The sequence below is a fragment of the Azorhizobium oxalatiphilum genome, assembly GCF_014635325.1.
GTDB classification, from domain to species: domain Bacteria; phylum Pseudomonadota; class Alphaproteobacteria; order Rhizobiales; family Xanthobacteraceae; genus Azorhizobium; species Azorhizobium oxalatiphilum.
Window position 1 is genome coordinate 56,135 of record NZ_BMCT01000009.1, and the last position, 111,341, is coordinate 167,475.

Sequence of the window (111,341 nt, forward strand, 5' to 3'; positions counted from 1 at the left end):
GGTTCATGGAGCGGCGTGCCGCTCTGAAAGCTGAAAGGCAGAAAGCCCGTGATGAGCGGAAGCAGGCGAATGCCCTCACTGGTGGCCGGCGCTCGCGGGGCTGCTGAGGAAGTCGAGCGTCTTCGGGAGATCGGCGCTCGCCATTGCACGGGTCGAGGTGATTTGTACGCAGTCGTCGAGGTCTTTCAGTGGGAGGAGATGAAGCGCGAGGGGCAATCCATCAAGGTCGCCACCGATAGGTGCAAGGGTAAAAGGGCGGCCATCGAGCGGAGCCGCGTGCTCTTGGCGGAGAATGCGCATTTGTTTAGAGAGCAGACCACCGTAGAGGCCAGTGTCATGTGCGATCTGGAGTTCCAACCGGAGGTTCGGAGGTAGGGCGCGCTTCCGTCCTCGGTACCGTCCCGCCAGATCCCGCCTAATCCCAGCCAATCCCGCCATCGCCGGAAATGTTGGTACATTCGTTGGTATCTTTTGTAGGTCGAATTGGCGAAGGTATTGGAATTACGCTTTAATTCTAAAGCTGTTTCCGTCCCTCCGGGCCACCAGAGATTTCAAGAGTTTATGCAGATTTTGCGGTCTTCTTGTGGGCCGCATGAACCCTGAGCGGATCGCGCGGGGCTGAAAACCTCCAGGCTATCCGCCGCCTTCTGCAGATGCTGCGGCGAGAACCGAGCATAAACCCGGCGTGTGATGCGGCTGTCTTCGTGCCCCAGATACTGGGCGCTCCTCCATATCCACACCATCCTCAGCCATCCAGACGGCTGCCGTATGCCGGATCACATGGGGTGTGACGTCCGCCAGGCCAGAGGCGGCGACAGCGGCGTTGAAGCCGGTCTTGATCGACGCTACGGCGACCCCGTTCCATTCCACCACGTGGTCGGTCATTCGGTCAGCGCGACGCCTGGGTAGGTCGCAGCGAATGGCAAGTCAATCGGGTCTGCATCTTCTGGGGCGACCGGATGGGCGGGCGTTGAGGCGTTCGACCTCTATGTGTTCCTGTGTCCGCTTGGGCAAATCATCTGGATGCAATAAGCGGCAATAGCGGCCTTGCAGCCCCGATGGGCGACTGACAGGTGAGATAGGTCACTTGCTTCTGCCTCGCGCGTGCACGTGCGTGAGGCACTGTTTTCGGAGCCCAACGCGTGCACGCGCACGCGAGGGAGTTTCGCAGCCAATATCCTGCGCTGGGGCGAGTTGCGCTTCCGAGACGCGTTCCACAGATCGATCCCGAAACAGGCGCGCAGATTGAGGACGTGGCCGTCTGCAAGCACTTCACCACGGCAGAGGCCGCATTCAATAGCCTCGGGGAGAAATACCCTAACAGCACTTTCGTGCTCTTAGACGGTGCCCGCATCGTCACCCGCTCCTTGTCCTCTCCGGGGGCAGGAAACGGTCCAGACTACGGTTTCCCATTGGCGGGAGCACCGGGCTACACGAGCGCCCGGTACTCACTCACTCACTCTCAGCGGCTGCGTTTCGGTATGGGCCGTAGCGCCACATTGATGGCGTTCGGCACATGCTCAAGATCGGCGCCGTTCGCCTGGTCCATGCTGGCGCCGATCAGGCCGCCGACAAGGATGTTACCCGCCAATGCCTTCCTTCCTTCCTCTGACTGTCGCGTGATCACATCGATCGCTTCCGGCTCGAAGCCCGCCCTGGTGATGGTGACGGTGAACTGATCCTTCCGCCCAGCGGTGATCGCGCAGGGGCTGACGCACTCGAAGCCCATCGATGTCACGACCTTCGCACCGGCCGGTTCGGTCACAACCGGAATCGTGGCGGTCGTATCGCGGGTAACGGTCGCACACGCAGACAGACCAAACGCAACGGCGACCGCCGCCCAGATCAAACGCATCGAACTCACCTGTTCTCTCCAGTTCATACTTGGCGCGCTCAGCTGCCGCCCCAGAACGCCCGGTAGCCCGCCTTGCGAGCCGCCATATCCGGGCGGCGGTGATCGCCGCCTGCTGCTTGAATCACCGAACGAAGGGTGCAACGTGCTCCGTTGGCGCCGGGCGCCAACGGAGTTGCGTCCGCCCCGGCGGCGCTGCTGATGATCACCCGGTCTCAGAACGCCACCTTCAGGTTACCCTTGATGGTGGACACCTCAGCATTCTCCGCAATCACGCCATCGTAGGATACGGCGGCGGTGACGAGGTCGCTGAAGCCGTAGGCCAGCCCCAGATTGAGGGCGAGCGCATCGCGGGCGATGGGCGCGCCCTCCACGAGGAATGGGGACGAGCCCGCGAACCACATCACCGCACCGGTATCCACGTCGCCGAAGGCATGTTGCCAGCCGAGCTTTGCACTGGGCGTCAGCTTGCCGCCGCCGAGGGCGATGTCGGTGGAGACACGCGCGCCGAGGGTCGACAACGTGGTGGACATGGACAGGGTGGAGCCGGAGAGCGCCGCGGCCCCGCCGGTTTCGCTGAAGGCGCCGAACGACTGGTCCACATAGGCAAGGCCGGCAAAGGGCGTGAACTGCACCGGGCCGAACGACATGCCGTAGGACAATTCGCCGAACACCTGCGTCGTATGCCCATCGGCGTTGCTGTTGAGCCGATTGGACAGCTCACCGAAGACGACGGACCGCCCGATGTCTATGCTGTTCCAGCTGTAGGCGGCGCCGTACTTCGCGAGGAATGCACCCATCTGTGTCGCCCCATATAGGGCCAGATCGGTGTGGCTGTTATCCGTGCTCGAATTCAATCCGCCGACATCGCCCGACGACTGGCCCACACCGAAGGCAAGGCCGACGCGCGTGCTGTCGAGGACCTGCACATCGGCACCACCGATGAAGCCGCTCTGGTTCCAATCGAGCTTGTAGGCGCCACCGCTGGAGACGTCACCCCAGCCACCGTAGCCGGTCGCCCACAGCGAGACCGCCAGGCTGCCGGACAGTAGGGCCGTGTCGGTGCCGATTCGCGCGGCGGTCGACCCGTCGAGGCGGTCGAAGATGGCGGCGCGTACCTGTCGCGCATCGTCGAAGGTCTGCGCCGCCACGGAAGCATGGGCCTCGCCGGAAAGCTGGGCAACGGCGGCGGGAAGGGCGGTGGGTGCGAGGGTATAGAGATTCCCGAACAGTATGCCGGAAGTGCCCGTGAGAGCCACGCCGGCCGCAGGGCGGAAGCTATCGAGTGCGCTGCCCGCCGCATTGGTGTTCGTGGTCGCCGCAAGTCCATTGGCGGCCAGCATGCCGTAGGAGAGCGGCGTCACCACCAGGCTCATGCTGGTGGTGGAATAAAGGGCGTCAAAGCGTGTGGACACGGGCAGCCCGCTGGTGGGCTGGGCGATGTCGCTGAAAGCTCCGGTAAGTCCGGCGCTGGCGAGGATCACCGTGTAGTTACTGCCGAGAGCGGGTACGTAGCTGTTGCTGGCGCTACCGGTGATGCCACGCAGCAGGGGAACGATAGTGCCGCCATTGATGGTGACCGTGCCCGAGGTGCCGGTGGTGACGAGGCGCGAGTAGTTGCCTGCCCCGGTCCCCGTTCCGGTGCCGTCGATGTCGGTTTCAAAGGCCGAGCCGGTGGCGAAGGAGACAGGGCCGGCGACAGTGAGCGTTCCCGGCGAATTGCCTGGCGCCAGACGGCCGAATACGTCGAGCGAGGCCTGGATGGTGCCGGTGCCGCGCAACGTGCCGCCCGAGCCTACAGTCGTGGGCGAGATAATCGAGCCATTCACAGAGAGCGTTCCGCCCTCCACGTAGGTGGCGCCGGTGTAGGTGTCGGTGCCCGTCAGGAAAAGTGTGCCACTGCCGGTCTTGATCAGGCCGCCGACGCCGGTGATATCGTTGGCGAAGGTGGAGCTAAGGCCCTGCGTGTCCACGCTGACCGTGGAGGTGAACTGGCCGTATCCGAGCACGGCCTTGCCAGCATTCACGAGACCCCAGCCATAGACTTCGTCAACCCCGGGAGCGCCGAGATCGGTCGCAGTGGTCAGCAGCACCTGCTGGAGGTCATAGGCGGTAAACCAGGGGAAAGCCTCCTTCACCAACGCTGCCACGCCGCTCACCACGGGCGTCGCCATGGAGGTCCCGGAGAGGTTGTTGTACCCGCCGTCCGTGCCGGCGCCGGAGCCAAGTGTAACGGTGGAATAAACGCCGACGCCGGGAGCGGCGAGGCACCAGTCCTTGGCGACGCCACAGTGGTTGCTGAAGGAAGCAATGGTGTTGGTGGAGTCGACTGCCGTTACAGCCAACCAGTTGTTCTTCAGTTCTGGCACCAGGTAAGGCATGCCCGCGAGCACGTCCGGGCTGGTCTGGGCCTCGTTCCCTGTGGCGAAGACCATCAGCGTCCCGGCGGCTGCCACTGCCTTCATCGCCTGGATCGTGTTGGGATAGAGGGCTTCAGCCTGCGCCCGGGTGTAGTCGGTCACATTGCAGGGCGGTGCATAAGTCCGCGCGCAATTGTTGAAGCCGACGCTGTTGTTGACAATCGCCAGCTTCTGGGCGGCGACATAGTTCCAGGTATCCGCAAAAATGCCGTCCGTCGTACTGGAACCCATATTGTAGGCAATCGGCGTCAGCGTGGCGTTAAAGGCGACACCGTGCATCTCCACACCGTTGCGGGCGGCGGCAATGATGCCGGCCACGTGCGTGCCATGGCTGACGTCGGCGTCGAGGTCATGATCTTCATCGGAGGTGATCGCGACGTCATTAGTGAAGTCATAGCCGTTTACCACACGTCCCGTGAATTCTGGGTGCCGCGTGTCGAGGCCGCTATCCACTACGCCGACGCGCACGCCGGAGCCCGTGTAGCCCAAAGCGTAGGCCGCGGCGGCATTGATCTGCGCCAGCGCGCCGGAACCGAAATATTCCGCCGTTTGCCAGCTTGAGACACTTTGCGCCTGGGCTTGGGAGGCCGTCAAACCGATGGTTGCGGCAATGAACCAGCACGCCACGCGGCGGCTGCGAGATAGAATGGATTGGTGCATCTGAATTGAAGCCTTGTCCCAGCGGGGATGGGAAACAGCCGAGAGGTACTCCAACGGGACAAGCTGCGCATTGACCCAGAATCCCAAGATGTGTTTCTGCGTCTCAAACGCGTTTGGTTCCCGATTTGCCACCTTCCCGGCATGTGCGCATGCGATTCCCGTCTTATCTCCGCCGAGGCACATAGATGGCCGATGACCCGCTGATCCCTTGCCAACGCTACGACAGCCGTCTCGACCCGGAACGGGGATTCGAGGGGTGGCAGCACATCGTTGCGCCCGTGTTCGATGTGGTGCCGGTCGCGCCGGATCTGCCGTTCAGTGCCTCCTACGAGGCCTATCACCTCGGAGACATCCTCGTTGGGATCGGCAGCTTCGATGCCACCCATTTCTCGCGCAGCCGGGCCCGAATCCAGAGGGACGGCCTCGACCATGTGATGGTCCAGATCTATTTGCAGGGAGGTTATACCGGGGATCTCGGAGCACGCTCGGTGACCGTATCGGCTGGCGAGGTGGTGACGCTGGATATGACACGGGAACTGCGCACCAGGTCCGAACCGTCCGTCAACATCACCCTGTTGATTCCGCGCGATGAAGTATCTGGGCGCGTGGTGCCGCATGGCAATCTGAATGCGGACAGGGAGCATGAGATGGCGTGTGGCCTGTTTGCTGACCACATGCGCGCCCTGGCGCGTCATTTGCCCACGGTTCGGCACTCGGCGGCGGTCCATGTGGCGGATGCCACCGTATCGCTTTATCGAGCGGCATTGTCCCGGACGCCAGACGATCTGGAGGCGGCGTCCGAGCCTATGCACGACGCGCTGCTGCTGCGGGCACGCCGGCTGGTGGAGGCCCGCCTGATGCGCGAGGATCTCTCCGCCATCTCGCTGGCCAAGGAATTACGGGTCTCGCGCTCCACGCTCTATCGTCTTTTCGAGCCGTTTGGAGGTGTGGCTTCCTATGTATTGGAGCGTCGCTTGACGCTGGCGCGATCGGCGCTGTGCGATCCCGACAATGTTCAGCGCATAGGGGCGATCGGGGCGTCCTGCGGGTTTGCGGATCCGTCCCATTTTTCGCGGGCGTTCCGGCGCCGCTTTGGCTTATCGCCCGCCGAAGTGCGTCGGGAAGGGATGCCGGACTTCGTCGTGAACCCCGTTCCCGAGCGGGCAGACCTGCGCGCCTGGATCCAAAATCTCACGTAGGATTGACGTTGCCCTCAGCCTTTATCCAGCAGTGAGCTCGCTCAGGCGGTTAGTTGACCTGCTCCCCAACTTTGGGCCACCCAGAACTGGAAAATTCCAGTTCCGATTGGCGGGAAAGCAGGGGAGCAGGTCAGAGAAAGAAATCCCTCTACTCCCTCATGGCGTCCGGCGATGGTCGGTTCTATTAGTCTGGCAGACTTAGTTGGGAGAGTGAGATGGCAGATCATAGCCGACCGGATCAAGCCGCTGCCAATCAGAGCGTGACGAACCCCGGCGAGGAAACAGTTAATGTCCAAGCCGCTGCCATGTCCGACAAGGAGCTCGATGGCGTAGCGGGAGGGCTGACCATCGCCGGGCTGCCCGTCTTCGATCTAAAGACGAATGCACCAACGCATTATGATATTCATGCCTGGCAGGTCATTTCAGGCCCTATCAAGGGAACCTGAGCGGCCAGCGCCGTGACGGCAACAGGCCAAGAGGCCCCGCCTCCCGGGAGAGCGGGGCCTTTTCGTTTCAGCCGTTGCCCACTTGGTTGCCGCTTGTGATTTCCGGCGCCCCGTCTTCAGGGGCGCAGCACCATCCACGTAATGCAACCCATTGAGGCATAGCTGATCGCCTAGATCAGGGCGCTGACGTTCATATGCAGCGATCAAGGTGGGGAGGTATTAAGCGCCCGCCATTGCGAGGGAGCCACGCCCGCCCAGCGAAGGAAGGCATGGTCCAGCGTGCTGTGGGCGGAATAGGATAGGGCGTCCGCAATCTGGCCGATGGGCAGGCGCGTCAGCGCGAGCAGTTCGCGCGCTACGGTAAAGCGCACCTCATCCTTGATGGCCTCGAAACTGGTCCCGGCGCGGGCCAGATGGCGGGCGAGGGTGCGGGGGCTGATGCCGAGCTCCCGGGCGACGGTTTCGCGGTCCGCCTCGCCCAGCATGAGGCGCGGGCGCAGGGCGTGCCGCACCTGGGCAGCGGTGTCATCCAGATCGCCGCGCACACGCTGCTGGATGGCGGTGCGCATGTGCAGGTGGCGAGCCGGATCCGCGCCGGGCAGCGGTAAGTCCAGATCGGCCCGCCCGATCACGATGGCGGTCTGCTCCTGATCGAATGCCATCGGCGTCCGCAGCGCCTTGCGATAGGGCGCGAGGGTATCGGGCAGGGCGGCGCACACCAGCGCCCGCAACGGCTGCACGCGGCCGCCGGTCAGCGCCCGCACCATGTTGCATCCCACCGCAATCACCAGATCATGAATCTGGCGCCCCGGCCCGGTGCCGGGATCATAAAGTCCGTATCCGATCAGTGTGTCGTCGCCGAACGGCTGGAGATAGACGGCGGCGCCACGCGAATAGCCGATCTGCAAGCCCACATAATCGCGGAACGCATCCCCTAGTGTCGGGGCGCAGGCCATCATGTCGCCGATCGCGCCCAATGCAGCGTGATCGCTGCGTGCCCCGAGCAGCAGGCCGAGATGGGGGCAGCGTGCCAGAACGGCGCAGTGCTCCAGCAATGCGATCAGGGTAGGGTAGGGCAGCCGGGCTTCGGGCTGGAGATGGTCGGGCGTAAGGCCTGAGGAAGCGAAAGCCTCATCCAGGCTCACGCCCAGCTCGGTCAGAAGGGCGGGAAGGTGCGCGACCGGACCCACGCGCTGGGATGGAACGTCGTCCAAAATCTCAGCTCCTGTCCCCTAAAAGCAAGCGGTATCCAATTCCATACGCTAGGCATCTTCCGTTCGGCAAGGCAGCTCATGGTTGCGCGTTGCACGATCCACGTCGCCGGCTCTCCAAGACACATTCGAGGAAACACGACATGACCCTTTCGCGCCGCACCCTGCTGCTGGGCGGAGCCGCGTTTGCGGCCGCCGCCACCAATCATGGCGCTCTGGCCTGGGACGGTCCGGTACTGGATCTGATCGAGGCGGGAGAAGCCTTCGATGCTGCCTCCGACGCTTATGTGTACGGCTATCCGCTCGTCACCATGGAGATGACACGCCGGGTGATGACCAATGTGGCGCAGCCGGTGGGCACCCGCGCGCCCATGGGCACACTGATCAAGCTGCGCGCCTATCCCGACGCATCGTTCCGGGATGTCACCGCGCCGAACGCGGACACGCTCTACACCACTGCCTTCTTCGATGTCGGCGCGGAGCCCTGGGTGGTCAGCCTGCCGGACATGCAGGGGCGCTACTTCCTCCTGCCGTTCCTCGATGGCTGGACCGAGGTGTTCCAGGTCCCCGGCTCCCGCACCACCGGCACCGGCGCGCAGACCTATCTGGTCACGGGGCCCGGCTGGTCCGGCAAGGTGCCGGACGGCATGGTGCAGTTGAAGTCACCCACCAGTATCGTCTGGATGCTCGGGCGCATCTATTGCACCGGCACGCCTGAGGACTATGCGGCGGTCCATGCCTTGCAGGACCGTTTCAAGCTCTTCCCGCTGAGCGCCCTAGGCAAGGACTACACGCCCCCGGCCGGCAAGGTCGACCCGGCCATCGACATGAAGACGGCGGTGCGCGAGCAGGTCAACGCATTGTCCGCCACCGAATACTTCAAGCTGCTGGCCGAACTGCTCAAGGCCAATCCGCCCGCGTCCAAGGATGCGGCGGCGCTGGAGCGCTTCAAGACCATCGGCCTCGTGCCGGGCCAGAGCTTCGATGCCTCGAAGATCGACAGCCGCTGGGAGAAGCGCCTGCCGCAGCTCTCCTTCGACCGCATCATGCTTCACTTCAAGATGAGCGGCGGCGATATCAAGGACATCAACGGCTGGGGCTATACAACCAAGACCGGCACTTATGGCACGGACTATCTCCAGCGCGCTCTGATCACCGCCATCGGCCTCGGCGCCAACCGGCCGCAGGATGCCGTCTATCCCACCTCGCTGAAGGGCAAGGATGGCGAGACTTACAGCGGCGCGAACAAGTACCAGTTGCGCTTCGCGCCGGGTCAGCTACCGCCGGTGAAGGGCTTCTGGTCGCTGACCATGTACGACAAGGACATGTTCTTCGTCGCCAATCCCATCAATCGCTATGCCATGAGCATGCGCACCAATCCGGTGCGGGAAGCTGATGGGTCGCTGATCATCTACGTCCAGAACGAAACCCCGGGCCCAGGCAAGGAGGCCAACTGGCTGCCCGCGCCGAAGGATCGGTTCAACCTCATGCTGCGTCTCTACTGGCCGGACGAGAACAATCCTTCGATCCTGGACGGGTCGTGGGTCATTCCGGCGATCACCAAGGTCGGCTGACGGGGGGGCGCTCTGGCCGTTCTCAGCCGGCTTGGCTGTGGCGTGAGCGCCCGGATCATCGACCGATATGCGCAGATCTTCGGCATCGGTCCTATGGGCCGATGCCGAAGGCGCAATGGCCGCAAGGTTAGAAAGAAGGCGGGAGAGGCGAGGGGCGCATGAACGGCAACGTATCCGGAATCCTGGCGCGGTTCATAATGCGGAGTGGGCTTTCAGCGGCGCTTGCCCTGGCCGCATTGGCGGGAGCCGCGCACGCCGCTGATCTCGCCGCGAGCAAGGCCCCGGCGATGGTGGAGCCCGCCGCGTCGGTCCCGCCCGGTTGGCAGTTCCAGGCTACACTCTATGGCTGGCTCACGGCGATCGACGGCGACGTGGGGGTGCGCCGTCTTCCGGCCGTGCCCGTGAATGCCTCGATCTCCGACGTGCTCGGTGATCTTGACGGCGCTTTCATGGGCAGCTTCATGGCCCGCAACGGTCAATGGCTGCTCCTGGCGGACGTGGTCGTCGCGCGCCTGTCGGAGGGCAAGCATGTGGGCACTTTCGGCGGCGCCGAGGCTGACGTGGACCTCACCCAGACCATCGTCACCGGTGCGGTGGGCTACATGCTGCCCACGGGCCGCAACGATCTGGATTTCGCCTTGACCGCAGGTCTGCGTTACATGCGGCTGTCGGCGGATGTGAGCCTAGTGCCCACTTTTCTGCCGGCCACCATCAGTGACAGTCAGGCGAAGTCCTGGATTGATCCCACACTTGGCTTCTTCGCCCACTGGGCGTTGGACGAAAAATGGTTCGTGAATGCGACAATGGACATTGGCGGCTTCGACGTCGGGTCGAAATTGTCGAGCAGCGGCTATGTAGGACTTGGCTATTTGTGGACGAAGTCCCTCTCTACGGCCGTTGGCTATCGTTATCTCTACGAAGATTACGAGGGGGCTGGCAATCAGAGCGGAACCTTCCGCTTCAATACTGTCATGCACGGTCCGACACTGAGCGTGGCTTGGCACTTCTGATAGTGGAGCTTCATTGTGGGCGTGGCCGATCCCGCAGGCGCCTCAGCGCAGGTCCGGCTGAACATTCTGACCTGAGACCCTTCTCTCCTCCGACCTGAGGGAGAGTCCTGAGTTTCATTTCTGGCCTTAGGCAGCCTGTTTTTCCAGCGTGGATTCGAAGGCGAACTCGGCGGGCGTCATGTTGCCGAGGGCCGAGTGGGGTCGATGTCGATTGTAGTCCTCCTTCCATGATGTGATGGTACCATGGGCCTCGGCGATCGTCGAAATTTGGACCCTGAGCGGATCGCGCGGGGCTGAAAGACTTCAAGGCTGTCCGCCGCCTTCCGCAGATGCTGCGGCGAGAGCCGGGCATAGACTCGGCGGGGGATGCGGTTCACACCGACCGCACGGTGATGGCCGGCATCCGCAGGATCAGCGCCCGGTCGCGCGCGTCGAGCACAGCGTGCAACTGCTCTGTGATCATGCTGGAGTCGCGCACATCGGTGGTCAGCCTCACGCAAGCGGTTTGGGCAACGATCGCCCGTGTGTCCGAATGTTGAGAGCTGCCAATGGTTGTCGTCTCGGATAAAATCCTCAGGATCGTGTCTCCATTCGGAAAGCCGGCGACCACCGCTGCGCTCAACAAGCTGTCTCTCCAGGAAAAAAGTCTGGAGAGACAAATTCTTGAAATGAAAAGCTCCGCCGGCGCGGCAGATATTCAGCCAGAAATACAAAGGCTGGAGGACGCCCTGAGAGCGGTTCGGGACGAGATGAAGCCACTGAAGGCTCAGCTTGAAGAGTTAAAGGAGCAGGAGGAAAAGGAAGCCGAGGCGGGGGCCGTCGCGCGCGAGGCTGCCTTGCGCAAGGGGGAAAATCCCTACGCTCAACTCTCGAAGGTTGATCTGACATCCATTGTCAAGAAATAGGATCTCAAGATCACTCGTGGAGTGGGGCCTACAACGGGCCCAACTGATCTTGCTTCGATGCTTGTAGACACCCATGTGAATTGTAGATCGGTCGCGGCCAGCAACCTTTCCACTTCATAGGTGGTGCAAGTGCTGGAGCCAGTGGTGGTCGGAAAACCGATCAACCTTGGCAGCCTGGACTACCATAATCCGTCCCCTGCCGCGTCCTCCTGCCACTGCCGCACCAAGCGACTGCTGACACCATCGCGGTCCGGCACCGCCATCTGCGCGAACCCGTCGACGCCATACCGGCGGTCCTCCTTGACGTGGTGCTGCGCCTCCGTCACGCGCAGCAGCCTCCGGGACCTCCGTGCGGCCGGCACGCTCTGCGTCGGTGAGGTTGTCCTCTTACCGCAGATACTGAATAGCCAGTCGGATGGCCGAGGCTATTGGCGACGGATGAAAGTGCATATCGGGTGTGGCGCCGATGATTTCGCGAAGAGGCCTCGTGACTTCATTTGATTGCGGTTTCGGGGCCTTCCAGATGGCGGGAGGAAATCAGGCGGGCGCTATACCGTGCGGCGTGGAAGGCCGATGGGTAAATAGGCGCTGGAACGGCATCTCCTCTGCTTACGTTCATATAGCGAACGACGAAGCACGGAGGTGATCAGCATGCCGAATACAAATCCGCCCCGCGGCGCAGGTAAGGCCACAGCCATGACAGTGGCGATTGCTGCGGTGATGCTTGTCGCCGCCGTCGTAGGCTTTGGCCTCAACGGAGCCGATACGCTCGACGATCAGAGCAGAGGGCACGTCGAGCAGCGCGACGCGCCGCAGACGCCCACCGACCTGCAACGCGCCCCGGTGCAGCAGTAATAGAAGAGTGCCTTCGGCGACTTTTCGTGCGATCCCGCATGCTTCATCGACTGCGAGTGCTACGATGGAGGGCCAAATGGAGAGAGTTTGCCATGACTGACGGCCCCGACACTGACGACCTTGACGACCGCATCGCAATCGCGCGTGACAACTTGCGACAGTTGACGGAGCAGGCTGCCGCCTATTCCGGAGCGGCGGATGAAGAGCGGGCTGCTGACCGCATTGCTGAACAACAGGCGCTTCTGGATGCCCTGCTGAAAGAGCGCGAGCAACGCGGCTGATGTGGCTATAGTGGGCTGCGGCGGGAAGCCTCGCGGACACAGCACAGGGCTGTCCGCCACTGCCCTCTCTCGCCCAATCCCCGACTTCTCAGCGTAGATGTGGCCGGCCTCGTGGTTTGGGGGCCGGCTCTCCAGCGCGCGTCTTTTCGGTAGAGTCGATCCTCTCCGCTTCTTGTGACGTTGGCGCCGATGGCAGCTCCGCTCGCCGCCCCCGATCGCCTGGTTTCGACTTCAACTGCTCGATGTTCGCGTCTTTGTCTTCATTGGGGGCAGGGCGCCCCAAGTTGTCATACCGTTTGGTCATTGGCATCGTCCCGGAAGGATCCCAGACTCAGGCAACGCGCTCTACGGGAGGGTGTTCCACCGTCGGCTCTGGAGGTGGCCACAGGGCTGCTCCTGGCCTAAAGGTGACGGGCAGCACTGGCAGACGCCGTAGACAGCGGATGCAATTCTGTCGATCCCATGCTTCGCACGATATGAGGTTCTTCCGATGAAGCTCCATGCCCTCAATCGCGCCAGTGCCCCTCCCATCGCCGGGCCGATTGCTCCCGACATGGTGCTGTCGGGCGCGCCCGAGACGGCGGCCTTTGTCACGTATGACGCTCCGGGCGAACGCCTCTGCGCTGGTGAGTGGGAGGCCTCCGTGGGCAAGTGGCAAGTCTCATACGACGAGTGGGAGTATTGCCTCATCGTGTCCGGCCGCTGCATCGTTACGGGAGATGACGGCACAACGATCGAAGCCGGCCCGGGCGATGCCTTCGTGCTGGAGCCGGGTTTCAAGGGCACCTGGGAGGTGGTGGAGCCCATGCGCAAGCATTGGGTGGTGCGCACGCCCTGAGGCTAGCTCCACCGGGGTGCCGGTTGCCACTCCATTGGCCGCCTATCGAGAACTGCTGCCGGCAGTTGTTCTACCGGCAGCAGTTGGTATCAAACCTTCGTGGATTTACGCGGACGCCCGACCTTCTTCACCGGCTCCGGCTCGGGGGCAGCTTTCCGGCCCAATCCAAGCGACTTGGCCATCTCCGACCGCGCAGCCGCGTAGTTGGGAGCGACCATGGGATAGTCGTAGGGAAGGCCCCACTTGGTCCTGTATTCATCAGGGCTCAGGCCATAAGCCGTATTCAAGTGGCGCTTGAGCGACTTGAAAGGCTTGCCGTCCTCAAGGCAGATGATCGCGTCCGGGGTGATCGACTTCCTGATTGGAACCGCCGGCTTAAGCTCCACAGGGGCTGCCAGAGCAGGGGCATCTCCGCTCAAACCGCTCAGGCTTCCATGGACTGCGCCAATCAGCTGCGACAGGTCCGCCGCCGCGACGCTGTTGTTGGAGACATAAGAGGCGACGATTTCTGTCGTAAGTTCGAGGAGAAGTTCTTTCTCCAGATCAATCTCGCTCAATGGGAGCTCCTATATTTTCTGTGCCACGCAGTTACGTCGCCGTCTCCCCACCCCTTCAGAGGGAATGAGCATCATTTGGCTTTATTAGCAAGCCATTGGGAGAATGAAGTTGCGGATCGGAGGAGCATTGCCCTGACGCAGGCGAAAGGATTCGGTTCAGCTCTAGATATTTTTTGACGGGTTTCGGGCACGGGAGCGGGGGCGGCCCGAGAAAGTTGTGAGCGCCTTCAGCTCTCTTCGATATGCCGGTCGCTCTCGCTGCTGAGTGAGACTTCGGTGAAGTCCAGTTCTTCTTGGATGATGAGAAAGGCATCGGCGCCGATGCGTTGCTCCGTCCTAAGTGTTTCAAGCCGTTGCCGCTGGAGACGTAGAGCCGAGAATCCAAGCTGTCGCTTCTCATCTAACGATGCATCACCGCCTTCGGAGTTCTGGGCGGCATGGCGGCTCGCCTCGAAAGCGAAGCGCCAGTGATCCGCAACGCGGCCAGTCTGGCCATCAAGGCTGCTCAGAGCGACGGATGCCAGGTCGGCACGCACTCGGGCGAGTTCGTCGTCGAGGTCGTCCTCGCCGTCCAACTTCAGCAGCCTGACGAGAGGCGCGAGCGTCAGGCCCTGCACGACAAGTGTTGCCAACACCACGGCGAAGGCGGTCAGAACGATGAGATCGCGCTGCGGGAAGTCGGCAGGGAGGGCGAAGGCCGTGGCGAGCGTGAGCAAACCACGCATGCCACACCAGCCGACCAGAATGCCGTGCCGCAGTGTCGAAGGCTCGTAGCTGCCGCGAAAGATGGCGAAGTGGGCTGCCAGCCGATTGTAGATGATCACCCAGGTCATGCGGATCAGGATCAGGCACAGGACCACGCTGGCCGCGAACCATCCGGCTTGCTGAAGCCTGCCCATTGGCATTTCGAGAACGATGGTGCGTGCCTGCAATCCCATCAGAAGAAACGCGAGGACGTTCAGCAGGAACACTGTTGTGCCCCATACCGCGAAGCTGTGAATCCGCATTCTCGGTGGTGTCACGCGCCCGACCGATTGAGCAATGGTCATTGCGAATGTGACAAGGCACAGCACAGCGGACAGGCCGAGATGCTCCGCGATGATCCACACCCCGAAGCAACTCACGAATTCCAGCAGATTGCCGCCGAGCGTCCCGGTGAAGAAGCGGAGGAAATGGCTGAACAGCCAGGCGCAGGCGAAGCCGAGAAGGATGCCGCCCGGAGCGGCGACCGCCAGATGAAACCCGACCTCGAGATCTAGCGAGCCGTGGCTCTGGAAGGCGAGGGCGGCGGTGAACAGGAGCAGGGCGCTGGCATCGTTCAGCAGGCTTTCCCCCTTGAGCAGGACGACGGATCGGCGTGGCATACTGACGCTTTGCAACACGGCTGTGGCGGCGGCGGCGTCGGGCGGGGCGACGATGGCGCCAAGCGCGATGGCGGCGAAGAGTGGAAGACCTGCCATTGTGACGCCCAGCCATGCCACTGCCGCCGCGCTCAGCAGCACGGCTACGACCGCAAGTGAGAACAGCGGGCGCCACAGGCGGCGGATGGACCCGACTTGAAAGTCGAAGGCCTCGTCCACCAGGACAGGAGCTATGAACAGGACAAGCGCAGTTTGGGGATCGAGCCCGATTGCGGGAGCGCCGGGCACCAGAGCCAGCAGAACACCTGCTGCGGCGAGCATCGTTGGATAGGGTATGGAAAGCCGGCGAGAGACTTGCAGGAGCAGGATCGCGATAGCCAGCAGAAGCACCAGGCTTTCAAAAAAGGTCACGGCACAATCCTCTCTGCGGGTTGCTCCGTGATGCCGCGCGACTTCCGCTAGACCACGAGGTCAGCGCTGCCAGTGTAGCAACGTTAGACCTATGGCTAGGTCTAGCGGATTTGTGGTGTCTTCCCAATTCCGTTGAGCGTGTTCTCGCCACGCCAGCAAGATGGATGGCGGCCGAGAAGCCACCTGCCGGACCGAACAATGCCGATACGCAGGCGGCCCAGCTTTCGCCGGGCCGCCTGCCGTACTCAATGTTCGTGATGCTCGGGCATCGCTTTCAGCTGATCCTTTGTCCATGCAGTGACGGCGTGGACTTCACCGTCCTCGTCGCGCATGAAATCCAGATCTCGGGCTGGCACCGCTACCGGCTTGGCACCGATGCCCAGAAAGCCTCCCACGTCGATCACGACTTCACTGGCAATGCCGACGCCGTGGATGTGGGAAACGCTTCCGATTTTCTCGTCGCCGGGCCCGTAGATGGTGGCACCGTCAAGCACAGACGGAACCAGTTCAGTTTCGGTCAGGCGCACGTGTCGAGTATGGTCCATTGGGTTTCCTCCATTATCGAGAAGAAACCTCTTCACGGATGAGCCTGTTCCAGATCCGCTTGGGGCTCGAATTTTTCAAGGCGTTTCCGTTGCTCCCGGACCTGCGATTTCAAAAGGCTATGCCGATTTTGCGGTGCGCTCGCGAGTTTCAGTCACGCCACGCGACCCTGCACCGTTTCATCGCCGCCAGCTGAACGCGGGCGAAGCGCGCTGGCTCCCCTCGGGTTATCGGGTGGCGCGCGTACGGGGGCGCCCGGCGCGCTGCTCGCGCAGCTTCAGAACCTGCAGCATGTTCTGCAACGAGCGCTGGACATGGGCGCGTGCTGCTTCCGCCGCAGCATCAGGATCTCGACGGCAAATTGCGTCCACGATCTGGCGATGTTCGCTCAGGCGGTCGATGAGGTGATCGGCCCAACTGACTTCCAGCCAGATGGCCAGTTGCAGCCGGTCATAGACCTGCTTCACCGCATCCAGCAGGGCGGCATTGCCGGTGGCCTCGGCGATGACGAGATGGATGCGCAGGCCGAGGTCGTACTCGGCCGCGACTTCCTGTGCGTCCACGTGGCCCGCGACGCTTTCCAGCTCGGCGATGCAGGCGCGCAGGCGGTCGAGATCGGCATCGGACGCCACCTGCGCGGCGAGGCGCGCCGCATGGGTATCGAGCGCCTCGCGCAAGCCCACCAGATCGGCAATGGCAGTGGCGTCCAGACGTACCACCAGATAGCCGCCGGTGGCGCGCTTCGTGACCAGCTTCTCTTGATCGAGGCGGGACAGCGCCTGTCGCAGCGGCGTGCGGCTGACACCAAGGCGTTGGGCCATGTCGGCTTCCGCCAGACGTTCGCCGGGCCGCAATTCGCCGGTGAGTATGAGCGCCTTCAGTTCCTCATAGGTCTGCTCGCCTAGCGTCGGGGAGGCGGCATCGGCCGCATCCTCAATCAACCCCTCGTCTGCCGACCTCTGGTCTGCCATGTCCCCTCGATCACAGTCCGGAGGCGGACGGGGCGGCATCCGGCGTGCCGCCCGTCCTGCATCCTGCTCGGGATATATGAGTTGGCCGGGATCGCAAGAGCTTCCCTCAAGCCTTGATCACGAACGGATCCTGGATGTCCTCACTCAGTTCGCACCAGACGCTTTTGGTCTGGAGATACTGCTGGATGGCACTGATGCCGTTCTGATGGCCGAGGCCGCTGTCCTTGTGCCCGCCGAAGGGCGAGTTGAATGCCATGGCGCGATAGGTGTTGAGCCACACCGTGCCCGCCTGCAGGCGCCGGGCCATTACATGGGCGCGGCGCAGGTCGCGGGTCCACACGCCCGCCGCCAGCCCGAAGGGCGTGTCATTGGCGGCCTTGAGCACCTCCTCCTCGTCATCGAAGGGGATGACGGCGAGCACCGGGCCGAATACCTCGTGCTTCAGCACGCAATTGCCCGGCTGAACGTTGTGAAGAATGGTCGGCGAGAAGAAGTAGCCGTCCGGAAAAGCCTCCACGCGGGCACGGCTGCCACCGGCCAGCAACTCGGCGCCGTCGGTGAGCGCCTGTTGCACCATGCTCTCGTCCTTGGCGAGCTGGGCGGCGGTGGCCACCGGCCCCATCTGTGTCTCCGCCTTCATGGGATCGCCCAGCTTGATGCCGGCGGCGCGGGCGACGAGACGCTCCACCAGCCGGTCATAGACCGGGCGCTGGATATAGGCGCGCGAGCCGGCAACGCAGGTCTGGCCGGCGGCGGCGAAGATGCCCGCCAGTACGCCCGCCTCGGCGCGATCGAGGTCCGCATCCGCGAACACGATGTTCGGGCTTTTGCCGCCCAGCTCCAGCACCGCGCTCACCAGCCGCTTGCCGGCTGCCTGCGCGATGGCGCGTCCGCCGGCATCGCCGCCGGTGAAGTTGATCTTGGCGACCTTGGGATGATCCACCAGCGCCTCGCCGGTGGTGCGCAGGCCCGTGACCACATTCACCACACCCGGCGGAATGCCGGCCTCTATGGCGAGGCGGGCCAGCTCGATGGCGGAGGCGGAGGTCACTTCCGAGGGCTTGAGAACCACCGTATTACCCGCGGCCAGTGCCGGGGCCAGCGCCATGATGCTGAGGAAGGTGGGCGAGTTCCATGGCACGATCACCGCCACCACGCCGAGCGGCTCGCGCAGCGTGTAGTTGAACACGCTGGTGCGATCGAGCGGGATGACGGTGCCTTCCACCTTGTCCGCGAGGCCGCCGAAATAATACAGCCAGTCCTGCACGATATTGGCCTGCGTGCGCATCTCGCTGAACAGCTTGCCGTTCTGCGCCGTCTCCAGGGTGGCGATGCGTTCGGCATGCTCGGAGATCTTGTCGCCCCACTTCATCAGCAGGCGGCCACGGCGTGTGGGCGAGAGCGCCGCCCACGGACCGCTGCGGAAAGCGTCATCCGCCGAAGTGACAGCGGCGTCTACGTCGCGTGCCGACGAATCCGCGAACGTGCCCCAAGGCTTTCCGGTGGTGGGATTATGGGAAACGAAGGTCCGGCTATCGACGGACGGCGCATCACGGCCGCCGATGAAATTGCTGTAAGTGATCTGCGCCTCAGCGGTGATGGGGGCGTTCATGGGCGTTCCTCGGTTTTGTTGGGACGGCTCAGGCCGCCGTTGGCTGACTGCACCGCTGCTGGACCCGCCATGCTGCACTGTCGAGCGGCTGTCCGCGCCAGTCAGCCAGCATGCGGTCGGCCTCCAGCAGAGCGTCGAGATCTATGCCGGTCTGGATGTTCATGGCGGCGAGCATGGACACCATATCCTCGGTGGCGACATTGCCTGTCGCTCCGGGCGCATAGGGGCATCCGCCGAGACCGCCGGTGGCGGCATCAAAGCGGCTGATGCCAGCCTGCAGGCCAGCCAGTGTATTGGCCAGCGCGCAACCGCGCGTGTTGTGCAGATGCAGCTCGAACTCCGTGCCGGGGAAGCGGCGGATCATGCGGGAGGAGATGTCGAACACCTGCAGCGGATCAGCCACGCCGATGGTGTCGCACAGGCCGATGCGTTCGCATCCCCCCTCCACCAACCGGCCGACGATGTGCTCGATACGCTCCGGCGTGGCGCGGCCGTCGAACGGGCAGCCGAACACGGTGGAGATGGAGATGCGGCGCCGGAGACCATCGGCCTTGGCCTGCGCGTGCAGTTCGAGGGTTTCCGCGAGCGACTCTTCCGTGGGGCGGTTGAGGTTCTTCAGATTGTGCCCATCGGTGGCCGAGAAGACGAAGGTGACGCCGGTGACACCTGCCTTCTGCGCCCGTTCCAGTCCGCGCCGGTTTGGGATCAGCGCAAGGCTTTCGATGGCAAGGTCCTTGGTCGCAGCCACCACCTCTTCGGCGTCCGCGAGATTGGGAATCCATTTCGGATGAGTGAAGGAGGTGATCTCCATTTCCTTCACGCCGGCCGCCGCGAGCTTTTCGACGAACCGCACCTTGTCGGCGGTGAGCATGAAGCGGGCTTCGTTCTGCAAGCCGTCGCGCGGGCCCACTTCGGTGATCCTGACACTGCCGGGGAGCTGCATGGTTCAGATCTCCTGCCGGAAGGCGCTGTCGAGGATGCTCATGAGGCCCTCATAGGTGACATCGCGTGGGTTGGGGCGGGTCTGGCGGAAGTTGGTCATGCCGTCGCGTGCCAGTGCATCCATAGCGCTGCGCGGCACATCCAGCTCGTCGAGATGGACGGGGATGCCGATATCGCGTGACAGGCTCTCCACGGCGCTGATCGCCCGCTCTGCACCGGCGCGCGGCGACAGATGCTCCACCTGCTCTCCCAGCGCCACGGCGATGTCGCGATACCGTTCGATGGAGGAGACGAGGTTCCAGCGCATGACGTGGGGCAGCAGCACCGCATTGGCGATGCCGTGCGCGATATTGAACTGCCCGCCCAGCGGCATGGCGAGGCCATGCACCATGCCGGTGGCCGCACTGCCGAAGGCGAGCCCCGCATAGAGGCTGGCGGTGAGCATGTTCTCGCGCGCCACAATGTTCTGGCCGTTGAAGACCGCCGTGCGCAGGTTCTGGCCGATCATGCGGATGGCCTTCAGCGCGAAGTCGTCGCTGAGCGGCTGCGCGAAGCGCGAGACATAGGCCTCTATGGCATGGGTGAGTGCATCCATGCCGGTGGCCGCTGTGGTGAAGGGGGGCAGTCCGAGGGTGAGTTCGGGATCAAGAATGGCAGTGTCGGCCAGCAAATAGCGGCTGACGATGCCCTTCTTGGTGTGCTGCGCCTTCAGGCTCAGCACCGCCACGTTCGTCACCTCGCTGCCGGTGCCGGAGGTGGTGGGGATGATGATCTTCGGCACGCCCGGCCTTTCCACCTTGTCGATGCCGAGATAGCTTTCCACCTCGCCTGGATTTGTGGCCATGACGGCGGCGCATTTGGCGGTGTCGATGGCGCTGCCGCCGCCGAGCCCGATGATGAGGCCGCATTTTTCCGACCGCACCACGTCGGCGCAGGCGATCACGGTTTCGATGCTCGGGTCCGGTTCGACCTGCGAGAACACCACGACCTCACGGCCCTCCAGCAGCTTGAGCACCTGCTCGGCAAGGCCCGCCTTGACGATGCCTGGATCGGTGACGAGCAGGATGCGGGCGGTGCCGAACCGGTCCACCTCATCGGGAAGCTGGCGGATGGCGCCGCGCCCCTGGATGAGCCGCTGGATGGCCGTGAAGACGTGATAGGACATGGGTTTCCTCGCGTGGGGCGGGTTCGGTCAGATCACACCGGCCGCCTTCAGTTTTTCGATCTCTTCCGGGCTGAGGCCGAGGCGATCGGCCAGCACTTCCTGCGTATGCTCACCCAGCGTCGGGCCGACCCAGCGGACGGAACCGGGGGTGTCGGACAAATGCGGAGCTATGCCCTGCATGGTCAGGCGGCCATACTCGGTGCTCTCCACATCCACCACCGCTCCCCTTTCGCGGAAATGCGGGTCGGCCACGATACCGGCGGCGTCGTAAAGCGGGCCGGAGGGCACATTGTGGGCTTTCAGGATGTCCAGCAGTCCGGCCAGCGGCAGGGTGCGCGTCCAGTCGGCGACGATATCGTCCAGCTCCTGCTGGCGTGCGCCGCGTGCGCGATGGGTGGCATAGCGCTCGTCTTTGGCCAGCTCCGGCTGGCCCATGGCCTGCGCGAGACGGGCGAAGATGGCGTCGCCATTGCCGCCGATCAGGATCCATTCATCATCCCCGGTGGGGTAGAGATTGGAGGGCGCGATGCCGGGCAGTGCAGTGCCCGTGCGCTGGCGCAGAGAGCCGGTGGCGCTGAACTCGGAGAGTACGGCTTCCTGCATGGCCAGCACCGCATCGGTGATGCCCACATCCACCACCTGCCCCTTTCCGGTGCGGCGACGCGCCTCCAGCGCGGAGGTGACGCCCAGCGCCGCAAACACACCGGCCAGCGAGTCGCCGATGGAGAGGCCGGCGCGGGGCGGTGCGCGATCGGGGAAGCCGGCCAGCGTGCGCAGGCCGCCCATGGCTTCGGCAATGGCTCCGAACCCGACGCTCTGGCTGTAGGGGCCGGTCTGGCCGAAGCCGGACACGCGGGCGATGATGAGGCCGGGATTGGTCTTGTGCAGGTCGTCCGGCCCGAGGCCCCAGCGTTCCAGCGTGCCGGGGCGGAAATTCTCCACCAGAATGTCGGCCTGATTGATGAGGCTGCGGGCGATCTCCTGTCCCGCTGTGCCGCGCAGGTCCAGCGTCATGCTGCGCTTGTTGCGCGCGATCACAGGCCACCACAGCGATTTGCCGTCTAGCTGCGCCACGCCCCATTGGCGCATCACATCGCCGACGCCCGGAGGCTCGATCTTGATGACGTCGGCGCCGAGGTCCGCCAGCAACTGGCCGCAGAACGGCCCGGCGATGAAGGAACCCACCTCGACCACGCGGATGCCGGTCAGCGGGCCCTGATTGTTCGGTTCGGTCACGATAATCCCTCCCGGGCGGGGGCGCGGCGCCTCTTGCTTTCCGCCTTCTAGTCCTTCGGCCCGCTGGATCGAGCCGTGGCCGCACCGGACGCGCGGCCGACGACAGATGAGACCAGTTCGCCCGACCGCACAAGCCGCCGGACACGCGGTGTCCGCGCCAGATCTCGGAGCAGGTTCCTCAGGCTCCGTTATGTTCCCGGTCGCGTCCTACGAGCGCTGTCGCATCGGAGCGGCATGGATGTGGCGAGGGCCGCGAAGAGGATGTTCAGAGGCTCAATGCCGCTCTGTCCGTTGCGAGCAACAGGCAGGACGCAAATGGGGAAGGGGCATCATGGCGTCGCGTCTCCCGGTCGTCTTCTTGATGCGGCTTTTATCGGCATGCCGCTCTTATGGCGATTGTTTCAGCGGGCGTTCGGCGCATCTCGCACTGTCGCCTGCGATCTGAATGCAATTTGGTATCCCAAAATGTATTCCACCGTCAAGTGGACGTATTTTGAGATGAGGTGCCTTCCCCACGCCGCCAGCCTCCCTGCTTTGGAGACTGGCGGTTCGGGGCCAGGCGTCGTTGGCGAAGAGCGGTAACTGTACTCGGGTTTCACTCTCGCTGGAGGAGGCTCACGCCACCGCGTGGCATGGCTCAATTTGTCTGCGGCTTGCCCTCCGCATCATAGCGCGACCAGTAGCCTTCGAGCTTCAAGTCCTTGATCGCCGCTTCAAGATAGCGGGTGGCCCCAGCACCCTTGAAGAAATACCATTCCACCTTGATGTTAGGCGTGACTGCGAAGGCGTTTTCGACATAGTGCCCCGCACGTGCCGTCGCGGCGGAGGTGCCTTCTGCATAAGGGCGGTTGTCCACGCCGATGGCGGCGTAGCCGATGCGAATGGTCAGCGGATCAGCGCGGAGAGTGCTGGTGGAGGCCGGTATGAAAGATGACCGCGCTGGCTATGCGGGCGATTGTAGCGCGCAAGGGAGAGATGGGCATTGAAGGCTCCTGCTGAGGTGTGAAACAGGCAGTTTCAAAATTAACCGGATTTGTCAATTAACCGCAAATTTTGGTATTTTTGATTGGGATGTAATCAGTCATCTATATGAAAAATAACATATTTTAAATATGACAAATTTAATTGACTTAATTTGAATATTGCCTAGCCTCATGATCGTCAATGGACTTTGGCCTGCGGCGGCTCGCGTGGCTGTTGGGCGGGTCTGAATGCAGGTTCAGGCGCATGAGCAGCGGTGAAATCGCCATTCGCGGCGTATCGAAGACATTTCGCGTGGACGGTCGTCCGCTGGTCGCGCTGGATCGGGTCGATCTTGATGTTGCGGCCGGTGAGTTCATCACCATCGTGGGGGCGAGCGGCTGCGGGAAATCAACCCTGCTGCGCATGATTGCCGGACTCGAACGCGAGCATCGGGGTGAGATCCGCCATGGCGGACGGCCGGTTTCAGGCCCCAGTCTCGACCGTGGGCTGGTGTTTCAGGAGCCGCGTCTCTTCCCGTGGCTCACCGTGGCGCAGAACCTGGCGCTCGGCCTTGAGAATGCGCGGGTCGATGTGGCGCAGAAAAAGCGTCTCGTGGCCGAGCATCTCGAACTGGTCGGTCTCGGAGGCTTCGGCAATGCTTATCCGCGGCAGCTGTCCGGCGGGATGGCCCAGCGAGCCGCCATTGCCCGCGCGCTGGTGAACCGGCCGGAAGTGCTGCTGCTGGATGAGCCCTTCGGTGCGCTGGACGCCATGACGCGTGCGCATCTGCAAGGTGAGCTCCAGCGCATCTGGGACCATGAGAAGATCACCGCCATCCTCGTGACGCACGATGTGGATGAGGCGGTTCTGCTGGGGGATCGCGTGGTGGTGATGGCGCCGAGGCCGGGCCGCATCGCGCGCATTCTGGATGTGTCCGTGCCACGCCCGCGCGACCGCCGCGACCCGGACCTGATCCGCTTGCGCAACGAAGTGCTGCAGGAGCTGGACGCCATCAAGGACGCCGCGCCCGCCGCGCTCGCCAGCTGAAAAATCCTATCGGGAGATGTGACGATGACGGCCAAACGCCAGATCAAGCTCGGCGCCTTCCTCATGACCGACGGCCACCATATCGCGGCCTGGCGGCACGCGCGGGCACCGGCCAATGCCAATGTGAGGATCGACCATTATCTGCGTCTCGCCCGCATCGCCGAGGCGGCGAAATTCGATGCACTGTTCCTCGCCGACAGCGTGGGCGTGCGGAACGATAATCTGGAGTCGCTCAGCCACACCTCGCGAGCGGTGTCCTTCGAGCCGCTGACGCTGCTCTCCGCGCTCTCGGTAGTGACGCAGAATATCGGCCTCATCGGCACCGCCAGCACGACCTTCAACGAGCCCTATCACATCGCCCGCAAGTTTGCTTCGCTCGACCTCATGAGCGGAGGTCGGGCGGGCTGGAATGTCGTCACCTCTTCCAGTGAATCCGAAGCCCACAATTTCAATCTCGAAACCCACATCTCTCATCCTGATCGCTACGACCGCGCGCGGGAATTCATGTCCGTGGTGAAGGGGTTGTGGAACACCTGGGAGGACGACGCCTTCCTCCGCGACAAGGCCGACGGGGCCTATTTCGATCCGGCGAAGTTTCACCTTCTGGATCACCGGGGCAAGCATTTCCGCGTGAAGGGGCCGCTCAATGTGGCCCGCTCGCCGCAAGGGCATCCGGTGGTGGTTCAGGCGGGTGCCTCGGAAGACGGGCGGGACCTCGCGGGCGCCACCGCCGAAGCCATCTTTGCCGCCCAGCGCACGCTTCAGGAAGCGCAGGCCTTTTATGCCGACATCAAGACGCGGGCGGACAATTATGGCCGCGATCCGGACCATGTGAAGATCATGCCCGGCATCTTTCCCGTGGTGGGACGAACCGAGGCCGAGGCGCGCGAAAAATTCGAGGAGCTTCAGGCGGGCATCGAGCCGGTGGTCGGGCTCCAGTTGTTGTCACAGGTGATCGGCGGTTTCGATTTCTCCGGTTATCCCGTGGATGGCCCCTTGCCTGAACTGCCGGAGACCAACGGTCCGAAGAGCCGTCAGAAGCTGCTGATCGATGCGGCCCGGCGGGACAATCTCACCATCCGCCAGCTCTATCTGGAGATCGCCGGCGCGCGGGGCCACTGGCAGGTGGTGGGCACGCCTGCGCAGATCGCCGACCAGCTCGAGGAGCGCTTCACCAAGGGGGCGGCGGATGGCTTCAACGTGATGGCGCCCCATCTGCCCGGCGGGTTGGAAGACTTTATCGAAACGGTTATTCCCGAGCTGCGCCGCCGCGGCCTGTTCCGCAAGGAATATGAGGGCACGACGCTGCGGGAGAATCTGGGCCTGCCGTTTCCGCAGCACCGCGCGCCGCGCGAACTGCGGTCGGTGGCGGCGGAGTGATGGGCATGGCTCCATCTCTCCTTCGTGCTGTCGTCGCAAGTATCCTCGCGCTCAGCGCCTTCCTGGGCGCGGCAGCCGCTTCGGCCGAGCCGCTGGTGGTGCGCATCGGCTTTGCATCGGTCGGGGTCGACAACCGGCAGTTTGCGGGCGGCAGCTCGGTCGCCATTGCCCATGCGGAGGGTTATCTGGAAAAGGCTTTCCAGGACACGCCGGAGGTGCGCTTCGAGTGGTATTTCTTCAAGGGCGCCGGGCCGGCTGTCAATGAGGCCATCGCCAACGGCCAGCTCGATTTTGCCGTGCAGGGCGACCTGCCATCCGTCATCGGCCGTGCCAGCGGGCTGAAGACGAAGATCCTGATGGCCTCCGGCGCCCATGCGCCCACCTATCTGGCAGTGCCGGAGGGGTCGTCCCTCTCGTCAGTGAAGGAGCTGAAGGGCCGTAAGGTGGCCATCTTCCGGGGCACCAACAACCATCTGGCGGTGGTCAAGGTGCTGGCCGCCAACGGCCTGTCCGAGCGGGATATTCAGGTGCTCAACATGGACAATGCCACCACCAATTCCGCGCTGGCCAGCAAGGACGTGGACGGCGCTTTCGGCAACTGGCCGCTTATCGCCCTTCATCTCGCCAATCGGGCGAAGATCATCTACGCCACCAAGGGCGACGATCCCGCCTTCGAGCGCCATTCCACCGTTCTCGTGACGGAGGCCTTCGAGGGCGCACATCCCGATATTGTGCAGAAGATTATCACCCAGTTCGTGCGCGCGGCCCGTTGGTCGTCGGACAACGCCAATTTCGACGCAGCCGTGGCCATCTGGGCGCGTTCGGGTACGCCGGAAGCGGTGTTCCGCTATGACTTTGCCGGCACCGAGCTGCGCTATCGCAACTCGCCGATCGTCGATCCCTTCCTCGTCGAGCAGTACCGCTTCCAGGCCCGGCAAGCCAAGGAGTTCGGCCTCGTGCGGCGGGATGTGGACGTGCGTGGCTGGTTCGAGCCGAAGTATGTGGATCAGGCCATCACCACGCTGGGGCTGGAAGGCTACTGGACGCGCTAAGACCCCCACGGCAAGCCGCTCACCTTCTGAGTTCATCCATCCCGGTCCGCCCCCGAGGATCTGCCATGACCGTCCTGGATCTGCCGCATCGGCTCCCTTCGCGCCCCATATCGCTGCGGCTGCTGCGCCCGCTGGTGGCCGGGCTCAGGGATTTCGCCGTCGCGCTGCTATTGCCCGCGGTCATCCTCCTGCTGTGGGCCATAGGTTCCGCCTACGAGCTGGTACCACAGCAGATCCTGCCACCGCCCATCTATGTGTGGGAGAATTTCCGCGACATGCTGGCCGGTGGCGAGCTGCTCCAGCATGCCGGCATCAGTGCTGTGCGGGTGGCGGGCGGCTTTGCCATCGGAGCCGCTCTCGGTCTGCTGCTCGGCATCGCCATGGGGTTGTCGGAGGTGGTGGACGACTATGTCCGGCCGCTTTTCACCGCCATCGCACAGGTGCCGACTCTGGGTTGGATCCCGCTGCTGATGCTATTTCTCGGCATAGGTGAGGCGCTGAAGATCGTCATCATCGCCAAGGCGGCGCTGGTGCCCATGGTGCTCAACACGTCCGCCGGCATCCGCGGCGTGCCGAAGGCTTATGTGGAGGTGGCGGACGTATTCGCCTTTACCCGCTGGCAGAAGCTGCGCCGCCTCATTCTGCCCGCAGCCGTGCCGCCCATCTTCACCGGCATTCGCTACAGTCTCACCAAGGCCTGGACGGCGCTGGTGGCGGTGGAACTGCTCGCCTCCGCCGAGGGGCTGGGCTACCTGCTGGTGTGGGGCCGGCAGATGTTCTGGCTCGATACGATGATCGTGGCCATGGTCATCATCGGCCTTGTCGGCTTCGCCATGGATAAGATCCTCGCACTTGCGGAAGCATGGCTGCAAAGCTGGCGCATCGACGGCTGAGGTGCGCCCATGAGCCTGCCCCTCGCCGAGCCTGCCATCGAAACCTCCTCCACTGCCTCGCGTGGCTGGCGGCCTTCGCACCGCCTGCGGCGCGGCCTCATGCTGCCTTTGCTTTTGCTGGTGGCATGGGAGGCGTCAAGCCATCTGCGTCTGGTAGATCCACGCTTCCTTCCGCCACTTGAGGCCATCGCCATAACCGCACGGGAGGAGATCTGGAGCGGCGACCTGTTCCTGCATCTCGGCGCCAGCCTTGCCCGCAATCTTGCGGGTTTCGCCATTGGCACGCTGCTGGGCGTCGCCTTCGGTCTGCTGCTCGGCTTGTCGCCGGTGGCGGGCCGCATCGCTGGCCCGACATTCCATGCCGCCAAGCAGATAGCGGTTCTGGCCTGGATTCCCATCATCTCGGTCTGGTTCGGCTTTGCCGAGACCGCGAAGGTGGTGTTCGTTGCAGTGGCGGCCTTCGTGCCGGTGGCGCTCAACACCATAGAGGGCGCGGCAAGCGCTCCGAAGCCCCTTATTGAGGTGTGCGAGGTTCTGACCTTCTCCCGTTGGCAGCGTATCCGTCGCGCCTATCTGCCGTCCGCCTTGCCCTCCATTCTCACGGGAGTCCATCTCGGCCTGATCTATGCCTGGCTGGCGACGGTGGCGGCGGAGTATTTCATGACCGTCGGCCCCGGCATAGGCGGCCTCATCATTGCCGGTCGCGAGCGGTTCCAGATGGAGCTCGTGATGCTGGGCGTCGTCATTCTCGGCACCGTTGGCTTTCTGCTCAATCACATTGCAACTCTCGTCGAGGTGCGGCTGCTGCGCTGGCGCGCCTGACAGAGCTTTAATGTCCTTTGCATGATTTTTACGCCGCAGGACAAGCGACTCGGACGCCGGCAGTTCCTCGGTGGTCGCTACGGGTCTGGTGGTCTCGGGCGCCTCCGGTGCTGGCGCCCGGAGCGAGGGACCTTTGCAGGTTCCGGTCTGGACGCGGGAGCAGGGAAATCCCGTCGCTTCGCCGGCCTATGGCGCGCCGTCGTCGTTCGAAAAGGGGATCGGGCACCGTTCCCGCACGCCGCCTAAAAGACGCCCGGGCTGAGGGCCGGCGTGGCGTCGCTCGGAGCTTCCTAAAGGAAAGCTCCGAGCGAGATCGGCGCCATCATTCCGCCGCTACGGTGGCGCCGCGATAGATGCTGCGGGCATAGAAGGCGGGTTCGAAATCCGGGGCCTGAGGTGCGGTGATCCTCTGCTCATGAAGCGGAAGGTCGGCGAGGAAGAGATCGCGGCTGATGCCGGCCACCACGGCGGGAATCTCCCGCTTGAAGCTGGGCACATCGCCCACCGGCAAGCCGGACGTGACGAAGGCTCCCAGATTGAAGGCATGGATGTTTGCAAGGAACGGGGCCGCCCCCGGCACGCGCTCCTGATATTCGAGCGCCGATCCCAGATAGGGGTGTCGGGCGAGTACCTCGTCCCGCTCATCCGGTGCAGCGACATAGCGGTCCTGCCACAGGGCGATGTCGTCGGCGAAATCGGCAAGCTCCGGTCGCCGCGCCGGATCCACCGCGTAGCCGGTGCCGGCGATCACGAAGTCGAAGCGCAAAGGCTCGCCGCCGATCCGTGCCGTAACGTGGTCACTGCTGATCTCTGGGCGGGGCCAGGGCGCGCCGAGATGTATGTGGAAGTTGGGATGGCGGATGGCGCGTTCCACCGTCTCCAGCGGTGCGGTCGTGCCCGAACGCCGGTACCTGACGGCGAGGTGCCAGCGCAGGGCATCCGGCAACTGGCGGAAATTGTCGTAGGCGCCGGGATAGGCGCGAGCCTTGGTCACAGCGGTGGCGGCCAGTTCCGGCCGGCGGCTGAAGAGGTGCACGTCGCGTGCACCCGCTTCCAGCGCCGTGGCGGCGGCATCGAACGCTGAAGCGGCTCCGCCGATCACCGCCACGGAGCGCCCGCGCAGGGCCGCGAAATCGATGGTGCTCGATGTGTGCGCGAGAAGATGCGCAGGGATGTCAGCCAGCACATCGGGAATGAAAGGCCCGCCTGCACCGAGGAAGCCGGTGGCGAGGATCACCTTGCGGGCGGTCTCCACGCGTGTGCTGCCATCCACGATCAGATGGACGCGAAAATGCTGGGCCGCCGGCTCGATGCGGGCGACCTCGATGCCATAGCGGATGTCGATCCGGAGCGTGCGCCGGAACCAGCTGAGATAGTCGGCCCAGGCAAGGCGGGGGATTGTGGACAAAGCGGCATAGGCTTCCGCGCCGTGAATGCTCTCGAACCAGGCCTGGAAGCTGAGACCAGCGTGCCCAAGTTCGGGCCCGGGGAGGAACTTCGGTGTCCTGAGCAGCTTCATGCGAGCAGTGGTGCGCCAGATGCCCGATTGGGCCTCACCCGATGATCTGTCGATCACCGAGACCTTGCCGATGCCGGCCCTCTGCAAAGCAAAGGAGAGCGCGGTGCCCGTGTGGCCGCCGCCGACGATGAGCACATTGTGGTCGATGCCCTCCCGATCAGAGACCCAGTTCGCCGGTGCGGGGCCGATCAGCCGCAGCGTTTCCGTCGCGAGTGTGTGAGTGCTTCGCGCGGCGGGAGCGGGGAGAACGGGCGTTTCCGAGGACATGGCCACCTCCAGACGATAAGGTCGGAGCAAGGATCGACAATTAATTGATATAGTCAATGTATTTAATTGATTATAGCTTGGTGGTCGCCCACCAGCCCCGATCATGCACGAGGCCAGCCATGAATGACGCTCTCGCCGGTATCTCCACGGAACCTGCGGCCGAAGCCTTTGCCCATCGCTATCGTGAACAGCCCCGCCCGTTGCCTCGGCCGTGGAACGAGGTGCTTCGGACACAGCTCGACCACCGCTCCGTGCGCAGCTATCTGGCGTCCCCCATCTCCGAAGAGACGTTGGAGTTGCTGGTGGCCGCGGCCCAGTCCGCCCCGACATCCTCGAACCTGCAGGCCTGGAGCGTCGTGGCGGTGCGGGATGTGGCCCGGAAGGCGGAACTGGCACGGCTGGCCGGTGGGCAGGCGCATATCGTGCAGGCGCCGCTGGTGCTGGTCTGGATCGCAGACCTCTCCCGGATCACCCGCATTGCGGCTGCGCAGGGGGTAGAGCTGGAAGGCGCGGACTTCACCGAGAGCTTCCTGCTGGCGACCATCGATGCGGCGCTCGCGGCCCAGAATGCGGTGGTGGCAGCCGAGTCTCTGGGCTTGGGCACGGTCTATATCGGTGCCCTGCGCAATCACCCTCTTGAGGTGGCGGCTTTGCTGGAATTGCCTGAGCGCGCTTTTGCCGTGTTCGGGCTCGTGGTGGGACATCCGGATCCGGCGCGTCCGGCGGACATCAAGCCGCGCCTGCCACAGGCGGCCGTGCTTCATCATGAGGTCTATGACGCGGAAGCGCAGGTTGAGGCGGTGCGGCGCCACGATGCGCACAGTCTCGCCTTTCGCGCCGAACAGGGGCTGGACGCCACCCCATGGAGCGCACAGGCGATCCAGCGGCTGCGTACCGTGGCCTCCCTCATGGGTCGCCACGTCCTGCGGCAGGCAGTTGCGAAATTGGGTTTTCCGTTGAAATGAGATCGATGGCGCACCCGGACGGCCGCACTCCACCGCGAGCCCCTCGGCCAGCGCAGTCTGCTTCAGTTGATCGTCGGATCACTGATCGTGGCGGCGTTGCGATGTTGCAGAGGCGATCGCGCAGGCCGGATCGCGTCGGCCGAGATGGGTTGGCACGTCGTCGGCGCAGCTTGCAGTGCTGCTTCTGCCTCCCTGGCCTGCGGTTCGATCAGCTCCGGGCGGCAGATCACTCGGTGAGAAGCCGAACCGGCGTGCCGTCGCGCCAGGCGATGATGTCCTCCACGCAATCGGCGAAGAACTGCCGATAGGTCGTGTCGGTCACGTAGCCGAGATGCGGTGTCAGCACCACGTCGTCACGCCGTCGCAAGGGATGGTCCGCAAGGAGCGGTTCCTGATCGAAGACATCAAGGCCGGCACGCAGGCCGCCGGCATCAAGACGGGCGATCAAGGCCGCCTCATCCACCAGCGGTCCCCGCGAGGTATTCACGAGGATTGAACCGGGCCTCAGCCGAGCCAGTTCCGGTGCGCTCACCACGCCCCGCGTCCGATCGCTGAGCACGAGGTGGAGGCTCACCACGTCGGCGCGCTCGAACAGTTGGTCCTTCGTCACCAGTTCCACCCCTGCGGCGTCGGCGCGCTCGGCGGTGAGGTTCTGGCTCCAGGCGATCACCTGCATGCCGAAAGCCCGGCCGATGGCGGCCATGCGCGATCCCATCTTGCCCAGCCCCACGAGGCCGAGGCTGCGGCCTTCCAGTGTCGTTCCAAGCGTACGCTGCCATCCGCCGTCCCGGACGTTGGCATGTTCCTGCGGGATGTGGCGGGCGCAGGCCAGAATGAGGCCCCACGCCAGTTCGGGGGTCGAGAAGTTGGAATCCCCGCCGCGCGTATGGCAGATGGCGATGCCGCGCGCCGCCGCCGTCGCGAAATCGATGGAGCGGGTGCGCACGCCCGTCACTACCAGCAGCTTCAGGTTCGGCAGCCTGTTGAGCAGTTCCGCCGGCACCGGCATGCGCTCGCGCATGAGACACAGCACATCGAATGGGGCGAGCGCTTCCGCCTGGGCCTCCAGAGAGGGGAGGGCGCGGTCGAACACGGTGACATCGGCGTCGGTGCCGAGCCGTGACCAGTCGGCCATCTGGAGGGCGACGTTCTGATAGTCGTCCAGAATGGCAATGCGCAGTCGAGCCATGGCGGTGGTCCCGGTTGGGGTGGGCAGGAACGCACAAAAGGGGCCGGACCTCCGAGAGAAGGGACGGCGCCGAGGGCCCGCCGCGAAGGCGGGCTGATGCTGTCAGCGGAACCGCAGGCTGTCGCGGGACAGCTGGGAGACAGTGGTGCAGCCCATCAGCTTCATCCCGCGCTCGATCTCCACCCGCATCTGCTCCAGCGCCCGTTCGACGCCCGGCTGGCCGGCGGCCGCCAGCGGGAACAGATAATAGCGCCCGAGGCCGACGGCCTTTGCGCCGAGCGAGAGTGCCTTCAGCACATGGGTGCCGCGCTGCACGCCGCCGTCCATCATAACGTCGATCTTGTCACCGACCGCGTCCACGATCTCGGCCAACTGGTCGAAGCCGCTGCGCGAGCCGTCGAGCTGGCGCCCGCCATGGTTGGACAGGACGATGCCGGTGCAGCCGATATCGACGGCGCGGCGGGCGTCCTCAACCGTCATGATGCCCTTCAGGCAGAACTGGCCGCCCCAGTGCGCGACCATCTCGCGCACGTCGTCCCAGTTCATGGCCGGGTCGAGCATCTCGGTGAAGTAGCGGCTGATGGACATGGTGCCGCTGCCCATGTCCACGTGGCTGTCGAGCTGGGGCAGCCTGAACTTCTCATGGGTGAAATAGTTGATCGCCCAGCCGGGCTTGACCGCGAACTGGGTCATGCCGGCAAGGTTCAGCTTGAAGGGAATGGCAAAGCCCGTGCGCTTGTCGCGCTCGCGGTTGCCGCCGGTGATGCTGTCCACGGTGAGCATCATTACTTCGACGCCCGCCGTCTTGGCGCGGGCCATCATCTCGCGGTTCAGGCCGCGATCCTTGTGGAAGTAGAACTGGTAGACTTGGGGGCTCTTGCTGATCGCCCGCGCGTCCTCGAGGCTCACGGTGCCGAGCGAGGAGACGCCGAACATGGTCCCGAACTTGCCCGCCGCAGCCGCCACGGCGCGTTCGCCCTGATGATGGAACAGGCGCTGCAAAGCGGTGGGGGAGCAATAGACCGGCATGGCGAGCTTCTGCCCCATGACCGTCACCGACATGTCCACTTCACTCACGCCGCGCAGGACGCTCGGCAGGAGATCGCAGGTCTCGAAGGCTTCCGTATTCCGACGATAGGTAACCTCGTCGTCGGCGGCGCCATCAATGTAATTGAATATGGGGGCTGGCAGGCGCTGCTTGGCCAGGCGGCGGAAGTCGTGGAAGTTGTAACAACTTGTGAGGCGCATATCCTGCTCCACCGCGGCTCGTCGACTGAATCGACTGGCCGATTGTCCCATGTGACCGGCGATCAGCGTCGAGCCGGCGAATGACAACAGCGAGATAGGCTGGGACGTGGCCGGTGTCGATAGACGTTTCGCCTGATCCGGCCTGCAATACCAATCGGAAGGCGTTTTCCGGAGCGGGTTGGTGCTGGAATAATTCCAGCCTGCTGGTCGCTTGCGGGGCCATCCCATCCGCGACAGGAGAATCGCCAGGCTGCGAGGGTGCGCGCCTTCCGATGGTGATAGGGAGTGGAGCGGGGGAGGAAGCCGGAAAAGCGGCCCCGTCCCGGTTGGGGTGGGGCCGTTCAGTTCCAGAGGTCAGTCAGGAGGGGACCTCGCCGACAACCAGAGCGTGCCATGTCCAAGATGAACACCAGTTGACTGGCGCGCCTTCCGCCAGCTTTTTCGGGCAGGAAGCGCCATCGCTATGCGGACGAGGCGCCCCACCCCCAGTTCGATCCTGCGGGGGCTAACTAATGTTAATGTGAGGCTTGTGAAAATTCATACAAGTCCACCTCGGGCGACAGCGAGATCAGGTTCTCCGCCCGAGGCTGGAGAATGTCGTGCCCGACGAACAGGTGATGAGCGTCGTGCGCAGGCTGAGCTCCCGCCATCCCCTGACACACGGGGACGTGGATGCGCTCTGCGACATCCCCTATGTGACGCGGACCCACGATGCCTCAGCCTATCTGGTCCGGGAAGGGGAGCCGTCGCGCGACGTCTGCAGTTTCGTGCTCTCCGGTCTGGCGCTGGGCCAGAAGTCCACTTCGGCCGGCGCCCGGCAGATCATCTCGATCCATATGGCCGGCGACTTCCTCGATACGCAGCATCTCTTCCTGGAGCGGGCGGACCATAATGTGCAGGCGCTCACGCGGCTGGAAACCATTGATTTCAGTCGCCGTGCCCTGAAGCGCGTGCTGCTTGAACGCCCGGGCATTGTGCAGGCCATGTGGATCGATGCCCTGATCGATGCCTCGATCTGCCGCGAATGGATCGTCAATGTGGGCGCCCGTCGCGGGATCTCGCGGGTGGCGCATCTCCTGTGCGAACTGGCCGTGCGGTTCGAGCGGGCGGGACTGATCCGGGATGGGGTGTTCGAGGTGCCGCTGACACAGGAACAGATCGGCGATGCTGTCGGCCTGACGCCGGTCCATGTCAATCGCTCACTCAAGCTCCTTGCCGCCGAAGGGCTGATCCAGCGGGACCGCAGGAAGGTCAGCCTGTCCAGCTGGACCCGGCTGCGGGAAGTGGCGGATTTCAGCGCCCTCTATCTGCACGAGACCACGGCGCCGGCGGAATAGCTGATCGCAGGCGCGTAGGAAGCCGTCTTAATGGCGAAGGGGCGAGCCGGGTGGCCCGCCCCGTGTTTCTTGAACGGTCGATTCAAATAGAGAATTGCCTATTCGTTGATGGAGGCGCCGGAGGCCTTCACCACCGGCCCCCACTTGGCCAGCTCTGCCTTCACATGCGCCGCCAGTTCGGCGGGCCCCGCGCCCACGGAGACGGCGCTGATGTCCGCCAGCTTCGCCTTCACGTCCGGGTCGGCCACCGCCTCGGCCCCGGCCTTGGCCAGCTTGTCGATGATCGGCATGGGCGTGCCAGCCGGAGCAAAGATGGCGTTCCAGCTGTAGGTCTCGTAGCCAGGCAGACCGGATTCGGAGACGGTCGGCAGATCGGGCGCGGCCGGCGAGCGCTCCTTGGTGGTGATAGCGACGCCGGTGATGGAGCCCTTGCGGATGTGGCCGATGGCCGAGGGCAGGTTATCGAACATGATCTTCACCTGCCCGCCGACAAGGTCGAGCATGGCAGGACCTGCGCCCTTGTAGGGCACGTGCACCATCTTCACGCCCGCCATGCTCTCGAACAGCGCGCCGGACAGATGCAGCGGCGTGCCGACGCCGGACGAGGCGTATTCGTACTTATCCGGATTGGCTTTCAGAAGTGCGATCAGTTCTGCGGTGGTCTTCACGCCAAGTGAGGGATGGACCACTACCACGTTGGGCACGTTCACCAGCAGTGAGACCGGGGCGAAATCCTTCACCGGATCATAGGGCATCTTGGTGTAGAGCGCGGGGTTGATGGCGTGGGTGGCCACCGTGCCCATGAGCACCGTGTAGCCATCGGGCGCGGCCTTGGCGACGGCCGCCGCGCCGAGGTTGCCGCCGGCGCCGCCGCGATTGTCCACGACCACCTGCTGCTTCAGGATCTCGCTCATCTTGGCGGCGATGATGCGGGCTACGATGTCTGTGGAGCCGCCGGCTGCAAACGGCACAACCAGACGGATAGGGCGGTTGGGGAAATCGTCCTGCGCCTGGGCTGGGCCGGCAAAGACAGCTGCGGCAAGGGCAAGCGCGGTCAGAATTCGTTTCATTGGTGTCTCCTCCACACTCCAGTGTAGAGGCATTTGCCCCTGCGGAAGAAGGGGGCAAAAAGTATGGTGCGCTGTGTTCCTGAGCGAACGGTGCGCCGAACTCAGATGGTGCCGATGCCGGATGCGGCAAGCTCGCCGGCGATCCAGTCGTGCACGGCTGCGAAGCGCTCGCGCAGCAGCTTGGTGCGCCAGGCGATGTGATAATTGAAGATGGCCGGCACCGACAGGTCGAACAGCCGCACCAGTTCGCCCCGCGCCAGATAATCCTGCGCCAGCAGGGAGCGGGCCATGGCGATGCCCTGTCCCAGCAGTGCTCCGCGTACGGTGAGCGCCACGTCATCCAGCAGGGTGGAGTGAGCGGGATAGGTGATCGGCAAGCCGGCCTTCTCCAGCCACAGGTTCCACGTCACCTGCGAGTGCAGCAGCAGTGGCACATCCGGCATGCCCTCGGGCGTCAGGCCGGCATGGCGCGCCAGAAAGTCCGGGCTGCAAACCGGATAGATGATCTCCGACCCCATCTTTTCCGGCACCATGCCTTCCACGTCGCCGGCGCCATAGACAAGGGCGAGGTCCGTATCCTCGGGGCATTTCTCCGAGAGATCGGCGAGGCTTGTGATGCGCAGTCCCACGTCGCCCAATACCTGCTTCAGCGCATTGAGCCGGGGCAATAGCCAGTGCTCGGCAATGCCCGTCTGCACGGCAAGATTGAGCATCTCCGGCCGCTGCACCTGATCCGCGTGCGCCACGGCATAAGCCTGACTCAGATAGTCCAGTGCGCGACGGGTTTCCGCTGCCAGCGTGCGGCCGGTAACGGTGAGCGCCATGCGGTTGCCCCGCCGGGTGAACAGCGGCTGGCCGATAGCCTCCTCCAGCGTGCGGATCTGATGGCTCACCGCACTGTGGGTGATGCAGATCTCCTCAGCCGCCAGCGAGAAACTGCCGAGGCGTGCGGCCGCTTCGAAGCAGCGTAGCGTCTGCAGCGACGGAAGTGCGCGATACGGGGCGGACATTCGGCCACACCTCCCGGGTGATGGGGCCGGCAGCGGGAGCGGCGCCGGCACGCGGGCTCAAGGGTGCACTGCACCCATGTCAATTCTGCTCACACTGGCCTTGAGAAATAGCCAATTGCGGCTCCCCTCCCGCTTACCTATCACCAAACGCAACGAATTTAAGCCCCTGCGACATGAGCGGAATCAGCTCGGCCGGGGGCAGCTCCGCGACGCCGGCGGAGACCACAAGAAATCATGCCGGGAGGTTCATAATGAGCATCGAAGTCTCAAGCCCAGCTGCGCCCAAGGCGCGCTGGTATCAGGGCGCAAGCCGGGTGCAGTGGCAGGTGTTCTGGTCCGCCTATCTGGGCTGGGCGCTGGACATCATGGACCTGCTGCTGTTCGCCATGCTGCTGGGCCACATCTCCACCGAGCTGGGGATGGACCGCTCCACGGCGGGCATGATCGCCTCCGCCTCGCTCATCGCCACGGCCTTCGGCGGCCTCATCTTCGGCTTCCTCGCCGATCGCATCGGCCGCACCCGCTCCATGGTGCTGTCCATCCTGTGCTACTCCATCGGCACCATGCTCTGCGGCTTCTCGCAGACCATGACGCAGTTGCTGCTGTTCCGCATCATCGTCGGTCTCGGCGTGGGTGGTGAATGGTCGGCGGGCGCGGCACTCATCACGGAGACCTGGCCGGCGCAGCATCGCGGCAAGGTGATGGCCTGGGTGCAGAGCGCGTTTGCCTCCGGCTATGCGCTGGCCGCCATCGTCGCCGCTGTCTTCCTGCCCATCGTCGGCTGGCGCGGCGTGTTCTTCTTTGGCATCGCCCCGGCGCTGCTGGCTTTCTGGATCCGTCGCCACACCCCCGAGCCGGCGATCTGGAAGGAGCAGAAGGTCCGCCTCTCGCTCCGCGAGACGGTGAGCATGCTGCTGGGTGAGCACGGGCGCAGCACGGCGGTTGGCTTCGCCTTCACGGCGGCGGCCATGTGCGGCTACTGGGGCCTGTTCACCTGGATCCCCACCTGGCTCGCCACCCCCGTTTCGGCCGGCGGCCCGGGGCTCGATCTGGTGAAGTCCACCACCTGGATCGTCATCATGCAGGTGGGCGCAGCTGCCGGCTTCGTGTCCTTCGGCTATGTGGCGGATTCGCTGGGACGCAAGGCCGCCTTCATCATCTACTTCATGCTCTCGGCGCTCTGCGTGCCGATCTATACCCTGATCTCCACGCCCACCCTGCTGCTGGTGTTCGGTCCCGTGGTCGCCTTCTTCGGCACAGGATTCTACTCCGGCTTTGCCCCCACCTTCGCCGAGCTGTTCCCCACCAATGTGCGGGCCACGGCGCAGGGCTTCATCTACAACGCCGGCCGCGCAGTCAGCGCCCTTGCCCCCGCGGCGGTCGGCTTCCTGGCGACGAGCTTCGGCCTGTCCGGTGCGCTCGCCTTCACCGCCGGCTTCTTCGTGCTCGCCGGCCTGATCGTCCTCATCTTCCTGCCCGAGACCAAGGGAGCGGAGCTGCAATGAACATCGTCACCACTGCCGCCAAGGGCGACTTCCAGCCCGAGGCTTGGCTCGGTGCCGCCAATGCGGCGCGCCAGATCGACCTCAGCCATCCGATGCAGAAGGGCATGCCGATTCATCCGGCGCACCCGCCCTTCCACATCACGCTCAATAACCGGCATGGCGACGTGCTGCGCTGCTGCGGCCATTCCTCGTCCAATGAGCTGATGGTCACCAGTACCCATTCCTCCACCCATATCGATGCCATCTGCCACGTCTCCGAGCATGGCGCTCTGTACGGCAAGTATGAAGCGTCTGAACAGCAGCGCGGCATCGACCTGTTCAAGGTCCATGGCGCCGAGACCATCGCGCCCATCTTCCGGCGGGGCGTGCTGCTCGACGTGGCGGCGACGCGGGGCGTGTCGGCGCTGGAGCCGGCCTATGAAATCACGGTGGCCGACATGGAGGCGGCCGAAAAGGCCTCCGGCACAACCATCCAGCCCGGCGACATCGCGCTCGTGCGCACCGGATGGGCGCAATACTGGAAGGAGTCGCAGCGCTATCTCGGCCTCGATTCCGCCGGTGCGCCGGGTCCGGGCGTGGAGGCGGGCCACTGGCTCGCGGCGCGCAAGCCCTTCTCCGTGGGCTCGGACACGTCCGCCTTCGAGGTGATGAACCATCACAACATCACCCTCGAAGTGCATATGATCCTGATCGCCCAGAACGGCATCCACATCATCGAGAACCTCAATCTGGAGGATCTCAGCGGCGTGGCGAAGGGGGCGTTTGCTTTCGTCGCGCAGCCGTTGCGTATCTCGGGCGCGACGGGCTCGCCCATCCGCCCGCTGGCGCTGCTGTGAGATAAGGGAGATAAGCCATGCTCAGTGAAGAGGACCGCCGTCGCGGTGCGGAAGAGATCCTGCGCGCGGAGCGCGAGGGCAAGCCGGTGCTCCAGCTCTCCAAGACCTTCCCGCAGATGGAGATCGAAGACGCCTACCGGGTGCAGGATCTGTGGGCGGAGGCGCGCATCGCCAACGGCGCGCGCATGGTCGGCCACAAGATCGGCCTGACCTCCCGCGCCATGCAGATGGCCTCCAAGATGACCGAGCCGGACTACGGCCGCATCCTTGATGATGCGCTGTTCAACGACGGCGCGCAGATCCCCGCCACGCGGTTCATCAAGCCGCGCCTCGAGGTGGAGCTGGCCTTCATCATGGGTGAGGATCTGTCCGGCCCCAATACGCGCATCTATGACGTGATGCGGGCCACCGAATATGTGGTGCCGGCGCTGGAGATCATCGACTATCGCACCGAGGTGCCGCGGGCCGTCGTGGACACCATCGCCGACAACGCCGCCTTCGGCGCCATCGTGGTCGGCGGGCGGGTGATCCGGCCCATGGACGTGGACATCCGCTGGGTCGGTGCCACGCTCACCAAGAACGGCATCATCGAGGAGAGCGGTGTCTCGGCCGCCATCATGGGCCATCCGGCGGCGGGTGTGGCGTGGCTGGTGAACAAGCTGCACGCGGTGGGCGCCAAGCTGGAGAAGGGGCAGATCGTGCTTGCCGGTTCCTTCACCCGGCCCGTGGACATCGCCAAGGGCGACGTCATCACCGCCGATTACGGCCCGCTGGGCGCCATCAGCGTCTCCTTCACCTGAGGCCTTCTGCTCAAGAGGTTCCCATGGACATGCCGCGCAACGCCTTCAAGCAGGCGATCTTCGAAGGCCGCCAGCAGATCGGCCTGTGGTGCACCCTTTCCAGCGCGTATGCGCTGGAGGTGGTGGCAGGTTCGAAGTTCGACTGGATGCTGCTCGATACCGAGCATTCGCCCGGCGACGTGCCGAGCGTGCTGTCCCAGCTTCAGGTGCTCGCCGGCCATCGCCCCTCGGCGGTGGTGCGGCCGGCAGCCAATGATGCGGTGCTCATCAAGAAGTATCTCGACATCGGCGCGCAGACCCTGCTCATTCCCTATGTGCAGAATGCCGAGGAAGCGCACGCCGCCGTGGCTGCGGTGCGCTATCCGCCGGATGGCATCCGCGGTGTTTCCGCACTCACGCGGGCGACCCAGTTCGGCCGGGTGAAGGGCTATGCCCAGAAGGTCGCTGAAGAGATCTGTTTGCTGGTGCAGGTGGAGACGGCCGAAGCGCTTGATGAGATCGAGGCCATCGCGGCAGTGGACGGGGTGGACGGCATCTTCGTCGGCCCCGGCGATCTGGCCGCCAGCCTCGGCCATGCGGGCGATCTCATGAACCCGCGTGTGGTGGCGGCGGTGGAGGATGCCATCCGGCGTATCCGCGCGGCCGGCAAGCCGGCGGGCGTGCTCACGGGCGATCCGGCCTTTGCGCAGCGCTGTATCGAACTCGGCTGTGTTTTCACGGCGGTGGGCGTGGATGCGGGACTGCTGGCGCGGGCGAGCGATGCGCTCGCAGAGCGCTTCGCGGGGCTTGTGCAGGCTTGAGCCAAGCCCGCGCGGCGGTGTCGCGCGGGTTGCCGCTGGGGCAAAATACCAAATGTTTGTGAGGGGATAGAACCGGCGTTGCCGCCTGTGGCAGGAGATGCGCTATGGTCCGGCCAGATCTTAAAGCGCGCCTGCGCGCCACAGACAGGCTGGACATGAACACCATCACCTCCCCCCTCCCGTTCGAGCAGAGCCCCACGGCGCTTGCTGGGCCGGAACGCGATGTGCTGCTCAAGGATCCCGGCTTCGGCCGTTATCTCACCGACCATATGGTGACGATCCGCTACAGCAAGGGCGCTGGCTGGCATGACGGCAAGGTGGTGGCCCGCGCGCCGCTGACCCTCGATCCGGCCACCATGTCGCTGCACTACGGGCAGGAGATTTTCGAGGGGCTGAAGGCCTATCGGATGCCGGACGGCGGCGCGGCCCTGTTCCGCCCCGATGCCAATGCCGCACGCTTCTACAAATCCGCCGAACGCCTCGCCATGGCGCCGCTGCCGGAAGCGCTGTTCCTTGAAAGCGTGCGCGCGCTGGTGAAGGCGGATCGCGACTGGATTCCGGAAGGCGAGGGGGCCGCGATGTATCTGCGCCCCTTCATGATCGCCACCGAAGTCGGTTTCGTCACCAAGCCGGCAGCCGAATATCTCTACTGCGTGCTGGCCTCCCCCGTGGGCTCCTATTTTTCCGGCGGCCCGAAGGCGGTTAAGCTGTGGGTCTCGGAGACCTATACTCGCGCAGCGCCCGGTGGCACCGGCGCGGCCAAGTGCGCCGGCAATTATGCGGCCAGCTATGCCGCGCAGGCCGAAGGCTCGGCGAACGGCTGCGATCAGGTGGTGTTCCTCGATGCGGTGGAGCGCCGCTGGGTGGAGGAACTGGGGGGCATGAACGTGTTCTTCGTCTTCGACGACGGTACGCTGCAGACCCCGCCGCTGTCCGGCACCATCCTGCCGGGCGTCACGCGGGATTCGCTCATCACGCTGGCGCGGGGCATGGGCCTGACTGTGCGCGAGGAGCCCTATGCCATGGACCAGTGGCAGGCGGATGCGAAGAGCGGGCGCCTGCGCGAGGCGTTCGCCTGCGGCACGGCGGCGGTAGTCACGCCCATTGGCACGGTGACGGGCAAGCAGCACGATTTCGCTATCGGCACGGGCGCCCCCGGGGAGCTGACCCTGCGGCTGAAAGGGATGCTGACCGACATCCAGTTCGGGCGCGCACCTGATCCCTACGGCTGGATGGATCGCCTGTTCTGACGATCCGGCCGCGTTCACTCTGCACCGAACTGGAGTGCCGGGCGGGGATCAGCATCCCCCCGCCGGCCGTCTCACACCCCCGGAAGGAGGCGGAGCGGAAACGGAGCGGCAAGGCCGTGTGCCTGCCGCAGAAGGTCTGCCCGGAGCTTCAGCTCATCGAGACGGGGCAGGGTGATGTTGAGCGACACCAGGTGCAGGACATTGGGCCTGTCACGATCTGGTATCGCAACGCGATATGCGGGCGACATGGTTCAGCTTTCGCAGCGGATACAGGACCTTGGATGGTCTGATGGGAGGTACGCAGTGCCTACTGCACTGGATCAATTGCTGGCATTATTTTTTGCGCCGCACATAAGAGGGCGCGGTGATGAAATGGGCATGGAGGCGCGAGCAAACGGCCGATCATCCATCGTCAGCATGAGCATTGCCAACGGTTGGTCCGCTGCGGCACGGTGACGCTGGCGATGCGGGACGAGCGGCGACGTTGACGGTTTCGTGATGTCCGGGGCTTCAAGGTTCGCCCAAACGCATCAATGTTCCGTATAAATGGGCGATGCCACAGTTTATATGGTATGCAATTAATTCCACATGAGTGTCCGGTTTTTGTGACCGGGCGCGTGTGGGTTGCAGATGATAGGGGGCCTTCCGTGCTGTTCTCCCGGTTCAACCGTGCCTACCGAGTAGCGCTCGGCCTCGGCCTCGCCGCCGGCCTGCAAATGACGGGCGGCCTTGCCCATGCCGCCGACAAGGTGCTGATCGGCCTCGCCATTCCGCCCACCGTCACGGATGGCGGCATCTATGCCATCGGCGACGAGATGGGCCTGTTCAAGGCCGAGAATATCGAGGTGGAGAGCGTGGTTCTGGCGGGGGCTGGCACGATTGTGCCGCAGCTGCTGCAGAAGAAGATCACGCTCGGCTTCCCGCTGCCGGAGACGCTGCTCTCCGCCCACAAGGCCGGCGAGGCGCCTCTCCCGCTGACCTATGTCTATAACGCCAACCCCTACAATTCGCTGGAGCTTTCCGTTCTGGAGAGCAGCAACATCAAGTCCATTCAGGACCTGAAGGGCGCCAAGATCGGCGTCGGCGCGCTCACCTGGGGCACCATTCCGCAGACGCGCGCCCTGCTGCGCAGCGTCGGGCTGGAGCCGGGCAAGGATGTCTCCATCGTCGCCGTCGGCAATCTGGGCTCCGGCTTCCATGCCCTGCGTGAGCAGCGGGTCGAGGCGCTGAACTTCAACAGCACCTGGATCGACCTCATGGAGCTGGAGGGCACCAAGGCCCGCCGCCTGCCGTATCCGCCGGTGTTCGCCAACATGATCGTCAACGGCTTCCTCGCCCATGCGGACACGCTGAAGGAGCAGCCGGACCTGCTGGCCCGCTTCGGCCGGGCCTACAGCCAGGCGGTCATCGCCTGCGATGCCAACCCCAAGGCGTGCGTGGAAGCCTTCTGGAAGCGCACCCCGACCGCGCGTCCGCAGGGCGACACCGCCAAGGCCCTGGCCGACAATATCGAGATCCTGAAGCGCCGCCTCGCCCTCGTGGTGCGGGATGCCGCCGGCAAGGATCGCGTTCCGGGTGAGTTCGACCTCGCCACCATCAAGGCCTATGTGGAGGCCATGAACAAGTATGGCGAGTTCACCACCGCCGACATGCCGCTGGACGCCTATTTCAGCAACAAGCTGGTGCCGGACTATGGCAAGTTCGACCGCGCGGCGCTGATCGCCAAGGCCAAAGCTCTTCCGTGAAGGTTCTTCCATGAGTGACGCTTCCGCGCATCCCGGCTCACAAGCGCCGGGATCCGCCGCCACCCCCCGCCTTGCCATCTCCGACCTTGCGTTCGGCTATGACGGCAAGGGCGGGCGGATGGTGCTCGAAAACCTGTCCCTGAACGTGGCCGATGGCGAGTTCGTTGCTGTCCTCGGCCCCTCGGGCTCGGGCAAATCCACGCTGCTGCGCCTCGTCACCGGCCTTGCCCGGCCGACCTCCGGCACGGTGACGCTCGACGGCACGCCGGTGACGCGGCCGCGTCCAGACATCGGCATGGTGTTCCAGAAGCCGACCCTGCTGCCTTGGCGCACGGTGCGCGACAACGTACTGCTGCCGGCGGGCTTTGCGCGTAGCGCCGGCCCGAAGGTGCGGGCCGAGGCGGACCGGCTTCTCGAAATGGTGGGCTTGTCGGAAGCCGCCAAGGCCTATCCGTTTCAGCTCTCGGGCGGCATGGCGCAGCGCGTGGGTATCGCCCGCATGCTGCTGCACAATCCCTCGCTGCTGATCCTCGACGAGCCCTTCGCGGCGCTGGACGCCATGACCCGCGAGGACCTCTCGCTGGAACTCCAGACCATCTGGATGGAGGGGCGCAAGACGGCGCTGTTCGTCACCCATTCCATCCCCGAAGCGGTGCTGCTCGCCGATCGCGTGGTGGTGCTGGGCGAGCGCCCCGCACGGGTGGTTGCGGACATCCGCGTGCCGCTGCCGCGCCCGCGCACCATCGAGACCATGAGCACGCCGGAATTCAACGCCATCGCCTACGACCTGCGGAACCTGTTCCGCGATCTTGCGGGCCACGGTGCAGACAAGAAGAAGGGCGCGGCATGAAGGCCCTGCGCAATGCCATTTATCCGCTGATCACTCTTGCGGTTGTGATCGGCATCTGGGCGCTGGTCACTCGGCCCGGCGGCCTGCCGTCCTATCTGCTGCCGCCGCCCGGCGCGGTGTTCTCCGCGCTGTGGGGCGGGCTGGTGGATGGCACCTATTGGCCGCACATCCAGTTCACGCTCATCTCCACCCTGTCGGGCTATGTGATCGGCAGCGTGCTGGCGGTGATCGTCGGCATATTGATCGCCGAGAGCGAGACGTTCGAGAAGTTCGTCTTCCCGCTGATCGTGGCGGTGCAGTCCATGCCCAAGGTGGCGCTGGCGCCTCTCATCCTCGTGTGGTTCGGCTTCGGCCTGTCCTCCAAGGTGGTGCTGGTGGCGCTCATCTGCTTCTTCCCGCTGCTGGTGAACACCATCGTCGGCATCCGCCGCACCGATCCCGAGCTGGTGGAGATGTGCCGCTCCTTCAACCGCTCGCGGGCCTTCATCTTCCTGCACGTGAAGCTGCCCTCCGCGGCCAGCTCCATCTTCGCCGGTTTGCAGATCGGCATCGTGCTGGCGCTGATCGGCGCGGTGGTGGGCGAGTTCATCGCCTCCGAGAAGGGGGTGGGCTATCTGATCGGCTCGGCCACCGTGAACATGAGCGTCTCGACCATGTTCGCGGGCGTGCTGATCCTCTCCGCCATCGGCATGGCGGGATCGAGCCTGATGCGCTTCCTCCAGCGCCGTGTCGTGTTCTGGGAGGGCGGCCGGCAGGCTGTGCCCACCGAAGAGGTGTGATGAAATGACCGATGCCAGCCCGTCCGCCTCTTCCGTCGCCCCCGCGCCCGAGGCGTTGGCCTTCGCCTCCGGCGTGGAACTGCTGGCCGCGCTGAAGGCCGGCACCGTCACCTCGCGAGCGCTGCTGGAGCTGTATCTGGCGCGCATCGCCCGTCATAATCCGGCGCTCAATGCCGTCATCTACATGGATGCGGATGCCGCCCGCGAGCGGGCGGATGCGGCGGACGCGGCGCGGGCGCGCGGCGAGAGCTGGGGGCCGCTGCACGGCCTGCCCATGACGGTGAAGGAATCCCATCACATCGCCGGTTGGCCCACCACTTGGGGCGATCCGGCGCTGAAGGATTTCCGCCCCGACCATACGGGCGTGGTGGCGCAGCGGCTGATCGATGCGGGCGCCATCATCTTCGGCAAGACCAATGTGCCGATCAATCTGCTGGACTGGCAGACCTACAACGCCATTCACGGCCGCACCGGCAATCCGTGGCGCGCGGATGTCACCCCCGGCGGCTCATCGGGTGGTTCGGCGGCGGCGCTGGCGGCAGGTCTCACGGCCATCGAGCTGGGTAGCGATGCCGGCGGCTCGGTGCGCTTCCCGGCGCATTTCTGCGGGGTCTTCGGCCATCGCCCGAGCATCCACGTGGTGCCGCAGGCGGGCAATGAGCGGCCCGGTTCAACCATAGGCAATGAGGTGTCCACGTCCGGCCCCATGGCCCGCTCGGCCGCCGATCTCGATCTGCTCATGGAAGTGCTCGCCGGTCCCGCCGGGCCTGATGCCATCGCGTGGCGGCTGGAACTGCCGGCGCCCCGTGCCCGTAAGCTCACCGATTTCCGAGTCGCGGTGCTCTACGGCTCGCAGATCGCGGAGGTGGACGAGAGCTATGCCTCGGAGATCCGCGCCCTCGTCACCCGCCTGCGCGCGGCGGGCGTGAACGTGAACGACAATGCCCGCCCCGATTTCGAGGATGCCGAGCATCACCATGTGCTGATGCAGGTGCTGCGCGGTGCCGCCAGCGGTCGTGCCACGCCGGCCATGGTGGCGGCGGCGGAAGCCACCCTGCGCGAGAAGGGCGAGGACGACCAGTCCTATGTGGCCGACAGTGCCCGTGCGCTGTTGCAGAGCCATCGGGCGTGGCTGGGCATTCAGGAGCGTCGGGCAACCATCCAGCGGGCATGGGCGACCTTCTTCGAGAGCTATGACGTGCTGCTCGCCCCAGCCACGACCACCGCCGCCTTCCCCTTCGATGAGGCGGGCTCGCGTGACGGGCGCACGCTGCCCATCAACGGGCGGCAGGCGGACTATAACGACCAGCTTTTCTGGGCGGGCATCGCCACGCTCTCCGGTCTGCCGGCGAGCGCCGCTCCCATCGGCCAGACGAAGGACGGGCTCCCCGTGGGCGTGCAGATCGTCGGGCCGTATCTGGAAGACCGCACGCCCATTGCTTTCGCCGCCGCGCTGGAAGAGCTGCACCCGTTCCGCATTCCGCCCGGCTTTGCGTGAGCCTCAGCCCGGGCCGGCGCGGCGACGCTGCGGCGGCGGGGCGGAGAACAGGCGCAGGATGTTGAGCGCATAGGCCCACAGGGCATAGCGCGGGGCAAACAGCGCGATGAGCGCGGAGAGCACCGCGGAACCCATGAACAGCAGCATGCGGCGGCGCGCGGCCGCCATTTCATAGGTCTGCGTGCGATCGTAATTATAGGCGTTCAGCAGCAAGCCTAATAGGCCGAGCATGAGCATGTTGGCCGCATAGAGCCAGACTGCCGGTGCCATCTCCCCATAGTGGCCGACCACGCTGGAGGAGAAGGGCATGCTGGTGATGAACAGCAGATAGAGCATCCACAGCCGCACGTGGCCGCTGGTGATGGCTTCCTCCCGCTGGCGGTGCTCGATGGCGGAATGCCACATGACAGCGAGTACGGCGAAGCTGATCCCATAGGTGAGCGCCTGCGGCCACAGGCCGAGGATCTGGGCTGCCAGTTCACGCGGGTCGGTGATGGGCAGGTCCGGCGGCAGGCGGATGCCCAGCACCAGCAGGGTCATGGCAAAGGCGAAGATGCCATCATTGAGCGCCTCGAGGCGCGATCTCGCAAAGCGTCGCGACACCTGTTCGCCTTCCTTCCCTGGCCCGAATCGCACGGCGCAATCCGCGCGGATGGGACACCTTATGCACCGGAAGCGGTGCGGCGCATCGTCCGCCCCATTGGCGCCGCCTTCCCCGCGTGTTGTAGCGCGCGCGAATGCGCTTTAGGGCATTCGCGCAATGTTCACGATCCGCCTGCCATAGCGACCCGGACAAAAGCTCCGCGCCGCTATGGCAAGCGGACGCCAGAAAACGAGGACGACGCATGCGCATGGTGGCCAACTGGAGCAAGGTGGCGATGGCGGGGGTGCTCGCGGCCGGGCTCGGCACGGGGCTTTCCACTGGCGTTGCCAGCGCGCAGGAGATGAACCGCGCCACCCTGAGCGTGGTGGGGCAGGGGCGGGTTTCCGCCCGGCCGGATCTTGCCGTGCTCACCACCGGCGTGGTGGTGCAGGGCAAGACGGCGGAAGAGGCGCTCGCCGCCAATTCCAAGGCCATGGAGCAGGTCATCGCCGCCATCAAGGAGATTGGCATCGAGCCCAAGGACATCATGACGTCCGGCTTCGGCGTGTCGCCGCAATATTCGCAGCCCGGCCGCGATAGCCGCGAGGCCCCCAAGCTGGTGGGTTATGAGGTGCGCAACGGCGTCACCGTGAAGGTGCGCGATCTTGTGGTGCTGGGCGCGCTCCTGGACAAGGTGGTGCAGGCAGGCGCCAATCAGGCCAGCGGCCTTTCCTTCCAGATGGCCGATTCCGCTCCCATGCAGTCGCAAGCTCGGATCGAGGCTGTGAAAGACGCCATGGCGCAGGCCGTTCAGGTGGCGGAAGCCGCCGGCGTGCGTCTGGTGCGCATCCGCCGCATCGAGCCGCGCGGCGAGGGCGCGCCCTATCTGCCCGCTCCCGCGCCCATGCTGATGAAGGCGGAAGCCCGCGCCGTGCCGATCGAGGCCGGCGAGACGGAAGCGCGGGCTTCCGTTTCGGTCGTGTATGAGATCGAGCCGCGCTGACACTGATGACAGCTGAAGATCGAGGGGCCACGCCGCGAGGCGTGGCCCTTTGACGTTTCAGGCCACCGTGCGGCGGGCTTCGGTCACGGCGTCTTCCGCCGCATCCGTCGTGGCCCACTGCACGGCATTTTCCGGCACCAGAAGCGTGAGGGCCTTGGGCTTTACTTCATAGCGCAGGGGGAGCGTCTCACGGGTCACTTCGCCGTCCGTCGCCACCCAGGCGCGTCGGCGCCGAAGGCCGTGAATGGTCACGGCACGGGCCTGGAAGGAATGGATGCCGGGATTGTTGCGCCAGTTCTCCACCAGGAGATCGGCGCCGGCCTTCAGCTTCGCCAGCGCGCCGCGCTCCTCTGCGAGGTGGATTTCCAGCAGGCCGGAATCGAGCCGCGAGCGATGCCAGCCGGGGGCATCGAAGGGGTTCGAGGTGACGAGCGCCGCATAGGCGTCGATCATTTCGCGCCGGCCCTCGATCTCGATCTCCAGCGACAGGCGGCCGGAGCGGAAGACCGCGCGGCCAAGCGCCCACAGCCAGCCGACGATGCGGCCACGCTTGTGGCGTACCTGCTCCCGCGCCATGGCCATCTGCGAGAAGAAGCCGACGCCCGACACACCATGGAAGGCGCGGCCGTTCAGCGTGGTGACATCGATGCGCATGGGCTTGGCGGTGGCGAGCGCGTCGATAGCCCCCGGCAGGTCGCGCGGCAGGCCGATGTCATAGGCGAGCAAATTCATGGTGCCGAGCGGAAGTACGCCGAGCGCCACGTCGGTGCCGGTCAGCACCGAGGCGGCGTAGCTTACCGTGCCGTCGCCGGCGCCGACGATGACGGTGTCATAGCCCTTCTGCGGGGCGGAGCGGATGGTGCGGGCCATCTCCTTGCCCTCGGCGAGGATCACCTCCACGTCCCGATCCGGGCGCGTGAGGGCCTTGTCCACCGCCTCCGCCGTGGCCTTGCCGCCGAGATCCATCACGGTCCCGGCCCTTGCATTCAATACGACGAGAGTACGCCCCATGGTCTTGCCTCCAGCGGGCAGCAACGTGGGGGCGGGCGTTGCGGTTCCCTCGCCTTCGGTATGTGTCTCTCCCAAGGGCACCTCCTGCAACGTCATGGCGTCACATGTCACGGCTTGAGCGGCGAAACGATGTCGGCATTATGAAGCAGCTGGATGAACGGGAGGGAGCAGAACATGACGATGCCTGACACCGAAGGCGCGCGCGGCTCCATCGTGCGCGTGCGCGCCGGGCTGCTGCTCATGGTCGCGCTGCTGCTGCTGTGCCTGTCCGGTGGCACCTTCATCGCCCGCCAGTTCCAGCTCGGCTATGGCTGGGCGCTGCTGATGGCGGCGGTGATCGCTCTGGCGGTGGGCTATGGCGTGTTCCGGCTCACCAACAGGCTCTATCTCGGCATCGCCGGTCTCGTGACGCTCGCCACCACCTATCTGGCTTATGACTTCCTGCGCAACGCCATGCAGTGGAGTGCTGGCGTTTCCATGGTGCTGGCCGCGATCCCCTTCGTGATCCTTGTGGCGGCCTTCTGGGATTTCCGCCGGCTGAAGGGCGAGGTGCGCGCCTGGGCGAACCGGCGCTGAGCCCCCGGCCTGGGCCTCTTTACCGAAGGGTTAACGAAGTCTTGCCCAAGCGGGAACGAAGGCGTTCCATCGGTGTTGCTTTGGCAGCATCTCGCCGGAGCGCACGTCCATGCTCAAATACGCCGCCATCTTTCTCGTGCTGTCGATCATCGCCGGGGCGATGGGCTTCGTGACCGTTTCACAAGTGGCCCGCCGCGTCTCGCTGGCTCTGTTCGGCATTTTCCTGGTCATCGCGCTGGCCGTCATGGGCTTCTTCGTACTGCTGGAGCGGGCCACCGCCAGCGAGATCATGGGGCCGACGCCGGCCAAACCTGCCTCTCCGCTGATCACCATGATCGCGCAGGCACAGATCCATGGCATGCACGCAAATTTGGTCGACGGAAAACTTCAGCTTGAGCGCCTGCCCGACACCCGTGCCTGTTGAGCCTGCCGCGCTGCCGCAATAGCCTTCTCCCACGCGGCGGGCTCCGGCCCGCCTGTCCAGAGGGGAGAACATCATGCGTCGTCTCGTTCTTGCGGCCATGCTTGGGGTCGCGGCATTGGCCGCCGGCCCTGCGCTGGCCCAGCAGAAGGTCGTGAACGTCTACAACTGGTCGGACTATATCGACGAGAGCGTGCTCGAAGACTTCACGAAGGAGACGGGCATCAAGGTCCGCTACGACGTGTTCGACAGCAATGAGGTGCTGGAGACCAAGCTTCTGGCGGGCAAGACTGGCTATGACGTGGTGGTGCCCTCGGGCTCGTTCCTGCAGCGGCAGATCAAGGCCGGCGTGTTCATGAAGCTGGACAAGTCCAAGCTGCCAAACCTGCAATATGCCTGGCCGGAGATTTCCAAGCGCCTCGCCGTCTACGATCCCGGCAACGACTATGCCGTCAATTACATGTGGGGCACCACCGGCATCGGCTACAATGTCGACATGGTGAAGCAGCGGCTCGGCGATCTGCCCATGAATACGTGGGACATCGTGTTCAAGCCGGAGAACCTCTCCAAGCTGAAGGACTGCGGCGTCTACATGCTGGATGGGCCGGAGGAGGTGATCCCCTCGGCCATGCGCTATCTCGGGATTGATCCGGATTCGAAGAAGCCCGAGGACATCGCCAAGGCCGGTGAACTGCTGATGACCATCCGGCCGTTCATCCGCAAGTTCGACAGTTCCGGCTATATCAACGCGCTGGCGCGCGGCGACATCTGTCTGGCGGTGGGCTGGTCGGGCGATGTGTTCCAGGCCAAGACCCGCGCCGAGGAAGCCGCCAAGAAGACCAAGAAGAAGCCCGTGCAGGTGGCCTATGCCGTGCCGAAGGAAGGCGCGCTGATGTGGTTCGACAATTTCGCCATCCCTAAGGATGCGAAGAATGTCGATGAGGCGCTGGCGTTCATCAATTTCATGTCGCGGCCGGAAGTGGCGGCGAAGAATTCCAACTACATCTCCTATGCCAACGGCAATCTGGAATCGCAGAAGTTCATCGACAAGGCGATCCTGGACAATCCGTCCATCTATCCGACGCCGGAAGCGATGGCTCTGCTTTTCACGGTGACGACCAATCCGCAGGACGTTCAGCGGGTGATCACCCGGACGTGGAATTCGTTCAAGCGCGGCAAGTGAGCGGCGCGCTGCACATCTGACATGAAGAGGGCCGCCGGCATGTGCCGCGCGGCCCTTTTGCTTGGGGGCTCGGTTCGGTCACAGGCCCTTCAGGCGCGCATCGCCTTGAACGGCGCCATGCCGTCGCGCGCAAGCTGGTCGGCGCGCTCGTTCAGTTCGTTGCCGGCATGGCCCTTCACCCAGTGCCAGGTGATGTCATGGGTCTTCAGCGCCGCGTCGAGCCGCTCCCACAGATCCTGGTTCTTCACCGGCTTCTTGTCCGCGGTGCGCCAGCCGTTCTTCTTCCAGCCGTGCATCCACTTGGTGACGCCATTGCGCAGGTATTCGCTGTCGGTGTTGAGATCCACCGCGCAGCTCTTCTTCAGCGCCTCCAGCGCCGCGATGGCAGCCATCAGTTCCATGCGGTTATTGGTGGTCAACTGCTCGCCGCCGGAAAGTTCCTTCTCGTGCGTGCCCGAGCGCAGGATCGCCCCCCAGCCACCGGGGCCGGGATTGCCGGAGCAGGCGCCGTCCGTCCAGATGTCCACGCGGCTCATGCGTCTGCACCGGCTGCTGCGGCGATGCCATAGTCACGCGCGCTGTCCACGGCGCGGTGAAAGCGCAGCTTCTTCAGATATTCCAACGGATCCTTGGGGCGCACCAGCGCGCCTTCCGGCACGTTCAGCCAATCTACCAGCCGGGTCAGCAGGAAGCGCAGGGCGGCACCGCGGGCGAGCCGGGGCAGGGCCTCGATCTCGGCCGTCTCCAGCGGACGCACGGACTGATAGCCGGCAAGCAAGGCACGACCCTTGGTGGCGTTGAAGGCGCCGTCCGCTTCGAAGCACCAGGCGTTCAGGCACACGGCCACGTCATAGGCGAGGAGGTCGTTGCAGGCGAAGTAGAAATCGATGATGCCGGAGAGCGCCTCGTCCAGGAAAAAGGCGTTGTCCGGGAACAGGTCCGCATGGATCACGCCGGCCGGCAGGTCGGCAGGCCAATGCGCTTCCAGATCGGCGAGTTCCTCGGCGATGGTGGCGGCAAGGCCGGGATGAACCGTGTCCGTGCGCGCGCCGGCGGTTTCGAACAGCGGCCGCCAGCCGGAGACGGAGAGAGCGTTGCGGCGGGTGATGGCAAAGCCCTGGCCGGCAAGATGCAGCTTGGCCATGGCTTCGCCGAGCTGGCCGCAATTTGCGGCGCTCGGCCGGCGCACGGAAACGCCCGGCAGGAAAGTGACCATGGCGCAGGGGCGGCCGGCCAGCACGCCCAGCGTCTCGCCGTCGCGCATCGCCACAGGCTGCGGACAGGAAATGCCGCCTGCCGCCAGATGCTGCATCAGGCCGATGAAGAAAGGCAGGTCGGTGGGATCGACGCGCTTCTCATAGAGCGTGAGGATGAAGGTGCCACCCGTGGTCTGAACGAGGAAGTTGGAATTCTCCACGCCTTCCGCAATGCCGTGGAAGGATACCAGGGTGCCAATGTCGTAGCGCGCGAGATACTCCGAGAGCCCCGCCGCCGAAACGTCCGTATAGACCGCCACTTGCTACTCCGCTGCGTTCTCGCGCAGCGCGCGGGGGAGGGGGAAGAACACGTCTTCCTGTGCGGAGACCACCGTCTCCACTTCGACCTCGTAGCGTTCCGCGAAAGCGTCGATGATTTCTTCCACCAGCACCTCGGGCGCGGAGGCGCCGGCGGTGATGCCAAGGCTGGTAAGATGGCCGAGCTGCGACCAATCGAGGTCGCTCGCCCGCTGCACCAGCACCGAGACCGCGCAACCCTCCCGCTCTGCGGTTTCGCGCAGGCGCTGGGAATTGGAGGAATTGGGGGCGCCCACCACCACCATGGCATCCACCTGCGGAGCCACCTTCTTCACCGCCTCCTGGCGATTGGTTGTGGCGTAGCAGATGTCTTCCTTGTGCGGCACGGCGATGGCCGGGAAGCGCTCGCGCAGGATGGCGACGATCTCCGCCGTGTCGTCCAGCGACAGGGTGGTCTGCGTCACATAGGCGAGATTTTCGGGATCTGAGGGCTGGAGAAAGCGCGCGTCGGCGGCGGTTTCGATCAGCGTCACCACGCCGTCCGGCAACTGGCCCATGGTGCCGACCACTTCAGGATGGCGGGCATGGCCGATGAGCAGGATGTGCCGGCCCTTCTTGTGGTGCACCTGCGCCTCGCGATGCACCTTGGTCACGAGGGGGCAGGTGGCGTCGATGTGGAACAGGTTGCGGGCGGTGGCTTCTTCCGGCACGGACTTGGCGACGCCGTGGGCAGAGAAGATGACGGGCGCGTCGCCGGGCGGCACCTCGTCCAGTTCTTCCACGAAGACGGCGCCCTTCCGGCGCAGACCGTCAACCACATACTTGTTGTGCACGATCTCGTGACGGACATAGACCGGCGCACCATACATGGCCAGCGCCCGTTCCACGGCATCAATGGCGCGCACGACACCGGCACAGAAGCCGCGCGGAGCGCACAAAAGGATGCGAAGAGAAGGTTTGGCCATGGTTTGTCCCGGTGTTCACCGGGGAGATGGGCTGGGCAGCCCCCGGATGTCAAGCGGCGGTGCCAGGGCCGGGCGCGGTAAAGGCATCTTCGTCTTCGGTGATGCCGGAGCCAACTGCAAGGAAGCGCGAGGCGCTGTAGCGCAACTGGCCGGTGGCGCTCATGTCGGCGATACGGCGTTCCTCCGGGGCATGGGTATAGCCGCTGCGGATGCGGGTGTTGGACACGCGTTTGCGGACCACACGCACCTCATTGATCGAGATGCGGTTGGCGACGGCGCGCTCCCGGAATTCCTCGTACTCGACCTCGCTCAGCACCTCGACCCGCTCGTTCTCGCTGGCGGGATGCATGACGATCCATGCGGTGCCGCGCTGGGCCGCGATCACAACGTCACCCGACGCCTCGTGCATGCGGCGCAGATAGGCCTGTACGCGAGGGTTGTCGAAGGTGCGGGCGTTGCGTTCGGCGTCGAGATAATTGGAGAAGCCGCGCGCGAAGGACACGACCTGGCCGACGACCAGCGAAATCCCGAGAATGGCGGGAGAGAAGCTGCCCTGAAACTGCATGAGACCGGCGATCAGCGCGGTCGTGACCACGGCAGCGCGCGGCGCCTCGGTCCACACGCCATCCAGAAAATGGGCAGCCAGGCCAAGCTCCTTGCTCCGAACCTGGTCGGCGAGGGCGGTACGCCGCATCATGCTTTTTCTGCCTCCCCCTCAGCCGGACCCCAGAGCATCCATTCTTCCATAATGGAAGGTAAACATTGATCGGGAACAAATTGGATGTGCCCTTAAGTCAACCTTTCATCGGGACGAAACGCTGCAAACCGCACCGCGAGAGGCGCGTACGAGTTGTCCGATATTAGGGCGAAGGCCTGAACCCTGCTTCCTAAAAAGCGCATCAACTCGAAGTTGTGAAAACCTTTCGGGGCAGCCCCCGCGAAACATGTCAAAGGCCCATTAATCAATGGGCGAGCAGCTGTTGGGCCACCTTCAGGCCTAGGCAATGGAAATGACTTAAAGGCCCCGGCTTGGCAAGTCATTCGCCGCAGCCGCGACATTATATGACGCGAAAAGCAGCCCGATCGCGCCAGCGGGGAAGCGCCCTCGTTTTATCCATCACATGCGCAAATGAATTGACCGCAGAACCCATCCAATATGAATGGATTTTGCTCCGGAATAAAAATGAAGCCCATTTGCCTGCGCTCGAATCGGCCGGTCGAAGAGGCGGCAATTGCATCGGCGGCACGGAACGCTTATGTTGTTGCATCCCCGGACAATCGTAAGAGATCCGCGGCTCGCCACCGGGAACGGGGGCGATCCAGAGCGCCCCTGCGTTTGCCCGTTCCGCGTCTTCCAAGAGAAGCCAAGAGGCCGACGCCATGTCCAATGCCCCCCTCATGCCGAAGGCGACCGCCGTGTGGCTGGTCGAGAACACCGCGCTCACGTTTGAGCAGATCGGCGACTTCTGCAAACTGCATTCGCTTGAGGTTAAGGGCATCGCCGATGGCGAAGTGGCGCAGGGCATCAAGGGCCTTGATCCCATCTCCACCGGCCAGCTCACCCGCGAGGAAATCGACCGCGGCGAGAAGAACCCCAACTACAATCTGAAGCTTCAGGAATCGAAGGTTCGCCTGCCTGAGCCCAAGCGCCGCAAGGGGCCGCGCTACACGCCGGTGTCGCGTCGCCATGACCGCCCGAACGCAATTCTCTGGCTCACCCGCAACCATCCCGAGCTGAAGGACGCGCAGATCATTCGTCTCGTGGGCACCACCAAGGCGACGATCCAGTCCATCAAGGACCGGACCCACTGGAACTCGCCGCAACTGAGCCCCATGGATCCGGTGACGCTTGGCCTGTGCAGCCAGATCGACCTTGATCTGGAAGTGCAGCGCGCCGCCAAGGATCGTCCGGCCGTTGTTCCGGGCGACGATCGCAGCGCCACCCTGCTGCCGGCGGACGTCACCACCGCCCGCGAGCACGACGACGCGCAGGCGTCTGCGAGCCGCAAGGAATCGCTCGATCTGGAAACCGTGTTCGCCAAGCTGGGCGGTTCGCGCAAGACCGACGAAGACGAGGATTGATGTCCTCCGCTCCGGCTCGCCACGGGCGATGCCGGAGCGTGAAACGAAAAACGGCGCCGTCCCGACCGGGACGGCGCCGTTTTTCGTTTGGACCCGAGCGTGGCTCAGTGAGCCATCAGCACCGGAACAGTCATGCTGTCGAGAATCTCCCGGGTGACGCCGCCGAGAACCATCTCACGCAGACGGGAATGGCCGTAACCGCCCATCACCACCAGATCTGCGCCCTGATCCGACACCTCGTTGAGGATGGCCGAGGAGATGCTCTCGCCGGAACTGATGGACATCTGGCGGAAGGTGGCCTTCAGCCCGTGGTGAGCGAGATGGCGCTCCATGGCTGCTACGCCTTCGGGGTTTTCCTCTTCGCCGGCATAGCGCACCGTGAAGACCTCGATGTGCTTTGCCCGGTGCAGGATAGTCAGGCTTTCGGCCAACGCCCGCGCGCTGGCGCGGCTGCCGTCCCACGCCACCACCACGCGCTCGATGGAGAAGGGCGGCTTCTGGACATAGGGCACCACCAGCACGGCGCGGCCCGCTTCCATGAGGGCGGTTTCGGCGATCACCTCCTCCGGCCCCGGCCGATCGGGGTCGGGCTGGCCCACCACCGTGAGATCGAACAGGCGCGACATTTCGGAGAAGGTGTGGGCCGCCTCGCCAAGGGAGGCGGACAGTTGGCGCACCTCGCTGACGACGCCGGCGGCGCCGGCGATCGCCTGGAACTGCGCCGTGGCCTTGGCTGCCGCGGCCTCGTTGTCGCGAATCTGCTGATCAATGAAATCGGTCGGCAGGGCGCCCATGTAGAAGGGCGGCACGTCGATTTCGTAAGTGACGGAAAGGCCGGTCAGGTGCGCCTGGAATTCAGCGGCGAGGCTGGCGGCATAAATGGCGGCGGGGTCGCGCTCGGCCCCCTGGGTAAGGTTGACCAGAATGTCCCGGATCATGGAAAGGCCTCTCTCAAGCCGCAACGACGACATGAGCTTAACCTAAAGCCTTTGGCTGTCCCCTCTTTGACGGTGCGCAAATCCGTGCTTTTCAAAAGGAAAACGCGGCCGCCCGGGGGGAAGGCGACCGCGTCTGTGAGAAGACGATCAAGTGGGGGGAACTTGTTCGCTCCGAACACATAACGACGACCGCGGAACCGGGTTCCCGCCTTCGCGAAAAAAAATGCATAAAAGCGATCGCCCGGCGGTGAACATAATTGAGCCGTCCGATGTACATCCCACCATGGCCGTTCCCCTGCGTCGCTGGACCGATTGAATGACCCCCGATCTCAGCATTGTCGTGCCGCTCTATAACGAGGCCTCGGGCCTCCCGTTCTTCCACCGGAAGCTCAGCGATCATGCGCGCAGGGTGGCGGAGGCGCGCGCCATGCGCATCGAGATCGTCTATGTGGACGACGGCAGCCGGGACGCCACGGCCAGCGTGGCCGCAGATCTGCAACCCCATGGCATCGACGTTCAGGTGGTCGCGCTGTCGCGCAATTTCGGCAAGGAGGCTGCCCTCATGGCGGGCCTCGATCATGCCCGCGGCGACGCTCTGCTATTCATGGATGGCGATGGCCAGCATCCGCCCGAAATGATGGAGACCTTCGTCAGCCTGTGGAAGGACGAGGGCTATGATGTCGCCTATGCGGTGAAGGCGGATCGCACGGATGAGCCTCCGGCCCGCCGCCTGTTCGTTCGCATGTTCTACCGTTTGTTGAATTTCGGCGCGGCCACACGCATTCCGGAGGATGCGGCGGATTTCCGCCTGCTGTCGCCGCGTGCCGCTGCGGCCTTGCGCCGCCTGCCGGAGCGCAACCGCTTCTTCAAGGGCCTGTCGAGCTGGATCGGCTTCCGCCAGAAAGCGGTGCCCTATCGGCCCGCCGCCCGCGAGCACGGCAGCTCGAGCTGGAGCTTCCTGCGGCTGCTGGGGCTTTCCATGGAGGGGCTGACCTCCTTCTCGCCAGCGCCGCTGCGGATGGCCGGCATGGTGGGGGCCTTGCTCGCGGGCGCGGCCTTCCTGTATGGGTCGTGGATCGTGCTGGAACGCCTCATCTGGGGCATTCCCTTGCCCGGCTACCCTTCGGTGGTCGTGGGCCTGATGGTGATCGGCGGCGTGCAATTGCTGGTCATCGGCATCATGGGCGAATATATCGCTCGCATCCTGTCCGAAATCAAAGCCCGGCCGGTCTACTTCGTCGCTGATCATGCCGTGCGCCACGCCGAGCCGGTGAGCGAGAAATCTATGGCGGTCGAGTTGCCCAAGGCATTGCCGTGAAGCGTATTGTCATTTGTGCGGACGATTACGGGATCGCGCCCGGCGTCTCCGAGGCCATTCGCGCACTGCTGGCGGAACGGCGGATCAACGCCACCTCCGTCATGACGGTGTTGCCGGACCTGTTTCAGGAAGCCGACCTGCTGCTGCCCATGACCGGCGGTCAGGCGAGCATCGGCCTGCACATCACGCTGACCGGCAATTTTGAGCCGCTGACCCATGGCTTCAAGGGCAAGACCTTCCCTTCGCTGGGCAAACTGATGGCGCTTTCCTTCGCGCGCCGGCTCGATCCGGTGAATGTGAAGGCGGAAGTCGAAACCCAGTTCCTCGCCTTTGAGGAAGCCTTCGGTCGCCCGCCGGACCATGTGGACGGCCACCAGCATGTACACCTGCTGCCGGTGATCCGCGAGGCGGTGATCGAGACTACGCGCCGCCGTGCGCCGCAGGCCTGGGTGCGCGACTGCACGCCTGCCTCCGATGCGCTTCAGGGCCTCGATCCCAAGGGGCGCTTCATCGGCTTCCTCGCCCGAGGTTTCGCCGAACAGGCCAAGGCAGCGGGGCTGGCGACCAACAGGGGCTTCGCGGGCGCCTACAATTTCAAGATGGGCACCAATTTCGGGCGCGTCCTCACCCACTTCCTCAATGGACTGGAGGATGGCGGGTTGGTGATGGTGCATCCCGGCCTCGTGGACGATGCGCTCGTCAAACGCGACCCGCTCACTCGTCCGCGCGAGGCGGAATATGAGGTGCTGGCGGGCGCCCAATTGCCGCAGATCCTGCTGGCCACCGGCGCCCAGTTGCGCTGATCCGGCCGCCCGGCCTCACACGCGCGGCGGTGCCGCCTTCGTGTCCTCGGGTTCGTTCTCTTCCGGCTTGGTGCTTTCCGTCTTCAGGGCTTCGGCCTGCGCCTTGTCATCGGGCGTCGGATCGTAGCCGAAGGACAGCGCATGATAGAGCGGCTCCGGCGCCAGCAGGCGGGACACGCCCGCGCCGAGCAGGGCTGTGGCGAGCAGGGGCACCACGAGGTGAACCTCGTTGGTCATCTCCATCACGATGATGAAGGCCGTGAGCGGGGCCTGCACCACGCCGGCGAAATAGCCGACCATGCCCAGCATGGCGAGCGCCCGGATGTCCATTTCCGGCATGAAGGGGGCGAGCGCCGCACCGATATTGGCGCCCACTGAGAGCGAGGGCGAGAACAGGCCGCCGGGAATGCCTGAGGCCGACGACAGGAGCGTCGTGAGGAGCTTGATGGGCGCATACCACCAGGGCGTGGCGACGCCCTGTTCCAGCAGGTCGCGGGTGGGGCCATAGCCCGATCCGCCCGCAAAGCCGTCGGTGGCGATGGCTAGCACCGCGATGATGAGCCCGCACACGGCCCCGAACACGAACGGACGTTTCTTTAGAGGGCCGAGATAGCGCCCCCGCGCCCGTGACATGGCAACAAGGCCGCGCGAGAAGATGGCGCCGCCGACGCCGCCCACCACGGCACAGAAGATCACCGCGCCCCAGCCGATGCTGGCGAAGGCTTCCGAAGGGATGGAGCCGAAGTAGGAATACTGGCCGACCAGCGCGAGGCTGACCATGCCGGAGATCACCACGGCGGCAGAGATCAGGCCGGTGAGGCGTTTGTCATAGGACTTGGCCATTTCCTCGATGGCGAACATCACGCCGGCCAACGGTGTGTTGAAGGCGCCCGCAATGCCCGCGGCCGCGCCGACCAGCACCAGGCCATTGGCCCGGCCGAGCCCGGCAAAGGCGGCCATGGCCACCATGATGGCGCAGCCAAGCTGCACGGTCGGTCCCTCGCGGCCGATGGAGCCGCCTACCGCGAGGCCGAGGCAGGTGAGCGCGATCTTGCCGATGGTCACCTTGGCCGAGAGCAGGCGCGCGCGGTGCACCGGGTTGCCGGAGCGGCGGGCAGCGATGGCCTGCGGGATGCCGCTGCCCTGCGCGCCGTCGAACCAGCGGGTGGTCGCCCATGCAAACAGGCCGAAACCCAGCGGGGTGAGGATCAGGAACACCCATGGCGTGTGGGCCATGGTGTGCACGTAAAAATCCTGCGCCCCGTCCGCCACCTTGGCGAAGACGACGGAGGCAACGCCCACCGCCACCGCGCCGAGCAGGAACACCATGCGGCGCTTCCACAGCATCTTTGATGTGAAAGCGAAACGGATACGCCGCAGGTCGCGCCGGAACATACTCAGGTCCTTCCCCGCCCGTATGAAGACCTTTCAGCCGTTACAGGGCGGGGGAGGGAAGCGTCAACCGTTCACGCCGGGGCAGCCTGCAATTGCGCACTTCCGATCAGCCTTCGCGGCGTTGCCGTACCCGCGAGCACCAGCACACGGTCGTGCAGGGCATTGAGCGTCGCCCGGTGGCCGATGGACAGCACGGTCGTTTGCGGCAGGCGCTGACGCAGCAAGGCGTAGAGTGCCGCTTCCGTCGGCTCGTCCAGCGCGGCGGTGGCTTCGTCCAGCAGCAGCACGTCCGGCTTCTCCAGCAGGGCGCGGGCGATGGAGAGCCGCTGCTGCTCGCCAAGCGAAAGGACATGCGGCCACAGGGCCTGCTCTTCCAGCCGAGGCACGAGGTGGTCGAGACTGACCGCCCGCAGGACTTCCTCCAGCGTGCCGCGCTCGAACCGCGTGGCCTCCAGCGGATAGGCCAGCGCTTCGTCCAGCCTGCCCACGGGCAGATAGGGGCGCTGGGGCAGGATCATCACCTGCGCGCCCTCGGGCAGGGTCACGGTGCCGCTGCCGAACGGCCAGATGCCTGCGATGGCGCGGAACAGAGTGGTCTTGCCGCCTCCGGACGGGCCAGTGACCAGCACCCGCTCACCCTTCTCGATGGACAGGCCATCCACGCTGACGATGGGGGCACCGTCAGGCAGGCGAACATCCATTTCCGCGAGGCTGAGGGCCGCCTGCTGGGTGGGCGTGCGGCGATGGGGGAAGGCGCGCAGGCCGTCGTCCCGCTTGGCCACCTGCATGGCGGCCTCGAAGCCGGTGAGGCGGTTCACCACCGAGGTCCATTCGGCGAGTGTCGTATAGGCGCTGATGAAGAAGGAGAAGGCGCCCTGCACCGAGCCGAAGGCGGAGGCCGTCTGCATGAGGATGCCGAGCTGGATGGTGCCGGCGAAGTAGGCCGGAGACACCACCACGAAGGGGAAGACGTTGGAGATCTGATTGTAGCCGGCGGTGAACCAGGTCAGGCGCTTCTGCGCCTTCATCTGGCTGAAGAAGTTCTCCCAGATGCGGGCGAAGCGGCCTTCGAGCTTGCGTCCTTCCGCGGCCTCGCCGCCGAGCATGGCGACCTGCTCGCTGTTTTCGCGCAGGCGCACCATGTCCACGCGGAAGTCGGCCTCATAGCGCTGCTGGTCGAAATTGAGCCGCACCAGCGGCTTGCCGATGAGGTGGGCAATCAGTGTGCCCACCATCGCATAGATGAGGGCGGCCCAGAACAGATAGCCGGGAATGTGCAGATCGAGGCCGAAAAGGGAGAGCTCCATCTCGCCGGACAGGCTCCACAGCATCACCGAGAAGGAGCATAGCGAGACGATGTTGCCGAGCAGGCCCACGCCAACCGAGATGGTCTGGCTGACGAACAGGTTCACGTCCTGCGCGATGCGCTGGTCCGGATTGTCGGCGGCATCGCCCGAGAGGCGCAGACGATAGTGGGTCTCGTTGCTCAGCCAGTGTTCGAGATAGCGCCGGGTGAGCCAGCGCCGCCAGCGGATTTCGAGCCACTGCTTGAGATAGATCTGGTAGACGGCGACGATGATGGAGGCGACTGCAATGCCGCAGAACACCATCAACTGATACTTGAAGGCCGCGAAGTCCTTTTCCTGGATGGCGTCGTAGAAAGCGTTGTTCCAGCGCGTCAGCAGAACGGTGCAATAGACATAGGCCAGTTCCAGCGCGATCACCGCCCCGAGGAGGCCGAGGCCCCACCAGCGGTCCTCGCTGCGGAAGTAGGGAATGGCGAGGCGGCGGATGTCGTTAAGTAAAGTCAGCAGGGCGCGCATCGGGCTCTTCACCGAAGGAGTGTCGCGCCCAGCTTAAGACCCTGCCGGATGGCGGGAGCATGGCCGCGACATTACCTCTTGGCAAGAAAAGCGACGAAACGGAACCGGACCCGATGCAGATCACCGTTCCTTTGCCATCTCCCGCAGCTTGAACTTCTGGATCTTGCCCGTGGAGGTCTTGGGGATCTCCTCGAACAGGATGGTACGCGGGCATTTGTAGGCGGCAAGATGCGCCCGGCAGTGCGCCACCAGTTCTTCCTGCGTGACGCTGGCACCGGGCCGCAGTTCCACGAAGGCCAGCGGGGTTTCGCCCCATTTCTCGTCCGGCCGCGCCACCACGGCCGCAGCGCTCACCGCCGGATGCTTGTAGAGCGCGTCCTCGACCTCGATGGAGGAGATGTTCTCACCGCCGGAGATGATGATGTCCTTGGAGCGGTCCTTGAGCTGCACATAGCCGTCGGGATGCTTCACGCCGAGATCACCGGAATGGAACCAGCCGCCGGCAAAGGCGGCATCCGTGGCCTTGGGGTTCTTCAGATACCCCTTCATCACCACATTGCCCCGGAACATGACTTCGCCCAGCGTCTCGCCATCCGCCGGCACCGGTTCCATGGTTTCGGGATCGAGCACGTCGAGGGCTTCCAGCGCGCCGTAGCGCACACCCTGCCGGGATTTCTTCGCGGCCTGTTGGTCGGGGGGCAGGGCGTCCCATTCCTGATGCCAGTCATTCACCACCGCCGGGCCGTAGACCTCGGTGAGGCCATAGACATGCACCACGTGGAAGCCGGCCTCTTGCATGGCGGCGAGCACCGCGGCGGGCGGCGGGGCGGCAGCGGTGATGAAGGAGACGGCGCGGGGCAGGGGCTTCTTCTCCGCCTCCGGCGCGTTGAGCAGCGTGGACATGACGATGGGCGCCCCGCACATGTGGGTCACGCCGTGGGCGGCGATGGCATCATAGATCGCCGCCGCCCGCACCTGCCGCAGGCACACATGGGTGCCTGCCACCACCGAGATCGACCACGGGAAGCACCAGCCGTTGCAGTGGAACATGGGCAGCGTCCACAGATAGACCGGGTGCTGGCCCATGTGGCAGGTGACGATGTTGCCCACCGCCAGAAGGTGCGCGCCGCGATGGTGATAGACCACGCCCTTGGGGTCGCCGGTGGTGCCAGAGGTGTAGTTCAGCGCGATGGCGTCCCACTCGTCGGCGGGCGGCGCCCAGGCGAAATCGGGATCGCCGGCGGCGATGAAATCCTCGTATTCGATCTCGCCGATGCGCTCGCCCGGTCCGGAATATTCCGGGTCGTCATAGTCGATGACGAGGGGCTTGCGGGTCGCCAGCGCCAGCGCGGCCTTGATGACGGGCGAGAACTCCCGATCGGTGATCAGCACCTTCGCCTCGCCATGGTCGATGGTGAAGGCGAGGATGGCGGCGTCGAGCCTTGTGTTGAATGTGTTCAGCACCGCGCCTGCCATGGCCACCCCATAGTGGGCCTCCAGCATGGGCGGGGTGTTGGGCAGCATCACCGCCACCGTGTCTCCGGCCCCGATGCCACGCTGCGCCAGTGCCGAGGCGAGGCAGCGGGTGCGGGCATAAAGGTCGCGATAGTTGCGCCGCAGAGAGCCGTGGATGACCGCCGTGTGATCGGGAAACACGCTGGCTGCCCGCTCCAGAAAGCCGAGGGGCGTCAGCGGCTGGTAATTGGCCGGGTTGCGGTCGAGATGCTGATCGAAAATGCTCGGCATGTATGGCGTTTCCCGGAACCTGTGCGGAGCGGGGTTGTCTTCCCCCGATATTAAACGGAACCGTAGCCGAGGCGCCCGTCGGCACGCAATCGGTCGGCGGGAGGAGAGGCTCCGACCTTTGTCTTACGCAGAAGAGCGGAGGGGCCGGGCCGACAAACGGGCTTGCCTCGCCCGCCCCGTTGAGCGTCAATCGCCCCAACCACAAGACAAACCGGATACCGGGAGGATACGCCATGCTCGACCAGAGCCACAGCCGCTACAGGCAGACTTATGCGGACTGGAAAGCTGATCCGGCCGCGTTCTGGGGCGCGGCGGCGAAGGATATCGACTGGGTGGTGCCTCCGGCCGCCGTGTTCGACCCCGCCCACGGCGTCTATGGCCGCTGGTTCACCGGCGGCGTGTGCAACACATGCTATAATGCGGTGGACCGCCATGTGTCTGCCGGGCGTGGCGGGCAGGCGGCGCTGATCTACGACAGTCCCGTCACCGGCACCAAGCGCACGCTCACCTATGCCGATCTGTTAGCCGAGGTGCGGGTGCTGGGCGCGGTGCTGCGCGACCTCGGGGTGGAGAAGGGCGACCGGGTCGTCATCTACATGCCCATGGTGCCGGAAGCAGTCGTCGCCATGCTGGCCTGCGCGCGCATCGGCGCGGTGCATTCGGTGGTGTTCGGGGGCTTTGCTGCGAAGGAACTCGCGGCACGCATCGATGATGCCCGCCCGAAGGCGGTGCTCGCTGCCTCCTGCGGCTTGGAGCCGGGCCGCATCGTGGCCTACAAGCCATTGCTCGATCTCGCCATTTCCATGGCCGAGCACAAGCCGGACGCCTGTCTCGTGCTACAGCGACCGGAACTCGCCGCCGATCTCGTGGATGGACGCGACCATGACTGGGCGGAGCGCCGGGCGGCGGGCGCGGCCAAGGGCTATGGGGTGGATTGCGCGCTCGTGGGCGCCACCGACCCGCTCTACGTGCTCTACACCTCCGGCACCACGGGCAAGCCCAAGGGCGTGATGCGTGATACCGGCGGGCACCTCGTGGCCCTGCGCTGGAGCATGGAAAATCTCTACGGCATCAAGCCCGGCGAGGTGTTCTGGTGCGCCTCCGACATCGGCTGGGTGGTGGGGCATTCCTACATCGTCTATGCGCCGCTGCTCATGGGCTGCACCTCGGTGATGTATGAGGGCAAGCCCGTGGGCACGCCCGATGCCGGCGCCTTCTGGCGGGTGATCGAGGAGCACAAGGTGGTGGCGCTTTTCACTGCCCCCACAGCCTTGCGCGCCATCAAGAAGGAGGATCCGGAGGGAACGCTGCTCGCGGGCCGCGACCTCTCCAGCTTTCGCACCCTCTTCCTCGCCGGCGAGCGGGCCGACCCGGACACCATCCATTGGGCCGAGGATCGCCTGAAGGTGCCGGTGGTGGATCATTGGTGGCAGACGGAGACCGGCTGGGCCATCGCCGCCAATCCGGTGGGCCTCGGCGCCCTGCCTATCAAACCTGGTTCGCCCACGGTGCCCATGCCCGGCTATGACGTTCAGGTGGTGGACGAGGCGGGCAAGCCCGTGCCCGCGGGAACCATGGGCTCCATCGTCATCAAACTGCCGCTGCCACCCGCCTGCCTGCCGACGCTGTGGCAGCAGGACCAGCGCTTCCGGGAAGCCTATCTCGACACCTTCCCCGGCTATTACAACACCTCCGACGCCGGCTTCATCGATGCGGACGGCTACATCTTCGTGATGGGTCGCACGGACGACATCATCAATGTGGCCGGCCACCGCCTCTCCACCGGCGGCATGGAGGAGGTGCTGGCGTCGCATCCCGACGTCGCCGAATGCGCGGTCATCGGGGTCAAGGATGCGCTGAAGGGCGAGGTGCCCTGCGGCTTCGTGGTGCTCAAGGCCGGTGAGCGGCGCGCGCCGGACGTGATCGAGAAGGAACTGGTGGCGCTGGTGCGCGAGCGTATCGGCCCCGTGGCGGCGTTCAAGCTGGCCTTCACGGTCAACCGCTTGCCCAAGACGCGCTCGGGCAAGATCCTGCGCGGCACCATGAAGAAGATCGCCGATGCGGAGAGCTGGACCGCGCCGGCCACCATCGACGATCCCGTGGCGCTGGAGGAAATCGCCGCCGTGCTGAAGGCGCGCGGGTTGGGCGGATGAGCAGCTGATCTGTAGGTTGCGGGGGCGCATCGACCTTGCGTGCCATGCAGGATGCGCGCGAGGCAGATGCGGGGGCCCGCTTGCGCGAGATGATTCATACTAAGCAGACGATCATCCATGCGTGAGCGTGTCCGAGACGGTATGCGCGGATCCATCGTCCTGTTCAGGCGGTTCTCGTCGGGCAGCACATAACGACTGCGGCTGTGGGCGGCGACGTCCCGTCACCACGCATGGCAAAGGCGGGACCTCTGCCTTTCCCGTGTGGGTCCGCTGAAGCGGATCGGCTACAAACCTTGGCACCGTGGGACGCTGAGTAGGGGCGCCTGACGTAACGGAGCGTGGTTGGCAGCATGGCGAAGCCGGCAGAGGCGATGGCGCAGGCAGACGTACGGATGACCGTCGCGGGTGAGGCCGGAGGTCCACCCGGCGCGCAGCGCGCGCTCGGGGTGCTGGCTCTGCTTGTCACGGCGTTGGGTTGGGGGCTGGGCTGGGTCTCCACCAAGATCGTGCTCCAGGTCTGGCCGCCCCTGTTCGCGCGCGGCACGGCGGGGATCATCGCCGCTTTGCTGCTGGCGCTGGTCGCGTGGCAGCGGCGCGAAAGTCTGAAGGTGCCGCGCGAGGCCATTCCCCGCCTGCTGGTGGCTGCCTTCACCAATGTCTTCGCCTGGATGGGCTTTTCGGCGCTGTGCCTGAAGTGGCTCAACATCGGGCAGGGCGCGCTGCTGGTCTTCACCATGCCCATCTGGGCGACGCTGCTCGCTTGGCCGGTGCAGGGAACCCGCCCCACGCTGAAGGGCTTCGCGGCACTGGCGCTGGGGCTGGTCGGGGTGACGATCCTCGTTTCCGGCAACGATCTGTCGCTGTCCGGCGGCCAGTTGCCGGGGATCGCCTGCGCGGTGGGAGCAGCTCTTCTGTTCGCGCTTGGCGCGGTGCTCAACCGCCGGCCCATCCCGGTGCCGCCGGTGGCGCTGATCGCGTGGCAGGTCGGGCTCGGTTGCATCCCCATGGTGGCCATCGGCCTGCTGTTCGAGCATCCGCACATCGCCGCGCTCGATGGCCCGGCGTTCTGGGCTATGGCCTATATGGTCATCCTGCCCATGGCGGTGTGCTATCTGACCTGGTTCGCGGCGCTGAAACGCCTGCCGCCGGGATCCGCCTCCACCGCCATGCTGCTGGTGCCGCTGACCGGCACGATGTCCGCTGCGCTTTTTCTCGGCGAGCCGCTGGGCTTACGTGAAATGCTGGCCATGGCTTTCGTTCTGGGCGGCGTGGTCCTCGCGTTACGGAAATAGACCGAACCCAATAGCCTTGGCTCGCCACCAGCCGCCGATGTTCTTAAGGTGCCGCGTATGAGTGATGACATCTCTTTCGACCGCAAGTTCACCGTGCCATCGGGCCGGCTCGATGACGTGGCCCCGCAGGTACGGCGCATCGTGGCACCCAATGCCTCCCCTTTCACCTTCACCGGCACGTGCTCCTACATCGTCGGACGCGGACAGGTCGCGATCATCGACCCCGGCCCGGATGATCCGGCGCATGTGGCGGCGCTGCTGGATGCGGTGCGGGGCGAGACCGTCACCCACATCGTCATCACCCATACCCATCGGGATCACTCTCCGGCAGCGGTTGCCATCAAGGCGGCCACCGGCGCGATTACTGTGGGGGAGGGCCCACACCGTCCCTCGCGTCCCCTGCACATTGGCGAGATCAATACGCTTGATGCCTCGGGCGACATGGATTTCGTGCCCGAGATCGTGCTGGCGGACGGCGAGGCGGTGACGGGGCCGGGCTGGACGCTGGAAGCCGTTGCCACCCCAGGGCATACCGCCAACCATTTCGCCTTCGCCCTGCCGGAAGATGACCTGCTCTTCTCCGGCGATCATGTGATGGCTTGGGCCACCACCATTGTCGCGCCGCCGGACGGGGCGATGGGCGATTATGTGCGCTCGCTCAAGAAGCTCGCAGCCCGTTCCGAGCCGCTCTATCTGCCCGGCCATGGCGGACCGGTGCAGGATGCGCCAGCGCTGGTGCGCGGCTATCTCGACCACCGCCGCGCGCGAGAAACCGCTATCCTGCGCGGCCTTGAGCGCAACACCACCGTGGCCGACCTCGTGCGCGGCATCTATATCGGCCTCGATCCGCGCCTCGTGGGGGCGGCCTCGCTCACCGTGCTCGCCCATCTGGAGGACATGGTGGAGAAAAAGCTGGTGCGCACCGAGGGGCCGCCGTCCATCGACGGCGTGTTCACGCTGGTGAAGTAGGCGGCAGCAAAGCCTTCGCCTTGGCCTTTGCGCCGGGGCGGGCTATCAGCATTGCATGTGCGGTCGCTTTGCCCAGAAGGATTCCCCGCGCGCCTATACGGCGTATTTCAGCCTCGATCCCGAGGCGCCGACGCCCAATGCGGCGGCGCGCTTCAACGTGGCTCCCACGCAGTCGGCCCTCGTCGTCCGCTTCAACCCGCAGGAGAAGCGGCCCGAACTTTCGCTGCTGCGCTGGGGACTGGTGCCTTCCTTCGCCAAGGATACCAGCCGGGCGGGCTCGCTCATCAATGCCCGCTCCGAGAGCGTGGCCGAGAAGGCGTCGTTCAAGGCCGCATGGGAGAAGCCGCGCCGCTGCATCATCCCGGCGGACGCCTTCTATGAATGGCGCAAGGAGGGCAGTGCCCGCCAGCCCTTCGCCATTGCGCTGAAGAGCGGGGCGCCCATTGGATTTGCCGGCCTGTGGGAGGGGTGGAAGGATCCGGCCTCTGGCGAATGGCTGCGTACCTTCACTATCCTGACCTGCCCGGCCAATCCGCTGCTGGCACACCTGCATGAACGTATGCCGGTGATCCTGCGGCAGGACGACATGGCCCGCTTTCTGACCGCATCCGACCCTGCCGATCTCATGCAGACCTATCCGCAGGACGAGATGACGCTGTGGCCGGTCTCGTCGCGTGTGAATGGCGTAGCCCATGACGACGCTGCGTTGCTGGAGCGGGTGTACCCGCCCCCCGCCGCGCCGGAGGCACAAGCCTCTCTGTTCTGATCATCGGATCAGGAGAGGTTGGCAAAATCTTCCATCTCGTAGAGCGGACGGATTTCCAGCTCGCTCGGGCCGGGCATGGGGTTGGGGCAGCGCTTCGCCCAGGCGATGGCTTCCTCCATGTCCTTGACCTGCCAGAGCCAGAAGCCGGCCACCAGTTCCGAGGTGGCGGCGAACGGGCCATCGCGCACCGTGCGGCTGGCATCATCGAAGGCGATGCGCTTGCCCTGCGAGGTGGGCTTCAGCCCCTCGCCGGTGACGAGGATGCCGGCCTCGGCCAGTTGCTGATTGAACTTGCCCATGGCCTCCAGCAGTTCGGCCGTGGGCATGTTGCCGGTCTCGCTGTCGGTGGTCGCCTTCACCAGAACCATCACACGCATGGGGTCTCTCCCGTTGTTCGGGGCCGGAGCACGTTCGGCTCCAACTGGCCCGTCTCCTCAAGGACGGCCGGCCGTGCGGGTTTCCGACTGCGGGACCCGCAAAAATCAGCGGGCGGGTTTTCCGGCGCGGGCGTTCATCTTGTCGATATAGGCTTTGCTGGCCTGTTCCAGCGCCGGGGTCGCCTCGACCGTGCAGGCGGGCGTAGGTTCCGGGCCGCAGCGTTTCGCCAGCAGGGCTTCGCAAGTGGGCGCCGGATCGTTGCCGCACACGCTCTCGCGGATGGAGTCGAAGCGGCTCGACACATAGGGCTTGCGGCCCTTCTCCACGAAGCACTCATCGCCCACCTGATCGTCCCCCACGTGCAGGGAGATGACCGTGCGGGGCTTGCGGCTACCCGAGCCGGGCTCGGGTTTTTCCAGCGTGCGGACGAAGGCGATGCGCTGCGGCTTGTCCGCTGAGGTGGCCGGCGGAATCTCGATCTCCACCCGGTCGGTCTCGGCAGCGACGAGTGCCGGGCCGGTCAGCGGCACCGTCAGGTCGTTCCAGCCGGTTTCGGTGAAGACGATGGTGCTGATCGTCGCGCCCTTGGCGTCGATATAATAGGCGGGATCGATGGCGCATTTCAGCGCGCGGTCGGAGAGGTCCGCCAGCAGCGCACCGGCCTGGGTGCCGGAGGCGGATACGAGAATACCGAGGAGGCCGACAACAGCAGAGGACAGACGCACGGTTCAAGCTCCGGACAGGAACGCGGGACGCGACGCGCGGGGCCTGCTCAGTGCTTGCGCCGCTCCGCCGCTAGGTCGGCCATCAGGCTTGTGATGCGCATGGCATTCTCGCCCAGATCGTGAATGCCATAGCGCGAGCTTGACCGTACGTCCACGCGCGAGCCGCCCTTGGGGGTGGCGCGCACACGGATCACCACGTCGTTGCGGAAGCCCAGCAGCGGCGTCGGGGCCACGGCCTCGATCTGGCCGTCGCGCAGGCCGCCGCGCGGGGGAATGGCGTCCAGCACCCGCCACTTGCGCTTCTGCACCAGCGCGAGGACGGCGTTGAAGGCTTCGTCCGGGGTGGCGTCGAGATCCACCGGCTTGATGCCGGGATAGGCTTCGCGCTGGAGCGCGGCGGCGCTCTCGCCGGGATAGGTGGTGGGATTGGCGGTGCGCGGCCGGGCGATGCCAAGCGCGCGGAAATGCGGCGGGTCGACGGCGTCGGTGGAGATGTCGGTGAGCGGTGGGAGCATGGCGCCGCGCGCCAGCACGGCGGCGGGGCCGGCGACGACGCCCACGGCAATCGCGAGCGCACCGATGGACCGTCCCATGCCGCGCCAGCCGCTCTCCCAGACGCTAACGCAGGCACACACGGCCAGCACGGCGCCAAGGACGGCAAGGCCAAGGCCTGCGCCGAGCGTCACCAAGGCGGGGCGGAAGTCGAGCGCGCCGAAACGATAGAGGGCGGCGGCGAGAATGATGACGGGCACCGAGAACAGCGCCAGCCGGAAGCTCCAGCGCGCCATTCGCGATTCCCGCTCTTCCACATAGAGCCGCCGCTTGATCATGCCGGACCTTGCATTGAGACAGCGGCCCGGGGCCGCCGCAATTCCACCGCCCCTGATTAAAGCAAGCCGTGGCTCAGAAAAAGGGGAGCACTTACGCCGGCATCGCCGCGCCGGCCAGCCGGCGGGGCAGATCGTCGATGCTGTCCACCACCATGTCCGCCACATCCAGCAGGGGCTCGACCGGGGCGGGCCCGGTGCGCACGAGGATGAAGCGGGCACCGGCGGCCTTTGCGGCGGCATAGTCGTGGGTGCTGTCGCCGATCACCGCCATGCTGTCCGGCGGCACGTTCAGCGCTTCCGCCGCCGCCGTAATCATGCCGGGGCCGGGCTTGGAGCCGAAGCCGGAATCATAACCGTGGATGAGGTCGAGATAGGGCATGAGGCCGAGCGCTTCGGCCTGCAGGCGTGAATTGGCCTCGGCATCATTGGTGACTATGCCGAGCTTCAGGCCCTGCCCGTGGAAATGGGCCAGCACATCCTGTGGCCGCCCCAGCGGGGTGAGCGCGCGCAGGCCCTCGCGTGAGAACAGGCGGTCGATCTCGGAGAAGAAGGCATCGGTGGCGTCGCGCCCCAGGCAGTGCGCCCATTGCGGGCCGTAATGAGCGGAGGATCCGGCCACCAGTGGCGAGGACGGCAGGAAACGCTGCTCGTCGGGGAGATATTCGCTCACCTCCTCCAGCCGGCGCAGGGCTTGTGGATCGTCGCCGGCCAGCTCGCGCATCACCTCGCCGGCCGCCGGCCCCCAGGTGCGGTCGAAATGGATGAGGGTGCCGTCCTTGTCGAACAGCAACGCTTTCAGGCCGTTCATCCCTGCCTCTTGCTGGTCCCGTGGGTACGGTCGGACGGACGCGCGGTACGGGGTTGGGGGTGGTAGCGGAGCGTGCGGTGACGCAACGGGGTCTTCTCCCTTAGTATCACGCCCGACATGATCGAACGACGCTTTGCCTCCTCCCCCCTCCTGGCCCGCAGCATGGCTGTCCTGCTGCTCGGTGCCTGTGGCTTCTCCGGTGCGCAGGCCGCGCCTGACGCCGCGCCAGGCTCGCTTTATTCGGCCACGCCGCGCATGCGGGGGGAACCGGCACGTCCCGCCACGGCGCAGGCGACCGCCCCCCGGACGGCAGCCGCCCGTGCGGTGCCGTTTCCCTTGCCGCGTCCACCCGACCTTGGCGAAGAGGAGACGGATCAGGCCGCCGTGGAGGAGGGGAGCGAAGGCGGTTCTGGGGCGCCGGCGGCGCCTCTGCCCAATCCCCCCTCCATCTACACGCCCCAGCAGCCCTATCCGGAGGGCGGCACGACCACACGCACCTTCTCGCCGCCGCCGCCCATACAGGACATTCCCCATTCCGCCGCCGCCAATGAGGCGCCGCGCGGCAGGCTGCCGGCGGCGTGCGCGGCACTGGTACAGCGAAGGCAGATGATCGCCGCGCCGGCACCGCCCGTGGCTGCACGGCCGGGCTGCTCCCTGCCGAGCCCGGTGCAGCTCTCCGGTGTGCGGCTGGATGACGGCACCACCGTCACGCTCTCGCCCGCCGCCATCCTGCGCTGCGACGCGGCGGCGGCGATCACGCAGTGGGTGCGGGAAGATCTGTCCCGTGCGGCGCAGGATCTGGGCAGTCCGCTCGATACGGTGCGGGTGGCTGCCTCCTATGACTGTCGCCCCCGCAATCGCGTGGCCGGCGCCAAGATGAGCGACCATGGGCAAGGCATCGCCATGGACGTGGGCGGCGTGGTCCTGCAGGACAAACGCGTCTTCGCGGTGAAGGACAATGGCCTGCCCATGGCGCTTCAGGCGTCCATGAAGGCGTCCATGTGCGCGCGCTTCACCACGGTGCTCGGTCCGGGCTCCGACGGTTATCACGAGGACCACGTGCATGTGGATCTCGCGCAGCGCTATCTGAATATCCGGCTGTGTCGCTGGGAGATCCGGCCGACAGCCATTGTCGCCAATGCGCCGGCCGCCGGTACCCCAGCTTCCGTTCCGGCTGCTACTCCGCTTGTTCCGGCGGCCGAGCCGGTGGCCGCGCCATCCCCCGCAGCCGCTCCCCTGTTTCCGTTCTTCGCGCCGGCCCCGGCTCAGGCTGCCGAGGAGGAGGGAGAACTGGTGGAGATGGCGGTGGTGCCGCTGCCCCTTCCGCGCCCGGCCATCCCGGCCCGGTCGCGTTCCGGGGGGTAGGCGCGGGGAGGGGCGCCTCGGCCGCGTGACTGGGCGGGATGGTGCACAAGCGAAAAGGGCGCGGCCGAAGCCGCGCCCTTTCGCTTTTCCAGATGATTGCGTCGGAGGCTCAGAGCACCACGACGTTCGAGCCGACCGGCACGCGGTTGAAGAGGTCGATGGCGTCCTCGTTCAGCATGCGGATGCAGCCGGAGGAGATGGCCTGACCCAGCAGTTCCGGCTGGTTGGTGCCGTGAATGCGGAACAGCGTGTCCTTGTTGCCCTGATAGAGATACAGCGCGCGAGCACCCATGGGGTTCTGCGGGCCGGGGCCGACGAAGCTCGGCAGGCCGGCGATGCGCTGGTGGATTTCGGGAGTGGGGGTCCAGCTCGGCCATTCCGCCTTGCGACCCACCTTCGCCTCGCCACGGAAGGCCAGGCTCTCTTCGCCCACCGTCACGCCGTAGCGGATGGCGGTGCCGTCGCCCTGCACGAAATACAGCAGGCGCTTGTCGGTATCGACCACGACCGTGCCGGGCTTTTCCTTGCCGGTGTAGCTGACGATCTGACGGGCGAACTCACCTTCCGGCTTCACCTTGGGATAGGGAGCGTTGGCAAGGAGCTGCTTGTCGCGCGGCTTCAGCGCGGCCTCGGAAGTCGGTTGGATCTGGTTGGTCTGACAGCCCGCCAACATGATACCCGTCAAAACAACCGCAATCGCCCGCGCCCGCATGGCCGCCTCATTTCTTGCACGAAAAGGTCTCGAATCGAGACCGTCAGAACCTGAATTAACCCAACCCCCATGTGCCTAGAAGGGGCCACTTTGTGCCCCGGTGCACTGCCGCAATTCCTGTTGCAAAAATGCCGCAGGTTCTCACCTATCGGCAGGCATTAACCCGCCGTTGCAAGGCCGGCGCGATGCTGTCTACGTAAGACCATGGACATGACGCGCGGTCTGCAAAGTTTCGACGCAGTTGGCCACCATCTCTTTACGGGTGCTGACGAAAGCGTCGTTACCCGAAACCGACGGCGCGCTGGAAAGGAGAAGGTAAAATGTCCTCGAACACGGTCCTGGAGCAGCAAGCTCGCTTGGAGGCCGAACATAAGCACTATGCCGGCCAGAGCGCCCAATGGCGTGAGATCGGGATCAACGCTGTTGCCGCTGCAGCACAGTATTCCCCCGCTCGCGACGACAAGGAAAAGGCGACGCAGGAGCGCAAGGTCGTAACCCTGCGCGACATCGACTTCCTCGCGGCCTGATCCGGTCTCGATCGATCTGACGCGGCGCCCCCTCAGGCTAGGCAACGCGTGAACATCACCGCCCGCCGGATCAAGGCGGGCCGTGGCGATGCGCAGGCATCTGCGGCCTTCGAGAGCGATAAGCCCAAGGCGCGAAGGTGACGGCTGTCATGCGCCGTCCGGCGGGTTTGCCGAGATGCGCGGCTTCGTGCTTGCCTGCGTGTCACGAAATCGGACGCCCTCTGGAGAGTTGCGCGCCATGCTGGTTGCCTATTGCCCGCGCGGCGGCGCGTTGAAAGCCGTTCCAGTATCGCCCGATGGCGAAGTCCCCGAAGGAACGGTCTGGCTCGACCTGTCTGTCCCCGCCAATAGCGAGGACAAAGTGGTGGAGCGTGCGGTCGGCGTCGAAATCCCCACGCGCGAGGAAATGGCGGAGATCGAAGCGTCCTCCCGGCTCTATGTGGAGCAGGGCGCCCGTTACATGACACTCACCGTGCTCTGCGGCAGCCAGACGGAGACACCCGAACTTGCGCCCGTCACCTTCATTCTCACCGACAAGGCGCTGGTGACGGTGCGTTATGCCGAACCGCGCGCCTTCGGTGTTCTGGCTGAACGCCTGGCGCGCTCCTGCCCGACGACGCTCACCGGCGAAACCATCATGGTGGAATTGCTCGACACCATCGTCGACCGCATCGCCGACGTGCTGGAGCAATGCGGTGCCGGCATCGACCGCCTGTCCCGCCGTACCTTCGAGACACGCAGCAAGAGCGGCAATGCCAATCAGGTCTATCGCGCGATCCTGACCCAGCTCGGCCGCAAGGAGCGCCTGACCTCCCACGCCCGTGAGAGCCTCTCCTCGCTCGCCCGTTTCCTGGCCTTCCTTGGGGCGGATGTGGAGGCGCGGCCCATCGGCGCCGCGGGCCGCAGCGCCATCAAGAGCATGAACCGTGACGTGTCGGGTCTGTCCGACTATGCGGCCTTCCTCGTCAACAAGTTGCAATTCCTGCTGGATGCCACCATCGGGATGGTCGGTCTTGAGCAGAACAACATCATCAAGATCTTCGCGGTGCTGTCCGTCGTGCTCATGCCGCCGACGCTGATCGCATCCATCTACGGCATGAACTTCCAGCACATGCCGGAGCTGGCCTATACCTACGGCTATCCGCTGGCGCTGTGCGCCATGGTGGTATCGGGGATCCTGCCCTATCTGTTCTTCAAATGGCGTCGCTGGCTCTGAGGTCGGCAATGCCCGCCTGAGGGCTGGTGCCGGCGGTCAGACGTGCTGCCCGCCATTGATGTGGATCTCCGCGCCGTTCAGGTAGGAGGAGGTCTCCGTGCACAGCACATAGATGATCTTGGCCACCTCATCCGGCGTGCCCAGCCGGCGCATGGGGATCTGCGCCACGATCTTGTCGGTGCCCGGCGAAAGAATAGCGGTATCGATCTCGCCCGGTGCGATGGCATTCACGCGCACGCCCAGAGGTCCGAAGTCCGCCGCCATCTCGCGGGTCAGAGCGGCAAGGGCCGCCTTGGAGGTGGCATAGGCCGCGCCCGCGAAGGGGTGTACGCGCGAGCCGGCGATGGAGGTGACGTTCACCACCGACCCCTGCGCCTTTTTCAGTTCTTCGATGAGCCCGCGCGCAAGCATGATGGGCGCCAGGAAATTCACCTGAAACACCTGTGCCCAGGTGGCATGCTGTGTATCGAGCGTGCCGAGGCGGGAGCCGTTCTCGCCCTTGGGCGAGATGCCGGCGTTGTTGACCAGTGCGTGCAACTCGCCATCCGGCAGTCGGCGCTTGATCTCCTCCACCGCCCTCAGCGTGTCCTCCGGATCGCCGAGGTCCACCTGAATGTGGTCCTCCGGCCCGCCGGCCCAGGGGCATTGCTCCGGGAAGGGATGGCGCGAGCAGGTGATCACCCGCCAGCCGGCGCTGGAGAAGCGCTTCACCGCCGCGTGGCCGATGCCGCGCGAGGCACCCGTCAGCAGCATGATGCGCGGCGGTTGGTTGGTGGCGGCGACCATGGGCAGGAACCTCGGCAAGATACTTGGGCAGGACACGAACGGCCCGAAGCGGGCACGGAAACGATCCTCGCGAGCATCATGCGCCGCGAGGATGTTCGCACATCAGGGATAGAGGCGGGTCCGGTCCCAGCCGGCATCCTGCGTGCTCCGCTTGAACACGATGCGGTCGTGCAGGCGGAACGGGCGATCGTGCCAGAATTCGATCTGCACGGGCAGGATGCGGAAGCCGGTCCAGTGCGGCGGGCGCGGCACCGTGCTGACGGCATATCGCGCGGTGGTGGTGGCGACTGCCGCCTCCAGCGCGAAGCGGCCTTCCAGCGGGCGGGACTGCTGGCTCGCCCAGGCGCCGATCTGCGACAGGCGCGGGCGGGTGGCGAAGTAGGCGTCTGCCTCGGCGTCGGTCACGCGCTCCACCGGGCCGCGCACGCGCACCTGACGGCGCAGGCTCTTCCAGTGGAAAACGAGGGCGGCCTTCGGATTGACCGCCAGTTCCAGGCCCTTGTTGCTTTCGGTGTTGGTGAAGAAAACGAAACCACGTTCGTCGAGGCCGTTCATCAGCACCATGCGCGCGTCCGGCAGGCCATCGGCATCGACGGTGGCGAGTGTCATCGCATGCGGATCGTTCGGTTCCGACTTCTTCGCGTCTTCCAGCCATTCGGAAAACAGCCGGAAAGGCTCGGCTGCGGCGGTGAAATCACCAGACGTTAAGGGGTTCTGGGTTTCCATCGTTTCATCGGACATGACAGGAGCCAATCGCGTGTCGCCGCATTCGGAACTGGTACGGCGCGGGCAGGACATCAAGCGCCCATATAGGCCTAATGCGGGCGCTCTGCCAGCGGTGCGTGTCATGCTGACGACCGGCGTTCTGTCGCTGGCCGTCGCCGGCTGCGGATCGCTGGGCCTGCGCGACGACGACACGCTGATCACCGGCTCCATCAAGCCTCAGCCGGTCTCGCTCACGGTTCCCGTGCCCCACGGAGCACCGCCCGAAGGCATCGCCGCCGCTGACTGGGCGCAGGCTAAACTCGCGCTCGATACCGCGCTGGATAGCAAAGAAACCGCCCCCAGCATTCCATGGGAAAATCGAGAGACCGGCGCACGCGGTACGGCAACCCCCGTCGGCGGCCTCAAGGACAACAAGTGCCGCGACTTCCGCATCGGCGTCGTGGATGCCAAGGGCGAACACTGGGCGCAGGGCGAAGCGTGCCGGGACGGGAAGGGGGGCACCACGCTCTCCGGTGTGCGCCTTCTGGGGCAGGCCTGATCAGCCGCGTCTCTGGGGCCGGCGATGCTGGCGCAAGCCTCACATGACACCTTTCAGGCTTGACGTACGTGGCAATCGGCAGGCTAGCCTGCATGAAGGCTTGCAGGTCCGGCAGGCGGCTGTGGGATTGGCGGGATCCCGGTGCCGTGATGTGGGGCCGTGCGCGGGACGGCATGCGCGGAAATTGGGGAGGGCTTGAGTTCTCCCGTTGCAATCGGGCAACATCGCACCACATGAAAGGCGCGGCCGGCCGATGAGCGCTGGCCCCGAGGTAATTTGCCCATGCGGGACCCCTACGACATCCTCGGCGTCGCAAGGAGCGCCGATGAAGCCGAGATCAAGCGCGCCTTCCGGCGTCTGGCCAAGAAGCTGCATCCGGACGCCAACACGTCCGATCCCAAGGCCCAGGACAAGTTCGCGGAACTGAACGCGGCCTACGAGATCCTGTCCGACAAGGACAAGCGTGGCCAGTTCGACCGCGGCGAGATCGATGGCGACGGGAAGCCGCGCGCGCCGGACTATAGCGGTTTCGGCGGCGCCGGCACGCGGCGTCCGCGTGGCTTCAGCGGCTTCGATGGCGACACCATTTTCGAGAGCTTCACCTTTGGCCCTGAGGGCCAGAGCGGCTACACCCGTCGTGGCGGACGCCCCGGTGCGGGCGGTGGTGCCGGCGGTGGGGCGTTTGACGACATTGGTGACATCTTCGGCTTTGGCCGGCAGCAGCGGTCTGCTGGCGGCGGCTTCTCGCCCAAACCGGGTGAGAATGTGGAGCTGACCCTCCCCATCGAGCTGGAAGATGCGGTTCAGGGCGCCAACAAGCGTGTGACCTTGCCTTCGGGCAAGCAACTCGATCTCAAGGTCGCGCCCGGCACGCTGGACGGCCATCGCATGCGCCTGAAAGGGCAGGGCGATCAGAGCTTCGAAGGAGGGGTGGCAGGCGATGCCTTCGTCACCATCTCCTATGCGCCTCACGCCAAGTTCCGCCGCGAGGGCGACGATTTGCGCTCCGAGCTGATGCTGCCGCTTGAGGATGCCACCCTCGGCGCCAAGGTGCGCGTGCCGACGCTTTCCGGTGCGGTGGAGCTGAATATCCCGGCCTGGACGTCGGGCGGGCGCACCTTCCGCCTGCGCGGCAAGGGCCTGCCCAAGGCGGGTGGCGGTGCCGGCGATCTGCTTGTGACCACCAATATCGCGCTGCCCGAGCCAAAGGATGCGGATCTCGAGGCGCTCATGCGCAAGCGGCGGGATGGCAAGGCGTCCTGAGGCGCCGCCATCTGTCCACGCCCTGTCAGGGGCCTCGCGATTTTGCGTTTGGATAGCTCAGTGACAACAAAAAAAGGCCCCGCCGAAATCGGCGGGGCCTTTTTTGTGCGCGCCGCTGGTGGCGACGCGATCCCGGATCAGACGGCGATCTTCTCCACCGCGCCGTTGGGCTCGCGCAGCACATAGCCGCGACCCCATACGGTCTCGATGTAGTTCTTGCCGGCGGACGCATTGGCCAGCTTCTTGCGGAGCTTGCAGATGAAGACGTCGATGATCTTCAGCTCAGGCTCGTCCATGCCGCCATAGAGATGGTTGAGGAACATCTCCTTGGTGAGGGTGGTGCCCTTGCGCAGGGAAAGGAGCTCCAGCATCTGGTACTCCTTGCCCGTCAGATGCACCCGCGAACCCTCGACCTCGACGGTCTTGGTGTCGAGATTGACCAGCAGGTCGCCGGTCTGGATCACCGACTGGGCATGACCCTTGGAGCGCCGCACGATGGCGTGGATGCGCGCTACCATCTCGTCCTTATGGAAGGGCTTGGTGAGATAGTCATCGGCGCCGAAGCCGAAGCCTTTCACCTTGTCCTCGGTATTGGCGAGACCCGACAGGATGAGGATCGGCGTCTTGACCTTGGCGAGGCGCAGCGAGCGCAGCACCTCGAAGCCGGACATGTCCGGCAGGTTCAGGTCGAGAAGAATGATGTCGTACTCGTAGACCTTGCCGAGGTCGACGCCTTCTTCACCGAGATCCGTCGTGTAGACGTTGAAACTTTCGGACTTAAGCATCAGCTCGATGCTTTGTGCGGTCGCACTGTCGTCCTCGATGAGCAAGACGCGCATGGCAATCCCTTTCCTCGCAACAACCCGAATGGCGGGATGCCGCCTTCCGTGTGCTCGGCCCGACGAGTGATTCGCATTTCGCGTGTAGAATCGTTAACCGAAACTGATTCGGCAGGACAAGAGTCCCGCCGAAAAACTTTGTGCATGATTGCGAAGACTGACTCCGCACCAGACACTCAAGTCGTTCGCATTAACCTACACCGTAGCAGCACACCATCGGACAAGCCTTTGGACACCGGAACTTCGCGTCGACGACGCGCATTCCGAACCGTGAGGTCATCATTAACGAAGGGGGTAAACGATTGGTTTCCACGCGATGGGTTGCGGCGATTTTCCCCATTTCGGGGGCCCTGCGGTAACAAAACGACAACCGTATGTGGCCATTCTCCCTTGCGAAGTGGGCCGGATCACCGGTTCCAGCGTTCTCGCGTGCCTGGGAGTGTCGCGTTCATGAAATCCCGTGAGCCCCTGATCCGTGCCAAGAGGTTCAAGATCGAGGACGCCCGTCGTCGCCTCGCCCAGATCGACACCATGATCGGCGAATTCGACCGCATGGCGGCAGAACTGGAGAGAGACATCTCCGGCGAGGAGCAGCGCTCCGGCATCACCGATCCCAAGCACTTCGCCTATCCCCCGCTCGCCGCCTCCGCGCGCCAGCGCAAGGAGAACCTCGAGCGCTCCGCCGGAGAGCTGCGCGGTCAGCGTGCCGAGGCGCAGGCGGCGTTCGAGGAAGCGGAAGCAGAACTGGTGCTGGTGGAAGCCGCCGGAGAGCGCGAGCGCGCAACCGATGCCGAGCCGGTCGCCCGCGGCACTTGGCGGCAGGGCGAGCCAGCCCGGCTCTGAGCGTTTCTGCCGCAGGCATGGCCCATTCTGGGCCTGGGGCTGCGAGAGGCGACAAGAGGCGGCTGCTCGATTAGCCTTTCCTAAAAGCTGACGCGCGGCGCCGGCTTCCTTCGATCCGCCCTACCGGCCGCCGCGCGCCGGCAGCGCCTCCCCGGCAGGCCGCGCCGCGGCAGCAGGAGATCCTCCGCAATGGGAGCAGTTGCCCGTCATGGGACTGGAACGGCCGTGACGCGCTCGGAACGCCTGAGACCCATCATCGCCGATGTCGCCGATCGGCGGCTCGATGCGATGGAGCGGCTCTATCAGCTTTCCAGCCCCAAGCTCTATGGCCTGTGCCTGCGCATCCTGCGTCGGCCGGAACTGGCCAAGTCGGCGCTCAAAACCGCCTATCTGAAGATCTGGAAGGGCGCCCGTACCCTGCCGGCCGATCTCGATCCGCTTTACTGGATGGTGTGTATCGTGCGCGAGAGCGCGCTCGAGACCGCACGCACGAATGAGGATGCGGGCGAGTCATGGGAGCCGTTCGAGGTGGAGGAGCCTGCCGAGGATCCCTTGGCCGAAGGCACCCATTCGGACCAGCTGAAGCGCCTTCTGGCCTGCCTCGGAACCCTGTCCGAGGAGCGTCGGCGCATGGTGCTGCTGGCTTTCTATGACGGCTGGAGCCGCGAGGCGCTGTCCGTCTATTTCGACGCGCCCATGCACACGGTCAACACATGGCTGAAGCGCAGCGTGGCCGAGATCGACGAGCAGCTCTCCAAATGACCGTCAATGACGACGACCGCCAGTTCGTTGCGGAATATGTTCTCGGGACGCTGCCCGCCGCCCTGCGGCTGATGACGCGGACCCGCATCTCGGATGAACCGGACATTGCCGACGTTGCGCGCATGTGGGAGCGCCGTCTGGCGCCGTTGCACGAACTGGCCGTGCCCATCGCGCCGCCCGCGGATCTGTGGGCCGACATCGCCGTTTCCCTCATCCCCCCTCCCATTCCGCTGACGCCGGAAGAGGAGGAAGAGATCAAGAAGGGCCTGCCGGCGCTTCAGGACGCATTCGCCGTGCCGAACAAGGCTGAGGCGGGCGACAACGAGCCGGTGCTGGCCGAGCCCCTGGGCGACATGGCGCCCGGCGTACAGGCGCGCCTGAAGAAATGGCGCTGGACGGCGATCCTGCTGGGCGTCGCTCTGGTGGGCGGCGGCAGCGTTTTCGCCTATCGCGAATGGGACCGTTACACCGATCTGCATTATTTCGCCTCGCTGCAGGCGGAACGCTCGGCGGCGGTGCTGGTGCGTGTCGGCGTGCGCGACGGCGACATTCTGGTGCGCCCCTTCCTCGATCCGGCACCCGCGGGTCAAACCTACCAGCTCTGGCTGGTACCGGACGGTCAGCCCGCCCGGTCGCTCGGCACCTTCTCCAGCGGTTTCACCGCGCGCTCCGACATCCTTCGCCGTCTCGGTCCCAAGGGTGCGGCCAAGGCCATGTTGCAGGTGACGCTGGAGCCGGGCAGTGGCAGCGATGTCGTGCCAACCGGCGAGGTGCTTTATTCCGGCCGGCTGCTGCCGGAATAAATACGCCGGCCGCTTCAGGCGCTCGGCTGGGGCAGGGGGGACGTGTCCGGACCGGCGGTGCCCGGCCCGATGTCCGGTTCTGCAATGGCCGGTGCCGGTTGGGCGCGGATGACGCGGTTGCGGCCGCCGTCCTTGGCGGCGTAAAGCGCATGATCCGCCGCATCGATGAGCGCGTGGATGGTATCGATCGTCCGATCCTGTGTGTCCCGACTGGCGAGGCCGATGGCGACGGTGACGCCGATGGGCCGTCCGTCCAGCGTGGCCAGATCCTGCGCCACGCGCGCGCGCAGGCGTTCCGCCACGGCTGCCGCCGGATCGCTGCCGAGACTACGCAGGACGATGCAGAATTCCTCGCCGCCATAGCGGCCGAGCAGATCGCCGGACCTGACTTCCTCGCGTGCGATTTGGGCGAAAAGCTGCAGCACCCGGTCGCCGGTGCGATGGCCGTAGCGGTCGTTCACGGACTTGAAGTGGTCAAGGTCGACCAGCAGCACCGACAAGGGCCGCTGCCGCGCGACCGCGTTGTTGAACAGGCCCTCGCCCGCACGTAGCAGGGCACGGCGATTGGCAAGGCCGGTGAGTTCGTCGCAGGAGGCGAGGCGGTCGAGCACCATGAATATGGCGCCACTGTTGAGCCCCACCACGCAGAACAGGCCGATGGCGATGGCCAGAGCCAGATCCTGTGGGCCCACATGGGGAGCGGGGCTGTCGAGATTCACGAGCGCGCCGATCAGGCGGGCGAGATGGAAGGCGCACAGGGTGGAGAGGAAGACCGAGGTCATCACCCGCGCGAAGGTGGAGGCGTTGCGGCGTAGCCGCACCAGACGCCACGCGGCAGCCGCCAGCCATCCGCTGATGATGGCGCTGTAGAGGACGACGCGCGCATTCACATTGTCCTGCAACAGCAGGATGCTGAGCCCATAGGCGCCCACCGCCAGGCCCACCACCAGGCTTCCGCTCCACGGCCAGTTCCGCTCGCGGTCGAAGGAGCGCATGCCCAGATAAATGGCACCAGCACCCAGCAGGAAGAAGGAACTGGCGAGCGGTGCCACCAGCGGACTGCGATAGCCATCATTCACAGTCGAAATCACGGCACCGGCGACGCACACCAGATCAGCTATGCCCCACAGCGCCAGGGGCATTTCCGTGCGCATCTGAAGCCACGCCACCAACTGCAGCACGCCCATGAGCGCGCCGATCGCAATGGCGATGAACATGATGGTGGCAAGATCAAACGACATATCAAATGTTAGATGGTATCATTATCGTGAATGAACTTGTGGCTTACAAGTCAGGGTGGCACCCGCAAGCCATATATATCAGAACAGCATGAACCGGGCGTATCGGGCGGTGGTCTGCGCATTTTTTTTCTTCGCGAAGAGGCGCATTTCAAGGCCGCTCATGCCGTGGCATAAGGCGCGTCACTTGCAGGAAGGGGAGGGACGTCGGCTCTCATGACCGTTGCCGTCGCCATTGAACAGGCCGTCAAGCAATTCGGGCCGCATCGCGCGCTCGCGGGCATCTCGCTCAACGTGGAGCCGGGGGAGCTCGTGGCGCTGCTCGGCCCCTCGGGGTCCGGCAAAACCACCCTGCTGCGCATCATCGCCGGCCTCGAAACCCTCGACAGCGGGCAGGTGATGCTGGGTGGCGTCGATGCCTCTCAGGTGCCGGTGCGGCGCCGGGGCATTGGCTTCGTGTTCCAGCAATATGCTCTGTTCCGCCACATGAGCGTGGCCGACAACATCGCCTATGGACTGCGCTCCCGTCCCCGCGCCACCCGCCCGCCGGAGGCCGTCATCCGCGCCCGTGTGGCGGATCTGCTCGGTCTCGTGCAACTGGAGGGGTATGGCGGCCGCTTCCCGGCGCAGTTGTCCGGCGGCCAGCGCCAGCGCGTGGCGCTCGCACGGGCGCTCGCCATCGAGCCCAAGGTGTTGCTGCTGGACGAGCCCTTCGGCGCGCTCGATGCGCTGGTGCGCAAGGAGCTGCGGGCCTGGCTGCGTGAACTGCACGACAAGACCGGCCACACCACCCTGTTCGTGACCCATGATCAGGACGAGGCGCTGGAATTGGCCGACCGCGTGGTGGTGATGAGCGAGGGGCGCATCGAACAGGTGGGCACACCCGACGACGTCTATGACCGCCCGGCAACCCCCCACGTGTTCGGCTTCATGGGCGAATCCAGCCGCCTCGACGTGGCGGTGACGGACGGCAAGGTGGCGGTGGCCGGCGCTGAAGTGGCAAGCCCGCTGGTGCCCGTGGTCGACGGGCCGGGCCTGCTGTTCGTACGCCCGCAGGATGTGGGCATCGCCATGCCCGGCACGCCCGGCCTCGACGGGGTTGTGAAAGCCTTCCGCCGACATGGCGCCATCCGCCGTCTCACGGTGGATGTGGCGGGCGGGCAGGTGGAGGCGGACATTTCCCCCGCCATCACCGCACCGCTCGGCACGAAGGTGGCCGTGCGCTTTGATCGCGCCCGGCTGTTTCCGGCCGCAGGGGGCGGCATTGACTGCCGCGCGCCCGCCGCGCATCAGAGCGGAGAATATGCCATCTGAGCGGGGATGATCCCCGCCGGTTCCGGCCATGCAGCAGGATGGAGCGTTGATGACAGACCCTCTGGCGCCCCGCCCTGTAGACCGCGCGCTTGATCCGGGCTTTCGCCATGGCCAGTCCATGGAGCCGAACTATTCCGGCGCCTCCTCCTTCCTGCGCCGCCGCTACGCGAAGGACGGCGGCGGGGCCGAGGTGGTGGTGTGGGGCGTGCCGCTGGACGTCACGGTCTCCAACCGGCCGGGCACCCGTTTCGGGCCGCGCGCCATCCGCGCCGCCTCCACCATTCTCGATGGCGATCCGCTCTACCCCTTCAACGCTGATCCTTTCGAGACGCTGGACGTGGCGGATGCGGGCGACTGCGTGTTCGACTACGGACTGCCCGCCGGCATTCCGGCCGCCATCGAGGCGCAGGCCGCCCGGCACTACGCCCGTGGCAGCCATCTGGTAACGCTGGGTGGCGACCATTTCCTCACCTATCCCATCCTCAAGGCGCTGGTGGCGAAGCTCGGCGCGCCGGTGGCGCTGGTGCAGTTCGATGCCCATCAGGATACGTGGGACGATGACGGCACCCGCGTGGACCATGGCACCATGATCACCCGCGCGGTGAAGGATGGGCTCATCCGCGTGGATCGCTCGGTGCAGGTGGGCATCCGCACCCACGCCCCACAGGACTACGGCATCCGCATCATCGACGGCTTCGCTGCCGCCGACCTCGGGCCGAAGGGGCTCGCTGCGGCCATTTCCGAGCGGGTGGGAGACGCGCCGGCCTATGTGACCTTCGACATCGATGCGCTGGACCCAGCCTTCGCGCCGGGAACGGGGACGCCGGTGTGCGGCGGCCTCACCAGCCGGGAGGCGCTGGATACGCTGCGGCGTCTCGGCGGCCTGGACCTGAGGGGGTTCGACGTGGTGGAAGTCTCGCCGCCTTATGACCATGCGGAGATCACCGCGCTGGCCGGGGCATCGCTTGCGGCCTGCTATCTGGGCGTCCTGGCGGGGCGCAAGGCGCAGGGCGCGGCCGTCTCGCTTTGACCTTTTGCCGTCGCAGGGTGGCGGAGTATTTTCGGCCGTCGGCTCGGCCTGATTGCACGCATGGTTTTTCAACGCGGCTTTTCGGGGGCTCAGCTCCGCCGCCGGGGATGGAATGATGGGGCTGACGGTTTTTGCCTATCTGTTTCCGCTGGCGTCGCTGGGCTTCGCCATTCTGAATTCAGCTCTCGCACTTCCCTTCTCCTGGCGTGTATCGGCGTTCGAGACCTTTCTGCTGGTCGGATCCTGCTTTGCGGCGGTCCATCATGCGGAGGGCGTCTCGGCACGGATCCGGCAGCCCTTCGGCACCCTCGTCCTCACCCTGAGCGTCACCGTGATCGAGGTCTCGGTGCTGGTGGCGATGATGCTGAATGGGGAGAACAATCCGACCATCGCCCGCGAAGCCGTGCTGTCCACGGTGATGTTCGTGTGCACCGGCATTGTTGGCGCCTGCCTGCTTCTCGGGGCGCTCCGGCACTATGAGCAGGATGTGCGGCAGCAGGGCGTGAACGGCTATCTGTCGGTCATCATCGCCATTTCCGTATTGTGCCTGCTGCTACCGGGGGAGACTTTCGCCGGGCGCACAGGCGCCACCAACATGCTCCAGATCGGCTTCGTGATGGTGGGTACGGTGGTGCTCTACGGCGCCTTCCTGTTCATGCAGACGGTGCGGCATCGCGACGATTTCCTGCCCGAGGAGCGGGATGAGGCGGGCGAAGCGCCGCAGCATTCGCTGTTGGTGCATGTGCCACTGCTGCTCTGCTGCCTCGCCGGTATCGTCGCCTTGTCCAGCGGGGTCGCGGCTGGTGTGGAGGAGGGGCTCGACAGGCTCGGTCTGCGCGATCCTGATGCCGTGGTGGGCGCAGCGGTGGTGGCCATGCTGCTGCTGCCGGAAACCATCACCGCCATTCGTGCCGCCCGCAACAACGAGCTCCAGCGCAGCATCAACACCGCGCTCGGCTCGGCACTGGCGACCATCGGCCTCACCATGCCGGCCATGGTGCTGGTGAGCGAACTGGTGGGCCGCCCGCTGACGCTGGGCATCGACCCGGAGGATCGCGTCCAGTTGCTGCTGGTGCTGGTGCTGTCCATCGTCAGCTTCGGCACCGGGCGCACCAACATGTTGAACGGCCTCGTGCATCTGGTGCTGTTCGCCATTTATGTCATGACGATCTTCATACCCTGACGTGAGGCTGTGTGGCCGTGCACCGCGGGCGTCATGTTCGGGTGGACAGGGGACTGGCGGGGTGGCATGTTCCGCCCGAAATCAAGCGAGGCGCGGTCCCGTGAAAGAGTTGCTGCTCCAGATCTTCACCTGGTGGAACAAGACCACGCCGGGCACCTCCCTGTGGACCCGCCGGTTCGGCGAGCGCGTGGGCCAGGACGAGTTCGGCAATGTCTATTACCGCACCAAGGGCGGTGCCGTGGACCCGCTGCTGGGCTTCGATCGGCGCTGGGTGATCTATAGCGGCTATGCCGACTCGACCACCATTCCTCCCGGCTGGTACGGCTGGATGCACCACCGCGTGGACACCCCGCCGACGGAAGAAAACTACACGCCCCGCGAATGGCAAAAACCGCATCAGCGCAACTTCACGGGCTCGCCTCTGGCCTACCGGCCAAAGGGCTCCGTGCAATCCGGCGGCCACCGCCCGCGCGTGACCGGCGACTACAACGCCTGGACGCCGGGAGAGTAAGACCCGCCCCGCGTTCGTTTCATCCCGTTCAAAGAGCCAGTAGACGGCATCGTCTACTGGCTCTTCGTCTTTTGGGGTCTGGTTGTTGGTTGGCCGGTCTTTGGCGTTTGAGCCGCAGTCTCCGCCTGTTTCCGCTGAATGCAGGCGTCTACCTGCATATCATTTGTGCCGCGACGGGTGCCTTGAGGGTTTTCTGCCCGGCACTGTTGGCGAATCTGTTGCATGTCCAGAGCTTCGGCCGGCTGGGCGGTCAAAAGCAGGACCGCAGCCGGGGCCAAAATCGCACAATAGGGGGATGTGAGGCTGGTCATGGCGTTCGACCTCTCGATTTCCGAGACGCCTGCGCAACGCTACTTTCCCTAGGGTAATCTCATTTCCGCCCTGTCGCAATCGGCCCCGTTTTTCACGCTGCCCTCGCCAAGCCTTATTGCGAGTGTTAACGAGCACTCAGCGCCGTGTGCGCACGCCGGACGGCCGGCCTTCCGAAACTTTGCAGGTGCGCGTCTGATGCGTTTCTCTCCTCTTGTCTCCGCCATGCTCGCCTCCGTCGTGGTGGCCGCTGCGCTGACCGGGGGAGGCGGCCTGACGCTGGCCCAGGCCATCGATTCGCAGCCGCTCCTGCCGCCGGCGGGTGTCGGCCAGCCGGACTATCCCGGCTATCCGTCCAACAATCGCGCCCAGCCGCAGCAGCGGGCGCAGCCCCAGCCGCAATATCAGCAGCAGCCGGCCCAGCAGTCGCCCTATCAGGGGCTGTTTGAGCCGCAGTATCAGGGCGGCCGGGCCGGGCAGAGCGGACAGGGACAGGTGCAAAGCCAGCCGCTGCCGCAGCCGCAATATGTGCCGCAGTCCCAGCAGCAGGTGCAACCGCCCGCGCAGCCCAGTGCCCCGCCCGCCGGCACCTATCGCGGCATCTATGAAGGCCAGCCCCAGCAGGCGCAGCCCTCGCAGCAGCGCCAGCCCGCCGGCCGTCCCGCCACGCCTCCGCCTGCCGCCGCCGCTCCGGCCCAGCCCGGCGCCCCGGCGCAGCCGCCGGTGAACAATGATGTGCTGGTGGTGCCGCCGCCCGCGGAGAAGATCGTCAATCCCACGGCGGTCTATGCCGGCCTCGACAAGATCACCGGCCGCATCACCTCGTTCGAGGTGGGCATGGGCGAGACGGTGCAGTTCGGCGCCCTGCAGGTGACGCCGCGCGCCTGCTACACGCGCCCGCCGACCGAGCCGCAGAACACCACCTCCTTCGCGGAAGTGAACGAGATCACGCTAAAGGGCGAAGCCAAGCGCATCTTCACCGGCTGGATGTTCGCCTCCAGCCCGGGTCTCCACGGCGTGGAGCACCCGATCTACGACGTCTGGCTCACCGACTGCAAAGCCACGGCGCCGGTGACGGTCAAGCCGGGCGCCCAGCGGTAGAAATCCGCTTCCACGGGCAGGGCCTGCTCCAGCAGGCGATGATACTGCCGGCGCGTGACCTCCACGGCGCCGAAGCCGCCCAGATGCCCGGTGACGAACTGGGTATCCAGCAGCGTGAAGCCCCCTGCCTTCAGCCGGGCCACCAGATGGACGAGCGCCACCTTCGAGGCGTCACGCTCCACATGGAACATGCTTTCGCCGAAGAAGGCGCCGCCCAGCTCCACTCCATAGAGCCCTCCCACGAGGCGCCCCTTCAACCAGGCTTCCACCGTGTGGCACTGGCCGCGTGCGAACAGCTCGCCGTAGAGATAGCGGATGCGCGGGTTGATCCAGGTCTTCTCGCGTCCGTCCTGCGGTGAGGCGCATCCGGAGATCACGCCCTCGAAATCGGTATCGATGCGGATCTCGAAACGATCCTGCCGGACCGTCCGGGCGAGGCGGGAGGGGATGTGGAACTCATCCAGCGGAATGATGCCGCGCCGGTCGGGTTCGATCCAGTAGAGGCCGGGATCGTCCGCGCTCTCCGCCATGGGGAAGATGCCGCAGGCATACGCCTTCAGAAGGACGTCAGGGGTGATTTCGACCAGAGGGTCGCGAGGGCGGCTCATGGCATCAGCATATGTCAGGTCGGGGCCTGCGTGCATCCTGCCCCGAACACCACTGCGAGACGAAACCGCAGTTTATTTGTCGCGGGGGCGAGGTGTTCCATAGCTAAAAACGAAGACGGCGGGCCGAGGCCCGCCGTCTTTGCATTCCGTATGGGCGGATCACGCCTTGCCTTCGCCCTCGGCGAGGAAGTGCTCCAACCAGTGGATGTCGTAGGCGCCTTCCGCCATGTCGCGGGTCCGCACAAGCGTGCGGAACAGGGGCAGGGTGGTGTCGATGCCGTCCACCACGAACTCGTCCAGCGCCCGGCGCAGACGGCGCAGGCACTCTTCGCGGTTGGCACCGTGAACGATCAGCTTGCCCACCAGCGAGTCGTAATGGGGCGGGATCGTGTAGCCCTGATAGGCATTGCTATCCACGCGGATGCCGAGACCGCCGGGCACGTGATAGTGCGTGATCTTGCCGGGCGAGGGTCGGAAGGTGGTCGGGTGCTCGGCATTGATGCGGCACTCGATGGCGTGGCCGGTGAACTTCACGTCCTTCTGGGTGACGGTCATCGGCTCGCCAGCGGCGACGCGGATCTGCTCGTTGATCAGGTCGATGCCGGTGATCATTTCCGTCACCGGATGCTCCACCTGGATGCGGGTGTTCATCTCGATGAAATAGAAGCGGCCGTTCTCATACAGGAACTCGACCGTGCCGACGCCGAGATACTTCAGCTCGCGCATGGCCTTGGCGACCGTCTCGCCGATCTCGAGGCGCTGCGCGTCGGTCAGCGCCGGGGAGGGGGCCTCTTCCCACACCTTCTGATGGCGGCGCTGGAGCGAGCAGTCGCGCTCGCCCAGATGCACGGCGTTGCCCTTGCCGTCACCCAGCACCTGGATTTCGATGTGGCGCGGCGTGGAGAGATACTTCTCCAGATAGACCGCATCGTCGCCGAAGGCGGCCTTGGCCTCGCTGCGGGCAGTCGAGAGGGCCGAGCTGAGATCCTCGGCGGTCATCGCCACCTTCATGCCGCGACCGCCGCCGCCGGCAGCGGCCTTCACCAGCACGGGGAAGCCGATCTCGGCCGCAACCTTGTGGGCCTCGTCGTCGGAGGTGATGCCGCCGTCCGAGCCGGGGACGACCGGGATGCCGAGCTTCTGCGCGGTCTTCTTGGCTTCGATCTTATCGCCCATGATGCGGATGTGCTCCGCCTTGGGGCCGATGAAATGCAGCTTGTGGTCGGCGAGGATCTCAGCGAAGCGGGCGTTCTCGGCCAGGAAGCCGTAACCCGGATGCACCGCATCGGCGCCGGTGATCTCGCAGGCGGCGAGCAGCGAGGGGATGTTCAGATAGCTTTCGCGGGCGGCCGGCGGACCGATGCAGACGCTCTCGTCGGCGAGGCGCACATGCATGGCGTCGGCGTCGGCCGTGGAGTGCACGGCGACAGTGGCGATGCCCAGCTCCTTGCACGCACGCAGGATACGCAGGGCGATCTCGCCGCGGTTGGCAATCAGGATTTTCTCGAACATCGGGCTAACCTGCCTTGACCGCGCTCCCGCTCGCCAAGGGCGTGACGGGGTCTCCGGTGGGTCTGTGTCTGGGGAAGGGGCGCCGGCCGGACGGTTCCGTGGCGCGCCGCTTCCATTCTTGTCACCGGGCCGGGGCGTCCTGCGCCCCCGCCGCTCACTCGATCACGAGCAGCGGTTCGCCGTATTCCACCGGGCGGCCGTTCTCGACCAGCACACGGGTCACGGTGCCCGCGCGCGGAGCGGGGATGGCGTTCATGGTCTTCATGGCTTCCACGATGAGCAGGGTCTGGCCCTCGCGCACCTGGGTGCCAACTTCCACGAAGTTCGGCGCGCCGGGCTCAGGCGCGCGGTAGGCGGTGCCGACCATGGGGGAGGCGACCATGCCGGGATGCTTGGCAAAATCGATGGAAGCGGCATCGGCCACCACCGGCGCGGCGCCGGCGGCAATCGCGGGCGCGGCCGCCATGGGCGCGGGCGCGTAAGCCGGCGCGGCGGCCACCGTGACGGGGGCGGGCGTGCGGGCGACGCGGATGCGCAGATCGTCGGACTGCACCTCGATCTCGGTCAGGTCGCTGCCCGAGAGCAGGTTGGCGAGCTCGCGGATGACGTCGGTGTCGATGGGGGTCTTGGTGTTTTTCATCATTGTCTTGCACGCGCTCGGCTCACGCCAAGCAGCAGCTCCTTGCGGATGGGGTCGCGCTCATGCCCCGGCCTGCCGCGTCGCGGCCAGGGCGGTGATGCCGAGGACATAGCTCTGCGGGCCGAACCCGCAGATCACGCCCCGGACGACCGGAGAGAGATAGGAATGGTGGCGGAAGGGTTCGCGGGCGAACGTATTGGACAGGTGCACTTCCACAGCCGGCACGCCCACCGCCGCGATGGCGTCACGCAAGGCGACAGACGTATGGGTGTAGGCGGCGGCATTCAGCACGATGCCGAAGGCGCCTTTGGCGGCCTGGATCAGGTCCACCAGTTCGCCCTCGTGATTGCTCTGCCGGAACACCAGCTCGAAGCCGAGCCTGCTCGCGGTGTCGCGGCACAGGGCCTCCACGTCGGCCAGCGTCGCGGCGCCATAGATGCCGGGCTCGCGCGTGCCGAGGAGGTTCAGGTTCGGACCGTTAAGGACGTGGATGGTATCTGGCATCCGTGCGTATTCAGCCTGCCGCCCGGTCCTGCCGGGCCCGCGCGGTTATACGGGGCCTTCCGCCGCAAGGAAAGACGGCATCGCTATCCATTCACGGTATGGTCACACAGAGCCGGATCGGGGCGGATTTCATCAACCTGCCCCGTGAAACCGCCTCTAACACTTTGCTGGAGAACATTTTCCGGTTTCGATTGCGGAGCAAACGAAGCGGGATGCGCTCCAGAGCCGCACATGGCGGGCATGCCTGCGACGCAGGGGCAGGGCCGGCATCGGAAACGCAGAGACCGGCGACACAGGGTCGCCGGTCCCGTTTCAAGCGGCGCCGGGTCTCAGTTAGCGGCGGCCTTGGCGTTGGCGGTGATCGCCTCCTGAAGCTTCTCCTGACCCACGGCGCCGACGATCACGTCATCGCCGATGACGAAGCTGGGTGTGCCGTTGAGGCCGAGCGCCTGGGCAATCTTCATGCTCTCGTCGAGCGTGGCGTTCAGCTCGGGAGAGGATGCCTGCTTCTGAAGCAAAGCGGTGTCGATGCCCGCCTCCTTGGCCGCCGCCAGCGCGCGGGCGCGATCGGCCTGGCCCCGGCCGGCGAGCAGGATGTCGTGGAAGGCGCGATACTTGTCGGGCGCCACCATGCGCACCGTCACCGCCACCTGCGCCGCCTCCACCGAGCCCGGGCCAAGCACCGGGAATTCGCGCAGCACCACCTTCAGGTTGGGGTTGGCCTTGATGAGGGCGTTGATGTCCTGCAGCGCGTGCTTGCAGTAGCCGCAGTTGTAATCGAAGAACTCGACCAGCGTCACATTGCCCTTCGGATTGCCGATCACCACGCCGCGCGGGCTGTCGAACACCGTGGACTTGATGCTGGCCAGCGATTGCTTGCGGGCCTGGGCCTCCGCATCGCTCTGACGCTTCTCCAGAACCGCGATGGCTTCCTGAAGCACTTCGGGATTCTTGACGAGGTAGTCGCGGATCAGCGGGCCGAGTTCGGCCTTTTCCTGATCGGTGAAGGCAGCGGCCGGAAGGACGGTGGTCGCCGTCAGCCCGAGGGCGGCCACGGCGGCGAGAGCGGCACGCAGGCCGGAACGGGACAGCATCGAATTCTCCATGTGCGAGGTCCGGAGCCGGATCGGATCAGATGGCAGCTGATCTCCGAAGCCGTCTCCAAGTCTGTATCAGATGACTATCTGTCGTCTGATTTGGGCGGTTTGCTGTTCAGAATGTCGTCGGCACGCAGCCAGCCCGGCGAATTGGGCGGAAGAGTCTGCTTGGCACGGGCGGCGAGCATCTGAGCGGTGCGGAAGTCTCCGGTGATCAGCGAGGCCTGCGCGGAGGCGAGGTCCGCCGCCGGCCGGTTGTTTTTCATCCCATAGGCCTTGGCAAGGGCGCGCCAGCCACCGGGGCTGCCGGGATCGCGCTGGGTCGCCTGCTGTAGTTCGCGGATCGCCTCGTCCATGTAGGCGGCGTTGCCTGTCTCCACCAGCGCCTGTCCGAGCATGGCGCGGATCAGCGGGGCGCCATCCGTCATGCTCACGGCCTTGCGCAGTGGGGGGAGGGCCTCGGCGGCGCGACCGCTCTCAAGCAGGGCCTGCCCCTTCAGTTCCGGGAAGTAGGGATTGCCCGGCTCCTTGGCGATCAAGGCATCGATCTGCGCCACCGCCGCGGACATGTTGCCGAAGCGATAGGCGGAGATGGCGCGGGCATATTGGGCAGGCAGGGACTGGTCGGTGGGCGGATAGCGCCGGGCAACGCCGTCCGGCCGTTCCTGGAAACCAACGAGCTTGGCCCGCATCATGTCGTGGCGGTGCTGCAGCTCCGGAGAATCCTTGGCATTGAAATAGGGGCTGGCCTTGGCCAGCGTCTCCAGCGCGGCGATGCGCTCGCGGGCCATGGGATGGCTCAGCAGATAGGGATCGATCCGCTGGCTGATGAAGAGCTGGTCGTTCTGGAAGCGCTCGAACGTCTCCAGCATGCCCTTGGCGGATTGCTTCGTGGCGTTGAGATAGGTCACGGCCGCACGATCGGCGGCCTGTTCTTCCTCGCGCTGGTAGGAGAGGAGCGAGCGGCGGATCATCTCCTGCGGCGCGATGATGGCACCAGCTGCCGCATTGCCCATGTTGTTGCCGCTGGCCGCACCCGCCGCCACGCCGCCCGCCGCCAGCATCATGGCGACGATGGCCATGGTCTGCGCGCCAGCCAGTTGCTCGCGCCGGCGGGCGAGGTGGCCGCCGGCGATATGGCCGGTTTCATGCGCCAGCACGCCGATGATCTGGTTGGGCGTGGTGGCGTCCACCAGTGCGCCGGTATTGACGAAGATGCGCCGGCCATCGGCCACGAAGGCGTTGAAGGCGCGATCGTTGATCAGCACCACCTCGATATTCTGCTGCGACAGCTTGGCCACGCGAAGGATCGGGCGGGTGTAGTCCTTGAGCAGGTTCTCGATCTCGGTGTCGCGGATCACCGGCAGGCCCTTGCCCTGCGGGGCCTGGGCGAAAGCGGGCGTGAGAAGCAACTGACAGGCGGCAAGCGCGCCGATCACGAAGCGGGCGGTACGACGGCCGGCAGAGATGGGCTTCGGGAAATGTCGTGTGGCGCTCATCAAAGGTCGCTGATCCCCCCACATGACCGAACCGGCCAAAGCGTTCCGGGCCAAGGCCCGGTGATCGTTCCGGCGGTGGGCGACCCGGTGCCGCCCTTGGCGTTGCTCCGGCCGCGCGCTAAACGGGGCGCCTGCGGACGGAGAAACGGCCGAACCGTTCTCGTCTGTTCTTAACGTCTCCCACAGAGGGGGAATGGCGGCAAGCGGTTCGCCACCTCCGAATACCATCGCAAGACGCGTTCCGCGATCACGAAAGCGAAGTTCATGACCCTGCTCATGCCCCTGTCCGGCCCTGTCACCGCCTCCCGCCGCAGCGATGTGGCCCCGTTCATCGTTATGGACGTGATGGAGCATGCGGCGCGGCTGGAGGCGGCGGGGGCGCGGGTGATTCACATGGAAGTCGGCCAGCCGGCCGCGCCCGCGCCGCTCACCGCCCGCACGGCGGCAGCCGATGCGCTGGCGCGCGGGCAGGTGGGCTATACGGCGGCGCTGGGCATTCCCTCGCTGCGTGCGCGCATCGCGAAGCATTATCAGGAGCAGCATGGGGTCGAGGTTGACCCCGAGCGTGTGGTGGTGACTAACGGCTCGTCGGGCGGCTTCATCCTCGCGTTCCTCGCCCTGTTCGAGCCCGGCGACCGGGTAGCCATCGCCGCGCCCGGCTATCCGCCCTATCGCCATGTGCTTTCGGCGCTGGGCTGCGAGCCGGTGCTGATCGAGACCAGGGCCGAGGACCGCTTCGCCCTGACGCCCGAGACGTTGCGCGCCGCCCATGCGGAGAAGCCGCTGAAGGGCGTGCTGGTGGCGAGCCCCGGCAACCCCACCGGCACCATGATGGACCGTGCCGCCCTCGTGGCGCTGTATGAGGCGGCACGGGAACTGGGCCTGCGCTTTGTCTCCGACGAGATCTACCACGGGCTCGATTACGCCTTCCCGGCGGTGACGGCGGCCGAGATCGCGCCCGACGCGGTGATCATCAATTCCTTCTCGAAATACTTCTGCATGACCGGCTGGCGCGTGGGCTGGATGGTGGTGCCGGAGGGCATGGCGCGCACCATGGAGCGCCTGCAGCAGAATCTCTCCATCTCTGTGCCGACCCTGTCCCAGATAGCTGCCGAGGCGGCCTTCGACGGGCGCGAGGAGATGGACGCGGTAAAGCGCGGCTATGAGACGAACCGCCGCATCCTCGTGGAGGGGCTGCCGAAAGTGGGGCTTGAGCATTACCTGCCCGCCGACGGCGCCTTCTATTTCTATGCGGACGTCTCGCGCTTCACCGGCGATTCGCATGCCTTCGCCACCCGTCTGCTCGACACGGTGCATGTGGCCGCAACGCCCGGCGTGGATTTCGACCCGTTCCGGGGCAAGCAGTTCCTGCGCCTGTCCTATGCCGGTTCACCGGAAGACATGCGCGAGGCCGTGGAGCGCATCGGTTCCTTCCTCGCGAAGGAGTAGTTTCTCCTTCAAATAGTACAGCACTGCTTCCGCATTCACCGGTTGCGCCTTTGCAAGCCGCCCCTACACTCCTTCCCATAAAAACAAAGACATACCGGGACGGATACGGAAGGGTGGTACCATGTTGGCATTAGTGCTGATTATCGCCTGCGGACTGTTCGCCGTGGGTTATGGCGTATGGGCCGGCCGCGCTGTCATGGCGGCCGACCCCGGTAACGCGCGCATGCAGGAGATCGCAGCCGCGATCGCCGAGGGCGCGCAGGCCTATCTGCGGCGTCAGTACGCCACCATCGGTATTGTCGGGGTGGTGATCTTCATCCTGGTCGGGGTCTTTCTCGGCTGGCTGGTGGCCATCGGCTTTGCGCTCGGCGCCATTCTTTCCGGTCTCGCCGGTTTTATCGGCATGAATGTCTCGGTGCGGGCGAACGTGCGCACAGCGCAGGCGGCGACGAAATCGCTGGCCGGCGGGCTCGACATCGCCTTCAAGGCCGGCGCGGTCACTGGCCTGCTGGTGGCCGGCCTCGCGCTGCTGGGTGTCACCGTCTATTTCGCCATCCTCACCCGCCTCCTGGGCTATGGGCTCACCGAGCGCGTGGTGGTGGATGCGCTGGTGGCGCTGGGCTTCGGCGCCTCGCTCATTTCCATCTTCGCCCGTCTCGGCGGTGGCATCTTCACCAAGGGCGCGGACGTGGGTGGCGACCTCGTCGGCAAGGTGGAGGCCGGCATCCCCGAGGATGATCCCCGCAACCCCGCCACCATCGCCGATAACGTGGGCGACAATGTTGGCGACTGCGCGGGCATGGCGGCGGATCTGTTCGAGACCTATGCGGTCACGGTGGTCGCCACCATGGTGCTGGCCATCATCTTCTATGCCGGCGCCCCGGCGGTACTGAACAGCCTCGTGGTCTATCCTCTGGCCATCGGCGCGGTGTGCATCCTGACCTCGGTGGCCGGCACCTTCTTCGTGAAGCTGGGCGCCAACAATTCCATCATGGGCGCGCTCTACAAGGGCTTTGCGGCCAGCGCCGGCCTCTCTGTGTTTGCCCTGGCGCTGGTGACGGCGCTTATCACCGGCTTCGGCCCCATCGCCGGCACGGCGCTGACGGGCACGCAGCTCTTCCTCGCCGGCATCGTCGGGCTGGCGGTGACGGGGGCCATCGTTGTCATCACCGAATACTATACGGGCACCGGCTACAGGCCGGTGGTGTCCATCGCCCAGTCCTCGGTGACGGGGCATGGCACCAACATCATCCAGGGCCTGGCGGTGTCGCTCGAATCGACCGCCCTGCCCACCCTCGTCATCATCGCGGGCATCCTGACGGCCTATGGCCTCGCCGGCCTGTTCGGCATCGCGATTGCGGCCACCACCATGCTGGCGCTGGCGGGCATGGTGGTGGCGCTGGATGCCTTCGGCCCGGTGACGGACAATGCCGGCGGCATCGCCGAGATGGCGGGCCTGCCGCCGGAGGTGCGCCACTCCACGGACGCGCTGGATGCCGTGGGTAACACCACCAAGGCCGTCACCAAGGGTTATGCCATCGGCTCGGCGGGCCTCGGCGCGCTGGTGCTGTTCGCCGCCTATAATGCGGACCTGCGCTATTTCATCTCGCAGGCCGCGCCCGGCAGCTATTTCAATGGGGTCGCCCCCAACTTCTCGCTGGAGAATCCCTATGTGGTGGTGGGCCTGCTGTTCGGCGGCCTGCTGCCATTCCTGTTCGCCGCCATGGGCATGACGGCGGTGGGCCGGGCGGCGGGCGCCATCGTGGAGGAGGTGCGCCGGCAGTTCCGCGAGAAGCCGGGAATCATGGCTGGCACCGACAAGCCGGACTATTCCCGCGCCGTCGATCTGCTCACCCGCGCCGCCATCAAGGAGATGATTATCCCCTCACTGCTGCCGGTGCTGTCCCCCATCGTCTGCTATTTCGTCATCTATCTGGTGGCGGGTGGGGGCGCGGCAGGTAAATCGGCCGGCTTCTCGGCGGTGGGAGCCATGCTGCTGGGCGTGATCGTGACGGGGCTTTTCGTCGCCATCTCCATGACCTCGGGCGGCGGCGCATGGGACAATGCGAAGAAGTCGTTCGAGGACGGATTCGTGGATAAGGACGGGGTGCGCCACTACAAGGGCTCGGATGCCCACAAGGCTTCCGTGACCGGCGATACGGTCGGCGATCCCTACAAGGACACGGCCGGCCCGGCGGTGAATCCCATGATCAAGATCACCAATATCGTCGCGCTTCTGCTGCTGGCGGTGCTGGGACACTGAGTCGGCGGGGCGGGGGCTTGAGACCGGCCTCCGCCTTCTCCACATAAGGCATGGCAGGGCTTTGCCACGGATGAAGCGTGGCCTTGCCTTCCTTGCGCGGCCGCCCCTCGCCCAATGCAGGGCAGCGGACTTTCTTTGCGCCGTGCGATCGTGTAGGAACCGGCCGAAATGGCGCGCCTGGGCCTCTCGTCCGGCGCGAGGATGATGGAATTCATGCAGACCGTTCTGATCGTCATTCACCTGTTGGTGGTGCTTGCGCTTATCGGCGTGGTCCTGATCCAGCGCTCCGAGGGCGGTGGACTGGGAATCGGCGGCGGTGGCGGCTCGGGCGGTGGCTTCTTCACCGCTCGTGGTCAGGCCAACGTGCTGACCCGCGCCACGGCGATTCTGGCCGGCGTGTTCTTCATCACCAGCCTCGGGCTGACGCTGCTGGCGGGCTGGGGCCGCGCCCCGACCTCCATCCTGGCGCCGACCAACCAGTCGGGCCCCAGCGTCCCGAATTCGGGTGGCTCCATCCTCGACCAGATTCGCCCGCAGGGCGCGGCTCCGGGGGCGTCCGCGCCTGCGGCTCCCGCTCCGGCGACTCCTGCCCCGGCTGCGCCGTCCGGTCCCCAGGTTCCGAAGTCTCAGTGATCGCTGCGCCGCGGTTATCTCCGCGGCGTTAAGGTTCTCCACAGGCGACGCGATGCCCCGAAAGGTGTCGCGCTCGCCGAATCGCGTTTGCGCGGAGTAGAGTTGAAGCCCATGGCGCGCTACATCTTCATCACCGGCGGCGTCGTGTCCTCACTTGGCAAGGGCCTCGCCTCCGCAGCACTCGGTGCGCTTCTTCAAGCGCGCGGGTATACCGTCCGGCTTCGCAAGCTGGACCCCTATCTCAACGTCGATCCGGGCACCATGAGCCCGTATCAGCATGGCGAAGTCTTCGTCACCGACGACGGTGCCGAGACCGACCTCGACCTCGGTCACTACGAGCGCTTCACCGGGCATCCTGCCACCAAGCAGGACAACATCACCACCGGGCGCATCTATCAGGACATCCTCACCAAGGAGCGGCGCGGCGACTATCTGGGCGCCACCATCCAGGTGATCCCCCACGTCACCAACGCCATCAAGGACTTCGTGCTGGAAGGCAACGAAGGCTTCGATTTCGTGCTGATCGAGGTGGGCGGCACGGTGGGTGACATCGAGGGCCTGCCCTTCTTCGAGGCGACCCGCCAGCTCAAGAACGAGCTGCCGCGCAACCACGCCATCTTCATCCATCTGACGCTGATGCCCTTCATCCCCTCCGCCGGAGAGGTGAAGACCAAGCCGACGCAGCACTCCGTCAAGGAACTGCGCTCCATCGGCATCCAGCCCGACATCCTGCTCTGCCGCTGCGATCGCGAGATCCCGCGCGAGGAGCGCCGCAAGCTCTCGCTGTTCTGCAACGTGCGGGAGAGCGCGGTGATCGAGGCGCGCGACGTGGACAACATCTACGCCGTGCCCTCCGCCTATCATGCGGAAGGTCTCGACAACGAAGTGCTGGCCGCTTTCGGCATCGAGCCGGCGCCGGCCCCCAACCTCGTGCGCTGGACCAATATCGAGCAGCGCGTGCGCAATCCCGAGGGTGAAGTCACCATCGGCATCGTGGGCAAGTACACGGGCCTGAAGGACGCCTACAAGTCGGTCATCGAGGCCCTCAGCCATGGCGGCATTGCCAACAAGGTGAAGGTCAATCTCGACTGGATCGAGAGCGAGACCTTCGAGCACGAAGACCCGGCGCCCTATCTCGAGCACGTGCATGGCATCCTCGTGCCCGGCGGCTTCGGCCAGCGTGGTGCGGAAGGCAAGATCCGCGCGGCCCAGTTCGCCCGCGAGCGCAAGGTGCCGTATTTCGGCATCTGCTTCGGCATGCAGATGGCGGTGATCGAGGCGGCCCGGAATCTGGCCGGTGTGAAGGACGCCAACTCCACCGAATTCGGCGAAACCTCCGAGCCAGTGGTGGGCCTGCTCACCGAATGGCTGAAGGGGAACGAGCTGGAGCGGCGCAATGTCGCCGGCGATCTCGGCGGCACCATGCGCCTCGGCGCCTATCTGGCGCAGCTGAAGGAAGGCTCCCGCGTGGCCGGTGTCTATGGCACGCAGGAGATTTCCGAGCGCCATCGTCATCGTTACGAGGTGAACACTGCCTACAAGGATCGCCTTGAAGCCTGTGGCCTCGTGTTCTCCGGCCTGTCGCCCGACAGCCTGCTGCCGGAGATCGTCGAGCATGCCGACCATCCCTGGTTCATTGGCGTGCAGTTCCATCCGGAGCTGAAGTCCCGCCCGTTCCAGCCGCATCCCTTGTTTGCGTCCTTCATCGGCGCGGCCATGGAGCAGAGCCGGCTGGTCTGAGGCAAAGACCCTTCGCCGGGCCCTCACGCGGGGCCCGGCGCAATGTCGCGGCGCCTTATCGACGCTGGCGGCCCTGAAACGGGAAGGAGTACCCCATGCGTCGCGGTCTTGATCACGCAGTCCATCTGGTCCGGGATCTCGATGCGGCGGGGGAAATCTACGATCTCCTTGGCTTCACGGTGGGCTCGCGCAACCAGCATCCCTGGGGCACGCACAACCGTATCGTGCAGACGCCCGGCTTCTTCATCGAGCTGTTGCAGGTGGCCGAGCCGGCCAAGATTCCGCCCCATGACGGCGCCTTCTTCTCCTTCGGTGCCTTCTGCAAGGAGCATCTCGCCAAGCGTGGCGAGGGGCTGGCCATGCTGGTGCTGGAAGGTTCCGATCCTGCCGCCGAGAAGGCCGCCTTCGATGCGGCCGGGGCCGGTGGCTTTGATCTGTTCGACTTCTCGCGGCAGGCCCGCAAGCCCGATGGCGTGGAAGTGGAAGTGGGCTTCTCGTTGGCCTTCGCGCGCGATCCGGTGCCCTCCGACATGGGCTTCTTTACTTGCAAGCAGCGCAAGCCCGAGAATTTCTGGTCGCCGCAGATGCAGCGTCACGCCAATGGCGTGACCGGCGTGCTGGGCGTGGTGCTGGTGGCAGACAGCCCGGCTGACCATGTGAGCTTCATCGATACCTTCTCGGACTGCTCCCCGCGCCGCGCCACAGAGGCTTGGTACGTGACGCAGACCCCACGCGGCGCCATCGACATCATGACGCCGGCCCTGTTCACCGAGCGCTATGGCGTGCCGGCTCCGGCCGGGGAGGGGCTGCGCTTCGCCGCCATCCGCTTCACCACGCCGGGCGCGGCGGATCTGCGGCGTGGGCTCATGGCTCGCCGCATGATCGAGGAGCAGATCGAGGGCATCGCCGTCGTGCCGCCCCGTGCGGCGCTGGGCGCGACGCTGGTGTTCGAGCGCACGGAGGAGGCCCCTTCGGCCTGAGGTGACAACCGCCCCTTGAACGGGGCGCGGCCTGTCCCACATAGCTTTCGAGCCATCCGTCCGGCGGGTGGCTCCCCGGCGGACGACCGCCGCGGCATATGATCCGGCGTGGACGACCCCGCCAGTAAGCGGAGTTGGATCCATGGCTTGGATCATCCTGTTCGGTGCCGGCCTCATGGAAGTGGGGTGGGCCATCGGCCTCAAATATGCCGAGGGCTTCACGAAGCTCTGGCCCAGCGTCTTCACGCTGGTGAGCGCGGGCATCAGTCTCGTGCTGCTGTCCATCGCCGCCCGTGACCTGCCCATCGGCACCGCCTATGCGGTGTGGGCGGGTATCGGCATGGTGGGCACGGTAGCGGTCGGCATCCTGTTTCTGGGCGAGTCGGCGGACGTGATGCGGCTGGTGTCCATCCTACTGATCGGCGTCGGCATTGCCGGCCTGAAGCTGGCAACGCCCCATTAAAGCCATTCCCGCAGAAGCGCTTGCGGTTCTGCAAAAGGAATTGCGACCGACCAAAGCAACATGCGTGGGCCGCGCGGCGGGTGGTTTCCCGCCGCCGGCCGTTTGGCTATGAAGCGCGTCACGTCATGACGCTTGAGGATCAGAGCATGTCCGGAACCGCCGTCGCACCACAGGCCGTGGTTGAAGTGGGCAATGTCAGCATGGGCAATGCCCTGCCGCTCACCCTCATCGCCGGCCCCTGCCAGATGGAAAGCCGCGACCATGCGCTGGAGATGGCCGCCGCCCTGAAGGAGATCGCGGTGCGGCGCGGCCTCGGGCTCATCTACAAGTCGTCCTTCGACAAGGCCAACCGCACCTCGGTGAATGCCGCCCGCGGCATGGGGCTGGAGAAGGCGCTGCCGGTGTTCGCGGAGATCCGCGAGCGCTTCGGCCTGCCCACCCTCACCGACGTGCATGAGATCGACCAGTGCGCCCCCGTGGGCGAGGTGGTGGATGTGTTGCAGATCCCCGCCTTCCTCTGCCGCCAGACCGATCTGCTGGTGGCGGCGGCGCAGACGGGGCGCGTGGTGAATGTGAAGAAGGGCCAGTTCCTGGCGCCGTGGGACATGACCAACGTGGTCGCCAAGCTCACGCAGTCCGGCAACGGGCAGGTGCTGGTGACGGAACGCGGCGTCTCCTTCGGCTACAACACGCTGGTGTCCGACATGCGCGCGCTGCCGATCATGGCGCAGGCGACCGGCTCGCCGGTGGTGTTCGATGCCACCCATTCGGTGCAGCAGCCGGGCGGCAAGGGGTCGTCCTCGGGCGGCCAGCGCGAGTTCGTGCCCGTGCTGGCGCGGGCGGCGGTGGCGATCGGGGTCGCGGCGGTCTTCATCGAGACCCACCCCGATCCGGACAACGCACCTTCCGATGGCCCCAACATGGTGCCCTTGAGGGATCTGGAGAAGCTGATCGCACTTCTGCAGGAGATCGACACGGTGGCGAAGGCCAACCCGGTTTCGATCTGAGCGTTCAGTTCGGCTCCACCAGCCGGCTCTTGGCGCGATCATAGCGCCACATGGCGCCCGAATGGATGTGAGTGCCGCCCAGCCAGCGCTCGATGCCATTCTCGCAGGCATGGTCCAGCTTGCCCTTCAGCGCCGCTTCGCCCGCGGGCGTCAGCGTGATCTCGGCGCGGGCGAAGGTCCGGTAGCTGATTTCCTCCGGGCTCGGATCTTCCCGCGAGGGATCGAACGACTTGCAGTCGGAAGCCCGGAACGGCAGGCCCTCGATCAGAGGCTCGCGGACGAAGGCGAGACCGTCGAGGCGCAGGAAGAAGGGCAGGTCGGCGAGAAACTGCGCCTCGTCCATCTTGTGCACGGCTGAGAACACCTGATGCACCTTCTGAGGTCCGGTCTCCGCCAGCCGGCGCAGGATGCGCTCTTCGGTAAGCGACAGGCCGGAGCGCGGCGCAGGCAGTTCCGCCAATGCCCGGCGTAGCGCGGGGGCGAGATGGGGCAGGGCCGTCTGATCCCGGCTGGCAAGCGCGGCCAGTGCCTTTGGGGTGGGCGCGGTGAAGGCCTCCCAGGCGGTGCGGCCCGCTTCCAGCTGAAGCGCGGTCACTGGGCTTGCGGTCTCGGCCAGCGCGCGGATGTGACCGACTTCCAGCGTGCCGATGTAATCGTGTGCCTGCACGATCTGTACGCCGAGCCGTTCCGGCTCCAGCGCGAAGAAGTGCAGCAACTGGATCAACTGGAGCTGGTCGAACAGATCGTGCTCGAACCAGAGCTGCACCTCGCGGAAGGCGATGTGGATCTCAAGCTGGGCATCCCGTTCGGCGAAGTCGGCGCGCACACTGTCGAATTCCAGCCCCAGCGCATCCGACAGGAATTCCGCTCGCGTATCCGCCACCTGAGCGAGAGAGGGGCTGTCGGGCACCGGGCCGTCATGCAGCATGTCGCGCCAGGGCAGCAGGTGCCCCGCGATGCCGCCGGCTTTGAGCCGCTCGACGGCACTGTCGCCATTGGTGATGATCAGCCGTGCCATCTCATCCCCTTCCTCGATAGGGCGCCACGCCCGTGTCGGGCAGCCACACGCCGCGCGGCAATTCGCCGTCCTGCCAGAACACGTCGATGGGAATGCCACCGCGCGGATACCAGTAGCCGGCGATGCGGAAGAAACGCGGCTGGAGCAGCTCGACCAGCTTCTTGCCGATGGCAACCGTGCAGTCCTCGTGGAAGGCGCCATGGTTGCGGAAGCTGGCGAGATAGAGCTTCAGCGACTTCGATTCCACGAGGTGCTGGTCGGGCACATAGTCGAGCACGAGGTGGGCGAAGTCCGGCTGGCCTGTCACCGGGCAGAGCGAGGTGAACTCGGGGGCGGTGAAGCGCGCCACGTAATTGGTGTCCGGGTGCGGATTGGGCACGCGGTCCAGCACGGCCTCCTCGGGAGAAGACGGCAGGGCGGTCTCGCGCCCGAGCTGGAGCTTGGCTTCGGTCATCATCGGTCCTTGGATGCGGTTTGAGCGTCCCGGCGCTTCCTGATCCCTGATCGGCGCATGCGAGAGGCGCCATTTTTTGGGCAGCTTAGCGCAAATTTCGGGCCTGTGCGCGTGAGCCGGCTCCACATCACAAACCCCTTACCAGAGGCGGCGGGACGGGTTAGAAGCGGCCCGCTCCGTTTCGAGCCGCCGGGGCGGCGGCTTCAGCTTTGGGCAGATGAAGGGAAGGACGTTCCATGACCGCCATTGTCGATATCATCGGCCGGGAAATCCTGGACAGCCGCGGCAACCCCACGGTGGAAGTCGATGTGCTGCTGGAAGACGGTGCGCTCGGCCGGGCGGCGGTTCCCTCCGGCGCCTCCACCGGCGCCCATGAAGCGGTGGAACTGCGCGACGGCGACAAGAGCCGCTATCTCGGCAAGGGCGTGCAGAAGGCCGTTGAAGCGGTCAACGGCGAGATCTTCGACGCCATCGGTGGCCTCGATGCCGAGGATCAGGTGCGCATCGACACCACTATGATCGGTCTCGACGGCACGTCCAACAAGGCCCGCCTTGGCGCCAACGCCATTCTGGGTGTGTCGCTGGCGGTGGCCAAGGCGGCCGCCATCTCCAACAACCTGCCGCTCTATCGCTATGTGGGCGGCGTGAACGCCCGCACCCTGCCGGTGCCGATGATGAACATCATCAATGGCGGCGCCCATGCGGACAATCCGATCGACTTCCAGGAATTCATGATCCTGCCGGCCGGCGCGGAAAGCTTCGCCGAGGGCCTGCGTTGGGGCGCGGAGATCTTCCACACCCTGAAGAAGGGTCTGAAGGACGCCGGCCACAACACCAATGTGGGCGACGAGGGCGGCTTCGCCCCCAACCTCGCCTCCGCCGAGGCGGCGCTGGACTTCGTGCTCAAGGCCATCGAGAAGGCCGGCTTCAAGCCGGGCGAGGACGTGTTCCTCGGCCTCGACTGCGCCGCCACCGAGTTCTTCAAGGACGGTGCCTACAATTATGAGGGCGAGGGCAAGATTCGCGACCTCGATGCGCAGGTGAAGTATCTGGCGGGTCTCGTCGGCAATTATCCCATCGTCACCATCGAGGACGGCATGTCCGAGGACGATTGGAAGGGCTGGAAGATGCTCACCGACGCCATCGGCTCCAAGTGCCAGCTGGTGGGCGACGATCTGTTCGTCACCAATGTCGAGCGCCTCGGCCGCGGCATCAAGGAAGCCACCGGCAACGCCATCCTCGTGAAGGTGAACCAGATCGGTTCGCTGACCGAGACGCTGGATACGGTGGAACTGGCCCACAAGTCCGGCTATCGCGCGGTGATGTCGCACCGCTCGGGCGAGACCGAGGACTCGACCATCGCCGATCTGGCGGTGGCGACGAACTGCGGTCAGATCAAGACCGGCTCGCTGGCCCGCTCGGACCGCACCGCCAAGTACAACCAGCTGCTGCGCATCGAGCAGGAGCTGGGCAGCCAGGCGAAGTATGCCGGCAAGGCGGCCCTGAAGGCGCTCGCCTGAGTCTAGGCCCCCATGACGGCGGGTTCGCCCGCACATTTTTGGAAATGCCCCGGCTTGTCCGGGGCATTTTCATTTGGGTGACGGTGAAGGCGGCGTGGTGGTGATCGGCCCTGCGCGAGGTAGGCTTGGGGATGCTGTCCTGAAGGTTACGGTCAGCGTCATCGATGGGAGGTCCGCATGGGGCTGCAGTTCGGCATTCTGGTTTTTCCCAATGTCCAGCAACTGGATCTGACGGGACCTTATGAGGTGTTCGCCTCTACCCCGGGCGCGCAGGTGCATCTGATCTGGAAGGACCGCAGCCCGCTGACCGCTTCGACCGGCCTGGCCCTCACCCCCACGACCACCTTTGCCGACTGCCCGGAGCTCGATGTCCTGTGCGTGCCCGGCGGCGCTGGCGTCAATCCGCTGATGGAAGACGAGACGGTGCTGGCCTTCCTGCGCGAGCGGGCACCGGGTGTGCGCTATCTCACATCTGTCTGCACCGGCTCTCTGGTGCTCGGGGCGGCGGGCCTCTTGAAGGGCAGGAAGGCCACCTCGCACTGGGCCGCGCATGATCTGCTCGGCAGCTTCGGAGCGATCCCCACCAAGGGGCGCGTGGTGCGGGACGGAAACCTGATCACGGCCGGAGGCGTCACCAGCGGCATCGATTTCGGCCTGACGGTGGTGGCGGAGCTGCTCGGGCCGGAGGCTGCGCAACTCATCCAGCTCTCGCTCGAATATGCCCCCACGCCGCCCTTCAGCGCCGGAACACCGGACGAGGCGCCGGCCGAGATCGTCCAGCTTGCGCGCGAACGGATGAAGGGCTCTCGCGCGGCGCGGGAGGAGATCGTCGCGCGGATCACCTGAAGCGGGTGCTCAGCTGAACAGCAGGACCAGCGCGCTGATGGCGGAAACGCCCAGCAGCGCTGCCCGCATGATCTGCCGGTTCAGCACGCGGGCGATGGGCACGCCGATGAGGCTACCCAGAAGGGCGCCCGGCGTGACGAGCAGGCCCTGCAACAGGCTCTCCCAGCCGAACAGGCCCACGGCGGCCTGCGCAGTGATGGAGAGGCTGGCGCCCACGAGGAAGAAGGCGCCCAGCAGCGCGCGGATGCGGCTCGCCTCCTCATTCTGCAGCACCACCGCCATCGGTGGCCCGTGCATGCCCGACATGGTGCCGATGAAGCCGCCCAGCGCGGCGCCCGTCACCAATGCGCGCGGCGTCATGCGCACTCCGGCGCCGATGACGCTCACCAGCACCGCCAGCAGGATGGCCACGCCGAAGATGGTGCGGAAGGCCTCGCGTGGGATGAATGCCAGCGCGATGCCGCCGCAGACCGTACCCACCAGCAGGCCGGCGATGCACAGGCCCACAGAGGCCCGGTCGAGGGCATGCCGCTCCCGCCAGGCCATGGCGAAGGACAGGCTGAGGGCCGACACCAGCATGGGGCCGGGCACGAAGCTGGGCGCGACGAGGCTCAGCAGCGGGACCGCCAGCAGTCCCAGCCCGGTGCCGAAGCCGGCCTGAAAGGCGGAGGCCATGGTGATGATGGCGATGGCGAGCGCCAGCACGGGGAGGGAGGTGGCGGCGATGGTCACGCGAGACACTGCGGATGGAGTAGGGGACACCAGCCTATCGGTGCGGGGCGGCCGACGCCATAAACCGCGTCCGCTTTCCACACGGGGAGCGTGCAGATTGGCATGCGGGCGGGCGCAGACTTAACGGCGCTTCAACCTTGTTGGGGCAGGATCGGCCCCATGCAGACCCGCTCGCGCCTCCGCACCTTCTTCATCGCCGTGCTGCTCTACCTCGTGGCCGGCGGGGTGATCAGCTATTTCGCCTACCACGCCTACAATGGCGACCATGGCCTGATGGCGAAGCGCAACTACGAGCAGGAGGTGGTTCGGCTCGAAACCGAACTCGCCGCCCTCAAGACACAACGGCAGGCGATGGAGAACAAAGTGTCCCTCATGGCTGCCCGCAATCTCGATCCCGACATGCTGGACGAACAGGGGCGCCGCGAGCTCGATTTCATCCATTCGAAGGACCTTGTGATGATCAAGGGGCACTAATTGAACTTGTTGTTGGTTCATGTACCCAGTGAACCGAATCTAAGTTCAAGTGAGTGAAATCAAGCATTTGCAACGTGTTGCGGTGCAACATGAAGCATTTTGTGCTTTTTGTGCTTCCAGAGGTGCGCTAGAGGAATTGCGGCTCTAGCGTTTCCTGAGGAAGTCGATGGCAGCGAGAAAATCCACCGCCCGGACCGAGGCGGCGCCGGCCGGCGTACCGACCTTCACCAAAGAGCAGGAACTGCTCGCCTACCGCGAAATGCTGCTCATCCGGCGCTTCGAGGAAAAGGCCGGCCAGATGTATGGCATGGGCCTCATCGGCGGCTTCTGCCATCTGTACATCGGCCAGGAAGCTGTCGTCATCGGCATGCAGATGGCGATGAAGCAAGGTGACCAGGTGATCACCGGTTACCGGGATCACGGCCACATGCTGGCCACCGGAATGGAGTCGCGCGGCGTCATGGCCGAGCTGACCGGCCGCCGCGGCGGCTATTCCAAGGGCAAGGGCGGCTCGATGCACATGTTCAGCATCGAGAAGCAGTTCTTCGGCGGCCACGGCATCGTGGGCGGCCAGGTCTCCCTCGGCACCGGCCTCGGCTTCGCGAACCACTATCGCGACAACGGCGCGGTCTCCGTCACCTATTTCGGCGACGGCGCGGCCAACCAGGGCCAGGTCTACGAGAGCTTCAACATGGCCGAGCTCTGGAAGCTCCCGGTCGTGTACGTGATCGAGAACAACAAGTACGCCATGGGCACGTCGGTGAACCGCGCTTCCGCGCAGACCGACTTCTCCAAGCGCGGCTCCTCCTTCAACATCCCCGGCGAGCAGGTGGATGGCATGGACGTCCGCGCGGTGAAGGCCGCCGGCGAGCGCGCCCTGGCCTTCGCCCGTGAAGGCAAGGGCCCCTACATCCTCGAGATGCTCACCTACCGCTATCGCGGCCACTCCATGTCCGATCCTGCGAAGTATCGGTCCAAGGAGGAAGTGCAGAAGATGCGGACCGAGCACGATCCCATCGAGCAGGTGCGTGCGCGTCTGCTGGAAGGCGGCGTGACCGAGGACGACCTGAAGAAGATCGACGCGGAGATCCGCGAGATCGTGAATGACGCGGCGGACTTCGCGACCCACGATCCCGAGCCCGATCCGTCCGAGCTGTACACCGACATCGTTCGCTGAACGAGGCTGCCCGTGGCGGTCGTGGCCCTCATCGTCCTCTTTCTTGCGCTGGCGAGTGCCGTCGCCAGCTGGGGCGTAGCCGTGACCGAGGGATTGAAGGCGAAGGGGGCCGCTGATGCGGCCGGCGGACCCCACGGCTCCGCATCCGCAGTGCAACTCGTGCTGTGGCCCTTCGCCGCCCGCCTTCTCGCCGGCCCCGCCGCAGATCATGCGCGCCGGGTGGGCAAGGCCCAGGTGGCCTTTATCGCCGCACTGATGATCGCGGCCGCCGCGATCTCCGTCTACTCCAACCTCACGGCCGTGCGCCCGCCCCTTGCCCATCCGGCAGGACAGGGCTCCGCCGCGCCCAGCAAGAGCTGACAGCCATGCCCATCGACATTCTCATGCCGGCCCTGTCTCCGACCATGGAGAAGGGCAATCTCACCAAGTGGGTGAAGAAGGAAGGCGACACGGTCAAATCCGGCGACATCCTCGCCGAGATCGAGACCGACAAGGCCACCATGGAAGTGGAAGCGGTGGACGAAGGCGTCCTCGGCAAGATCCTGGTTGCCGAAGGCACGCAGGACGTGGCCGTGAACACCCCCATCGCCGTCATCCTCGGGGAGGGTGAGGACGCCTCCGCCGTGAGCGCGCCGGCCGCCAAGCCCGCCGAGAGCGCCGCTCCCGCGCCGTCGCCCACCGCCGATGCGGCGCCCGCCCCGCAGGCGGCCGTGCCGTCCGCCGTGGCGAACCCGCCCACCGTCTCCATCCAACCTGATCCGGAAGTGCCCGCCGGCACCGAGATGGTCACTATGACTGTCCGCGAGGCCCTGCGCGACGCCATGGCCGAGGAAATGCGCCGCGATGGCGACGTGTTCGTCATGGGTGAGGAGGTCGCCGAATATCAGGGCGCCTACAAGATCACCCAGGGCCTCCTGCAGGAGTTCGGCGCCAAGCGCGTGGTGGACACCCCCATCACCGAGCACGGCTTTGCCGGCATGGGCGTGGGCGCGGCGATGGCGGGCCTGAAGCCCATCGTCGAGTTCATGACCTTCAACTTCGCCATGCAGGCGATCGATCACCTGATCAACTCCGCTGCCAAGACGCTCTACATGTCCGGCGGCCAGATCCAGTGCTCCATCGTGTTCCGTGGCCCGAACGGCGCCGCCGCCCGCGTGGGCGCGCAGCACAGCCAGGACTATGCGGCCTGGTACAGCCACATCCCCGGCCTCAAGGTGGTGGCGCCCTATACGGCGGCCGATGCCAAGGGCCTGCTGAAGGCCGCCATCCGCGACCCGAACCCGGTCATCTTCCTTGAGAACGAGATCCTCTACGGCCACACCTTCGAGGTGCCGAAGCTGGATGATTACGTGCTGCCCATCGGCAAGGCGCGCATCGCCCGCTCCGGTAAGGACGTGACGCTCGTCTCCTGGTCCATCGGCATGACCTACGCGCTGAAGGCGGCGGAAGAGCTGGCCAAGCAGGGCATCGAGGCGGAGGTCATCGACCTGCGCACCATCCGCC

At 65.4% G+C, this 111,341-nt stretch carries 110 protein-coding genes and 1 pseudogene (2 of these 111 running past the window's edge); 63 read left to right on the top strand and 48 right to left on the bottom strand.

The annotated features are described in order from the left end of the window. On the top strand, positions 1-107 hold the 3' portion of the coding sequence (locus IEW24_RS29135; protein WP_188583418.1) for a helix-turn-helix domain-containing protein. 256 nt of this gene lie to the left of the window's left edge; 107 of the gene's 363 nt are visible here — the last part of the coding sequence; its start codon lies beyond the left edge, outside the window; its stop codon occupies positions 105-107. Here IEW24_RS29135 and IEW24_RS23805 read toward each other — a convergent pair. From IEW24_RS23805 to IEW24_RS23820, 3 genes are all read right to left on the bottom strand, one after another. Beyond that, positions 76-357 (bottom strand): hypothetical protein, encoded by a 282-nt coding sequence (locus IEW24_RS23805; RefSeq protein WP_188583630.1) that lies wholly within the window; start codon positions 355-357, stop codon positions 76-78. The genes IEW24_RS29135 and IEW24_RS23805 overlap by 32 nt on opposite strands. Before the next feature lie 1,105 nt (positions 358-1,462). Then, entirely contained in the window at positions 1,463-1,855 is a 393-nt protein-coding gene (locus tag IEW24_RS23815) for a translation initiation factor 2 (RefSeq protein WP_188583420.1), read from the bottom strand. Positions 1,856-2,067: 212 nt separating this feature from the next. Further along, entirely contained in the window at positions 2,068-5,019 is a 2,952-nt protein-coding gene (locus tag IEW24_RS23820; RefSeq protein WP_188583421.1) for an autotransporter serine protease, read from the bottom strand. A gap of 98 nt (positions 5,020-5,117) precedes the next feature. On the opposite strand from IEW24_RS23820, the gene IEW24_RS23825 reads away from it, so the two are divergent. Both IEW24_RS23825 and IEW24_RS23830 read left to right on the top strand, forming a co-directional pair. Then, the gene (locus tag IEW24_RS23825; RefSeq protein ID WP_188583422.1) at positions 5,118-6,131 is read left to right on the top strand and encodes a helix-turn-helix domain-containing protein; all 1,014 of its coding nucleotides are present in this window, start codon (positions 5,118-5,120) and stop codon (positions 6,129-6,131) included. A gap of 215 nt (positions 6,132-6,346) precedes the next feature. Then, positions 6,347-6,577 carry a hypothetical protein gene (locus IEW24_RS23830; RefSeq protein WP_188583423.1) on the top strand — a complete coding sequence of 77 codons (231 nt, stop codon included), beginning with the start codon at positions 6,347-6,349 and terminating at the stop codon, positions 6,575-6,577. A gap of 203 nt (positions 6,578-6,780) precedes the next feature. Here the strand turns inward: IEW24_RS23830 and IEW24_RS23835 are convergent, their stop codons facing one another. After that, complete coding sequence (locus IEW24_RS23835) at positions 6,781-7,791, bottom strand: AraC family transcriptional regulator (protein ID WP_188583424.1); 1,011 nt, start codon at positions 7,789-7,791, stop codon at positions 6,781-6,783. Positions 7,792-7,931: 140 nt separating this feature from the next. On the opposite strand from IEW24_RS23835, the gene IEW24_RS23840 reads away from it, so the two are divergent. Both IEW24_RS23840 and IEW24_RS23845 read left to right on the top strand, forming a co-directional pair. After that, positions 7,932-9,362: a DUF1254 domain-containing protein gene (locus tag IEW24_RS23840; RefSeq protein WP_188583425.1), complete on the top strand. Its 1,431-nt coding sequence runs from the start codon at positions 7,932-7,934 to the stop codon at positions 9,360-9,362. 158 nt (positions 9,363-9,520) lie between these two features. Then, the gene (locus IEW24_RS23845) at positions 9,521-10,372 is read left to right on the top strand and encodes a hypothetical protein (RefSeq protein WP_188583426.1); all 852 of its coding nucleotides are present in this window, start codon (positions 9,521-9,523) and stop codon (positions 10,370-10,372) included. A gap of 126 nt (positions 10,373-10,498) precedes the next feature. Here the strand turns inward: IEW24_RS23845 and IEW24_RS23850 are convergent. Together IEW24_RS23850 and IEW24_RS29020 are read right to left on the bottom strand one after the other, a co-directional pair. Next, positions 10,499-10,636 (bottom strand): annotated as a pseudogene (locus IEW24_RS23850) (integrase core domain-containing protein); the annotation flags it as partial. 109 nt (positions 10,637-10,745) lie between these two features. Then, positions 10,746-10,868, bottom strand: a complete 123-nt coding sequence (locus IEW24_RS29020) for a hypothetical protein (protein WP_280514995.1) — start codon at positions 10,866-10,868, stop codon at positions 10,746-10,748. A 52-nt stretch (positions 10,869-10,920) separates the two neighbouring features. On the opposite strand from IEW24_RS29020, the gene IEW24_RS23855 reads away from it, so the two are divergent. The 4 genes from IEW24_RS23855 (at position 10,921) to IEW24_RS23870 (ending at position 13,251) form a co-directional block, all read left to right on the top strand. Continuing rightward, positions 10,921-11,277 carry a hypothetical protein gene (locus IEW24_RS23855; protein WP_188583427.1) on the top strand — a complete coding sequence of 119 codons (357 nt, stop codon included), beginning with the start codon at positions 10,921-10,923 and terminating at the stop codon, positions 11,275-11,277. Positions 11,278-11,973: 696 nt separating this feature from the next. Continuing rightward, the gene (locus tag IEW24_RS23860; protein WP_188583428.1) at positions 11,974-12,132 is read left to right on the top strand and encodes a hypothetical protein; all 159 of its coding nucleotides are present in this window, start codon (positions 11,974-11,976) and stop codon (positions 12,130-12,132) included. A 92-nt stretch (positions 12,133-12,224) separates the two neighbouring features. Beyond that, complete coding sequence (locus tag IEW24_RS23865; protein ID WP_188583429.1) at positions 12,225-12,413, top strand: hypothetical protein; 189 nt, start codon at positions 12,225-12,227, stop codon at positions 12,411-12,413. 490 nt (positions 12,414-12,903) lie between these two features. Continuing rightward, entirely contained in the window at positions 12,904-13,251 is a 348-nt protein-coding gene (locus IEW24_RS23870; RefSeq protein WP_188583430.1) for a cupin domain-containing protein, read from the top strand. A gap of 89 nt (positions 13,252-13,340) precedes the next feature. Here IEW24_RS23870 and IEW24_RS23875 read toward each other — a convergent pair whose 3' ends face one another. The 3 genes from IEW24_RS23875 to IEW24_RS23885 form a co-directional block, all read right to left on the bottom strand. Beyond that, complete coding sequence (locus IEW24_RS23875; RefSeq protein WP_188583431.1) at positions 13,341-13,808, bottom strand: Ros/MucR family transcriptional regulator; 468 nt, start codon at positions 13,806-13,808, stop codon at positions 13,341-13,343. Between the two features lie 227 nt (positions 13,809-14,035). Next, positions 14,036-15,580, bottom strand: coding sequence for a cation:proton antiporter (locus tag IEW24_RS23880; RefSeq protein WP_188583432.1), 1,545 nt, complete (start codon positions 15,578-15,580; stop codon positions 14,036-14,038). 245 nt (positions 15,581-15,825) lie between these two features. Next, positions 15,826-16,125 (bottom strand): PRC-barrel domain-containing protein, encoded by a 300-nt coding sequence (locus tag IEW24_RS23885; RefSeq protein ID WP_188583433.1) that lies wholly within the window; start codon positions 16,123-16,125, stop codon positions 15,826-15,828. 38 nt (positions 16,126-16,163) lie between these two features. Here IEW24_RS23885 and IEW24_RS23890 point away from each other — a divergent pair, with 38 nt between their 5' ends. Further along, positions 16,164-16,319: a hypothetical protein gene (locus IEW24_RS23890; protein WP_188583434.1), complete on the top strand. Its 156-nt coding sequence runs from the start codon at positions 16,164-16,166 to the stop codon at positions 16,317-16,319. 31 nt (positions 16,320-16,350) lie between these two features. Here the strand turns inward: IEW24_RS23890 and IEW24_RS23895 are convergent, their stop codons facing one another. The 6 genes from IEW24_RS23895 to IEW24_RS28875 form a co-directional block, all read right to left on the bottom strand. Then, complete coding sequence (locus IEW24_RS23895; protein ID WP_188583435.1) at positions 16,351-17,094, bottom strand: GntR family transcriptional regulator; 744 nt, start codon at positions 17,092-17,094, stop codon at positions 16,351-16,353. A 106-nt stretch (positions 17,095-17,200) separates the two neighbouring features. Then, entirely contained in the window at positions 17,201-18,706 is a 1,506-nt protein-coding gene (locus IEW24_RS23900; RefSeq protein ID WP_188583436.1) for an aldehyde dehydrogenase, read from the bottom strand. Between the two features lie 28 nt (positions 18,707-18,734). Beyond that, positions 18,735-19,649 carry a hydroxymethylglutaryl-CoA lyase gene (locus tag IEW24_RS23905; protein WP_188583437.1) on the bottom strand — a complete coding sequence of 305 codons (915 nt, stop codon included), beginning with the start codon at positions 19,647-19,649 and terminating at the stop codon, positions 18,735-18,737. A 3-nt stretch (positions 19,650-19,652) separates the two neighbouring features. Then, positions 19,653-20,813: an iron-containing alcohol dehydrogenase gene (locus IEW24_RS23910; RefSeq protein WP_188583438.1), complete on the bottom strand. Its 1,161-nt coding sequence runs from the start codon at positions 20,811-20,813 to the stop codon at positions 19,653-19,655. A 27-nt stretch (positions 20,814-20,840) separates the two neighbouring features. Beyond that, positions 20,841-22,049 carry a CaiB/BaiF CoA transferase family protein gene (locus IEW24_RS23915; RefSeq protein ID WP_188583439.1) on the bottom strand — a complete coding sequence of 403 codons (1,209 nt, stop codon included), beginning with the start codon at positions 22,047-22,049 and terminating at the stop codon, positions 20,841-20,843. A gap of 637 nt (positions 22,050-22,686) precedes the next feature. Continuing rightward, positions 22,687-22,905 carry a hypothetical protein gene (locus IEW24_RS28875; protein WP_244644638.1) on the bottom strand — a complete coding sequence of 73 codons (219 nt, stop codon included), beginning with the start codon at positions 22,903-22,905 and terminating at the stop codon, positions 22,687-22,689. A gap of 371 nt (positions 22,906-23,276) precedes the next feature. On the opposite strand from IEW24_RS28875, the gene IEW24_RS23925 reads away from it, so the two are divergent. From IEW24_RS23925 to IEW24_RS23945, 5 genes are all read left to right on the top strand, one after another. Then, complete coding sequence (locus tag IEW24_RS23925) at positions 23,277-24,059, top strand: ABC transporter ATP-binding protein (protein WP_188583440.1); 783 nt, start codon at positions 23,277-23,279, stop codon at positions 24,057-24,059. A 24-nt stretch (positions 24,060-24,083) separates the two neighbouring features. Continuing rightward, entirely contained in the window at positions 24,084-25,439 is a 1,356-nt protein-coding gene (locus tag IEW24_RS23930; protein WP_188583441.1) for an LLM class flavin-dependent oxidoreductase, read from the top strand. A gap of 5 nt (positions 25,440-25,444) precedes the next feature. Beyond that, a complete protein-coding gene (locus tag IEW24_RS23935; protein WP_244644639.1) occupies positions 25,445-26,491 on the top strand; it encodes an ABC transporter substrate-binding protein in 1,047 nt (348 codons plus the stop codon). A 65-nt stretch (positions 26,492-26,556) separates the two neighbouring features. Then, positions 26,557-27,384, top strand: coding sequence for an ABC transporter permease (locus tag IEW24_RS23940; protein WP_188583443.1), 828 nt, complete (start codon positions 26,557-26,559; stop codon positions 27,382-27,384). A gap of 9 nt (positions 27,385-27,393) precedes the next feature. Then, complete coding sequence (locus IEW24_RS23945; protein WP_188583444.1) at positions 27,394-28,206, top strand: ABC transporter permease; 813 nt, start codon at positions 27,394-27,396, stop codon at positions 28,204-28,206. A gap of 322 nt (positions 28,207-28,528) precedes the next feature. On the opposite strand, the gene IEW24_RS23950 is transcribed toward IEW24_RS23945, so the two are convergent. Further along, positions 28,529-29,992 carry an NAD(P)-binding domain-containing protein gene (locus IEW24_RS23950; protein WP_188583445.1) on the bottom strand — a complete coding sequence of 488 codons (1,464 nt, stop codon included), beginning with the start codon at positions 29,990-29,992 and terminating at the stop codon, positions 28,529-28,531. Between the two features lie 119 nt (positions 29,993-30,111). Here IEW24_RS23950 and IEW24_RS23955 point away from each other — a divergent pair, with 119 nt between their 5' ends. Then, entirely contained in the window at positions 30,112-30,957 is an 846-nt protein-coding gene (locus tag IEW24_RS23955) for an NADPH-dependent oxidoreductase (protein ID WP_188583446.1), read from the top strand. Positions 30,958-31,183: 226 nt separating this feature from the next. Here IEW24_RS23955 and IEW24_RS23960 read toward each other — a convergent pair whose 3' ends face one another. Next, on the bottom strand, positions 31,184-32,146 hold the full coding sequence (locus IEW24_RS23960) for a D-2-hydroxyacid dehydrogenase family protein (RefSeq protein WP_188583447.1): 963 nt from the start codon (positions 32,144-32,146) through the stop codon (positions 31,184-31,186). A gap of 102 nt (positions 32,147-32,248) precedes the next feature. Further along, positions 32,249-33,394: an alpha-hydroxy acid oxidase gene (locus tag IEW24_RS23965; protein WP_188583448.1), complete on the bottom strand. Its 1,146-nt coding sequence runs from the start codon at positions 33,392-33,394 to the stop codon at positions 32,249-32,251. 599 nt (positions 33,395-33,993) lie between these two features. Between IEW24_RS23965 and IEW24_RS23970 the strand changes: the two genes are divergently transcribed. Further along, the gene (locus IEW24_RS23970; RefSeq protein WP_210324279.1) at positions 33,994-34,731 is read left to right on the top strand and encodes a Crp/Fnr family transcriptional regulator; all 738 of its coding nucleotides are present in this window, start codon (positions 33,994-33,996) and stop codon (positions 34,729-34,731) included. Between the two features lie 98 nt (positions 34,732-34,829). On the opposite strand, the gene IEW24_RS23975 is transcribed toward IEW24_RS23970, so the two are convergent. Both IEW24_RS23975 and IEW24_RS23980 read right to left on the bottom strand, forming a co-directional pair. Next, entirely contained in the window at positions 34,830-35,801 is a 972-nt protein-coding gene (locus IEW24_RS23975; RefSeq protein WP_188583449.1) for a Bug family tripartite tricarboxylate transporter substrate binding protein, read from the bottom strand. 101 nt (positions 35,802-35,902) lie between these two features. After that, on the bottom strand, positions 35,903-36,811 hold the full coding sequence (locus IEW24_RS23980) for a LysR substrate-binding domain-containing protein (protein WP_188583450.1): 909 nt from the start codon (positions 36,809-36,811) through the stop codon (positions 35,903-35,905). Between the two features lie 251 nt (positions 36,812-37,062). Between IEW24_RS23980 and IEW24_RS23985 the strand changes: the two genes are divergently transcribed. The 9 genes from IEW24_RS23985 to IEW24_RS24025 all read left to right on the top strand — a co-directional run bounded on the left by IEW24_RS23985 (position 37,063) and on the right by IEW24_RS24025 (position 46,874). Next, positions 37,063-38,316 carry an MFS transporter gene (locus IEW24_RS23985; RefSeq protein ID WP_188583451.1) on the top strand — a complete coding sequence of 418 codons (1,254 nt, stop codon included), beginning with the start codon at positions 37,063-37,065 and terminating at the stop codon, positions 38,314-38,316. After that, positions 38,313-39,152 carry a cyclase family protein gene (locus tag IEW24_RS23990; RefSeq protein ID WP_188583452.1) on the top strand — a complete coding sequence of 280 codons (840 nt, stop codon included), beginning with the start codon at positions 38,313-38,315 and terminating at the stop codon, positions 39,150-39,152. Before IEW24_RS23985 ends, IEW24_RS23990 begins: the two co-directional genes overlap by 4 nt. A 17-nt stretch (positions 39,153-39,169) precedes the next feature. Next, positions 39,170-39,952, top strand: coding sequence for a 2-oxo-hept-4-ene-1,7-dioate hydratase (gene hpaH, locus IEW24_RS23995; protein ID WP_188583453.1), 783 nt, complete (start codon positions 39,170-39,172; stop codon positions 39,950-39,952). A gap of 23 nt (positions 39,953-39,975) precedes the next feature. Continuing rightward, positions 39,976-40,752, top strand: a complete 777-nt coding sequence (locus IEW24_RS24000) for an aldolase/citrate lyase family protein (protein ID WP_188583454.1) — start codon at positions 39,976-39,978, stop codon at positions 40,750-40,752. Between the two features lie 155 nt (positions 40,753-40,907). Next, positions 40,908-42,002 (top strand): branched-chain amino acid aminotransferase, encoded by a 1,095-nt coding sequence (locus IEW24_RS24005; RefSeq protein ID WP_188583616.1) that lies wholly within the window; start codon positions 40,908-40,910, stop codon positions 42,000-42,002. Positions 42,003-42,649: 647 nt separating this feature from the next. Beyond that, entirely contained in the window at positions 42,650-43,747 is a 1,098-nt protein-coding gene (locus tag IEW24_RS24010; RefSeq protein ID WP_210324280.1) for an ABC transporter substrate-binding protein, read from the top strand. Positions 43,748-43,757: 10 nt separating this feature from the next. Next, positions 43,758-44,597, top strand: coding sequence for an ABC transporter ATP-binding protein (locus IEW24_RS24015; protein WP_210324281.1), 840 nt, complete (start codon positions 43,758-43,760; stop codon positions 44,595-44,597). Beyond that, positions 44,594-45,376: an ABC transporter permease gene (locus IEW24_RS24020; RefSeq protein ID WP_188583455.1), complete on the top strand. Its 783-nt coding sequence runs from the start codon at positions 44,594-44,596 to the stop codon at positions 45,374-45,376. The genes IEW24_RS24015 and IEW24_RS24020 overlap by 4 nt, the downstream gene beginning before the upstream one ends. Positions 45,377-45,380: 4 nt before the next feature. Next, positions 45,381-46,874, top strand: coding sequence for an amidase (locus IEW24_RS24025; RefSeq protein ID WP_188583456.1), 1,494 nt, complete (start codon positions 45,381-45,383; stop codon positions 46,872-46,874). A 3-nt stretch (positions 46,875-46,877) separates the two neighbouring features. On the opposite strand, the gene IEW24_RS24030 is transcribed toward IEW24_RS24025, so the two are convergent. After that, on the bottom strand, positions 46,878-47,477 hold the full coding sequence (locus IEW24_RS24030) for a TMEM175 family protein (RefSeq protein ID WP_188583457.1): 600 nt from the start codon (positions 47,475-47,477) through the stop codon (positions 46,878-46,880). 242 nt (positions 47,478-47,719) lie between these two features. On the opposite strand from IEW24_RS24030, the gene IEW24_RS24035 reads away from it, so the two are divergent. Continuing rightward, positions 47,720-48,460 (top strand): SIMPL domain-containing protein, encoded by a 741-nt coding sequence (locus IEW24_RS24035; protein WP_244644640.1) that lies wholly within the window; start codon positions 47,720-47,722, stop codon positions 48,458-48,460. 57 nt (positions 48,461-48,517) lie between these two features. Here the strand turns inward: IEW24_RS24035 and IEW24_RS24040 are convergent, their stop codons facing one another. Next, positions 48,518-49,471, bottom strand: a complete 954-nt coding sequence (locus IEW24_RS24040; RefSeq protein WP_188583458.1) for a diacylglycerol/lipid kinase family protein — start codon at positions 49,469-49,471, stop codon at positions 48,518-48,520. Positions 49,472-49,645: 174 nt separating this feature from the next. On the opposite strand from IEW24_RS24040, the gene IEW24_RS24045 reads away from it, so the two are divergent. The 3 genes from IEW24_RS24045 to IEW24_RS24055 all read left to right on the top strand — a co-directional run bounded on the left by IEW24_RS24045 (position 49,646) and on the right by IEW24_RS24055 (position 51,651). Continuing rightward, entirely contained in the window at positions 49,646-50,047 is a 402-nt protein-coding gene (locus IEW24_RS24045; RefSeq protein ID WP_244644641.1) for a hypothetical protein, read from the top strand. Positions 50,048-50,156: 109 nt separating this feature from the next. Further along, positions 50,157-50,471: a DUF1328 domain-containing protein gene (locus tag IEW24_RS24050; RefSeq protein ID WP_188583460.1), complete on the top strand. Its 315-nt coding sequence runs from the start codon at positions 50,157-50,159 to the stop codon at positions 50,469-50,471. 73 nt (positions 50,472-50,544) lie between these two features. Beyond that, the gene (locus IEW24_RS24055; protein WP_188583461.1) at positions 50,545-51,651 is read left to right on the top strand and encodes a polyamine ABC transporter substrate-binding protein; all 1,107 of its coding nucleotides are present in this window, start codon (positions 50,545-50,547) and stop codon (positions 51,649-51,651) included. 89 nt (positions 51,652-51,740) lie between these two features. On the opposite strand, the gene rnhA is transcribed toward IEW24_RS24055, so the two are convergent. The 4 genes from rnhA to IEW24_RS24075 are packed head-to-tail and all read right to left on the bottom strand — an operon-like array spanning position 51,741 to position 54,827. After that, a complete protein-coding gene (gene rnhA / locus IEW24_RS24060) occupies positions 51,741-52,187 on the bottom strand; it encodes a ribonuclease HI (protein ID WP_188583462.1) in 447 nt (148 codons plus the stop codon). After that, a complete protein-coding gene (locus IEW24_RS24065) occupies positions 52,184-53,167 on the bottom strand; it encodes a homoserine kinase (protein ID WP_188583463.1) in 984 nt (327 codons plus the stop codon). The genes rnhA and IEW24_RS24065 overlap by 4 nt, the downstream gene beginning before the upstream one ends. Before the next feature lie 3 nt (positions 53,168-53,170). Beyond that, positions 53,171-54,130: a 4-hydroxy-3-methylbut-2-enyl diphosphate reductase gene (gene ispH / locus IEW24_RS24070; RefSeq protein ID WP_188583464.1), complete on the bottom strand. Its 960-nt coding sequence runs from the start codon at positions 54,128-54,130 to the stop codon at positions 53,171-53,173. A gap of 49 nt (positions 54,131-54,179) precedes the next feature. Continuing rightward, positions 54,180-54,827, bottom strand: coding sequence for a hypothetical protein (locus tag IEW24_RS24075; protein ID WP_188583465.1), 648 nt, complete (start codon positions 54,825-54,827; stop codon positions 54,180-54,182). 683 nt (positions 54,828-55,510) lie between these two features. Between IEW24_RS24075 and IEW24_RS24080 the strand changes: the two genes are divergently transcribed. After that, positions 55,511-56,212, top strand: a complete 702-nt coding sequence (locus IEW24_RS24080; protein WP_188583466.1) for a DUF1013 domain-containing protein — start codon at positions 55,511-55,513, stop codon at positions 56,210-56,212. 104 nt (positions 56,213-56,316) lie between these two features. Here IEW24_RS24080 and IEW24_RS24085 read toward each other — a convergent pair whose 3' ends face one another. After that, on the bottom strand, positions 56,317-57,150 hold the full coding sequence (locus tag IEW24_RS24085; RefSeq protein WP_188583467.1) for a universal stress protein: 834 nt from the start codon (positions 57,148-57,150) through the stop codon (positions 56,317-56,319). A gap of 316 nt (positions 57,151-57,466) precedes the next feature. Between IEW24_RS24085 and IEW24_RS24090 the strand changes: the two genes are divergently transcribed. After that, positions 57,467-58,468, top strand: a complete 1,002-nt coding sequence (locus IEW24_RS24090; RefSeq protein WP_188583468.1) for a glycosyltransferase family 2 protein — start codon at positions 57,467-57,469, stop codon at positions 58,466-58,468. Further along, the gene (locus IEW24_RS24095) at positions 58,465-59,271 is read left to right on the top strand and encodes a ChbG/HpnK family deacetylase (RefSeq protein WP_188583469.1); all 807 of its coding nucleotides are present in this window, start codon (positions 58,465-58,467) and stop codon (positions 59,269-59,271) included. Before IEW24_RS24090 ends, IEW24_RS24095 begins: the two co-directional genes overlap by 4 nt. Positions 59,272-59,286: 15 nt before the next feature. Here IEW24_RS24095 and IEW24_RS24100 read toward each other — a convergent pair whose 3' ends face one another. The 3 genes from IEW24_RS24100 to IEW24_RS24110 all read right to left on the bottom strand — a co-directional run bounded on the left by IEW24_RS24100 (position 59,287) and on the right by IEW24_RS24110 (position 64,235). Beyond that, positions 59,287-60,666: a chloride channel protein gene (locus IEW24_RS24100; protein ID WP_188583470.1), complete on the bottom strand. Its 1,380-nt coding sequence runs from the start codon at positions 60,664-60,666 to the stop codon at positions 59,287-59,289. A gap of 71 nt (positions 60,667-60,737) precedes the next feature. Then, on the bottom strand, positions 60,738-62,489 hold the full coding sequence (locus IEW24_RS24105; protein ID WP_188583471.1) for an ABC transporter ATP-binding protein/permease: 1,752 nt from the start codon (positions 62,487-62,489) through the stop codon (positions 60,738-60,740). A gap of 120 nt (positions 62,490-62,609) precedes the next feature. After that, positions 62,610-64,235, bottom strand: a complete 1,626-nt coding sequence (locus IEW24_RS24110) for an acyl-CoA synthetase (protein WP_188583472.1) — start codon at positions 64,233-64,235, stop codon at positions 62,610-62,612. A 233-nt stretch (positions 64,236-64,468) separates the two neighbouring features. On the opposite strand from IEW24_RS24110, the gene IEW24_RS24115 reads away from it, so the two are divergent. The 4 genes from IEW24_RS24115 to IEW24_RS24130 all read left to right on the top strand — a co-directional run bounded on the left by IEW24_RS24115 (position 64,469) and on the right by IEW24_RS24130 (position 69,415). After that, positions 64,469-66,388, top strand: coding sequence for a propionyl-CoA synthetase (locus tag IEW24_RS24115; RefSeq protein WP_188583473.1), 1,920 nt, complete (start codon positions 64,469-64,471; stop codon positions 66,386-66,388). A 350-nt stretch (positions 66,389-66,738) separates the two neighbouring features. Next, entirely contained in the window at positions 66,739-67,680 is a 942-nt protein-coding gene (locus IEW24_RS24120) for a DMT family transporter (protein WP_308469036.1), read from the top strand. A gap of 57 nt (positions 67,681-67,737) precedes the next feature. Beyond that, the gene (locus tag IEW24_RS24125) at positions 67,738-68,649 is read left to right on the top strand and encodes an MBL fold metallo-hydrolase (RefSeq protein WP_188583474.1); all 912 of its coding nucleotides are present in this window, start codon (positions 67,738-67,740) and stop codon (positions 68,647-68,649) included. 55 nt (positions 68,650-68,704) lie between these two features. After that, on the top strand, positions 68,705-69,415 hold the full coding sequence (locus IEW24_RS24130) for an SOS response-associated peptidase (RefSeq protein WP_188583475.1): 711 nt from the start codon (positions 68,705-68,707) through the stop codon (positions 69,413-69,415). A gap of 8 nt (positions 69,416-69,423) precedes the next feature. On the opposite strand, the gene IEW24_RS24135 is transcribed toward IEW24_RS24130, so the two are convergent. From IEW24_RS24135 to IEW24_RS24150, 4 genes are all read right to left on the bottom strand, one after another. After that, a complete protein-coding gene (locus tag IEW24_RS24135; protein ID WP_188583476.1) occupies positions 69,424-69,792 on the bottom strand; it encodes a YciI family protein in 369 nt (122 codons plus the stop codon). Positions 69,793-69,897: 105 nt separating this feature from the next. After that, a complete protein-coding gene (locus IEW24_RS24140; RefSeq protein ID WP_188583477.1) occupies positions 69,898-70,518 on the bottom strand; it encodes a hypothetical protein in 621 nt (206 codons plus the stop codon). A gap of 47 nt (positions 70,519-70,565) precedes the next feature. Beyond that, positions 70,566-71,348, bottom strand: coding sequence for a DUF1499 domain-containing protein (locus tag IEW24_RS24145; protein WP_188583478.1), 783 nt, complete (start codon positions 71,346-71,348; stop codon positions 70,566-70,568). Between the two features lie 91 nt (positions 71,349-71,439). Next, on the bottom strand, positions 71,440-72,156 hold the full coding sequence (locus tag IEW24_RS24150; protein WP_188583479.1) for an HAD family hydrolase: 717 nt from the start codon (positions 72,154-72,156) through the stop codon (positions 71,440-71,442). A gap of 117 nt (positions 72,157-72,273) precedes the next feature. On the opposite strand from IEW24_RS24150, the gene IEW24_RS24155 reads away from it, so the two are divergent. Continuing rightward, positions 72,274-73,521, top strand: a complete 1,248-nt coding sequence (locus tag IEW24_RS24155; RefSeq protein WP_188583480.1) for an extensin family protein — start codon at positions 72,274-72,276, stop codon at positions 73,519-73,521. Positions 73,522-73,630: 109 nt separating this feature from the next. On the opposite strand, the gene IEW24_RS24160 is transcribed toward IEW24_RS24155, so the two are convergent. After that, the gene (locus IEW24_RS24160) at positions 73,631-74,233 is read right to left on the bottom strand and encodes a L,D-transpeptidase (protein WP_188583481.1); all 603 of its coding nucleotides are present in this window, start codon (positions 74,231-74,233) and stop codon (positions 73,631-73,633) included. Between the two features lie 320 nt (positions 74,234-74,553). On the opposite strand from IEW24_RS24160, the gene IEW24_RS24165 reads away from it, so the two are divergent. Both IEW24_RS24165 and IEW24_RS24170 read left to right on the top strand, forming a co-directional pair. Further along, the gene (locus IEW24_RS24165; protein ID WP_188583482.1) at positions 74,554-74,760 is read left to right on the top strand and encodes a hypothetical protein; all 207 of its coding nucleotides are present in this window, start codon (positions 74,554-74,556) and stop codon (positions 74,758-74,760) included. Positions 74,761-74,998: 238 nt separating this feature from the next. Beyond that, the gene (locus tag IEW24_RS24170) at positions 74,999-75,976 is read left to right on the top strand and encodes a magnesium transporter CorA family protein (RefSeq protein WP_188583483.1); all 978 of its coding nucleotides are present in this window, start codon (positions 74,999-75,001) and stop codon (positions 75,974-75,976) included. Between the two features lie 36 nt (positions 75,977-76,012). Here IEW24_RS24170 and IEW24_RS24175 read toward each other — a convergent pair whose 3' ends face one another. Together IEW24_RS24175 and pdxH are read right to left on the bottom strand one after the other, a co-directional pair. After that, complete coding sequence (locus IEW24_RS24175; RefSeq protein ID WP_188583484.1) at positions 76,013-76,762, bottom strand: SDR family NAD(P)-dependent oxidoreductase; 750 nt, start codon at positions 76,760-76,762, stop codon at positions 76,013-76,015. 102 nt (positions 76,763-76,864) lie between these two features. Continuing rightward, entirely contained in the window at positions 76,865-77,503 is a 639-nt protein-coding gene (gene pdxH, locus IEW24_RS24180) for a pyridoxamine 5'-phosphate oxidase (protein ID WP_188583485.1), read from the bottom strand. Positions 77,504-77,609: 106 nt separating this feature from the next. Here pdxH and IEW24_RS24185 point away from each other — a divergent pair, with 106 nt between their 5' ends. Continuing rightward, positions 77,610-78,026, top strand: coding sequence for an RT0821/Lpp0805 family surface protein (locus IEW24_RS24185; protein WP_188583486.1), 417 nt, complete (start codon positions 77,610-77,612; stop codon positions 78,024-78,026). A 282-nt stretch (positions 78,027-78,308) separates the two neighbouring features. Then, positions 78,309-79,289: a DnaJ C-terminal domain-containing protein gene (locus IEW24_RS24190; RefSeq protein WP_188583487.1), complete on the top strand. Its 981-nt coding sequence runs from the start codon at positions 78,309-78,311 to the stop codon at positions 79,287-79,289. A gap of 137 nt (positions 79,290-79,426) precedes the next feature. Here the strand turns inward: IEW24_RS24190 and ctrA are convergent, their stop codons facing one another. After that, complete coding sequence (gene ctrA / locus IEW24_RS24195) at positions 79,427-80,128, bottom strand: response regulator transcription factor CtrA (protein ID WP_188583488.1); 702 nt, start codon at positions 80,126-80,128, stop codon at positions 79,427-79,429. A gap of 450 nt (positions 80,129-80,578) precedes the next feature. On the opposite strand from ctrA, the gene IEW24_RS24200 reads away from it, so the two are divergent. The 3 genes from IEW24_RS24200 to IEW24_RS24210 all read left to right on the top strand — a co-directional run bounded on the left by IEW24_RS24200 (position 80,579) and on the right by IEW24_RS24210 (position 82,536). Further along, complete coding sequence (locus IEW24_RS24200) at positions 80,579-80,971, top strand: flagellar export protein FliJ (RefSeq protein ID WP_188583489.1); 393 nt, start codon at positions 80,579-80,581, stop codon at positions 80,969-80,971. A 225-nt stretch (positions 80,972-81,196) separates the two neighbouring features. Then, on the top strand, positions 81,197-81,733 hold the full coding sequence (locus IEW24_RS24205) for a sigma factor-like helix-turn-helix DNA-binding protein (RefSeq protein WP_188583490.1): 537 nt from the start codon (positions 81,197-81,199) through the stop codon (positions 81,731-81,733). Next, on the top strand, positions 81,730-82,536 hold the full coding sequence (locus IEW24_RS24210) for an anti-sigma factor (protein WP_188583491.1): 807 nt from the start codon (positions 81,730-81,732) through the stop codon (positions 82,534-82,536). The genes IEW24_RS24205 and IEW24_RS24210 overlap by 4 nt, the downstream gene beginning before the upstream one ends. Positions 82,537-82,550: 14 nt before the next feature. On the opposite strand, the gene IEW24_RS24215 is transcribed toward IEW24_RS24210, so the two are convergent. After that, positions 82,551-83,777 (bottom strand): GGDEF domain-containing protein, encoded by a 1,227-nt coding sequence (locus IEW24_RS24215; RefSeq protein WP_188583492.1) that lies wholly within the window; start codon positions 83,775-83,777, stop codon positions 82,551-82,553. A 213-nt stretch (positions 83,778-83,990) separates the two neighbouring features. Here IEW24_RS24215 and IEW24_RS24220 point away from each other — a divergent pair, with 213 nt between their 5' ends. From IEW24_RS24220 to IEW24_RS24240, 5 genes are all read left to right on the top strand, one after another. Beyond that, positions 83,991-85,088 (top strand): sulfate/molybdate ABC transporter ATP-binding protein, encoded by a 1,098-nt coding sequence (locus IEW24_RS24220; RefSeq protein ID WP_188583493.1) that lies wholly within the window; start codon positions 83,991-83,993, stop codon positions 85,086-85,088. Between the two features lie 49 nt (positions 85,089-85,137). Next, positions 85,138-86,118: an agmatinase gene (speB, locus tag IEW24_RS24225; protein WP_188583494.1), complete on the top strand. Its 981-nt coding sequence runs from the start codon at positions 85,138-85,140 to the stop codon at positions 86,116-86,118. Positions 86,119-86,233: 115 nt separating this feature from the next. Beyond that, the gene (locus tag IEW24_RS24230; protein ID WP_188583495.1) at positions 86,234-87,301 is read left to right on the top strand and encodes a calcium:cation antiporter; all 1,068 of its coding nucleotides are present in this window, start codon (positions 86,234-86,236) and stop codon (positions 87,299-87,301) included. Between the two features lie 100 nt (positions 87,302-87,401). After that, on the top strand, positions 87,402-87,812 hold the full coding sequence (locus IEW24_RS24235) for an NADH:ubiquinone oxidoreductase subunit NDUFA12 (protein WP_188583496.1): 411 nt from the start codon (positions 87,402-87,404) through the stop codon (positions 87,810-87,812). A gap of 507 nt (positions 87,813-88,319) precedes the next feature. Then, a complete protein-coding gene (locus IEW24_RS24240; RefSeq protein WP_244644643.1) occupies positions 88,320-89,222 on the top strand; it encodes a DUF2155 domain-containing protein in 903 nt (300 codons plus the stop codon). Here IEW24_RS24240 and aat read toward each other — a convergent pair. The 6 genes from aat to IEW24_RS24270 all read right to left on the bottom strand — a co-directional run bounded on the left by aat (position 89,153) and on the right by IEW24_RS24270 (position 95,082). Next, positions 89,153-89,830 (bottom strand): leucyl/phenylalanyl-tRNA--protein transferase, encoded by a 678-nt coding sequence (gene aat, locus IEW24_RS24245; protein WP_188583497.1) that lies wholly within the window; start codon positions 89,828-89,830, stop codon positions 89,153-89,155. The genes IEW24_RS24240 and aat overlap by 70 nt on opposite strands. A 159-nt stretch (positions 89,831-89,989) precedes the next feature. Continuing rightward, positions 89,990-91,342: an acetyl-CoA carboxylase biotin carboxylase subunit gene (gene accC / locus IEW24_RS24250; RefSeq protein WP_188583498.1), complete on the bottom strand. Its 1,353-nt coding sequence runs from the start codon at positions 91,340-91,342 to the stop codon at positions 89,990-89,992. A gap of 154 nt (positions 91,343-91,496) precedes the next feature. Further along, positions 91,497-91,982 (bottom strand): acetyl-CoA carboxylase biotin carboxyl carrier protein, encoded by a 486-nt coding sequence (gene accB, locus IEW24_RS24255; RefSeq protein WP_373870135.1) that lies wholly within the window; start codon positions 91,980-91,982, stop codon positions 91,497-91,499. A 60-nt stretch (positions 91,983-92,042) separates the two neighbouring features. Further along, on the bottom strand, positions 92,043-92,486 hold the full coding sequence (gene aroQ, locus IEW24_RS24260) for a type II 3-dehydroquinate dehydratase (protein ID WP_188583500.1): 444 nt from the start codon (positions 92,484-92,486) through the stop codon (positions 92,043-92,045). 329 nt (positions 92,487-92,815) lie between these two features. Beyond that, a complete protein-coding gene (locus IEW24_RS24265; RefSeq protein WP_188583501.1) occupies positions 92,816-93,580 on the bottom strand; it encodes a DsbA family protein in 765 nt (254 codons plus the stop codon). Between the two features lie 86 nt (positions 93,581-93,666). Further along, positions 93,667-95,082, bottom strand: a complete 1,416-nt coding sequence (locus IEW24_RS24270; RefSeq protein WP_188583502.1) for a M48 family metalloprotease — start codon at positions 95,080-95,082, stop codon at positions 93,667-93,669. A gap of 264 nt (positions 95,083-95,346) precedes the next feature. On the opposite strand from IEW24_RS24270, the gene IEW24_RS24275 reads away from it, so the two are divergent. The 7 genes from IEW24_RS24275 to kdsA all read left to right on the top strand — a co-directional run bounded on the left by IEW24_RS24275 (position 95,347) and on the right by kdsA (position 103,617). Next, entirely contained in the window at positions 95,347-96,531 is a 1,185-nt protein-coding gene (locus IEW24_RS24275; RefSeq protein WP_244644644.1) for a pyridoxal phosphate-dependent aminotransferase, read from the top strand. 121 nt (positions 96,532-96,652) lie between these two features. Continuing rightward, positions 96,653-98,794 (top strand): sodium-translocating pyrophosphatase, encoded by a 2,142-nt coding sequence (locus IEW24_RS24280; protein WP_188583503.1) that lies wholly within the window; start codon positions 96,653-96,655, stop codon positions 98,792-98,794. A 213-nt stretch (positions 98,795-99,007) separates the two neighbouring features. Further along, positions 99,008-99,427, top strand: a complete 420-nt coding sequence (gene secG, locus IEW24_RS24285) for a preprotein translocase subunit SecG (protein ID WP_188583504.1) — start codon at positions 99,008-99,010, stop codon at positions 99,425-99,427. Positions 99,428-99,538: 111 nt separating this feature from the next. Beyond that, complete coding sequence (gene pyrG, locus IEW24_RS24290; RefSeq protein WP_188583505.1) at positions 99,539-101,167, top strand: CTP synthase; 1,629 nt, start codon at positions 99,539-99,541, stop codon at positions 101,165-101,167. Between the two features lie 95 nt (positions 101,168-101,262). After that, a complete protein-coding gene (locus tag IEW24_RS24295; RefSeq protein WP_188583506.1) occupies positions 101,263-102,147 on the top strand; it encodes a VOC family protein in 885 nt (294 codons plus the stop codon). Positions 102,148-102,289: 142 nt separating this feature from the next. Further along, a complete protein-coding gene (locus IEW24_RS24300; protein ID WP_188583507.1) occupies positions 102,290-102,610 on the top strand; it encodes a DMT family transporter in 321 nt (106 codons plus the stop codon). 146 nt (positions 102,611-102,756) lie between these two features. Continuing rightward, a complete protein-coding gene (kdsA, locus tag IEW24_RS24305) occupies positions 102,757-103,617 on the top strand; it encodes a 3-deoxy-8-phosphooctulonate synthase (RefSeq protein ID WP_188583508.1) in 861 nt (286 codons plus the stop codon). Between the two features lie 4 nt (positions 103,618-103,621). On the opposite strand, the gene IEW24_RS24310 is transcribed toward kdsA, so the two are convergent. Together IEW24_RS24310 and queF are read right to left on the bottom strand one after the other, a co-directional pair. Continuing rightward, complete coding sequence (locus IEW24_RS24310; protein ID WP_188583509.1) at positions 103,622-104,635, bottom strand: hypothetical protein; 1,014 nt, start codon at positions 104,633-104,635, stop codon at positions 103,622-103,624. A gap of 1 nt (position 104,636) precedes the next feature. Beyond that, positions 104,637-105,089, bottom strand: coding sequence for a preQ(1) synthase (gene queF / locus IEW24_RS24315; protein WP_188583623.1), 453 nt, complete (start codon positions 105,087-105,089; stop codon positions 104,637-104,639). A gap of 236 nt (positions 105,090-105,325) precedes the next feature. On the opposite strand from queF, the gene eno reads away from it, so the two are divergent. Together eno and IEW24_RS24325 are read left to right on the top strand one after the other, a co-directional pair. Continuing rightward, positions 105,326-106,609, top strand: a complete 1,284-nt coding sequence (gene eno, locus IEW24_RS24320) for a phosphopyruvate hydratase (protein ID WP_188583510.1) — start codon at positions 105,326-105,328, stop codon at positions 106,607-106,609. Between the two features lie 177 nt (positions 106,610-106,786). Continuing rightward, positions 106,787-107,455, top strand: coding sequence for a DJ-1/PfpI family protein (locus IEW24_RS24325; protein ID WP_188583511.1), 669 nt, complete (start codon positions 106,787-106,789; stop codon positions 107,453-107,455). 9 nt (positions 107,456-107,464) lie between these two features. On the opposite strand, the gene IEW24_RS24330 is transcribed toward IEW24_RS24325, so the two are convergent. Further along, positions 107,465-108,187 (bottom strand): sulfite exporter TauE/SafE family protein, encoded by a 723-nt coding sequence (locus tag IEW24_RS24330; RefSeq protein ID WP_188583512.1) that lies wholly within the window; start codon positions 108,185-108,187, stop codon positions 107,465-107,467. Between the two features lie 159 nt (positions 108,188-108,346). Between IEW24_RS24330 and IEW24_RS24335 the strand changes: the two genes are divergently transcribed. The 4 genes from IEW24_RS24335 to IEW24_RS24350 all read left to right on the top strand — a co-directional run. Further along, positions 108,347-108,661: an FtsB family cell division protein gene (locus tag IEW24_RS24335; protein ID WP_188583513.1), complete on the top strand. Its 315-nt coding sequence runs from the start codon at positions 108,347-108,349 to the stop codon at positions 108,659-108,661. 166 nt (positions 108,662-108,827) lie between these two features. Continuing rightward, positions 108,828-109,838 carry a pyruvate dehydrogenase (acetyl-transferring) E1 component subunit alpha gene (pdhA, locus tag IEW24_RS24340; RefSeq protein ID WP_188583514.1) on the top strand — a complete coding sequence of 337 codons (1,011 nt, stop codon included), beginning with the start codon at positions 108,828-108,830 and terminating at the stop codon, positions 109,836-109,838. A gap of 12 nt (positions 109,839-109,850) precedes the next feature. Then, entirely contained in the window at positions 109,851-110,198 is a 348-nt protein-coding gene (locus IEW24_RS24345; protein ID WP_188583515.1) for a hypothetical protein, read from the top strand. A 5-nt stretch (positions 110,199-110,203) separates the two neighbouring features. Next, a protein-coding gene (locus IEW24_RS24350; RefSeq protein WP_188583516.1) for a pyruvate dehydrogenase complex E1 component subunit beta crosses the window boundary here: on the top strand, positions 110,204-111,341 show its 5' portion. It continues 260 nt past the right edge of the window; only the first 1,138 of its 1,398 coding nucleotides appear in the window; it begins with the start codon at positions 110,204-110,206; its stop codon lies beyond the right edge, outside the window.

What these genes read in the sequence shown, in the direction of transcription:
- IEW24_RS23815 (WP_188583420.1), bottom strand. Translation starts at nt 1,855, where the DNA reads ATGCGTTTGATCTGGGCGGCGGTCGCCGTTGCGTTTGGTCTGTCTGCG.
- IEW24_RS23825 (WP_188583422.1), top strand. Translation starts at nt 5,118, where the DNA reads ATGGCCGATGACCCGCTGATCCCTTGCCAACGCTACGACAGCCGTCTC.
- IEW24_RS23830 (WP_188583423.1), top strand. Translation starts at nt 6,347, where the DNA reads ATGGCAGATCATAGCCGACCGGATCAAGCCGCTGCCAATCAGAGCGTG.
- IEW24_RS23840 (WP_188583425.1), top strand. Translation starts at nt 7,932, where the DNA reads ATGACCCTTTCGCGCCGCACCCTGCTGCTGGGCGGAGCCGCGTTTGCG.
- IEW24_RS23845 (WP_188583426.1), top strand. Translation starts at nt 9,521, where the DNA reads ATGAACGGCAACGTATCCGGAATCCTGGCGCGGTTCATAATGCGGAGT.
- IEW24_RS23855 (WP_188583427.1), top strand. Translation starts at nt 10,921, where the DNA reads ATGGTTGTCGTCTCGGATAAAATCCTCAGGATCGTGTCTCCATTCGGA.
- IEW24_RS23860 (WP_188583428.1), top strand. Translation starts at nt 11,974, where the DNA reads ATGACAGTGGCGATTGCTGCGGTGATGCTTGTCGCCGCCGTCGTAGGC.
- IEW24_RS23865 (WP_188583429.1), top strand. Translation starts at nt 12,225, where the DNA reads ATGACTGACGGCCCCGACACTGACGACCTTGACGACCGCATCGCAATC.
- IEW24_RS23870 (WP_188583430.1), top strand. Translation starts at nt 12,904, where the DNA reads ATGAAGCTCCATGCCCTCAATCGCGCCAGTGCCCCTCCCATCGCCGGG.
- IEW24_RS23885 (WP_188583433.1), bottom strand. Translation starts at nt 16,125, where the DNA reads ATGGACCATACTCGACACGTGCGCCTGACCGAAACTGAACTGGTTCCG.
- IEW24_RS23890 (WP_188583434.1), top strand. Translation starts at nt 16,164, where the DNA reads ATGAGCCTGTTCCAGATCCGCTTGGGGCTCGAATTTTTCAAGGCGTTT.
- IEW24_RS23895 (WP_188583435.1), bottom strand. Translation starts at nt 17,094, where the DNA reads ATGGCAGACCAGAGGTCGGCAGACGAGGGGTTGATTGAGGATGCGGCC.
- IEW24_RS23900 (WP_188583436.1), bottom strand. Translation starts at nt 18,706, where the DNA reads ATGAACGCCCCCATCACCGCTGAGGCGCAGATCACTTACAGCAATTTC.
- IEW24_RS23905 (WP_188583437.1), bottom strand. Translation starts at nt 19,649, where the DNA reads ATGCAGCTCCCCGGCAGTGTCAGGATCACCGAAGTGGGCCCGCGCGAC.
- IEW24_RS23910 (WP_188583438.1), bottom strand. Translation starts at nt 20,813, where the DNA reads ATGTCCTATCACGTCTTCACGGCCATCCAGCGGCTCATCCAGGGGCGC.
- IEW24_RS23925 (WP_188583440.1), top strand. Translation starts at nt 23,277, where the DNA reads ATGAGCAGCGGTGAAATCGCCATTCGCGGCGTATCGAAGACATTTCGC.
- IEW24_RS23930 (WP_188583441.1), top strand. Translation starts at nt 24,084, where the DNA reads ATGACGGCCAAACGCCAGATCAAGCTCGGCGCCTTCCTCATGACCGAC.
- IEW24_RS23935 (WP_244644639.1), top strand. Translation starts at nt 25,445, where the DNA reads ATGGCTCCATCTCTCCTTCGTGCTGTCGTCGCAAGTATCCTCGCGCTC.
- IEW24_RS23940 (WP_188583443.1), top strand. Translation starts at nt 26,557, where the DNA reads ATGACCGTCCTGGATCTGCCGCATCGGCTCCCTTCGCGCCCCATATCG.
- IEW24_RS23945 (WP_188583444.1), top strand. Translation starts at nt 27,394, where the DNA reads ATGAGCCTGCCCCTCGCCGAGCCTGCCATCGAAACCTCCTCCACTGCC.
- IEW24_RS23950 (WP_188583445.1), bottom strand. Translation starts at nt 29,992, where the DNA reads ATGTCCTCGGAAACGCCCGTTCTCCCCGCTCCCGCCGCGCGAAGCACT.
- IEW24_RS23955 (WP_188583446.1), top strand. Translation starts at nt 30,112, where the DNA reads ATGAATGACGCTCTCGCCGGTATCTCCACGGAACCTGCGGCCGAAGCC.
- IEW24_RS23960 (WP_188583447.1), bottom strand. Translation starts at nt 32,146, where the DNA reads ATGGCTCGACTGCGCATTGCCATTCTGGACGACTATCAGAACGTCGCC.
- IEW24_RS23965 (WP_188583448.1), bottom strand. Translation starts at nt 33,394, where the DNA reads ATGCGCCTCACAAGTTGTTACAACTTCCACGACTTCCGCCGCCTGGCC.
- IEW24_RS23975 (WP_188583449.1), bottom strand. Translation starts at nt 35,801, where the DNA reads ATGAAACGAATTCTGACCGCGCTTGCCCTTGCCGCAGCTGTCTTTGCC.
- IEW24_RS23980 (WP_188583450.1), bottom strand. Translation starts at nt 36,811, where the DNA reads ATGTCCGCCCCGTATCGCGCACTTCCGTCGCTGCAGACGCTACGCTGC.
- IEW24_RS23985 (WP_188583451.1), top strand. Translation starts at nt 37,063, where the DNA reads ATGAGCATCGAAGTCTCAAGCCCAGCTGCGCCCAAGGCGCGCTGGTAT.
- IEW24_RS23990 (WP_188583452.1), top strand. Translation starts at nt 38,313, where the DNA reads ATGAACATCGTCACCACTGCCGCCAAGGGCGACTTCCAGCCCGAGGCT.
- hpaH (WP_188583453.1), top strand. Translation starts at nt 39,170, where the DNA reads ATGCTCAGTGAAGAGGACCGCCGTCGCGGTGCGGAAGAGATCCTGCGC.
- IEW24_RS24000 (WP_188583454.1), top strand. Translation starts at nt 39,976, where the DNA reads ATGGACATGCCGCGCAACGCCTTCAAGCAGGCGATCTTCGAAGGCCGC.
- IEW24_RS24005 (WP_188583616.1), top strand. Translation starts at nt 40,908, where the DNA reads ATGAACACCATCACCTCCCCCCTCCCGTTCGAGCAGAGCCCCACGGCG.
- IEW24_RS24015 (WP_210324281.1), top strand. Translation starts at nt 43,758, where the DNA reads ATGAGTGACGCTTCCGCGCATCCCGGCTCACAAGCGCCGGGATCCGCC.
- IEW24_RS24020 (WP_188583455.1), top strand. Translation starts at nt 44,594, where the DNA reads ATGAAGGCCCTGCGCAATGCCATTTATCCGCTGATCACTCTTGCGGTT.
- IEW24_RS24025 (WP_188583456.1), top strand. Translation starts at nt 45,381, where the DNA reads ATGACCGATGCCAGCCCGTCCGCCTCTTCCGTCGCCCCCGCGCCCGAG.
- IEW24_RS24035 (WP_244644640.1), top strand. Translation starts at nt 47,720, where the DNA reads ATGCGCATGGTGGCCAACTGGAGCAAGGTGGCGATGGCGGGGGTGCTC.
- IEW24_RS24040 (WP_188583458.1), bottom strand. Translation starts at nt 49,471, where the DNA reads ATGGGGCGTACTCTCGTCGTATTGAATGCAAGGGCCGGGACCGTGATG.
- IEW24_RS24045 (WP_244644641.1), top strand. Translation starts at nt 49,646, where the DNA reads ATGACGATGCCTGACACCGAAGGCGCGCGCGGCTCCATCGTGCGCGTG.
- IEW24_RS24050 (WP_188583460.1), top strand. Translation starts at nt 50,157, where the DNA reads ATGCTCAAATACGCCGCCATCTTTCTCGTGCTGTCGATCATCGCCGGG.
- IEW24_RS24055 (WP_188583461.1), top strand. Translation starts at nt 50,545, where the DNA reads ATGCGTCGTCTCGTTCTTGCGGCCATGCTTGGGGTCGCGGCATTGGCC.
- rnhA (WP_188583462.1), bottom strand. Translation starts at nt 52,187, where the DNA reads ATGAGCCGCGTGGACATCTGGACGGACGGCGCCTGCTCCGGCAATCCC.
- ispH (WP_188583464.1), bottom strand. Translation starts at nt 54,130, where the DNA reads ATGGCCAAACCTTCTCTTCGCATCCTTTTGTGCGCTCCGCGCGGCTTC.
- IEW24_RS24075 (WP_188583465.1), bottom strand. Translation starts at nt 54,827, where the DNA reads ATGATGCGGCGTACCGCCCTCGCCGACCAGGTTCGGAGCAAGGAGCTT.
- IEW24_RS24080 (WP_188583466.1), top strand. Translation starts at nt 55,511, where the DNA reads ATGTCCAATGCCCCCCTCATGCCGAAGGCGACCGCCGTGTGGCTGGTC.
- IEW24_RS24085 (WP_188583467.1), bottom strand. Translation starts at nt 57,150, where the DNA reads ATGATCCGGGACATTCTGGTCAACCTTACCCAGGGGGCCGAGCGCGAC.
- IEW24_RS24090 (WP_188583468.1), top strand. Translation starts at nt 57,467, where the DNA reads ATGACCCCCGATCTCAGCATTGTCGTGCCGCTCTATAACGAGGCCTCG.
- IEW24_RS24100 (WP_188583470.1), bottom strand. Translation starts at nt 60,666, where the DNA reads ATGTTCCGGCGCGACCTGCGGCGTATCCGTTTCGCTTTCACATCAAAG.
- IEW24_RS24105 (WP_188583471.1), bottom strand. Translation starts at nt 62,489, where the DNA reads ATGCGCGCCCTGCTGACTTTACTTAACGACATCCGCCGCCTCGCCATT.
- IEW24_RS24110 (WP_188583472.1), bottom strand. Translation starts at nt 64,235, where the DNA reads ATGCCGAGCATTTTCGATCAGCATCTCGACCGCAACCCGGCCAATTAC.
- IEW24_RS24115 (WP_188583473.1), top strand. Translation starts at nt 64,469, where the DNA reads ATGCTCGACCAGAGCCACAGCCGCTACAGGCAGACTTATGCGGACTGG.
- IEW24_RS24120 (WP_308469036.1), top strand. Translation starts at nt 66,739, where the DNA reads ATGGCGAAGCCGGCAGAGGCGATGGCGCAGGCAGACGTACGGATGACC.
- IEW24_RS24125 (WP_188583474.1), top strand. Translation starts at nt 67,738, where the DNA reads ATGAGTGATGACATCTCTTTCGACCGCAAGTTCACCGTGCCATCGGGC.
- IEW24_RS24130 (WP_188583475.1), top strand. Translation starts at nt 68,705, where the DNA reads ATGTGCGGTCGCTTTGCCCAGAAGGATTCCCCGCGCGCCTATACGGCG.
- IEW24_RS24135 (WP_188583476.1), bottom strand. Translation starts at nt 69,792, where the DNA reads ATGCGTGTGATGGTTCTGGTGAAGGCGACCACCGACAGCGAGACCGGC.
- IEW24_RS24145 (WP_188583478.1), bottom strand. Translation starts at nt 71,348, where the DNA reads ATGATCAAGCGGCGGCTCTATGTGGAAGAGCGGGAATCGCGAATGGCG.
- IEW24_RS24150 (WP_188583479.1), bottom strand. Translation starts at nt 72,156, where the DNA reads ATGAACGGCCTGAAAGCGTTGCTGTTCGACAAGGACGGCACCCTCATC.
- IEW24_RS24155 (WP_188583480.1), top strand. Translation starts at nt 72,274, where the DNA reads ATGATCGAACGACGCTTTGCCTCCTCCCCCCTCCTGGCCCGCAGCATG.
- IEW24_RS24160 (WP_188583481.1), bottom strand. Translation starts at nt 74,233, where the DNA reads ATGCGGGCGCGGGCGATTGCGGTTGTTTTGACGGGTATCATGTTGGCG.
- IEW24_RS24165 (WP_188583482.1), top strand. Translation starts at nt 74,554, where the DNA reads ATGTCCTCGAACACGGTCCTGGAGCAGCAAGCTCGCTTGGAGGCCGAA.
- IEW24_RS24170 (WP_188583483.1), top strand. Translation starts at nt 74,999, where the DNA reads ATGCTGGTTGCCTATTGCCCGCGCGGCGGCGCGTTGAAAGCCGTTCCA.
- IEW24_RS24175 (WP_188583484.1), bottom strand. Translation starts at nt 76,762, where the DNA reads ATGGTCGCCGCCACCAACCAACCGCCGCGCATCATGCTGCTGACGGGT.
- pdxH (WP_188583485.1), bottom strand. Translation starts at nt 77,503, where the DNA reads ATGTCCGATGAAACGATGGAAACCCAGAACCCCTTAACGTCTGGTGAT.
- IEW24_RS24185 (WP_188583486.1), top strand. Translation starts at nt 77,610, where the DNA reads ATGCTGACGACCGGCGTTCTGTCGCTGGCCGTCGCCGGCTGCGGATCG.
- IEW24_RS24190 (WP_188583487.1), top strand. Translation starts at nt 78,309, where the DNA reads ATGCGGGACCCCTACGACATCCTCGGCGTCGCAAGGAGCGCCGATGAA.
- ctrA (WP_188583488.1), bottom strand. Translation starts at nt 80,128, where the DNA reads ATGCGCGTCTTGCTCATCGAGGACGACAGTGCGACCGCACAAAGCATC.
- IEW24_RS24200 (WP_188583489.1), top strand. Translation starts at nt 80,579, where the DNA reads ATGAAATCCCGTGAGCCCCTGATCCGTGCCAAGAGGTTCAAGATCGAG.
- IEW24_RS24210 (WP_188583491.1), top strand. Translation starts at nt 81,730, where the DNA reads ATGACCGTCAATGACGACGACCGCCAGTTCGTTGCGGAATATGTTCTC.
- IEW24_RS24215 (WP_188583492.1), bottom strand. Translation starts at nt 83,777, where the DNA reads ATGTCGTTTGATCTTGCCACCATCATGTTCATCGCCATTGCGATCGGC.
- IEW24_RS24220 (WP_188583493.1), top strand. Translation starts at nt 83,991, where the DNA reads ATGACCGTTGCCGTCGCCATTGAACAGGCCGTCAAGCAATTCGGGCCG.
- speB (WP_188583494.1), top strand. Translation starts at nt 85,138, where the DNA reads ATGACAGACCCTCTGGCGCCCCGCCCTGTAGACCGCGCGCTTGATCCG.
- IEW24_RS24230 (WP_188583495.1), top strand. Translation starts at nt 86,234, where the DNA reads ATGGGGCTGACGGTTTTTGCCTATCTGTTTCCGCTGGCGTCGCTGGGC.
- IEW24_RS24240 (WP_244644643.1), top strand. Translation starts at nt 88,320, where the DNA reads ATGCGTTTCTCTCCTCTTGTCTCCGCCATGCTCGCCTCCGTCGTGGTG.
- aat (WP_188583497.1), bottom strand. Translation starts at nt 89,830, where the DNA reads ATGAGCCGCCCTCGCGACCCTCTGGTCGAAATCACCCCTGACGTCCTT.
- accC (WP_188583498.1), bottom strand. Translation starts at nt 91,342, where the DNA reads ATGTTCGAGAAAATCCTGATTGCCAACCGCGGCGAGATCGCCCTGCGT.
- accB (WP_373870135.1), bottom strand. Translation starts at nt 91,982, where the DNA reads ATGAAAAACACCAAGACCCCCATCGACACCGACGTCATCCGCGAGCTC.
- aroQ (WP_188583500.1), bottom strand. Translation starts at nt 92,486, where the DNA reads ATGCCAGATACCATCCACGTCCTTAACGGTCCGAACCTGAACCTCCTC.
- IEW24_RS24265 (WP_188583501.1), bottom strand. Translation starts at nt 93,580, where the DNA reads ATGCTGTCCCGTTCCGGCCTGCGTGCCGCTCTCGCCGCCGTGGCCGCC.
- IEW24_RS24270 (WP_188583502.1), bottom strand. Translation starts at nt 95,082, where the DNA reads ATGAGCGCCACACGACATTTCCCGAAGCCCATCTCTGCCGGCCGTCGT.
- IEW24_RS24275 (WP_244644644.1), top strand. Translation starts at nt 95,347, where the DNA reads ATGACCCTGCTCATGCCCCTGTCCGGCCCTGTCACCGCCTCCCGCCGC.
- IEW24_RS24280 (WP_188583503.1), top strand. Translation starts at nt 96,653, where the DNA reads ATGTTGGCATTAGTGCTGATTATCGCCTGCGGACTGTTCGCCGTGGGT.
- secG (WP_188583504.1), top strand. Translation starts at nt 99,008, where the DNA reads ATGCAGACCGTTCTGATCGTCATTCACCTGTTGGTGGTGCTTGCGCTT.
- pyrG (WP_188583505.1), top strand. Translation starts at nt 99,539, where the DNA reads ATGGCGCGCTACATCTTCATCACCGGCGGCGTCGTGTCCTCACTTGGC.
- IEW24_RS24295 (WP_188583506.1), top strand. Translation starts at nt 101,263, where the DNA reads ATGCGTCGCGGTCTTGATCACGCAGTCCATCTGGTCCGGGATCTCGAT.
- IEW24_RS24300 (WP_188583507.1), top strand. Translation starts at nt 102,290, where the DNA reads ATGGCTTGGATCATCCTGTTCGGTGCCGGCCTCATGGAAGTGGGGTGG.
- kdsA (WP_188583508.1), top strand. Translation starts at nt 102,757, where the DNA reads ATGTCCGGAACCGCCGTCGCACCACAGGCCGTGGTTGAAGTGGGCAAT.
- IEW24_RS24310 (WP_188583509.1), bottom strand. Translation starts at nt 104,635, where the DNA reads ATGGCACGGCTGATCATCACCAATGGCGACAGTGCCGTCGAGCGGCTC.
- queF (WP_188583623.1), bottom strand. Translation starts at nt 105,089, where the DNA reads ATGACCGAAGCCAAGCTCCAGCTCGGGCGCGAGACCGCCCTGCCGTCT.
- eno (WP_188583510.1), top strand. Translation starts at nt 105,326, where the DNA reads ATGACCGCCATTGTCGATATCATCGGCCGGGAAATCCTGGACAGCCGC.
- IEW24_RS24325 (WP_188583511.1), top strand. Translation starts at nt 106,787, where the DNA reads ATGGGGCTGCAGTTCGGCATTCTGGTTTTTCCCAATGTCCAGCAACTG.
- IEW24_RS24335 (WP_188583513.1), top strand. Translation starts at nt 108,347, where the DNA reads ATGCAGACCCGCTCGCGCCTCCGCACCTTCTTCATCGCCGTGCTGCTC.
- pdhA (WP_188583514.1), top strand. Translation starts at nt 108,828, where the DNA reads ATGGCAGCGAGAAAATCCACCGCCCGGACCGAGGCGGCGCCGGCCGGC.